At 69.2% G+C, this 114458-nt stretch carries 100 protein-coding genes and 8 pseudogenes; 58 read left to right on the plus strand and 50 right to left on the minus strand.

Annotation, left to right across the window (positions count from 1 at the left end):
* Positions 1 to 214: 214 nt before the first annotated feature.
* Positions 215 to 640, plus strand: a complete 426-nt coding sequence (locus QF037_RS45050) for a DUF6003 family protein (RefSeq protein ID WP_307035654.1) — start codon at positions 215 to 217, stop codon at positions 638 to 640.
* 380 nt (positions 641 to 1020) lie between these two features.
* On the opposite strand, the gene QF037_RS45055 is transcribed toward QF037_RS45050, so the two are convergent.
* From QF037_RS45055 to QF037_RS45065, 3 genes and pseudogenes are all read right to left on the minus strand, one after another.
* Positions 1021 to 1350 (minus strand): tannase/feruloyl esterase family alpha/beta hydrolase, encoded by a 330-nt coding sequence (locus tag QF037_RS45055; protein ID WP_373463988.1) that lies wholly within the window; start codon positions 1348 to 1350, stop codon positions 1021 to 1023.
* Positions 1351 to 1383: 33 nt separating this feature from the next.
* A complete protein-coding gene (locus QF037_RS45060; protein ID WP_307035656.1) occupies positions 1384 to 2370 on the minus strand; it encodes an ornithine cyclodeaminase family protein in 987 nt (328 codons plus the stop codon).
* Between the two features lie 414 nt (positions 2371 to 2784).
* Positions 2785 to 3219, minus strand: a pseudogene (locus QF037_RS45065) (DinB family protein); the annotation flags it as partial.
* A gap of 221 nt (positions 3220 to 3440) precedes the next feature.
* Here QF037_RS45065 and QF037_RS45070 point away from each other — a divergent pair.
* The 11 genes and pseudogenes from QF037_RS45070 (at position 3441) to QF037_RS45115 (ending at position 14529) form a co-directional block, all read left to right on the plus strand.
* Positions 3441 to 3659, plus strand: a complete 219-nt coding sequence (locus QF037_RS45070; protein ID WP_307035658.1) for a hypothetical protein — start codon at positions 3441 to 3443, stop codon at positions 3657 to 3659.
* A gap of 39 nt (positions 3660 to 3698) precedes the next feature.
* Positions 3699 to 3910: pseudogene (locus tag QF037_RS51530) on the plus strand (hypothetical protein); the annotation flags it as partial.
* A 238-nt stretch (positions 3911 to 4148) separates the two neighbouring features.
* Positions 4149 to 4727, plus strand: a complete 579-nt coding sequence (locus QF037_RS45075) for a GNAT family N-acetyltransferase (protein ID WP_307037707.1) — start codon at positions 4149 to 4151, stop codon at positions 4725 to 4727.
* 572 nt (positions 4728 to 5299) lie between these two features.
* Positions 5300 to 5875: a snapalysin family zinc-dependent metalloprotease gene (locus QF037_RS45080; protein ID WP_307035660.1), complete on the plus strand. Its 576-nt coding sequence runs from the start codon at positions 5300 to 5302 to the stop codon at positions 5873 to 5875.
* A 197-nt stretch (positions 5876 to 6072) separates the two neighbouring features.
* Positions 6073 to 6447: an SH3 domain-containing protein gene (locus QF037_RS45085; protein ID WP_307035661.1), complete on the plus strand. Its 375-nt coding sequence runs from the start codon at positions 6073 to 6075 to the stop codon at positions 6445 to 6447.
* 232 nt (positions 6448 to 6679) lie between these two features.
* Positions 6680 to 8191, plus strand: coding sequence for an MFS transporter (locus QF037_RS45090; RefSeq protein ID WP_307035663.1), 1512 nt, complete (start codon positions 6680 to 6682; stop codon positions 8189 to 8191).
* Positions 8192 to 8676: 485 nt separating this feature from the next.
* Positions 8677 to 9987 carry a glycoside hydrolase family 30 beta sandwich domain-containing protein gene (locus tag QF037_RS45095; RefSeq protein WP_307035665.1) on the plus strand — a complete coding sequence of 437 codons (1311 nt, stop codon included), beginning with the start codon at positions 8677 to 8679 and terminating at the stop codon, positions 9985 to 9987.
* 414 nt (positions 9988 to 10401) lie between these two features.
* Positions 10402 to 11592, plus strand: a complete 1191-nt coding sequence (locus QF037_RS45100) for a carboxylate-amine ligase (protein WP_307035667.1) — start codon at positions 10402 to 10404, stop codon at positions 11590 to 11592.
* 60 nt (positions 11593 to 11652) lie between these two features.
* Positions 11653 to 12777, plus strand: coding sequence for a thiamine pyrophosphate-dependent enzyme (locus QF037_RS45105; RefSeq protein ID WP_307035669.1), 1125 nt, complete (start codon positions 11653 to 11655; stop codon positions 12775 to 12777).
* A gap of 291 nt (positions 12778 to 13068) precedes the next feature.
* Entirely contained in the window at positions 13069 to 13749 is a 681-nt protein-coding gene (locus QF037_RS45110; protein WP_307035671.1) for a 2-oxoacid:acceptor oxidoreductase family protein, read from the plus strand.
* Between the two features lie 9 nt (positions 13750 to 13758).
* Positions 13759 to 14529: a DUF6537 domain-containing protein gene (locus QF037_RS45115; RefSeq protein WP_307035673.1), complete on the plus strand. Its 771-nt coding sequence runs from the start codon at positions 13759 to 13761 to the stop codon at positions 14527 to 14529.
* A 111-nt stretch (positions 14530 to 14640) separates the two neighbouring features.
* Here QF037_RS45115 and QF037_RS45120 read toward each other — a convergent pair whose 3' ends face one another.
* Positions 14641 to 16296, minus strand: a complete 1656-nt coding sequence (locus QF037_RS45120; RefSeq protein WP_373463898.1) for a PucR family transcriptional regulator — start codon at positions 16294 to 16296, stop codon at positions 14641 to 14643.
* Between the two features lie 225 nt (positions 16297 to 16521).
* Between QF037_RS45120 and QF037_RS45125 the strand changes: the two genes are divergently transcribed.
* Genes QF037_RS45125 through QF037_RS45135 form a run of 3 tightly spaced genes read left to right on the plus strand, consistent with a single transcriptional unit; the run spans position 16522 to position 22090 of the window.
* Positions 16522 to 17790, plus strand: a complete 1269-nt coding sequence (locus tag QF037_RS45125; RefSeq protein ID WP_307035674.1) for an aspartate aminotransferase family protein — start codon at positions 16522 to 16524, stop codon at positions 17788 to 17790.
* Positions 17787 to 20654, plus strand: coding sequence for an FAD-binding and (Fe-S)-binding domain-containing protein (locus tag QF037_RS45130; protein WP_307035677.1), 2868 nt, complete (start codon positions 17787 to 17789; stop codon positions 20652 to 20654). The genes QF037_RS45125 and QF037_RS45130 overlap by 4 nt, the downstream gene beginning before the upstream one ends.
* Complete coding sequence (locus QF037_RS45135) at positions 20651 to 22090, plus strand: NAD-dependent succinate-semialdehyde dehydrogenase (RefSeq protein WP_307035679.1); 1440 nt, start codon at positions 20651 to 20653, stop codon at positions 22088 to 22090. The genes QF037_RS45130 and QF037_RS45135 overlap by 4 nt, the downstream gene beginning before the upstream one ends.
* Positions 22091 to 22469: 379 nt before the next feature.
* Here the strand turns inward: QF037_RS45135 and QF037_RS45140 are convergent, their stop codons facing one another.
* Together QF037_RS45140 and QF037_RS45145 are read right to left on the minus strand one after the other, a co-directional pair.
* Complete coding sequence (locus QF037_RS45140; RefSeq protein ID WP_307037710.1) at positions 22470 to 23213, minus strand: IclR family transcriptional regulator; 744 nt, start codon at positions 23211 to 23213, stop codon at positions 22470 to 22472.
* Between the two features lie 362 nt (positions 23214 to 23575).
* Entirely contained in the window at positions 23576 to 24322 is a 747-nt protein-coding gene (locus tag QF037_RS45145) for an IclR family transcriptional regulator (protein WP_307037712.1), read from the minus strand.
* 276 nt (positions 24323 to 24598) lie between these two features.
* Here QF037_RS45145 and solA point away from each other — a divergent pair, with 276 nt between their 5' ends.
* The 13 genes from solA to QF037_RS45210 all read left to right on the plus strand — a co-directional run bounded on the left by solA (position 24599) and on the right by QF037_RS45210 (position 38180).
* Positions 24599 to 25735 carry an N-methyl-L-tryptophan oxidase gene (gene solA / locus QF037_RS45150; protein WP_307035681.1) on the plus strand — a complete coding sequence of 379 codons (1137 nt, stop codon included), beginning with the start codon at positions 24599 to 24601 and terminating at the stop codon, positions 25733 to 25735.
* A 5-nt stretch (positions 25736 to 25740) separates the two neighbouring features.
* Positions 25741 to 26727, plus strand: coding sequence for a succinylglutamate desuccinylase/aspartoacylase family protein (locus tag QF037_RS45155; RefSeq protein WP_307035683.1), 987 nt, complete (start codon positions 25741 to 25743; stop codon positions 26725 to 26727).
* Between the two features lie 108 nt (positions 26728 to 26835).
* On the plus strand, positions 26836 to 27939 hold the full coding sequence (locus tag QF037_RS45160) for an ABC transporter substrate-binding protein (RefSeq protein ID WP_307035685.1): 1104 nt from the start codon (positions 26836 to 26838) through the stop codon (positions 27937 to 27939).
* Complete coding sequence (locus tag QF037_RS45165; protein ID WP_307035687.1) at positions 27932 to 29071, plus strand: ABC transporter ATP-binding protein; 1140 nt, start codon at positions 27932 to 27934, stop codon at positions 29069 to 29071. The genes QF037_RS45160 and QF037_RS45165 overlap by 8 nt, the downstream gene beginning before the upstream one ends.
* A 2-nt stretch (positions 29072 to 29073) precedes the next feature.
* Positions 29074 to 30006 (plus strand): ABC transporter permease, encoded by a 933-nt coding sequence (locus tag QF037_RS45170; protein ID WP_307035689.1) that lies wholly within the window; start codon positions 29074 to 29076, stop codon positions 30004 to 30006.
* Positions 30003 to 30872, plus strand: coding sequence for an ABC transporter permease (locus QF037_RS45175; protein WP_307035691.1), 870 nt, complete (start codon positions 30003 to 30005; stop codon positions 30870 to 30872). Before QF037_RS45170 ends, QF037_RS45175 begins: the two co-directional genes overlap by 4 nt.
* Complete coding sequence (locus QF037_RS45180) at positions 30869 to 32260, plus strand: aminotransferase class III-fold pyridoxal phosphate-dependent enzyme (protein WP_307035693.1); 1392 nt, start codon at positions 30869 to 30871, stop codon at positions 32258 to 32260. The genes QF037_RS45175 and QF037_RS45180 overlap by 4 nt, the downstream gene beginning before the upstream one ends.
* 38 nt (positions 32261 to 32298) lie before the next feature.
* The gene (locus QF037_RS45185; protein ID WP_307035695.1) at positions 32299 to 33252 is read left to right on the plus strand and encodes a succinylglutamate desuccinylase/aspartoacylase family protein; all 954 of its coding nucleotides are present in this window, start codon (positions 32299 to 32301) and stop codon (positions 33250 to 33252) included.
* Complete coding sequence (locus QF037_RS45190; protein ID WP_307035697.1) at positions 33249 to 34703, plus strand: aldehyde dehydrogenase family protein; 1455 nt, start codon at positions 33249 to 33251, stop codon at positions 34701 to 34703. Before QF037_RS45185 ends, QF037_RS45190 begins: the two co-directional genes overlap by 4 nt.
* Positions 34700 to 35638: an aldo/keto reductase gene (locus tag QF037_RS45195; protein ID WP_307035699.1), complete on the plus strand. Its 939-nt coding sequence runs from the start codon at positions 34700 to 34702 to the stop codon at positions 35636 to 35638. The genes QF037_RS45190 and QF037_RS45195 overlap by 4 nt, the downstream gene beginning before the upstream one ends.
* A gap of 44 nt (positions 35639 to 35682) precedes the next feature.
* Positions 35683 to 36348: a haloacid dehalogenase type II gene (locus QF037_RS45200; protein ID WP_307035701.1), complete on the plus strand. Its 666-nt coding sequence runs from the start codon at positions 35683 to 35685 to the stop codon at positions 36346 to 36348.
* Positions 36349 to 36398: 50 nt separating this feature from the next.
* On the plus strand, positions 36399 to 37691 hold the full coding sequence (locus QF037_RS45205) for an NAD(P)/FAD-dependent oxidoreductase (RefSeq protein WP_307035703.1): 1293 nt from the start codon (positions 36399 to 36401) through the stop codon (positions 37689 to 37691).
* Positions 37692 to 37820: 129 nt separating this feature from the next.
* Positions 37821 to 38180: a hypothetical protein gene (locus QF037_RS45210; protein WP_373463899.1), complete on the plus strand. Its 360-nt coding sequence runs from the start codon at positions 37821 to 37823 to the stop codon at positions 38178 to 38180.
* 759 nt (positions 38181 to 38939) lie between these two features.
* Here QF037_RS45210 and katG read toward each other — a convergent pair.
* Positions 38940 to 41132, minus strand: coding sequence for a catalase/peroxidase HPI (gene katG, locus QF037_RS45215; protein ID WP_307035705.1), 2193 nt, complete (start codon positions 41130 to 41132; stop codon positions 38940 to 38942).
* A gap of 263 nt (positions 41133 to 41395) precedes the next feature.
* Between katG and QF037_RS45220 the strand changes: the two genes are divergently transcribed.
* Complete coding sequence (locus tag QF037_RS45220) at positions 41396 to 42541, plus strand: baeRF2 domain-containing protein (protein ID WP_307035707.1); 1146 nt, start codon at positions 41396 to 41398, stop codon at positions 42539 to 42541.
* Between the two features lie 525 nt (positions 42542 to 43066).
* Positions 43067 to 43900 carry a PIG-L family deacetylase gene (locus QF037_RS45225; protein ID WP_307035709.1) on the plus strand — a complete coding sequence of 278 codons (834 nt, stop codon included), beginning with the start codon at positions 43067 to 43069 and terminating at the stop codon, positions 43898 to 43900.
* 329 nt (positions 43901 to 44229) lie between these two features.
* Here the strand turns inward: QF037_RS45225 and QF037_RS45230 are convergent, their stop codons facing one another.
* From QF037_RS45230 to QF037_RS51175, 3 genes are all read right to left on the minus strand, one after another.
* Positions 44230 to 44397, minus strand: a complete 168-nt coding sequence (locus tag QF037_RS45230; RefSeq protein WP_307035711.1) for a dihydrofolate reductase family protein — start codon at positions 44395 to 44397, stop codon at positions 44230 to 44232.
* A 120-nt stretch (positions 44398 to 44517) separates the two neighbouring features.
* Positions 44518 to 44790, minus strand: a complete 273-nt coding sequence (locus QF037_RS45235) for a hypothetical protein (protein ID WP_307035714.1) — start codon at positions 44788 to 44790, stop codon at positions 44518 to 44520.
* Between the two features lie 57 nt (positions 44791 to 44847).
* Positions 44848 to 45696: an RNA-guided endonuclease TnpB family protein gene (locus QF037_RS51175; RefSeq protein WP_373463900.1), complete on the minus strand. Its 849-nt coding sequence runs from the start codon at positions 45694 to 45696 to the stop codon at positions 44848 to 44850.
* A 161-nt stretch (positions 45697 to 45857) separates the two neighbouring features.
* Here QF037_RS51175 and QF037_RS45250 point away from each other — a divergent pair, with 161 nt between their 5' ends.
* On the plus strand, positions 45858 to 46526 hold the full coding sequence (locus tag QF037_RS45250) for a Type 1 glutamine amidotransferase-like domain-containing protein (RefSeq protein ID WP_307035716.1): 669 nt from the start codon (positions 45858 to 45860) through the stop codon (positions 46524 to 46526).
* Between the two features lie 359 nt (positions 46527 to 46885).
* On the opposite strand, the gene QF037_RS45255 is transcribed toward QF037_RS45250, so the two are convergent.
* Both QF037_RS45255 and QF037_RS45260 read right to left on the minus strand, forming a co-directional pair.
* Positions 46886 to 47896: a hypothetical protein gene (locus QF037_RS45255; RefSeq protein ID WP_307035718.1), complete on the minus strand. Its 1011-nt coding sequence runs from the start codon at positions 47894 to 47896 to the stop codon at positions 46886 to 46888.
* Positions 47897 to 48138: 242 nt separating this feature from the next.
* A complete protein-coding gene (locus tag QF037_RS45260; RefSeq protein ID WP_307035720.1) occupies positions 48139 to 51975 on the minus strand; it encodes an nSTAND1 domain-containing NTPase in 3837 nt (1278 codons plus the stop codon).
* Between the two features lie 266 nt (positions 51976 to 52241).
* Between QF037_RS45260 and QF037_RS45265 the strand changes: the two genes are divergently transcribed.
* The 7 genes from QF037_RS45265 to ykgO all read left to right on the plus strand — a co-directional run bounded on the left by QF037_RS45265 (position 52242) and on the right by ykgO (position 56085).
* Positions 52242 to 53060 (plus strand): NPP1 family protein, encoded by an 819-nt coding sequence (locus QF037_RS45265; RefSeq protein ID WP_307035722.1) that lies wholly within the window; start codon positions 52242 to 52244, stop codon positions 53058 to 53060.
* A 320-nt stretch (positions 53061 to 53380) separates the two neighbouring features.
* On the plus strand, positions 53381 to 53527 hold the full coding sequence (locus QF037_RS45270; RefSeq protein ID WP_307035724.1) for a hypothetical protein: 147 nt from the start codon (positions 53381 to 53383) through the stop codon (positions 53525 to 53527).
* Between the two features lie 53 nt (positions 53528 to 53580).
* Positions 53581 to 54123 (plus strand): DUF1360 domain-containing protein, encoded by a 543-nt coding sequence (locus QF037_RS45275; RefSeq protein ID WP_307035726.1) that lies wholly within the window; start codon positions 53581 to 53583, stop codon positions 54121 to 54123.
* A 134-nt stretch (positions 54124 to 54257) separates the two neighbouring features.
* A complete protein-coding gene (locus tag QF037_RS45280) occupies positions 54258 to 54725 on the plus strand; it encodes a DUF5709 domain-containing protein (protein ID WP_307037714.1) in 468 nt (155 codons plus the stop codon).
* 727 nt (positions 54726 to 55452) lie between these two features.
* Positions 55453 to 55617 carry a 50S ribosomal protein L33 gene (rpmG, locus tag QF037_RS45285; protein ID WP_307035728.1) on the plus strand — a complete coding sequence of 55 codons (165 nt, stop codon included), beginning with the start codon at positions 55453 to 55455 and terminating at the stop codon, positions 55615 to 55617.
* A 47-nt stretch (positions 55618 to 55664) separates the two neighbouring features.
* On the plus strand, positions 55665 to 55925 hold the full coding sequence (locus QF037_RS45290; RefSeq protein ID WP_307035730.1) for a type B 50S ribosomal protein L31: 261 nt from the start codon (positions 55665 to 55667) through the stop codon (positions 55923 to 55925).
* A 37-nt stretch (positions 55926 to 55962) separates the two neighbouring features.
* Positions 55963 to 56085 (plus strand): type B 50S ribosomal protein L36, encoded by a 123-nt coding sequence (gene ykgO, locus QF037_RS45295; protein ID WP_046258531.1) that lies wholly within the window; start codon positions 55963 to 55965, stop codon positions 56083 to 56085.
* Between the two features lie 126 nt (positions 56086 to 56211).
* Here the strand turns inward: ykgO and QF037_RS45300 are convergent, their stop codons facing one another.
* The 7 genes and pseudogenes from QF037_RS45300 to QF037_RS45330 form a co-directional block, all read right to left on the minus strand.
* A complete protein-coding gene (locus QF037_RS45300; protein WP_307035732.1) occupies positions 56212 to 56622 on the minus strand; it encodes a VOC family protein in 411 nt (136 codons plus the stop codon).
* Positions 56623 to 56803: 181 nt separating this feature from the next.
* A complete protein-coding gene (locus QF037_RS45305) occupies positions 56804 to 58462 on the minus strand; it encodes a catalase (protein ID WP_373463901.1) in 1659 nt (552 codons plus the stop codon).
* Positions 58463 to 58720: 258 nt separating this feature from the next.
* Positions 58721 to 58969, minus strand: a complete 249-nt coding sequence (locus tag QF037_RS45310) for a hypothetical protein (RefSeq protein ID WP_307037844.1) — start codon at positions 58967 to 58969, stop codon at positions 58721 to 58723.
* A 41-nt stretch (positions 58970 to 59010) separates the two neighbouring features.
* Positions 59011 to 59214, minus strand: a pseudogene (locus QF037_RS45315) (FG-GAP repeat protein); the annotation flags it as partial.
* A gap of 63 nt (positions 59215 to 59277) precedes the next feature.
* A pseudogene (locus tag QF037_RS45320) lies at positions 59278 to 59661 on the minus strand (hypothetical protein); the annotation flags it as partial.
* A 91-nt stretch (positions 59662 to 59752) separates the two neighbouring features.
* Positions 59753 to 59902, minus strand: a complete 150-nt coding sequence (locus tag QF037_RS45325; protein ID WP_307035736.1) for an FG-GAP repeat protein — start codon at positions 59900 to 59902, stop codon at positions 59753 to 59755.
* A gap of 306 nt (positions 59903 to 60208) precedes the next feature.
* A complete protein-coding gene (locus tag QF037_RS45330; RefSeq protein ID WP_307035738.1) occupies positions 60209 to 62206 on the minus strand; it encodes a GDSL-type esterase/lipase family protein in 1998 nt (665 codons plus the stop codon).
* Between the two features lie 358 nt (positions 62207 to 62564).
* Between QF037_RS45330 and QF037_RS45335 the strand changes: the two genes are divergently transcribed.
* Positions 62565 to 63611, plus strand: coding sequence for a hypothetical protein (locus QF037_RS45335; RefSeq protein WP_307035739.1), 1047 nt, complete (start codon positions 62565 to 62567; stop codon positions 63609 to 63611).
* Positions 63612 to 63716: 105 nt separating this feature from the next.
* Here the strand turns inward: QF037_RS45335 and QF037_RS45340 are convergent, their stop codons facing one another.
* The 4 genes from QF037_RS45340 to QF037_RS45355 form a co-directional block, all read right to left on the minus strand.
* Positions 63717 to 64589 carry an alpha/beta fold hydrolase gene (locus QF037_RS45340; protein ID WP_307035743.1) on the minus strand — a complete coding sequence of 291 codons (873 nt, stop codon included), beginning with the start codon at positions 64587 to 64589 and terminating at the stop codon, positions 63717 to 63719.
* 256 nt (positions 64590 to 64845) lie between these two features.
* Complete coding sequence (locus QF037_RS45345; protein ID WP_307037718.1) at positions 64846 to 65202, minus strand: phosphatase PAP2 family protein; 357 nt, start codon at positions 65200 to 65202, stop codon at positions 64846 to 64848.
* Positions 65133 to 65435 (minus strand): hypothetical protein, encoded by a 303-nt coding sequence (locus QF037_RS45350; protein WP_307035745.1) that lies wholly within the window; start codon positions 65433 to 65435, stop codon positions 65133 to 65135. The genes QF037_RS45345 and QF037_RS45350 overlap by 70 nt, the downstream gene beginning before the upstream one ends.
* Before the next feature lie 432 nt (positions 65436 to 65867).
* Positions 65868 to 66263 carry a DUF3662 domain-containing protein gene (locus QF037_RS45355; RefSeq protein WP_307035747.1) on the minus strand — a complete coding sequence of 132 codons (396 nt, stop codon included), beginning with the start codon at positions 66261 to 66263 and terminating at the stop codon, positions 65868 to 65870.
* A gap of 523 nt (positions 66264 to 66786) precedes the next feature.
* Here QF037_RS45355 and QF037_RS45360 point away from each other — a divergent pair.
* Entirely contained in the window at positions 66787 to 68271 is a 1485-nt protein-coding gene (locus QF037_RS45360; RefSeq protein ID WP_307035749.1) for a ricin-type beta-trefoil lectin domain protein, read from the plus strand.
* A gap of 128 nt (positions 68272 to 68399) precedes the next feature.
* On the opposite strand, the gene QF037_RS45365 is transcribed toward QF037_RS45360, so the two are convergent.
* Positions 68400 to 69317: an RNA polymerase sigma factor SigF gene (locus tag QF037_RS45365; RefSeq protein WP_307035751.1), complete on the minus strand. Its 918-nt coding sequence runs from the start codon at positions 69315 to 69317 to the stop codon at positions 68400 to 68402.
* A 279-nt stretch (positions 69318 to 69596) separates the two neighbouring features.
* On the opposite strand from QF037_RS45365, the gene QF037_RS45370 reads away from it, so the two are divergent.
* Positions 69597 to 69800: an XRE family transcriptional regulator gene (locus QF037_RS45370; protein WP_307035753.1), complete on the plus strand. Its 204-nt coding sequence runs from the start codon at positions 69597 to 69599 to the stop codon at positions 69798 to 69800.
* A gap of 369 nt (positions 69801 to 70169) precedes the next feature.
* Positions 70170 to 71384, plus strand: a complete 1215-nt coding sequence (locus QF037_RS45375) for a PP2C family protein-serine/threonine phosphatase (protein ID WP_307037720.1) — start codon at positions 70170 to 70172, stop codon at positions 71382 to 71384.
* Positions 71385 to 71417: 33 nt separating this feature from the next.
* Here the strand turns inward: QF037_RS45375 and QF037_RS45380 are convergent, their stop codons facing one another.
* Both QF037_RS45380 and QF037_RS45385 read right to left on the minus strand, forming a co-directional pair.
* Positions 71418 to 71981: a VanZ family protein gene (locus QF037_RS45380; RefSeq protein ID WP_307035755.1), complete on the minus strand. Its 564-nt coding sequence runs from the start codon at positions 71979 to 71981 to the stop codon at positions 71418 to 71420.
* Positions 71982 to 72337: 356 nt separating this feature from the next.
* Positions 72338 to 72805 carry an ATP-binding protein gene (locus QF037_RS45385; protein WP_307035757.1) on the minus strand — a complete coding sequence of 156 codons (468 nt, stop codon included), beginning with the start codon at positions 72803 to 72805 and terminating at the stop codon, positions 72338 to 72340.
* Between the two features lie 538 nt (positions 72806 to 73343).
* Here QF037_RS45385 and QF037_RS45390 point away from each other — a divergent pair.
* A complete protein-coding gene (locus QF037_RS45390; RefSeq protein ID WP_307035759.1) occupies positions 73344 to 73748 on the plus strand; it encodes a DUF3662 domain-containing protein in 405 nt (134 codons plus the stop codon).
* Between the two features lie 41 nt (positions 73749 to 73789).
* On the opposite strand, the gene QF037_RS45395 is transcribed toward QF037_RS45390, so the two are convergent.
* The 4 genes from QF037_RS45395 to QF037_RS45410 form a co-directional block, all read right to left on the minus strand.
* Complete coding sequence (locus tag QF037_RS45395; protein ID WP_307035761.1) at positions 73790 to 74944, minus strand: N(5)-(carboxyethyl)ornithine synthase; 1155 nt, start codon at positions 74942 to 74944, stop codon at positions 73790 to 73792.
* Positions 74945 to 75293: 349 nt separating this feature from the next.
* On the minus strand, positions 75294 to 76229 hold the full coding sequence (locus QF037_RS45400) for an SDR family oxidoreductase (protein WP_307035764.1): 936 nt from the start codon (positions 76227 to 76229) through the stop codon (positions 75294 to 75296).
* A 403-nt stretch (positions 76230 to 76632) separates the two neighbouring features.
* Positions 76633 to 77256 carry an NADPH-dependent F420 reductase gene (locus QF037_RS45405; protein ID WP_307035766.1) on the minus strand — a complete coding sequence of 208 codons (624 nt, stop codon included), beginning with the start codon at positions 77254 to 77256 and terminating at the stop codon, positions 76633 to 76635.
* Positions 77257 to 77502: 246 nt separating this feature from the next.
* Positions 77503 to 78237 (minus strand): SDR family NAD(P)-dependent oxidoreductase, encoded by a 735-nt coding sequence (locus QF037_RS45410; protein WP_307035768.1) that lies wholly within the window; start codon positions 78235 to 78237, stop codon positions 77503 to 77505.
* Positions 78238 to 78419: 182 nt separating this feature from the next.
* On the opposite strand from QF037_RS45410, the gene QF037_RS45415 reads away from it, so the two are divergent.
* Entirely contained in the window at positions 78420 to 79331 is a 912-nt protein-coding gene (locus QF037_RS45415; RefSeq protein ID WP_307035770.1) for a LysR family transcriptional regulator, read from the plus strand.
* Between the two features lie 347 nt (positions 79332 to 79678).
* Positions 79679 to 80494 (plus strand): phosphotransferase, encoded by an 816-nt coding sequence (locus tag QF037_RS45420; protein WP_307037722.1) that lies wholly within the window; start codon positions 79679 to 79681, stop codon positions 80492 to 80494.
* Between the two features lie 154 nt (positions 80495 to 80648).
* Here the strand turns inward: QF037_RS45420 and QF037_RS45425 are convergent, their stop codons facing one another.
* Positions 80649 to 81035, minus strand: coding sequence for a fic family toxin-antitoxin system, toxin component (locus tag QF037_RS45425; protein ID WP_307035772.1), 387 nt, complete (start codon positions 81033 to 81035; stop codon positions 80649 to 80651).
* Positions 81032 to 81334, minus strand: a complete 303-nt coding sequence (locus QF037_RS45430) for a DUF1778 domain-containing protein (protein ID WP_307035774.1) — start codon at positions 81332 to 81334, stop codon at positions 81032 to 81034. The genes QF037_RS45425 and QF037_RS45430 overlap by 4 nt, the downstream gene beginning before the upstream one ends.
* Before the next feature lie 498 nt (positions 81335 to 81832).
* Here QF037_RS45430 and QF037_RS45435 point away from each other — a divergent pair, with 498 nt between their 5' ends.
* Both QF037_RS45435 and QF037_RS45440 read left to right on the plus strand, forming a co-directional pair.
* Positions 81833 to 82360, plus strand: coding sequence for a hypothetical protein (locus QF037_RS45435; protein WP_307035776.1), 528 nt, complete (start codon positions 81833 to 81835; stop codon positions 82358 to 82360).
* A 108-nt stretch (positions 82361 to 82468) separates the two neighbouring features.
* Positions 82469 to 83326 carry an acyl-CoA thioester hydrolase/BAAT C-terminal domain-containing protein gene (locus QF037_RS45440; RefSeq protein ID WP_307035778.1) on the plus strand — a complete coding sequence of 286 codons (858 nt, stop codon included), beginning with the start codon at positions 82469 to 82471 and terminating at the stop codon, positions 83324 to 83326.
* Positions 83327 to 84307: 981 nt separating this feature from the next.
* Here the strand turns inward: QF037_RS45440 and QF037_RS45445 are convergent.
* Positions 84308 to 84793, minus strand: coding sequence for a GNAT family N-acetyltransferase (locus QF037_RS45445; RefSeq protein WP_307037724.1), 486 nt, complete (start codon positions 84791 to 84793; stop codon positions 84308 to 84310).
* Between the two features lie 364 nt (positions 84794 to 85157).
* Between QF037_RS45445 and QF037_RS45450 the strand changes: the two genes are divergently transcribed.
* The 3 genes from QF037_RS45450 (at position 85158) to QF037_RS45460 (ending at position 88721) form a co-directional block, all read left to right on the plus strand.
* Positions 85158 to 85619, plus strand: a complete 462-nt coding sequence (locus tag QF037_RS45450) for an IS110 family transposase (protein ID WP_307037726.1) — start codon at positions 85158 to 85160, stop codon at positions 85617 to 85619.
* A gap of 2 nt (positions 85620 to 85621) precedes the next feature.
* The gene (locus QF037_RS45455) at positions 85622 to 86230 is read left to right on the plus strand and encodes a transposase (RefSeq protein WP_307035780.1); all 609 of its coding nucleotides are present in this window, start codon (positions 85622 to 85624) and stop codon (positions 86228 to 86230) included.
* A 1267-nt stretch (positions 86231 to 87497) separates the two neighbouring features.
* Positions 87498 to 88721 (plus strand): RNA-guided endonuclease InsQ/TnpB family protein, encoded by a 1224-nt coding sequence (locus tag QF037_RS45460; RefSeq protein WP_307035782.1) that lies wholly within the window; start codon positions 87498 to 87500, stop codon positions 88719 to 88721.
* Positions 88722 to 89271: 550 nt separating this feature from the next.
* Here the strand turns inward: QF037_RS45460 and QF037_RS45465 are convergent.
* Positions 89272 to 89694 (minus strand): Dabb family protein, encoded by a 423-nt coding sequence (locus tag QF037_RS45465; RefSeq protein ID WP_307035784.1) that lies wholly within the window; start codon positions 89692 to 89694, stop codon positions 89272 to 89274.
* Positions 89695 to 89767: 73 nt separating this feature from the next.
* Between QF037_RS45465 and QF037_RS45470 the strand changes: the two genes are divergently transcribed.
* The gene (locus QF037_RS45470; protein WP_307035786.1) at positions 89768 to 90421 is read left to right on the plus strand and encodes a TetR/AcrR family transcriptional regulator; all 654 of its coding nucleotides are present in this window, start codon (positions 89768 to 89770) and stop codon (positions 90419 to 90421) included.
* 297 nt (positions 90422 to 90718) lie between these two features.
* Here QF037_RS45470 and QF037_RS45475 read toward each other — a convergent pair whose 3' ends face one another.
* The 5 genes from QF037_RS45475 to QF037_RS45495 form a co-directional block, all read right to left on the minus strand.
* Positions 90719 to 91087, minus strand: coding sequence for a MerR family transcriptional regulator (locus QF037_RS45475; protein WP_307035788.1), 369 nt, complete (start codon positions 91085 to 91087; stop codon positions 90719 to 90721).
* Between the two features lie 72 nt (positions 91088 to 91159).
* Complete coding sequence (locus QF037_RS45480; protein WP_307035789.1) at positions 91160 to 92200, minus strand: MDR family NADP-dependent oxidoreductase; 1041 nt, start codon at positions 92198 to 92200, stop codon at positions 91160 to 91162.
* A 265-nt stretch (positions 92201 to 92465) separates the two neighbouring features.
* Positions 92466 to 93155 carry a zinc-binding dehydrogenase gene (locus tag QF037_RS45485; RefSeq protein ID WP_307035791.1) on the minus strand — a complete coding sequence of 230 codons (690 nt, stop codon included), beginning with the start codon at positions 93153 to 93155 and terminating at the stop codon, positions 92466 to 92468.
* Between the two features lie 302 nt (positions 93156 to 93457).
* A complete protein-coding gene (locus tag QF037_RS45490) occupies positions 93458 to 94054 on the minus strand; it encodes an NADPH-dependent F420 reductase (protein ID WP_307035793.1) in 597 nt (198 codons plus the stop codon).
* 40 nt (positions 94055 to 94094) lie between these two features.
* On the minus strand, positions 94095 to 94928 hold the full coding sequence (locus tag QF037_RS45495) for an inositol monophosphatase family protein (RefSeq protein WP_307035795.1): 834 nt from the start codon (positions 94926 to 94928) through the stop codon (positions 94095 to 94097).
* Between the two features lie 136 nt (positions 94929 to 95064).
* On the opposite strand from QF037_RS45495, the gene QF037_RS45500 reads away from it, so the two are divergent.
* Positions 95065 to 96003 carry a LysR family transcriptional regulator gene (locus QF037_RS45500; RefSeq protein WP_307035797.1) on the plus strand — a complete coding sequence of 313 codons (939 nt, stop codon included), beginning with the start codon at positions 95065 to 95067 and terminating at the stop codon, positions 96001 to 96003.
* Positions 96004 to 96259: 256 nt separating this feature from the next.
* On the opposite strand, the gene QF037_RS51180 is transcribed toward QF037_RS45500, so the two are convergent.
* From QF037_RS51180 to QF037_RS45520, 5 genes and pseudogenes are all read right to left on the minus strand, one after another.
* Entirely contained in the window at positions 96260 to 96883 is a 624-nt protein-coding gene (locus QF037_RS51180; protein ID WP_373463902.1) for a hypothetical protein, read from the minus strand.
* A gap of 122 nt (positions 96884 to 97005) precedes the next feature.
* Positions 97006 to 97153, minus strand: a pseudogene (locus tag QF037_RS45505) (LexA family protein); the annotation flags it as partial.
* Positions 97154 to 97263: 110 nt separating this feature from the next.
* Positions 97264 to 97713, minus strand: a complete 450-nt coding sequence (locus QF037_RS45510) for a hypothetical protein (RefSeq protein WP_307037728.1) — start codon at positions 97711 to 97713, stop codon at positions 97264 to 97266.
* Positions 97714 to 98003: 290 nt separating this feature from the next.
* Positions 98004 to 98327: pseudogene (locus tag QF037_RS51185) on the minus strand (hypothetical protein); the annotation flags it as partial.
* A gap of 269 nt (positions 98328 to 98596) precedes the next feature.
* Positions 98597 to 98905: a hypothetical protein gene (locus tag QF037_RS45520; protein ID WP_307035802.1), complete on the minus strand. Its 309-nt coding sequence runs from the start codon at positions 98903 to 98905 to the stop codon at positions 98597 to 98599.
* Positions 98906 to 99139: 234 nt separating this feature from the next.
* Here QF037_RS45520 and QF037_RS45525 point away from each other — a divergent pair, with 234 nt between their 5' ends.
* The 4 genes from QF037_RS45525 to QF037_RS45540 all read left to right on the plus strand — a co-directional run bounded on the left by QF037_RS45525 (position 99140) and on the right by QF037_RS45540 (position 101694).
* Positions 99140 to 99337 (plus strand): hypothetical protein, encoded by a 198-nt coding sequence (locus tag QF037_RS45525; RefSeq protein ID WP_307035804.1) that lies wholly within the window; start codon positions 99140 to 99142, stop codon positions 99335 to 99337.
* 206 nt (positions 99338 to 99543) lie between these two features.
* A complete protein-coding gene (locus QF037_RS45530) occupies positions 99544 to 99873 on the plus strand; it encodes an ANTAR domain-containing protein (RefSeq protein WP_307035806.1) in 330 nt (109 codons plus the stop codon).
* 145 nt (positions 99874 to 100018) lie between these two features.
* Positions 100019 to 101083: a YihY/virulence factor BrkB family protein gene (locus QF037_RS45535; RefSeq protein ID WP_307035808.1), complete on the plus strand. Its 1065-nt coding sequence runs from the start codon at positions 100019 to 100021 to the stop codon at positions 101081 to 101083.
* Between the two features lie 56 nt (positions 101084 to 101139).
* On the plus strand, positions 101140 to 101694 hold the full coding sequence (locus QF037_RS45540) for a phosphatase PAP2 family protein (protein ID WP_307035810.1): 555 nt from the start codon (positions 101140 to 101142) through the stop codon (positions 101692 to 101694).
* A gap of 337 nt (positions 101695 to 102031) precedes the next feature.
* Here QF037_RS45540 and QF037_RS45545 read toward each other — a convergent pair whose 3' ends face one another.
* From QF037_RS45545 to QF037_RS45555, 3 genes and pseudogenes are all read right to left on the minus strand, one after another.
* Positions 102032 to 103057, minus strand: a complete 1026-nt coding sequence (locus QF037_RS45545; RefSeq protein WP_307035812.1) for an MASE1 domain-containing protein — start codon at positions 103055 to 103057, stop codon at positions 102032 to 102034.
* Positions 103058 to 103107: 50 nt separating this feature from the next.
* Positions 103108 to 103939 (minus strand): annotated as a pseudogene (locus tag QF037_RS45550) (PP2C family protein-serine/threonine phosphatase).
* A 650-nt stretch (positions 103940 to 104589) separates the two neighbouring features.
* The gene (locus QF037_RS45555; RefSeq protein ID WP_373463903.1) at positions 104590 to 106146 is read right to left on the minus strand and encodes a hypothetical protein; all 1557 of its coding nucleotides are present in this window, start codon (positions 106144 to 106146) and stop codon (positions 104590 to 104592) included.
* Positions 106147 to 107093: 947 nt separating this feature from the next.
* Between QF037_RS45555 and QF037_RS45560 the strand changes: the two genes are divergently transcribed.
* Both QF037_RS45560 and QF037_RS45565 read left to right on the plus strand, forming a co-directional pair.
* Positions 107094 to 107831: a beta-glucanase gene (locus tag QF037_RS45560; RefSeq protein WP_307035816.1), complete on the plus strand. Its 738-nt coding sequence runs from the start codon at positions 107094 to 107096 to the stop codon at positions 107829 to 107831.
* A 264-nt stretch (positions 107832 to 108095) separates the two neighbouring features.
* Positions 108096 to 108599, plus strand: coding sequence for an N-acetyltransferase (locus QF037_RS45565; RefSeq protein WP_307035818.1), 504 nt, complete (start codon positions 108096 to 108098; stop codon positions 108597 to 108599).
* Between the two features lie 709 nt (positions 108600 to 109308).
* Here QF037_RS45565 and QF037_RS45570 read toward each other — a convergent pair.
* The 3 genes and pseudogenes from QF037_RS45570 to QF037_RS45580 all read right to left on the minus strand — a co-directional run bounded on the left by QF037_RS45570 (position 109309) and on the right by QF037_RS45580 (position 114385).
* Positions 109309 to 109953, minus strand: a complete 645-nt coding sequence (locus QF037_RS45570) for a dihydrofolate reductase family protein (RefSeq protein ID WP_307035820.1) — start codon at positions 109951 to 109953, stop codon at positions 109309 to 109311.
* A 308-nt stretch (positions 109954 to 110261) separates the two neighbouring features.
* Positions 110262 to 110999 (minus strand): annotated as a pseudogene (locus QF037_RS45575) (dienelactone hydrolase family protein).
* A gap of 221 nt (positions 111000 to 111220) precedes the next feature.
* Entirely contained in the window at positions 111221 to 114385 is a 3165-nt protein-coding gene (locus QF037_RS45580) for a family 78 glycoside hydrolase catalytic domain (RefSeq protein WP_307035822.1), read from the minus strand.
* Between the last annotated feature and the right edge of the window lie 73 nt (positions 114386 to 114458).

Consider the following 114458-nt stretch of genomic DNA (forward strand, 5'->3'; position numbering starts at 1 on the left):
CCTGTCTGCTCATGAGGCGAAGCCGAGGTTGTGCATAGGGGCAACGGCCTGGACCGTGTGGTGGAGGCCGTCGCCCAGCGTGCGCGTCCGCCGCGGTCGGTCTGGCCACCTGTGCGGGGGAGTAGTTGGCCATGCCCTGGGATCGAAGTGCCTTCCGGGGGTATTGGCATCACGTTCGTGTTCATGCTTCGTTGCGAAGGTGGGTGCCAAGGTCATGGCCGACGATGCTTTGTTGTTCGTTCTCCCCGAGCGCCATCCGCGTCTGGGCGCGGCTCTGACCGCTGTCGGCGACCTGGAGTGCACCGAGACCCCTGCGGTGCGGGGATGGCTCGATGCGCACGGGGTTCCCGCAACCTCCGAGTGCGTCAGGATCGTCCCGGCCGGAGCCGAGGTGCTCATCCCCGAGGACGCGGAGCGGCTGCCGGTGCCCCTGACGCAGGAGGAGACGCTACGGGTGGAGCACGCCTGCGCGCCGCAATCCGTGACGGACATGGAGGCCGAGCTGCTCAACTTCCGCGACACCACCCATGACTGGCAGTCCCTGGTCCACCGGGCGCTCACGTCCGGGATCCCCGCGTCGCGTATCGCCCAACTCACCGGCCTGGACCCGCAGGACATCGGCCAGGCTGTACAGGGCTGAGCTCTTGGGCTCTGGGTGTCCATTTCCCTTGGGTGCATCTCTCGCTGAGTGAGATCGTTCAGACACGTCAGGCGATAAGTGGCCTGGGAGGGGCGGAGATGGAGACTGTGTTTCCTGGCGCACGTGATAGCGCCAGCAGGCGGTGAAGTCACCGTTGCTGATGGTCGCGGGGAGTTGGAGGAGCTGCGCCGCTTCGATTCAGGCCACGGCCACCGCGTACCCGTACAGCTCGTTGCGGCCGGGCAGCGGCGGCAGCCACCGGACGTCGACGTGCGGTTCCAAGATCAGGCTGCCCGGTGGGACCGGCAGCTACCGGCGGGCGACTCTGGCAGGGCACCGAAAGATCAAAGCGGTCTGTTCCGTGTTCGTAGCTCAGTGCGTCACCGGTGGCCGGTGCAGCGGAAGTTGGCGGCGTCGTTCGTGCTGCCGCGTCCGTCGTAGCGGGCGACGGCCGGCCGTAGGCACAGCGGCCGCGTCATGGGCCCGTTCTGGGCGAGCAGCGTAGTGGGGGCCTTGCCCTGTTCGACCCACTTCACCAGTGTCGCCGGCGGGTCGGCCGGGGCGGCGCCGGACCCGCCCCGGCAGTGACCCACACCCGGGGCCATGAAGAGGCGGGCGAACTGTTCGGTCTTCGCCCTGCCGCCCATCTCGGCGATGACCCGCTGGTAGTGGCCGGGCGTTCCCTGGAAAGGGCTCAGGTTGTCGGCCAGGCCGTGCCAGAAGGGCTGTTGCCCATGTCGACGTCACGTCAGGGTGATGTCGACGCCGGCCGATTGTTTGTGGGCGGCGGTGACGACCAGTGCCGCGGCGACCGCGTCTTGGACCGCCACCCCCACTGATTTGTACAAGGTGATCTGGTCGGATGAGGTGCGGCCCGGTTTGACACCGGAGACGAGTTCGCCCAGCTCGGCGTGGATGTGCTCGGCTTTGATGACGCCATCTCGGATGGGCGCCAGCAGATCGTTGCTGCCCGCGGGGAAGGGTGCCAGCGCGGCCTGTCGCGATTCGACGCATACCAGCGCATCGGCGATGGTGGCGTCGTCGATTTCACGGCCGGCCGGGTTATAGCCGACCGAGGTGATGTGGACCCCGCCCGTCAGCCAGGGGCGGCGGATGACCGGTTCGAGGGCATGGGTGGTCGCTGCGACGATGTGGGCGCCATTGAGTGCCTCGGCGGGGGCCATCGCCCGTACGCTGGCGTCCAGTTCGGATGAGAGCTCCGCGGCGAGCGCGGTCGCTTTCGCCGGGTTGCGGCCGGCGATGCGGACTTCGCGGATGTGGCGGACGAGGCACATCGCGTGGGCGTGGGAACGGGCCTGTACTCCGGTACCTAGGACGGCCAGCACCGTTGCGTCCTCACGCGCCAGCAGCCGCGCCGACAGTGCCGAGCAGGCACCGGTCCGAGCCGCGGTGATAGCCGTACCGTCCAGCAGCGCGGTCGGCTCGCCGGTGGAAGGATCGAACACGACGATGACCGCTTGATGGGTGGGCAGCGGCGTCGCGGCGTTGCGCGGGAAGAGGGAGACCAGCTTGGTCATGAGGACACCGGCCGACGGCACGTATCCCGGCATCGCCGCAAGGAAGCCCTCTTGTTCGGGCACAAGCGCTGCGATCCGGTCCGGTGCCGAGGCGCGGCCCGCGCTGAGGTCCGCCATGGCCGGAGCCAAGGCGTCGATCAGTGCGCCCATGTCGATGAGGGCCTCGACCTGCGAACGTCCGAGCACAAGCATCCGGTGAAACCTCCCAAGAGTCCTCGCCCCAGGCGACGAACGGTCGGTCACAGCCTTGTCCCACGACCCTCTCGTCCCCGCCAGGACACGCCGCCTCCTTGAGTTTGTCCATCCCGATACACCTGGCCACGTCCGCCCACACGCCGACACCGTCCATGATGGACCCCGAGATTCAGGAACGGATCGCCGCGCGTACGTTGTGCGGAGCTGGACGGACTCGAAGAGTAGCTGGTCAAGCAGTTGGCGGAGGCGCGGGCCGGGACTACCTCGCCGATCTGCTGCGCGGCTATCTGAAGTCGATACGGTCCAGGTGGCGGGCACTGTCGGTCGGGAGGATCCGACCATCGTGCCAGCCGTGCTGCGGCACGATCAGCGCCTGGCCGACACTTCCGCCGGTATGCGGCGCGGTACGGCTCAGTCCTGCCAGCGGTAGAGGTCGCGCAGCAGGGAAATCTCGGCGCCGTGATGAATCAGCTCTCTGTTGACGTGCAGGACGATGCCCTCCATGGGAAACCGCTCGGGACCGACCGTGGACGGATTCTTCAGGTGAGCGTGCGAGAGCCCGTGGGCCCCCGCGTTCCATCTCCCATACATCTCATCGAGCTGTTTCAGCGCCTCGTCAGTGGTCCCCGCGTAGGCGAATGTCTGGGAGTCGACGTCCTGGCCACCGAAGTGCGATCCGACCCGATAGCCCAGGCTGGAGACGATGATGTGCGCCAGCCGCCAGGCAATCACCGGCACCGGCACCGGCACCGGATCGGGGGACGCGGAGTCCATCGTCCATTCCCCCGAACCTGCCGAGACTGGCGCGGCCGACGTGCCACGTGGGCGGATGCTCCAGCAGCCACGTCCGCGATCCGCTCGCTCCTTGTCAATTCCGCACACTACAGACAACGGAGATTCGGCTGTGCCCCTCGCGGACGCCGTCGCCGCGAGGGGCTTCGCACTGGTCTCACGTCCCAGCCCTCGCCGAACGACAGGGGAGCGGAGAACCCGCACCAGCCTGTGACGGCCACGCGAGTGGCGCACCACACCAGGCGTCTCGGTCGTTCGGCGTGCAGGGTGGCTTCATGGCTACCGATCACCCCGTCGTCGTCTATCCGCCCACCGCGGACGGAGGCCGACGCGTACGGATCGATGACCACTTTGTCGGTATCGCCTACGGCGTCCTCGACATCGCCGCGTTCGTTCAGGAGGCCGGGCTGCAGGACTGGGACGAGATGGACGTCGTCCGGTCCTCGCTGATCGAGTGGCGCAGCGGCGGGCCCGACGTCTGGACGCCTGTCTGACGACTACGTCGAGCGCCGCTGGGGTGGGACACTCGATCCATGCGGGCACGCGGGAAGTCTGCCGTGGCGCTCGTGTGGTGTGCGCGAGGCGGAGGGCTGACCGGTGCCGGAAGGGCAGCGGGGGAGTGGTTCCGGCTGCAGGCCGGGGCACGCTTTGAGTGCGGGGACGACCCCAGCTCGGCGATGCTCAAGTGGCCAGGCTTGAAAGCGAATTGGAGCGTGGACGGCCGGTGCATGGCTGGGCGGATCAAGATGAGCTGCCCGGCCGGGCAGTCGCGGCGCCAGTGACGGAGAGTGTGATCTCATCGACGTCAACTGTCCAACGCGACGCACCTGTTGAGCTGGACGAGGCTATTGGCAGGGGTCTGGATGGGGGTGCTGGTTGAGGGTATGCGCGATCTGCTGGTAGGCGGTGCCGGGGTCGTTAGGGTGGATCGTGCTCGGATATTCGGTGTCCTGCCCGCCCCGCGAGGCCACAAGATGGTGCGCATGACTTTGGTCACCCCCACACTGCACACCCCTCGCCTGCGATTGCGCCCCTTCACCGACGCTGACGCGGACCCCCTGTTCGCGCTGCACAGCAGCACCTACGTGATGCGGTATTGGGACTCCCCGCCGTGGACCGACCGGGCCCGCGCCGAGCGTTTCATCGCGATGTGTCGGACGATGGCGGACGAAGGCACCGGGGTGCGTCTGGCCATCGACCGGGCTTCTGACGGGGCCTTCGTCGGCTGGTGCGTTCTGGCCGAATGGAACCCGGACTACCGCAGCGCGTCGCTGGGCTACTGCCTCGCCGAGGCGATGTGGGGCCACGGCTACGCGACGGAGGCGGCACACGCCCTGCTGCAGTGGGCATTCGACACACTGGACCTGAATCGGATCCAGGCCGAGGCCGACACGCGGAACGTGGCATCTGCCCGGGTCCTGGAGAAGATCGGGTTCGTGTGTGAAGGGACGTTGCGGGAAGACTGCGTCGTGAACGGCGAGGTGTCCGACTCGTGGGTGTTCGGATTGATCAGGCGAGAGTGGCGGCCGTCGGCCGTGCCGACTTGCGTTCGGGTCGAGTGAGGAAGCTCGACCGCTGAGGCATCCGAGGCGGCTGCGGGTGACGTTCGTGGCCGGGTCGTCGGTGGGTATGCGGAGGAGTTCGTGCAGCTCGCTCACGGACTCGGAATGCCTGGTCGAGCAGAGCGGTGCCGGCGGGGTTGTCGTGGGCGGACGCGGCCAGCACGACGACGCCGATAATCGGCGCCATCACACGCGGTCTTCAAGACATCGGCTCTCGCGCGGACCGGGTCCCCGGTCGCTGACCGCGCCACCCGGTGCTGCTTCCAGGCGGAGATCGTCGGCTCGATCAACATCCCTTGGGTATCCGACGAGACGCTGAGGTGCGGCTACCTCTGCATGACCCACACCTCGAAATGGTTCTGACGGGTGACTGCCCAACTTCCCTTCCCGAGCGCGGTGATGACGGAAAATTGGCATGGCAGGTACATGACCTACAGGGCTCGTGGGGCATACCATCGCAAGGCCCCGGAGGGGCGGTCGACGATACGTCCGGCCCCACCGGACCATCGTGCCGCTCCTTCGCGTACCCGGCCCCGCCGGGGCCGGAATCCCCCCACGGACAAGGAGCAGAAATGCCCCTCGGCACATGGCTCAAGGCAGGCACTTCCGCCGCGGCGCTCACCCTCGCCATGGCGAGCGCCGCGACTGCGGCCCCTGCGGCTGAACACCCCACCGCACAGGCGGCCGTGGTGACCCTTCGCTACGACGACAGCCGCGCCGCAGGCTGGGAGGCCGCGATCGCGGCCGGAGTCGCCTCATGGAACGCGAACGTAAGCAACGTCAAACTGGTGGAAGCGGCATCCGGCACCGGGGCCGAAATCGTGATCGTCGCCACCACGGGCTGGCCGCAAGCCACCCTCGGCCCCGTTCGCCCGGGCCGTCAGGTCCGCGTCGAGCTCGGTAGCCAGGCTGTGAGCCAGGGCTACGACAAGACGCGGATCGCCGCCCACGAGCTGGGTCACAGCCTCGGCCTGCCGGACACCAAACCCGGCCCCTGCTCACAACTGATGTCGGGGTCGAGCGCCGGTACGGCATGCACCAACGCCGTACCCAACGCGACCGAGCGGTCCCGTGTGCAGTCCGCTTACGCAAGCGGCGTCGCCGCGCTCGTGCCCACCGATGGCCGGATCCTCATCGACGCACCCTGAGCACACGGCATCGAGGGACGGCGCCTCCCGGGGACCTCGACGAGGTCCCCGGGACGTCGTCCCACCACTTCCGAGGTATCCGAGTCGTCAGTTTCCCCTCTCGTCCCACCGCGATCCTGACAACTGTCAGGGTCCGCTCCGTCCCCGGGCTCCCTACAGTTCTGAGCGTCAGCCACGCCACTCAGGGGGGAACTCGCATGACCACTCACCTCTTCGTCAGGACCGCGCTCGTCGGCGCCGGGGCGCTCGCTCTGCTCAGCCCGCTCACCGCGGGGACCGCTGCCGCGTCCACCGCTGCCGAGCAGGGGGCCGCCCGCGTCATGGCCGCGCCGTACGCGGTCGTGCCGTACGAGACCGTCAACGTCCGCACGGGGCCGTCCACCGCCTTCCCCGCGGTGGGGACCGTGGCGGCGGGTGAGTCGCGCGGCGCCTACTGCTGGGAGCTGGGTGGATGGGTCAGCGACTACGGCTTCACCAACAGGGTCTGGGTGAAGCTTGCCGAGGGTTACGTCAGCGCTGTCTACCTCAAGGGCAACGAGTACGGCGATCTGCCCGCCTCGGCGAGTTGCTGACTGATCCGACCTTGATGGACGCCTACGTCTGAGGCGGTCCGTACTGCGATCGAGTCGGGGGCCTTGTCCGCCGGCGCCTGAGCCGGGCCGAGCGCGCTTCCTGGCGGTGGGCGCATCCTCAGCTCCACGGTCCGTCCTACACCGGCCGGTGGCCGGTCGGGTGTGGCCCGGGTCCTGGAAGGGAACCTGTCCAGCCTGATCGTGGCGCGGCGGAAGGAACCTTGTGGCGGCGGTGTCTGACTCGGCGGGGAACGGACCACGCGCGGGCGGGGCCGAGGACGGGTATGTTCCGGATCCCAACCGGTGGCATGCGCTGTGGGTCACCCTCGTCGCGGGGTTCATGAGCCTGCTCGACGTGACGATCGTGGCGGTGGCTCTGCCGACCGTCCAGCGTGAGCTGGGCGCCACCCCCGCCCAGGTGCAGTGGGTGGTCTCCGGGTACGCGCTCTCCTTCGCCCTGGCCCTGGTCACCGCCGGGCGGCTCGGCGACGCGCTCGACCGGCGGCGGATCTTCCTGCTGGCGCTGAGCGGGTTCACGCTTTTCAGCGCGGCGTGCGGCGCACCCCCGAACATCGCCTTGCTGGTGGCGGCCCGGCTCGCCCAGGGTCTGGCCGCCGGCTTCATGGCCCCGCAGAACTCCGCCCTCATCCAGCAGATGTTCCGCGGCGCCGAACGCGGCCGCGCCTTCGGCTTCTTCGGCGCCACCGTGGGGATCTCCTCCGCCGCCGGACCTCTCACCGGCGGCGCCATCCTCGCACTCACCGACGGGTCCGACGGCTGGCGGTGGATCTTCTTCGTCAACGTGCCGATCGGTGTGCTCGCTGTCCTGCTCGGTCTGCGCCTGCTACCACGCGTCGAGCGCTCCGGCCGTGGGTCGGTGGACGTTGCCGGTATCGCGCTGCTCGGCCTGGGCGTGCTGGCGGTCATGTATCCGCTGGTGCAGGCGGACTCCGGCGGTATCGGACGGTTGTGGTGGCTCTTCCCGGTGGGTGCGGTGCTGCTCGCGCTCTTCATCAGGCGTCAGTTCCGCCTGGTCGCTCGTGATGCCCAGCCCTTGCTGGATCCGCGCCTGTTCACCACCGTGCGGGGCTACGCGGTCGGCGCGGGCGTCGGCACGCTGTACTTCATCGGGTTCAGTGGGGTGTGGCTCGTCTTCGCGCTCTTCTACCAGGGTGGGCTCGACTTCACTCCGTTGAAGTCCGGCCTTGCGGTCACCCCCTTCGCTCTCGGCTCCGCCGCTGCCGCGGTGGTGGCGGGCCGACTCGTGGACCGTTTCGGTCGCCTGCTGACGGTGTGCGGGCTGAGCGCCGTCATCGTCGGTATGGGTGGCGCCGCGCTGCTGCTGTGGCTTGTGACAGACGATGTGGCGCCCTGGGTGGCCGCGCCGGCTTTGTTCGTCGCGGGCATCGGCGGGGGCTTCGTGGTCTCCCCGAACATCACCATGACCCTGCGGGACGTGCCCGTCCGCATGGCAGGGGCTGCGGGCGGCGCCTTGCAGACCGGGCAGCGTCTCGGGGCGGCTGTGGGTACCGCGGCTCTGCCCGGCATCTACTACCTCGTCCTGGGCGGCACCGATCACTACCGCACGGCATTGGTCACCGCGCTCGGCGTGGCCCTCGTCGGCATGGCCGCCTCGCTGGCGCTGGCCACCGCCGACTGGCTGCGCGACCGTGGCGGCGACGCTTCGCGCCGCCGCTGTCCGGACGAGGTCGCCAACAGCCCTGTCCACTCCCGGCAGGGCTGAACCGGTGGCCCGGTGTCCCGATCGCGGCACGGCATCCGCGAGTTCTGACAGTGGCCCGACACAGGGCCTCCGGACGGCGGGCGGCGCTCTCGTCCAGGCGCGTGCGCACCCGGGACAGTGCTGGTCAGACGGTCTTGCTCGGTGTGGGCGACGGCAGCGTGGGGCCATCGTCCGCTGTCGGGCGGGTCGCATGGTCCGGAGTCGGCGCGTCGAGGGGCTTGACCTCGGTGACGGGCATCGTTAACTTTCGTCAGGTCCGTCACTTGGACATCGTTCAGCATGTCGAACAACATGGGCGCCCCGGTGAGCTGCTGAGCGGGTATCGGGGCGGCAGCCAGTACTGCTTTTCCGTCAAAGCTTTCCGTCAAAAAGGCACGTGTGCAGCCATCTACGCGTATGGGAGCGCTCCCATATCGCCCGTACCGGGTGGAGGCCGACGACGGCCTCGAAGGTCCGGAGCGGAACCTGCGGCCTACGGAGGAGACATGGCACAGAGTCGGAAAGAGCGCGTGGACGGGGACCGGAGATCGCCGAGCCGGAGGGTCGTCCTGGCCACGATCGGGGTCCTGCCCGTCCTCCCCGCCACGGCGTCGGTCGCGCGAGCCTCTGATGCCGGGGCCGCGCTGGTCGCTGCCACGGCGGTCATCGATCCGTCGGCGACCCGGCAGACGATCCGTGGCTTCGGCGGTATGACCCACTCGGCCTGGATCGGCGACCTCACGGCGGCTCAGCGGGACATGGCATTCGGGACCGGCGACGGACAGCTGGGGTTCACTGTGCTGAGGATCCCCGTGCCCGAGGACCGGGCCGTGTGGAACCGCGATCTGGCGACAGCGCAGCGTGCGGTCGAACGAGGGGCCGCCGTCATCGCCTCACCGTGGAACCCGCCCGCCTCCATGGTCGAGACCTTCGTCCGCGGCAGCCAGACCGACGCCCGGCGTCTCCGGTACGACATGTACGGCGCCTACGCCCAGCACCTGAACGACTTCAACACCTATCTCCGGAACAACGGAGTCAATCTGTACGGCATATCGGTGCAGAACGAGCCCGATTACGCGCATGACTGGACGTGGTGGACCCCCGCCGAAATGGTCCGGTTCCTGCGCGAGAACGCCGGCTCCATCGGCACCAGGGTCATCGCACCGGAGTCCTTCCAGTACCTGAAGAACATGTCGGACCCGATCCTCAACGACCCGGCTGCGCTCGCCAACGTGGACGTCATAGGGGCCCACCTGTACGGCACGCCGTTCGCGAACTTCCCTTACCCCCTCTTCAAGCAGAAGGGTGCGGGCAAGGAACTCTGGATGACCGAGGTCTACTACCCCAACAGCAGTGATTCGGCGGACCTCTGGCCCCAGGCGCTCGACGTCGGGGAGCACATCCACCGGGCCATGGTGGACGCCGAGTTCCAGGCCTACATCTGGTGGTACATCCGGCGCAGCTACGGCCCCATGCGCGAGGACGGCAAGATCAGCAAGCGCGGCGCCTGCATGGCGCACTTCGCCAGGTTCGTCCGACCCGGGTATGTGCGGGTCTCGGCGACGGCGAATCCGGCGACGAACGTCTACGTCTCCGCGTACCGTGGCGGCGGATCCACGGTCGTCGTCGCCATCAACAAGGCATCCGCTGCGGTGAGCCAGCAGTTCACCCTGGTGAACACCTCCGGTTCCAGTGTCGCCTCGTGGCTGACCGACGCGAGCAGAAACGTCGCGTCTCAGGGCACGAGCGGCGTGTCGAACGGCTCCTTCACCGTCTCGCTGCCTGCTCGAAGCGTGATGACGTTCGTGATCCGCTGAACCAGACTCTGCGGGCCATGGCTGCCGGTGCGGCGGCTGTCGGGAGAGGTGGCGCGCACCCGGCTGACGGGTTTCACGTCGGGCCCCAGGCTGACGCCCTCCAGCCCTCCCGACGTACCCCCGCCTCGGCACTGTGGTGACGTCCTGCTGAGGCCGCCGGTCGGTCCGAGGGGCGCGGGCGCGGGGTTGCCGGGATTCACTCCCTTCGCGGGCCGAAGGCGGCCGTCCAGCGCTCCATGAGGACGACAGCTCGCCGCTCATCTGTGAAGCATCTGTGCCAGATGGGCGCTGAAGGGTGCTTAGTCATCGCCGCTCTGGGCACTTGGGGATCGTCATCACAGCCGCCGCGTCCGCCCCTAGAGGGCACGTTTTTGCGGACACGTGCGGAGTTCGGGTCGGACCGCTAGGAGTGACGTGAACGTACACATCGGAGTGGAGGAGGAGTTCCATCTCTTGGAGGTGGAGCGCGGGCTGCTCGTGCCTCGCGCCGAGCAGGTACTGCGACGGCTTCCTGGACGAGGCTTCACCGCGGAACTGCACCAGTCCACCGTGGAGTCGAACAGCGGGGTGCATGCCTCGCTGGACAGCCTGTACGCCGACCTCTCTCACACCAGACACCGGCTCGACGCGGCCGCCTCCTCGCTGGGACTGGCCGTGGTGGCCGCGGGGACGGCGCCACTGGCACCCGCCGCCACCGGGCCCCCCACCGCCGACGCACGCTACCGCCGGATGGTCGAGGAGTACCGCCGGGTGGCCGACGAGCAGCTCATCTGCAGCGCGCAGGTCCACGTGGACGTACCCGACCGCGACACGGCGGTGGGCGTCATGTGCGCGATCTCGCCGTGGCTGCCGGTGCTGCTGGCGCTGTCCGCGAGTTCGCCCTTCTGGCAGGGGGCCGACACCGGCTATGCCAGCTGGCGCACGCTGGTGTGGCAGCGCTGGCCAAGTGCGGGTCCGGTGGGTTGCTACACCGACGCGGCCGAGTACGACGCCGCCGTCGACGAGCTCGTCCAGGCCGGGATCATCAGCGATCCGGGGATGATCTACTACGACGTACGGCCCTCCGCCCATCTGCCCACGCTGGAACTGCGCATCTGCGACGCCTGTCCACGCGTGGAGACCGTTGTCCTCATCGCTGGGCTGTTCCGTGCCCTGGTGACCGACGCCCGCGACCGTCTGGCGGCCGGCCCGGTGGCGTGCGACGGCCACCACGAGTGGCTGCGCGGCGCTGCCTGGCGAGCCGCGCGATCCGGGCTGGAGGGGGCTTTGGTGGACCCCGAGACCCGTCGGGAGGCATCTGCCGCACGAGTCGTGCGCAAGCTTCTCGCTCGTCTGCGTCCCGCCCTCGAAGCCCACGGCGACTGGCAGACCGTCGACGCACTGACCAGGCGGGCCCTGTCCGAAGGCAGCGCCGCTCGGCGCATCCGTCGCGTGGCCCAGGAAGAGGACCTGCTGGCCTGTGTCGATGTGCTGATCGCCGAAACCCGCGGCGAACGCAGGGACCGCCGGACATCACCCCCCGGCCGCAGGAAGACCCGGCCCTCCACCACGGGCCCCACGGTCGCCTCCACCGCCTCCGGGGCGCCGGAGGCCATCGCCCGCTGATCCGCGCCGCCAGGCGCAGCCTTCCCCGACGTCACCCCGTCCGGGTCGCGATCCGCAGCGATGCTGGACGTCGGCCTCCACGCGCCGTATCTGTCCCGTTTCACCGGCCTGTGGTCGGGACTGAAGATCGTGACCGCCGTGGCCGACGGCTCGTGCACCGCGACCCTTCACCCCGAGCGTGTCCTGCCCACGTACGGTGACCTGCCCGAGAGTACCTTCCACCCCGACGCCAAGCTGGTCGGCGGGATCGTCGCCCGGTCGTCCGAGGACCGTATCGGCATCGTGGCCGCCGGCAAGACGTACCTCGACGTCCGTGAGGCGCTGGACGCATTGGGGCTCGACGACGCCGAGCTGACCCGGTACGGCATCCGCCTGCTGAAGATCGGCATGATCTGGCCGATCGACCCCCAGGTGATCAGAGAGTTCAGCGAGGGACTCGACGAGGTGATCGTCGTCGAGGAGAAACGCCCCTTCCGGGAGAACGCGATCAAGGAGATCCTGTACGGCGTCCCGCGGGCACCGCTCGTGATCGGCAAGACCGACGCCGACGGGCGGGAGCTGGTCAGCCCGGTAGGGGAGCTCGACGCCGATCAGGTCGCCGGCGTCCTCGGCCGACGTCTGGGCGAGGTGCACGGAATCGCGTCGGCGCGGGCTTGGAGGCACCGGCCGGTCATCAACCGGACCGCACTGCCCCTCCTCACCCGGACGCCGTACTTCTGCTCCGGCTGCCCGCACAACTCCTCCACCAAGGTTCCCGAAGACACGCTCGTCGGCGCGGGCATCGGCTGCCACGGCATGGTGCTGATCATGGACGAGAAGCAGGCCGGTGACGTCACAGGCCTGACCCAGATGGGCGGCGAAGGTGCGCAGTGGCTGGGCATGGCGCCCTTCCTGGCCGAGAACCACTTCATCCAGAACCTCGGCGACGGCACGTTCACCCACTCCGGGAGCCTGGCGATCCGGGCCGCGGTTGCCTCCGGGGAGAACATCACCTTCAAGCTGCTCTACAACTCCACCGTTGCGATGACCGGTGGGCAGGATCCGGCTGGAGCCCTGGCCCTGGGCCAGGTGGCACGGCTGGTGCTCGCCGAGGGCGCGTCCAAGGTGGTCATCACGACCGAGGACGAGGACCGCGTGCCGCGCCGGCGCCTGTCCGCGGGGGATGGCGGTCCACGAACGAGGTGACATCGTCTCCCGTCAGCGGGACCTCGCGATGGCGCCCGGCGTGGCGGTGCTCGTGCACGACCAGGAGTGCGCCGCCGAGAAGCGCCGCAAGCGCAAGCGCGGCCTCGTCCCGACACCGTCCACGCGGGTCGTGATCAACGAGCGGGTCTGTGAAGGCTGCGGTAACTGCGGCGAGAAGTCCAACTGCATGTCCGTGCACCCGGTCGAGACCGAGTTCGCCGCAAGACCCGCATCCACCAGTCGTCGTGCAACCTCGACTACTCCTGCCCCGCGGGGGACTGCCCCTCGTTCGTGACGGTGACGCCGGGCACGGTCAAGACCGAGCGGAAGGCCCTCGCGGCCCTGGAGCTGGACGCGATCCCCACGGCCGCCGTCCAGGTCGACCCCGACGACTTCACGATGCGCGTCACCGGGATTGGCGGGACCGGGGTGGTCACCGTCGCGCAGATCATCGCCACCGCCGCTTTCCTCGACGGCCACGCGGTCCGCAGCCTCGACCAGACCGGCCTGGCCCAGAAGGGCGGTGCCGTGGTGTCCGACCTCAAGTTCACCGCCATGCCCTCAGAAGCCTCTTCCAAGCTCCGCGCCAGTTCCTGCGACCTGTACCTGATCTGCGACACGCTCGTCGGGACCGACCCGGTCAACCTCAAGGCGGCGTCGGCCGACAAGACGGTGGCGGTGCTGTCGACCGCTCAGACCCCCACCGGGCACATGGTCGCCGACACCTCGATCCACTTCGCCGAGCAGAACGCCATCCGCAGCGCCGTCGACCGCACGGTGGCCCGCACCGTGTCCCTCGACGCCGACCGCCTGGCCCAGGAACTCTTCGGAAGCGCGCAGTACGCCAACATGATCCTGGTCGGCGCGGCGTTCCAGCTCGGCCGGCTCCCCGTCACCGCGAAGGCACTCGAGCACGCCATTACCCTCAACGGCGCCTCGGCGGCCACCAACATCCAGGCATTCCGCCGATGACGCCAGGCCGTGGCGGACCCGGAAACCCTCCAAGCCGTTCTCGCGCAGGACGACGCACCGCCCGCCGTCATGCCAACCCCCTCCGGCGACGTGGGGCAGCTGGTGGCCATGGTGCCGGCGACGGACAGCTCACGGCTCGCCGATCTCGTCGCCTACCAGGACCTGGCGTACGGGCGGGAGTACGTCACCTTTGTGGAGAAGGTGCGCACCGCCGAAGAGGCCACCGTCCCGGGGTCCACCGACCTGGCCGAGGCGGTGGCGACCTACCTGTACAAGCTGATGGCCTACAAGGACGAATACGAGGTCGCCCGGCTCATCCTCGACGAGACGTTCGACGCCTCCGTCCGGCACGAGTTCGGCCCCGACGCGGCGTATCAGGTCAAACTGCACCCACCGTTGCTGCGCGCGATGGGGCTCGAGCGGAAAATCTCGTTCGGCGCGAAGGCCCGTCCGATGTTCCGCCTGCTGTACGCCGCGCGGCGCCTCCGCGGCTCTCGGCTGGACGTCTTCGGTTATCACCCGGTGCGCCGTATGGAGCGCGAACTCATCGTGCAGTACCGGCGAGAGGTCGAGGAACTGCTGCCCCGGCTCAGCCCTCTCACCCTCGGGTCCGCCGCCGAAATCGCCTCGCTCCCCGACATGGTCAGGGGCTACGAGCAGATCAAGGTCCAGAACGTGCACCGCTATCGCGAGGAACTCACCCGACTGCGCGACGAGTTCGGGGAGAGCCACCGACTCGACACGCTCGACAGGACGGCGAGCCGGCCGCCGGACCGGTGAAACCAAGGGCCTGCTGTCTCCGGTTTCTGGCGAAGGCATGGCTCGCCCTTCTCCGGGCCCAGCCGGCGCAGTCGGTTCCTGCTCGGCACCAGTTCCCTACGATGCCCTCTGTCAGCGGACCCGCAGGACGTCCAGGGCTGTGAGGGCCACATGCAAGGCGGTGCGCTGTTCGCCGGATTCGAGGTCGCAGTCGAGCAGGCGCTCGATGGTGCGCAGGCGTTGGTAGAACGTCTCGCGGGACAGCCCGCCGCGGCGGGCAGCGCTGGTCTTGTTGCCGGCGGCGTCGAGGTAGTGGCGGAGGGTCGTCATCAGGTCGGTGCCGTGGCGGGTGTCGTGATCCAGGAGACCGCCGAGTCGTTGTTCGGCGTATTCCTGGACCCGGGTGTCCTCACGGAGCGCGTACAGCAGGCGGCGCAGGTCGACATCGGACAGCTCGTGGAAGGAACGGCCCGGGGGGAGGGGCTGGTCGGGCGGGGTCGCCTCGGCCACGCGGATCGCCTGGCGGAACGAACGGGGGGCGTCGTTGAGGCCGTCGACCTCGGCGCCGACGCTCACGACAGCCTGGGACGAAAGGCCGAGCACGGTGTGGCTCAGCCGTTCGACCGCGGGCTGCCAGGGGTGTGAAGGACTCAGGGCGAGCAGTACTCCCACACGGCCGGGGGCCAGTTCGCCGACGAGTGCCGCAATTCCCGTCGTGTGCAGGTCCTCAGCCAGGCGGGTCTCGGGATTCACTGTGGTATCCCTCGCGGGGAGGTCCACCACGACCGTCACGAAGCGGCTGTTCTCGGTGGGGAGGCCCAATGCGGTCAGGCGGGCGTGGGCGTCTTGGGGGGAGCGGTGGCGTTGCTCGACGAGGTCGCGCAGGGCGTTGCGGTGCGCGGTGCGCTCCCAGGGCGTGGGGTGGATGAGGCGGGCGACGGTCAGGGCCATCGCCGTTCTCTCCAGGACGGTGATGTGCTCCGGTCCGAAGGCCGGTTCGGTGGTGGGAGCGGGCAGCATGGCCACGCGGCCCCAGCGTTCGCCTTGGTACTCGACCGGTGCGGTGAGCCAGCTCTCCGGGCCCTGTTGGCTTGTGCGGTCTCCGGGCGGGGTCGCTCTGGAGCGTTGCTCCCAGTCGGTGAGCGTTTCCTCCAGGGTGGTGCCGGAGGGTTCGCAGATCAGTGCTTGATGGACCAGGTTTTCCAGGACGACCGTACGACCGCTCATCTCCGCTGCCGCGCGCATGACGTCCTCCGGTCCGGCGCCGCGCAGCGTCAGCGTGGTGAACGCCTCGTGGACGCGCTGGGTGCGGCGCATCGCCTCGGCCTGATTGCCAAGGATGAGCGCGTGGACGACCTGGGTGACCTCGAGGAAGTTGACGTCCTTGGCGAGAGTGATCAGCGGGAGGCCGCGGGCCTGGCAGGCGTGGACGAGGGCGTCGGGCGGGCGGTGGTAGCGCCGTACGAGTTCGATGACCAGGGCCGCGGCGCCGACGCCGGCGAGTTCGTCGACGTACCTGCGAACTCCCGTCACGTCGTCGGGCAGCGGCATGCCGGTGGTCAGGACGAGCTCGCCGCCCTTGAGGAAGGAGGCGGGGTCGGTCAGTTCGGTGATGTGGACCCAGCGGACCGGCCTGTCGAGGTGGGATACGCCGGTGACGACCTGGGGCTGGCCGGCGGCCAGGACGGGCAGAGCCAGGACGTCGGCGATATTGAGGGCGCGGCCGGGAGAACTGCTGTCCTGGTCAGCCGTGTCCGGCGGTCGCGCCGTCGAGGGGTTGTCGTTCACGGTGTCTCCCTGGGGGCCCAGTCACTGTGACAAGCCTTGCTGACCTGCGCAAGAGGTGCTCCGCCGCGGGTGAACGGGGCAGTAAGCGCCGCGGTCCGGCCCCGTGCTTGACAGAACGTCCGAACGCCGTCCCCCCGCTGGACAGATCGCGCGTTGGCTCCCGGCGGGGCGGCGGAGATGCTCGGGGGACCGCTGCAGTCCGACGACCCACGCCGGGAGACGAACATGACCGCACTGTCGCCGCACCTTCGCCAGGCCACTCCCGTGGTGGCGGCCCGGGGCGAGGGCGTCCATCTGTACGGCGAGGACGGCCGCCGTTACCTCGACTTCACCGCCGGGATCGGGGTCACCAGCACCGGGCACTGCCACCCCAAGGTCGTGGCGGCCGCCCAGGAGCAGGTGGCCACGCTCGTGCACGGCCAGTACACGACCGTCATGCACCAGCCGCTGCAGCGGCTGGTCGACAAGCTCGGCGAGGTGCTGCCGGCCGGTCTGGACAGCCTGTTCTTCACCAACTCCGGCAGCGAGGCCGTAGAGGCCGCACTGCGGCTGGCCCGCCAGGCCACCGGCCTGCCCAACGTCATCGTCTGCCACGGCGGCTTCCACGGCCGGACCGTCGCCGCCGCCTCCATGACCACCTCTGGCACCCGCTTCCGCTCCGGTTTCTCCCCGCTGATGAGCGGCGTGGTCGTCACCCCGTTCCCCTCGGCCTACCGCTACGGCTGGGACGAGGAGACCGCGACCCGCTTCGCCCTGCAGGAGCTCGACTACACGCTCCAGACGATCTCCTCGCCCGCCGACACGGCCGCGATCATCGTCGAGCCGGTCCTCGGCGAGGGCGGTTACGTGCCCGCGACCCGGGCCTTCCTCCAGGGCCTGCGGGAGCGCGCGGACCGCCACGGCTTCCTCCTGATCCTGGACGAGGTGCAGACCGGCGTGGGCCGTACCGGCCGCTTCTGGGGACACGAGCACTTCGGTGTCACCCCGGACATCCTCGTCACCGCGAAGGGTCTGGCCAGCGGCTTCCCGCTGTCGGGCATCGCTGCCTCGGAGGAGCTGATGGCCAAGGCGTGGCCGGGCTCGCAGGGCGGTACGTACGGCGCCAACGCCGTCGCCTGCGCCGCGGCCTGCGCCACCCTCGACGTCGTACGCGACGAGAAGCTGGTCGAGAACGCCGACGCCATGGGCGCCAGGCTGCGCCACGGCCTGGAGGCGGTCGCCGACCGGACGCCGGGCATCGGTGATGTGCGGGGGCTGGGGCTGATGCTGGCCACCGAGTTCGTCACCGAGGACGGCAGCCCCGACCCCGAGACCGCCGCCCGCGTGCAGCGCGCCGCCGTGGACGAGGGCCTGCTCCTGCTGCTGTGCGGCGCCTGGAACCAGGTGGTGCGGATGATCCCGGCGCTCGTCATCGACGAGGCGGCGGTGGACGAGGGACTCCAGGCATGGGCGACCGCCGTGGAGGCCGGTACCTCAGGAGCGTCGGCACGATGAGCGACAGCGTGGCGCGGCTGGCCGCCCGGCTCGCCGAGACGGCTCCGGGCCTGCGGGTGGAATCCGGCCTGGGCACCCTCGGTCAGTACGCCTACGACGCCTCCAACTACCGCGTCCCCCCGCAGGCTGTGGCCTTCCCCCGCTCCACGGACGATGTGGTCGCGGTGCTGCGGGCCTGCAAGGAGACGGGCGTCGCGGTCACCGCTCGCGGCGGTGGCACCAGCATGGCGGGCAACGCGATCGGACCGGGCGTCGTCCTGGACTTCTCCCGGTACATGAACCGGATCCTGGACATCGACCCGTCCATCGGGACCGCGCGTGTCGAGGCCGGAGTCGTCCTCGACGCGCTGCAGAGCGCGACCGCCCCGCACGGGCTCTCCTTCGGCCCCGACCCGTCCTCGCACAGCCGCTGCACCCTCGGCGGCATGATCGGCAACGACGCGTGCGGGAACCGGTCGGTGCGCCACGGGCGGACCAGCAGCCACATCGAGGCGCTGGAGATCGTGACGGCCGGCGGTGTGCGAGCCGTCGCCGACCGCGTGGGATTGCACCCGGTGGACCCCGCGGACGCGGAGCGCGTCGCCCGCCTCGAAGCGGACGTACGCCGCCTGATCGGCGACAACCTGGCGCCGATCCGGACCGAGCTGGGCCGCATTCCGCGCCAGGTCTCCGGCTATCAGCTGCACCACCTGCTGCCCGAGCGTGGCTTCGACCTGGCCCGCGCCCTGGTGGGCACCGAGGGCTCCTGTGCGGTCGTCACCGCCGCGACGGTCCGCCTGGTGGCGACCGCACAGGCTTCGGCACTGCTCACTCTCGGCTACGACGACGTCGTCGACGCGGCCGAGGACGTCCCCGCGATCCTGCGCTGGAATCCCACCGCTGTGGAGGGCATGGACGAGGCGATCGTCGCCACCATGCGCGCCCGGCGGGGCCCCGGCTCCGTCACCGGACTGCCCGAGGGGCGGGCCTGGCTGTACGTCGAGCTGGACGGCGACGACGAGGCCACGGTGAACGCCCGTGCGGCCGAGCTCCTCGACGTGCTCAAGGCGCAGGGCCGGATGACCGGCGGACGGGTCGTGGAGAGCGCGGCCGAACGTCGCTCTTTGTGGCGGGTCCGCGAGGACGGGGCCGGTCTGGCCGCCCGCCTCGTCGACGGCGGGGAGTCCTGGCCCGGCTGGGAGGACTCGGCGGTCGCACCCGAGGACCTGGCCGGCTACCTGCGGGACTTCCGCAAGCTGCTCGCCGACCACGGGCTCACCGGCGTGATGTACGGGCACTTCGGCGCGGGATGCGTCCACGTACGCATCGACTTCGACCTCGCCACGGACACTGGCCGGGCCGCCGCCCGTCGCTTCCTGCACGAGGCCGCCGCCCTGGTCGTCGCGCACGGCGGAACGCTGTCCGGCGAGCACGGCGACGGGCGGGCGCGCGGTGAGCTGCTGGAAGTCATGTACAGCCACCGGATGATCGGGGCGTTCGCCGACTTCAAGAAGGTCTTCGACCCCGAGGGCCTGCTGAATCCAGGCGTCATCGTGGCTCCGGCCCCGCTCGACGCCGATCTCGCGCTGCACCAGATTCAACCCTTGGCAACGGAGTTCACCTTCCCGCACGACGAGGACGGCTTCGCGGGCGCGGCCCGCCGTTGCGTCGGCGTCGGTCGATGTCGCAGTGATGCGGGCGGTGTGATGTGTCCGAGCTACCGGGCCACCGGGGAGGAGAACGACTCCACCCGGGGCAGGGCCCGCCTTCTCCAGGAGATGGTGCGCGGGGAGACCGTCCAGGACGGCTGGCGTTCGACGGAGGTCCGCGACGCCCTCGATCTGTGCCTGTCCTGCAAGGCGTGCTCCAGCGACTGCCCCGTAGGCGTCGACATGGCCACCTACAAGGCGGAGTTCCTCCACCAGCACTACAAGGGGAGACTCCGGCCCCGCTCCCACTACTCGCTGGGCTGGCTGCCCCTGACCTCCGCCCTCGCCGGATACGCCGCCCGCCCGCTCAACGCGCTGCTCCGCGGATCGCTCGGCCGACTCCTCGCCCGCCTCGGAGGCGTGACCACGCAGCGCAGGATCCCCGCCTTCGCCTCACGGCACGCCCTGCGCAGGGTCCTGCGCGCTGCGAAGACCGGCGATCCAGCCAAAGCCCTGCTCTTCGTCGACAGCTTCACCCGCGCCTTCCGCCCCGAGGTGGCCGGAGCCGCGAGCCGTGCCCTCGCCGACGCCGGAATCCCCTGCACGGCGGAGGACGGCCTGTGTTGCGGTCTCACCTGGGTCAGCACCGGCCAGCTGTCCGTGGCCCGCAGGATCATGGCCCGTACCGTCGCCCACCTCGACAACGGCGACGAGCGGCCCATCATCGTGGCCGAGCCCAGCTGCGCCGCCGCGCTCAAGCGCGACGTGCCCGAACTGCTGGGCACTGATGCCGCCCGCCGGGTCGCGGACCGCGTCCACACCTTCACGGGTGCCCTGACCGACCTGGCCGCGCCTGGCTGGACGCCGCCGGAACTGCCGGAGAACGTCGCCCTGCAGACCCACTGCCACGAGTACGCCACCTTCAAGGGCAGCCGCCCGGCCGACCTGCTGCGCCGACTGGGCGTGGGCAAGGTCGACGAAGCCGAGGGCTGCTGCGGACTCGCCGGCAACTTCGGCTTCGAGGAGCAGCACTACGACACCTCGATGGCCGTCGCCGACCTGGCCCTGAAGCCACGCCTCGACGGCATCGACCAGGACACGCCGACCGTGGTCGTAGCCGACGGGTTCAGCTGCGCCACCCAGATCGACCACCTCGCCGGAGACCGGGGCATCCGCGCTCTGCACCTCGCGGAACTGCTCGACCCCGCCGCAGATCAACCAGGAGAGACGTCATGACCGACACACCTACGCAGTTGTTCATCGGCGGTGCCTGGGTGGACGCCGCGGACGGCGCCACCATGCCCGTCGACGACCCGGCGACCGGCGAGATCATCGCCCACGTCGCCGACGCCGGCGTCAAGGACTCCCGGCTGGCGGAGGACGCGGCCGTTCAGGCGCAGGAGGAGTGGGCCCGTACGGCCCCACGGGTGCGCAGTGAGATCCTGCGGCGCGCCTACGAGATCATCCTCGACCGCACCGACGAGCTCGCCCACCTGATGACGGCCGAGATGGGCAAGCCGCTGGCCGAGGCCAGGGGAGAGGTGGCGTACGCGGCCGAGTTCTTCCGCTGGTTCTCCGAGGAGGCCGTACGCATCGACGGCGGCGGCGGACTCCTGCCCGACGGTCGCAACCGCATGCTGCTCTCCCGTCGCCCGGTCGGCCCCTGCCTCCTGATCACCCCGTGGAACTTCCCGCTGGCCATGGGCACCCGCAAGATCGGCCCCGCCATCGCGGCGGGCTGCACGATGATCCTCAAGCCGGCCCCGCAGACCCCGCTCTCCAGCCTGGCCCTCGCCGCGATCCTCAAGGAGGCCGGGCTGCCGGACGGCGTGCTGAACGTCGTCACCACCTCCCGTGCGGGGGAGGTGTGCGAACCGCTCCTGCGCGGCGGGCGGATTCGCAAACTCTCCTTCACCGGCTCCACCAACGTCGGACGCCTGCTGCTCGCCCAGAGCGCGGACGCGGTCGTGCGGACCTCGATGGAACTGGGCGGGAACGCGCCGTTCATCGTCTTCGAGGACGCCGACCTGGACAAGGCGGTCGACGGCGCGATGGCCGCCAAGATGCGCAACATGGGCGAGGCCTGCACCGCCGCCAACCGCTTCTTCGTCCACAGCTCCTTGGGGGAGGAGTTCGGACGGCGCCTGGCCGAGCGGATGGGCGCGCTGGTCGTGGGCCCCGGCACCCGGGACGGCGTCGACGTCGGCCCGCTGATCGACCGGACCGGCCGGGCCAAGGTGGAGGACCTGGTCGTAGACGCGGTGGAGCGGGGTGCCCGGGTGCTCGTCGGCGGCCGTACGCCCGAAGGGCCGGGCAGCTTCTACCCGCCGACCGTACTCACGGACGTCGCCCCGGACAGCCGCCTGATGGACACGGAGATCTTCGGCCCGGTCGCGGCGATCCTCACCTTCGACGACGAGGACGAGGTCGTGCGCCGGGCCAACGACACCCCCTGGGGCCTCGTCGGCTACGTCTTCACCGAGGGCCTCGACCGTGCCCTGCGCGTCAGCGAACGCCTCGAAGTGGGCATGGTCGGCCTCAACACCGGTCTCGTCTCCAACCCGGCCGCCCCCTTCGGCGGTGTGAAGCAGTCCGGGCTCGGCCGTGAAGGCGGCCGGGTGGGGATTGATGAGTTCCTGGAGTACCAGTACCTCGCGGTGCCCGTGCGATGACGGTGGTCATGCCCTGACTACCCCGCGTCGCGCACCGCGACGGGCTGCCCCGTGCCCGGTTTCCACGCCACCGGGCACGGGGCGGCGGCTTTTCCTCCACCAGGCGATCGGCGCAGGTCTCTCACTGTGCGCAGGCAGGCTGCGCATGCGTCACGTGGCGCATAGGCGGATTGCTGGTCCGGTGGGCCGCCGCATGGCCTGGGCGGCGGACGCGGCTGACGAGTAGGCCACGGCGTGCGGCCCTCTGCTCCGCCTGAGGGGCGGTTACTGGAGGGCTCGCCCCATGCGCCCAGGGCGCCCTACGCCGCGAGGAGGTCGACGCTACCCGGCACGGCTCCGCTCCCTGGGCCGAGAGCGCCCCGCGGGTCGGCAGCCGCCCTCAGCCCAGGTGGCGGGAGGTGATCTCCGCCGCGGTGTCGGTCACCAGCCGCCCCAGCTCGGCGAGTCGGCCGGGGTCGAAGCGTGAGTCGGGCATGGAGACGGCCACGCTGGCCAGCGGCGTGCCGTCCTCGTCCAGGACGGCTGCCGCGATGGCGCAGACACCCGGGCGGTACTGGTTGTGGTTGACGGCGTATCCGCGGTCCCTGACGCGGCGGAGCTCGGCACGCAGCTCCGCCGGGTCAGTGATGGTCTCCTGGCCGTAACCCTCGAGTGCGCCCGCCGTGAGCTCGTCGACCTCGGACTTCGGCAGATGGGCGAGGACTGCGTGTCCGGTGGCTGTGGCGTGCAGGGGGGAGATGTCGCCGATGGCGTGGAAGGTCCGTACGGCGTGGTCGCAGTCGACGCGGTCCACCACGACGATGCCGTGCAGGGCGTCGGGCACCGTCAGGTGGATGGTCTCGTTGACCTTGTCCCGCAGCTGCACCATGGGCTCGCGGGCGGCGGCGAACAGGCTGGACCCCTGTAGGGCAGCGGGGCGTACGGCCAGCACCCGGGCGCCGACCTCCCAGCGCGTGGTGTCCCTGCGATTCGCCCGCAGCCAGCCTGCCTCGTCGAGCGTCACCAGGGTGCGCTGCACGGTCGACTTGGGCAGCCCGAAGATCTTCGTCAGCTCTCCCACGGTCACCGGCTGGTGCTGCGCCACGGCCTCCAGGATGCGCAGCGACCTGGTCAGGCTCTTCAATTCCATCCCGGCCCCTCAGTTCTGCGGATTCGTCGCGCTGTCGTCTTGACTCGCTTCCGGAGCCACAGGCATGATCATGCCGTATTTTAGCATGGCGTTCCACTATGCGGCACGCGTCTTGATGTCTCCGGTGGTCGGACCGGAGTCAGGACTGTCCTGTTCCAGTGCTCCGTGGCGTCTGGTGCTGGTCGCGCCCTGAACACGCCATACCGCGCCGCCACGTGATGTGGCCGCCCTGTGTCCGGTACTCTCCCCGGCCGGGCACGGGGCCGGTGCTGCCGTGAAGCGAACCAAGGGTGGGCTCCCCCTTGGGGGGCCCACCCTTGGTGATGCGGGGCCGAAGTCGGGCCGCCGCGACACGCTCAGGCGCCCAAGCGGCGCCCCGTGATCTCCGCGGCCGTGTCGGAGACCAGGCGGCCCCACTCGGGCAGCTCCTCGGCGTCGTACCGCGAATCGGGCATGGAGATGGCCACGGTGGCCAGCGGGGTGCCGTCCTCGTCGAGGATGGGCGCGGCAATGGCGCAGACGCCGGGCCGGTACTGGTTGCGGTTGACCGCGTAGCCGTCGGTGCGGATCCGCCGCAGCTCGGCGCGCAGGTCTTCGGGATCGGCGGGTGTCGTCTCGCTGTAGCGCTCCAGGCCCTGCGTGATGAGCTCCTCGATGTCCTGCCTCGGCAGGTGGGCGAGGACGGCGCGCCCGGTGGCGGTGGCGTGCAGGGGTGAGGTGTCGCCGATGGCATGGAAGGTTCGTACGGGGTGGTCGCAGTCGACGCGGTCCACCACGACCATGCACTGGAGTGCGTCCGGCACCGACAGGTGGATGGTCTCGTTGACCTTGTCCCGCAGTTGCACCATGGGGTCGCGGGCGGCGGCGAACAGGCTGGACCCCTGGAGGGCGGCGGGGCGTACGGCCAGCACCCGGGCGCCGACCTCCCAGCGCGTGGTGTCCTTCCGGCTGGCCCGTAGCCAGCCGGCCTCCGCCAGTGTGACCAGGGTGCGCTGCACGGTCGACTTCGGCAGGCCGAAGATCTTCGTCAGCTCTCCCACGGTCACTGGCTGATGCTGGGCGACCGCCTCCAGGATGCGCAGCGATCTGGTGACGCTCTTCATTTCCATCCGGTTTCCCCCCGTTAATCCTCGGAATTCTTTGCGGACACCTCTTGACTCCCCTCTCTAACCGCTGTCATTCTCGTGCCAGATTCTAGCACAGCATTCCACAATGTGGCACGGCTTCGGATCCCGCGAAGGTGAGCCGGAGCTACGAGATACGGACGATTGCGAGCTGTGGCCCCGCCGAAGGGCCCGGCCCCGTCCAAACCGCCTCGAACCGAACAGCCTCACGCCGGGGGCCCAGCATGTGCCGCGGCGATACGAAAGGAAAGCCCTGTGTCAGCTGCCAGGAAGCGCGTCGCCGTCGTCGGCGTCGGAACGATGGGCAGCCAGGCCGCCTGGCGCCTGGCCGCCCGTGGAGCCGAGGTGGTCGGCTACGACCGCTTCGCCCCGGGCCACGACCGCAGCGCGGCCGGCGGCGAGACCCGGATCTTCCGCAGCGCCCACTTCGAGGACTCCCGGTACGTGCCGCTGCTCCAGCACGCCGACGCCCTCTGGGAGCAGCTTCAGCAGGAGACCGGCCGTGAGCTGCGCCGCCTGACCGGCTGCCTGCTCATGGGGTCGACCGATCACCACCAGATGGCCACGGTCCTCCAGTCGATCGCCGAGCACGGCCTCGACCACGAGGTCCTCGACGCCGAGCTGCTCGCCAAGCGCTTCCCGCAGTTCCGGATCGAGGACGGCGACGCGGCCGTGCTCGACCGCCGCGCCGGCTTCATCCGCCCCGAGCTGACGATCCAGACCGCCGCCCGCCGCGCCGAGGAGCTCGGCGCCCGCATCCACCGCTACACCACGGTCCGCGAGATCGTCCCCGTCGCAGGCGGCGTCGAGATCCGCACCGACGCCGGCAGCGAGCGCTTCGACACCGCCGTCGTCACCGTGGGCCCCTGGGTCAACGACCTGCTCCCCGAACTGCCCTGGGAGGTGGACATCCGCCGCCTCATCAGCGCCTGGTACGTGCCCACCACCGACGCCTGGTTCGGCGAGGAGCGCCCCGCCTTCATCCGCACGGCGCCCACCCATTGCTACGGCCTGCCCTCCCCGGACGGCGTCTCCGTCAAGCTCGGTCTCTCCCGCGCCCTGCACCGCCCGGCCGGTGACCCGAACCGGCTCGACCGAGAGGTGGCCCCGGAGGAGCTGGAGATCTTTACGGAACTGATCGGGCGTCACATGCCGGACCTGAACCCCGATCCGACCCGGCTCTCCGTCTACATGGAGGGCTACACCGAGAGCAGCCGACCCCTCGTCGGGCCGCTGCCTGGAGCGGAGAACGTCGTCCTGCTCGCCGGATTCTCCGGCCACGGCTTCAAGCTCTCGCCCGCCTTCGGCGACATCGCCGCCGACCTCGCGCTGGACGGCGAGTCACTCCAGCCCATCGACTTCATCTCCACCCTCGACCGAGCGGAGGCGTGACGACCATGACCGCCACCCTGTCCGTCGGCGTCCTGCACGCCGAGCCCGGGACCAAGACCCGCGGCACCGTCCCCGCCGACCTCGGCACCCTCACCGTGGACATCCCGCTGACCCTGGTCAACGGCGCCCACCCCGGCCCTCGCGTTCTGATCACCGCGGGCGTGCACGGCGGCGAGTTCACGGGGGTCGACGCGGCCACCCGATTGGCCGCTCTGCTGGAGCCCGGCGAGGTGCACGGTCAGGTGATCGTCTGCCCGGTCGCCAACCCCCCGGCCGTCTACCAGGGTCGCCTCGGCGTCTCCCCGCTCGACGGCGTGAACATCAACCGCGTCTTCCCCGGCGACCCCGACGGCAGCCCCACCGAACGTCTCGCGGCGTGGCTGTTCACCCACCTCGTGGGCGGCGCCGACGCCTACGTCGATCTGCACTCCGGCGGCATCGACGAAGTCCTGACGGATTTCGTCGGCTACCGCCTCACCGGTGACCCCGAACTGGACGCGAAGACAGCGGACATGGCCGGCGCGCTCGGCATCGAGGACGTCATCTTCGGAATGAACGCCGACGGCGGAAACAGTCACGCGGCCGCCGCCCGCCAGGGCGTCCCGTCGATCCTCGTGGAGACCGGACAGCTCGGCGAACGCGACGCGGACACCGCCCGTCGTCTCGTCGAGGGCCTGTACGGAGTACTCGGCCGGCTCGGCGTCCTGGACACCAAGCCCCAGGACGACACGGCCATTCGCGCATGGGTCTGGGCTGCCGGCGTCACCGCCGAGGCCACCGGCCTCTGGTACCCGGAGTTCACAGTCGGAGACGACGTGACGGAGGGCCAGGTCATCGGCCACGTCATCGACCCGGCCGACGGCCAGGAGCACAAGGTCCACACCCCGGCCACCGGCCGGATCTTCTACGGCATGCGAGGCCTGACCGTCGCCCCCGGCGCCGAACTCGCCGCCATCGCCGCCCCGGCTCCCCAGGACCCCGGCGGCCACTGACCCCACCACCCCCAGCAAGTCCCCTCCCCGCACCACCAGAACGAGATCCCACCAGCACGCACCCCCACGTTCCCCTTCCTCATGTACCGCACCACCAGGAGGCACCCGGTGAGAGATGTCCGGATAGACCGCAGAGGGTTTCTGCGCGGAGTCGGCGGCGTGGCCGCAGGCATCGCCGCCGCCACATCGCTCAGCGCCTGCGGCACCGGCACCAGCCGGTCCGCCGGCAGCGGCGGCAAGAGCTCCAAGACCCTCGTGGTCCGCAACAGCGGCGGCTCGTACGGCGACGCCAACCAGCAGGCGATCTACGAGCCGTTCACCAAGGAGACCGGCATCCAGGTCAAGGTGGTGAACATCGAGTACGCCCAGATGCTCGCCCAGATCAAGCAGGGCCGCCCCCAGTTCGACGTCATCGACGACTCCATGGCCGACTTCGTGCTCTTCAAGCAGCAGGACGCCACCCAGGACCTCGACTACGACCGGCTGAAGAACTTCAAGAACGCGGGCATCGCCAAGACCCTGGTGACGTCCAACGCGGTCGGCAAGAACTACTGGGCCAGCGTGATGGCGTACCGCACGGACGCGTTCGACGGAAGGAAGCCGGCCTCGTGGGCCGACTTCTGGGACACCAAGACCTTCTCCGGCAACCGCGCCCTGCAGGCCCTGGACGCCGACCTGCCCGAGCTGGAGTTCGCCCTCCTCGCCGACGGCGTGGCGCTGGACAAGCTCTACCCCCTCGACGTGGACCGCGCCTTCAAGGTCCTCAGCGAGATCAAGCCCCACGTCCGCAAGTTCTGGGACACCGGCGCTCTGCCCGGCGTGCTGCTGGGCCGCAAGGAGGTCGACGCCTCCAGCGTGTGGCACGGCCGCCTGGACGCCCTGATCAAGGGCGGCGCCCCGCTCGCCTACCAGTGGAACGGCGCCCGTCGGCAGAGCAACGCCCTCGGCATCCCCAAGGGCGCCGCCAACCTCGACGCCGCCTACCAGCTCATCGACTTCGCCCTGCGGCCCGAGGTACAGGCGGCCTACGCCGAGATCTACCCGATGGCCCCGTTGGTGCCGGCCGCCTACAAGAAGCTCAAGCCCGCCACCGCCGCGAACCTGGGCAGCTCGCCCGAGCACCTGGAGTCCGGCTTCGACCTGGACGTCGAGTGGTGGATCAAGAACCAGGACGCCGTGTCCAAGCGCTGGCAGGAGTGGACGCATGCCTGAGACGGATGTCATGACCGGGCTTTCCCTCGCTTCCCCAGCGAGCCTGACCGGTAGCGGAAAACCCCTGTCGGTGACCCGGCTGCGCAAGACGTACGGCGGCGTCACCGCCGTCGACGAGGTCTCCATGGAGATCGCGGCGGGTGAGTTCGTCACCTTCCTGGGGTCCTCCGGCTCCGGCAAGACCACCACCCTGATGATGATCGCCGGGTTCTGCGAGCCCGACTCCGGCAGCATCGTCGTCGGCGGCCGGGACGTGACCCGCCTCGCCCCCCAGAAGCGCGGCCTGGGCTTCGTCTTCCAGCAGTACCTGCTCTTCCCGCACATGACGGTCTGGGAGAACGTCGCCTTCCCGCTGCAACTGCGGGGTGTGTCCAAGGCGGAACAGCGCCGCCGGGTCGGCGAGACGCTGGAGATGGCGGGACTGTCCGCCATGGCCCGCCGCCGCCCCCGCGAGTTGTCAGGCGGCCAGCAGCAGCGCGTCGCGCTCTGCCGGGCCCTGGTCTACCGCCCGCCGGTCATCCTCATGGACGAGCCGCTCGGCGCCCTGGACAAGAAGCTGCGCGACCAGCTGCAGACCGAGATCAAGCGCATCCAGCAGGAACTCGGCCTGACGGTCATCTACGTGACGCACGACCAGGAGGAGGCCCTCGTCCTCTCCGACCGGATCGCGGTGATGCGGGACGGCCGCATCGACCAGTTCGACACCCCGCAGGAGCTCTTCGAGCGCCCGCGCACCCCTTTCGTCGCCGACTTCCTCGGCGCCGCCAACTTCCTGCCGGGCCACGTGGAGCAGCAGACGTCCGGCCACACCCTGGTACGTCTCGACACCGGCGGTGTACTGAAGACCCGCCCGCAGGCGGGGGCCGAAGGAGCTCGGGTCCGTGCCGCGGTCCAGCCCGGCCGGCTGGCCCTGTGTCCGCCCGACGACGGATTCTGTAGCGGGACGGTCGAGACCGTCACCTACGTCGGCACGCTCGTACGCGTCACCGTCCGTCCTTTCGGCGGGGCGGCCACTGAACTCGTACGGCTGGAACTGCCCGCCGGCCGAGCCCCCGACCTCGGCGAGCGCATCGGCCTCACCGCGGATCCCGCGAACGTCAGCGTCTTCCCGGACGCGGAACACGGGGGATGACGATGGCCGGAACCGCACTGGCACCCACCCCGGCGCCCGCCGCACCCACACAGGCCCCGGGCAAGCGCGGCCTGGGCCGCGCGCTGTCCGAACGGCGCACCCGCTTCGGACTGCTGAACGCCACCCCCGTCGTCGTCTACCTGCTGATCCTCTTCGTCTATCCGATCTTCAGCACTCTGATGCTGAGCCTGAAGGGCGAGGAGGGCGGCTTCACCCTCCACTGGTACACCGACGCCTTCCAGGGCGCGAACCTGGAGATCCTGCTCACGACCCTGCGGATCTCCGCCGAGACCTCCCTGCTCGCGCTGGTCGTCGGGTTCGTCCTGGCCTCGGCCATCTCGCGGCTCAAGCCGCTGTGGGCCGGCCTGGCAATGCTCGTGGTGGTCGTCCCGCACTTCATCAGCGCGCTGGTGCGCACCTACGGCTGGATCATCCTGCTCGGTGACAACGGTGTGGTGAACAACGCCCTGACGGACATGCACGTGCCCGGCGCGCCCGTCCAGTTGCTCTACAACGAGATCGGCGTCGTCATCGGCACCACCGCCGTGATGCTGCCGTACACCGTCCTGCTGCTGTACGCCGTCATGCGCGGCATAGACCGGCGGCTGCTTGCCGCGGCGGCCAGCATGGGCGCCGGACGGATCACCATCTTCCGCCGGGTCTACGTCCCCCTGGTCGCCCCCGGCCTGGTCAACGCGGGCGTGCTGTCCTTCATCCTCTGCCTCGGCTACTACCTCACCCCCGCCCTCATGGGCGGCGAGAAGCAGACCATGGTCGCCTCGCTCATCGACGAGCAGGTCATGAAGCAGAACCAGTGGAACGGCGCCTCGGCGCTCGGCATCATCCTGCTCCTCCTCACCTTCGCCGGACTGCTGCTGCTCAGGCTGCTGAAGTCGGCGGGCGAGGCCCTTCGGAATCGGGGTACGGCGTCATGATCGAGCTCCGTTCCACGCTGGCCGGACGCGTCACCCTGGCCGTCCTGTCCACGCTGATCCTGCTGTTCCTGGCCCTGCCGATCGTCGTCATCGTCGTCACCTCCTTCGGCAAGGACGCCTTCGGCTCCTTCCCGCCGGAGGCGTGGACCCTCGGCTGGTACAAGCAGCTGTTCGCCGACGGCAGCAAGTGGCCCGCCGCGCTGTCGCTCAGCGCCCTGGTGGCGGCCATGACCACGGTCTTCTCGCTGATCCTGGGGATGACGGCGGCCACCGCCCTGGTCCGCAGCGAACTGCCGCTGCGGTCGGCGGTCTACGGCCTGGTCCTCGCCCCGCTGGTGATCCCCCAGGTCGTCATCGCCCTCGGTCTGTTCCTGCTCTTCGAGCCGGCCGCGATGCTAGGCAGCCCGATCGCCATCGCTCTCGGCCACACCGTGCTGGCCTCACCGATCGCCGTCATGATCCTCATGGCCACGCTGAAGGGCATCGACGAACGGCTGGAGGACGCGGCCGCCAGCATGGGCGCGAGCCGGCTGACCGTCTGGCGGCGGGTCACCCTCCCGCTGGCCATGCCCGGCATGGTCGCCGCCGGCATCTTCTCCTTCATCACCAGCTTCGACGAGTTCTTCATCTCGCAGTTCCTGTCCTCCGTGGACACCGTGACCCTGCCCGTGCAGGTGTTCAACGTCCTCCAGTACAACGTCGACCCGTCGGTGACCGCCGTCAGCGCGATCCTCATCGCCGTCGCCGTCGTGGCCCTCGCCCTGGTCGGCGTGGCCCGCAAGCTCAGCGGCTCCGGCAAGCAGGACGGCCTGCTGCCCACAGAACCCGGACTGGGCCTGTCCGCCGGAAGTGAGACCGCATCATGACCACCAGCACCCGCACACCCGCCGGGGAACTGTCCGCCACCGCGGCCAGACACCTCCTGCTCAACATGACCCCCAACGGCTCCCTCGGCCAGGACGGCGAGAACCTCTTCGTCGTCCAGCGCGGCGAGGGCCCGTACGTCGACGACGCCGCCGGCAAGCGCTACATCGACGGTCTCTCCGGCCTGTACTGCTGCCAGCTCGGCTACTCCTACGCCCCCGAGTTCGCCGAGGCGGCGGACAAGCAGCTGCGCGAGCTGTGCTTCAGCCCGCTGTGGTCCTCCTCCGCGCACCCCACCGCCATCGACCTCGCCGAACGGCTCTCGCGGATCGCGCCCGTCGACGTCGAGCACACCTTCTTCTCCGGCGGCGGGGCGGAAGCGGTGGAGACGGCCTGGAAGATCGCCCGCCGCTACCACGCCCTGCGCGGGGAACCGGGCCGGGTGAAGGCGATCTCCCGCCGCGGCGCCTACCACGGGCTGACCATCGGGGCTCTCTCCCTGACCGACGACCCCGGGCTGCGCGAACCCTACGGGCCGGGCGCGATCGAGACCCGGTTCGTGTCCAACACCAACCGGTTCGGCCTCGCCCCCGAGTACGTCGACGACGACGTGTACACCTCCCGTCTGCTCGCCGAGCTGGAGTCCGCGATCCTGGCCGAGGGCCCGGAGAGCATCGCGATGCTGATCGCCGAGCCGGTGCAGAACCGCGGCGGCTGCATCACCCCGCCCCGTGGCTACTGGCCGGGCCTCAGGGCGCTCGCCGACCGGTACGGCTTCCTCCTGGTCGCCGACGAGGTGATCACCGCCTTCGGACGGCTGGGGGAGTGGTTCGGCGGCGACCGCTACGGCGCTCGCCCCGACATCGTCACCGTCGCCAAGGGCATCACCGCCGGATACGCCCCTATGGGAGCAACTCTGGTGAGCAACGGCGTCGTCGAGGTCATCAATCAGCCGGGCGCGGTCCTCAACCACGGCTACACCTTCGCCGGGCACCCGCTGAGCGCGGCCATCGCCCTGCGCAGCCTGGAGATCATGGAGCGGGACCGGATCCTGGAGAACGTCCGCGGTCTGCAGGACCATCTCGCGACGCGTATGGCTTCCCTCGGAGACCTGAGCATCGTCGGTGACGTCCGGGGAGCCGGTTTCTTCTACGCCTGCGAACTCGTCGGCGACCTCGACGGCGGCGGCTTCAGCGACAAGGCCCGCGCCGATCTGATCGTCGACCTCATTCCGCGTCGGCTGCGCGAGGCCGGTCTCCTGGCCCGCGTCTACAACCGCTCCGCCCCGCTGGTGCAGATCGCGCCCCCGCTGATCAGCGACCGGCATCTTCTCGACCGTATCGCGGACATTCTCGCGGAGTCCCTCGCCGAGGCGTCAGCCCGCCTGTGACATCCGCACCCGCCCCGCATTCGAAAGGAAACACCCTCATGTACTCCATCGGTCCGCTGTCCGTCGCTCCCGGCGAGCGAGCCCAGGGCCTCATTCCGGTCGGCACCAGCAGTTACGGCGTGGAGCTCGGCATTCCGCTCATCGTCGTCAACGGCGCCCAGGACGGCCCGGTGCTGTGCGTGGACGCGGGGGTGCACGGCGACGAGTACGACGGCCAGGAGGCCATCCGCCGCGTCCTCGCCGACATCGACCCGGCCACCCTGCGCGGCACGCTCGTCGGCATCCCCTGCATGAACACGCCGGCCTTCGAGGCGGCGGCCCGCACCAGCGGCCTCGACTACCTGAACCTCAACCGCATCTTTCCGGGCGACGCCGACGGCTCGTACTCCCTGCGTCTGGCCGCCACCTTCGTCGAGCAGGTCGTCCCGGCCATCGACGCCTTGGTGGACCTGCACACCGGCGGCACGTTCGGGGAGATCGCCCCGCTCGTCATCCTTCAGGGCGGCTACGAGGAACTGGCCACCGACCTCGCCCTCGCGGCCGGGCACGAGCTGGTCTGGAAGGGCGGCAAGTGGGGCGGCACGGTCCGCCACCCCACCCTCGCGGCGGGCAAGCCCGCCATCACCATCGAGGCGGGCGGTGGCACCTACCGCGAGGCCAACGTCGACCTGCACATCGGCTCGATCCGCAACATCATGCGGCAGCTGAAGATGATCGACGGCGAAGCGGAGCTGCGGGAGAAGTACACGGCGACCTCCGGCACCTTCGCCCGTTCCGCCGCCGGCGGCTTCTTCCTGGGACACGCCGAGCCGGGGGAGACGTGCAAGGAAGGCGACCTGATCGCCCACATCGTCGACCATTACGGCAACACGCTGGAGGAGGTCCGCGCCCCGCAGGACGGCATCGTGCTCTGGGTCCGCCGGATCCGTACCGTCCGCCCCGGCGACGAGGTCGTCATCTTCGGCGAGGTGCAGGGAGAGATCCAGCCATGAGCGGCGACACGCGGTTGCTCCTCGTCGACGGCAAACAGGTTCCCGCCGCCGACGGCCGTACCCTCACCGTCCTCGACCCGTCGGACGGCACTGCCTTCGCCCAGGTGGCGCTGGCCGGCGCGGCGGACGTGGACCAGGCGGTGGCGGCGGCACGCGCGGCCTTCGTCTCCCCCGAGTGGGCCCGGATGCGCGCTGCCGACCGGGGCAGGATCCTGTACCGGATCGCCGAGGCCATCCGCTACCAGGGCGAACGCCTGGCCCGCCTGGAGAGCCAGGACGTCGGCAAGCCGCTCAGCCAGGCGAAGGCCGATGTCGAGGCCGCCGCCCGCTACTTCGAGTTCTACGCGGGCGTCGCCGACAAGCTCGGCGGCACGACGATTCCCCTCGGCCCCGGTCTGATCGACTACACCGTCCGCGAGCCGATCGGCGTCTCCGGGCAGATCATCCCCTTCAACTACCCGCTGCAGAACACCGCGCGCGGTTCCGCCCCCGCACTGGCCGCGGGCTGCACGGTGGTGCTCAAGCCCTCTCCCGAAGCACCGATCACCCCGCTGGAGATCGGCCGGATCGCACTGGAATGCGGCCTCCCGCCGGGCGTCCTGAACGTCGTCCCCGGCGATGGCGAGACCGGGGCGGCCCTCGCCGGGCACCCGGACATCGACCAGGTCACCTTCACCGGCTCGGTGCCCACCGGCATCAAGGTCGCCCAGGCGGCCGCCGCCAACGTGGTGCCCTCGGTCACCGAGCTGGGCGGCAAGTCGCCGATCGTCGTCTTCGCCGACGCCGACTTCGACCTGGCGCTGACCGCGATCCTCGGCGCGTCGTTCAGCAACGCCGGACAGATGTGCTCGGCCGGGACGAGGCTGCTCCTCCAGCGCGGCGCCGAGGAGTTCCTGGAACGGCTGGTCGAGAAGATCGCCACCCTCCGCGTCGGCCCCGGACTGACTGACCCTGATATCGGTCCACTGGTCGCCGCCCGGCAGCGTGACCGGGTCCTGGGCTACCTGGACCTGGCACGGCAGGAAGGCGCTGTCGCACGGATCGGCGGCGGCGCGCCGTCCGACCCAGCCCTGGCAGACGGGTACTACGTCGAGCCGACGGTCCTCACCGGCCTGACGAACCAAGCCCGCTGCGCCCGCGAGGAGATCTTCGGCCCCGTCGTCACCGTCATCGAGTTCGACGACGCCGACGAGGCTCTGGAGATCGCCAACGACAGCCCCTACGGCCTGGCCTCGTACATCTGGACCCGCGACATCGACAAGGCGATGCGCCTCGCCGAAGGGATCCGGGCCGGCCAGGTCTACGTCAACGCCACCGGCATCGGCACCGGCGTCGAGCTGCCCTTCGGCGGCTACAAGCACAGCGGCTGGGGCCGGGAGAAGGGCCTCGAAGCCCTGGCCAGCTACACGCAGACCAAGAACGTCTGCATCGGATTCGGGAGCCGGACATGAGGTACCGCACGCTCGGTGAACGCGGGCCGGCCGTCTCGGTGGTGGGCGTCGGCGGCAACAACTTCGGCTCCCGTCTCGACGAGGACGGCACGAAGGCCGTCGTCCACGCGGCCCTCGACACCGGGATCACGCTGTTCGACACGGCGGACATGTACGGCGGTTTCGGTGACCGGGGCGGTGCGCGAGGTGACGGTGAACGCCTCCTCGGGGCTGCCCTCAAGGGCCACCGCGACGAGGTCGTCCTCGCCACCAAGTTCGGCATGGAGATGGGCCTGGACGCCGATCTGTACGGCCCGCGAGGCGCCCGTGGCTACATCCGCCACGCGGTGGAATCGTCGCTGAGCCGCCTGGGCACCGACCGGATCGACCTGTACCAGTACCACGAGCCGGATGGCGTCACCCCGCTCGACGAAACGGTGGTCGCGCTCCAGGAGTTGGTGGCCGAGGGCAAGATCGGGTACATCGGCTGCTCCGACCTTCCGGCCGAGGACCTGTCCGAGGCGTTCGTCAGCACCCAGGCCCGCTACCACCTGCTCGACCGCCGTGTGGAGGAGGACCTGATCCCGGCCTGTCTGCGGCACGGCCTCGGTCTGCTGCCGTACTACCCGCTGGCCAACGGGCTGCTCAGTGGCAAGTACCGGCGCGGAGAGCAGCCCCCGCCCGGCAGCCGCCTGTCCTGGCGGCAGGGCTGGCTGACCGACGCGGCTCTCGACCGGGTCGAGGCGCTCACCTCGTATGCCACCGAGCGCGGCCTGTCCCTCCTCCAGGTCGCGGTGGGCGGACTCGCCGCCCTCCCCGCCGTCGGCTCGGTCATCTGCGGCGCGATGACCCCCGAACAGGTCACCGCCAACGCGGCGGCGGCCGACTGGCTCCCCGACACGGCCGACCTGGCCGCACTCGACGCGATCGTCACCCCCGGCGAGCGGATCGTCTGACCCGTCCCCCTCCCTGTAAGAACCGGAAACCGAGGTTGCACACCATGCGAGAGATCGTCACCTTCGACGCCTACGGCACCCTGGTCGACTTCCAGCTCGGCCCCACCACCCTCAAGGTCCTCTCCGACCGGCTGGACCTGGACAACCTGGACGTCGACGAGTTCCTCGACGACTTCCGCGTCATGCGCTTCCAGGCGGTCCTTGAGGCATACCGCCCCTACCACGAGATCCTGCACTCCAGCCTGCAGATGGCCATGCGTCTGCACGGCCTGGAGTACCGCACCTCCGACGGCGACGCCCTCGTCGAGGCCGTCCCCACCTTCGGCCCCTTCCCGGAGGTCCCGGACGCCCTGCGCGCACTGAAGTCCCGCTACGAGATCGCCATCATCACCAACAGCGACGACAACCTCATCGCACGCAACGTCGAGAACATCGGCGTCGAGTTCGACTACGTCATCACGGCCGAGCAGGCACGGGCGTACAAGCCGGACCGCCAGACGTTCGAGCACGCCTTCAAGACCATGGGCGTCGAGCCGTCCCAGGTCATCCACACCGCGCAGGGCTGGGAGTACGACCACATCCCCACCCGTGACCTCGGCCTGAAGCGCCGCGTGTGGATCAACCGGTACGGCCGTCCCGGCAGCGCCGATTACCAGCCCTACGACGAGCTGACCGACCTGTCGGGCCTGCCGAAGCTGCTCGGCTGCTGACAACACAGCGACACGGCGACACAGGACAGAGAACACAGAGGACGCACGCCATGAAGCAGATCCCCTACTGGCTCGACACCGCCCCCGCCCTGCCCGACCGGTCCGGAAAGGACCTGCCCGACGAGGCGGATTTGGTGGTCATCGGCGGCGGCCTCACAGGCCTGTCCACCGCCTACCACGCCGCCCGCAAGGGCGCCCGGGTCGTCCTCGTCGAGAAGGACAAGGTCGGCTCGGGCGCCTCCGGGCGCAACGGCAGCATGTGCACGCAGGGCATCACCATCGGTGTCGGCGAGGCCCGCAAGCGCTTCGGCCAGGAGCGCGCCCGCGAGCTGTACGACGCCTTCCGCGAGGCCGTCGACGTCGTCGAGGAACTCACGCACACCGAGAAGATCGACTGCGACTTCAACCGCGCCGGACGCCTCGGGGTCGCGTTCAAGCCCCAGCACTTCGAATCGATGAAGGCCACCCAGCGCGACCTGGCCGACAACTTCGACCACGAGACCCAGCTCCTCACCCGGAGCGATCTGAAGGCCGAGCTGGGCTCGGACTACTACCACGGAGCCCTGCTCGACCCGCTCAGCGCGGCCCTGCACGTCGGCAAGTACGTCCACGGCCTGGCGGAGGCCGCCGAACGCGCCGGCGCGGAGATCCACGAACGCAACGCGGCCACCGGACTCACCCGCCTCCCCGGCGGCGGATTCCTCGTGGAGACCCTGCACGGCACGATCCGCGCCAAGCAGGTCATGGCGGCCACGGACGCCTACACCGACAAGGCGCTGCCCTGGTTCCGCAAGCGGCTGATCAACGTCGGCAGTTTCATCATCGTCACCGAGCCGCTCGGCGAGGCCCGCGCCAAGGAACTGATCCCCAACGCCCGCCTGGTGGTCGACTCCAAGAACATCGGCCACTACCTCCGCCTCACCCCCGACAACCGTCTCGCCTTCGGCGGCCGGGCCCGCTTCGCCCCCTCCAACCCCGCCTCCGACGTCAAGAGCGGCGACATCCTGAAGCAGGAGATGACGGAGATCTTCCCGCAATTGGCAGGCGTCCGTGTCGACTACGTCTGGGGCGGCATGGTCGGCTTCTCCTGGGACCGCCTCCCGCACGCCGGCGAGGCCGAGGGGGCCAAGGGCCTGTACTACTCCATGGGTTACTGCGGCCACGGCGTCCAGATGGCCACCTACATGGGCCGCGCGGTCGCCGAGATGATGGACGGCAAGCCGGACGCCAACCCCCTGCGCGGCCTCGGCTTCCCCAAGGTCCCCGTCCCCTTCTACAACGGCACCCCGTGGTTCCTGCCGTTCGGCGGCGCCTACTACAAGGCCAAGGACAAGCTGCGCTGAGCCGCCGCTGACAGCGGTGACACTGCGGGGGCTTTCCGCGGGTGGTAGTGGGAAGCCCCCGCCGGCTATCACGGGGCAGCGCGTACCGCGCGTTCTCCGTCTCCGTTCTTCGTTGCGCAAGAGAAAGCCATGCGCGCACTGTCCACGCACAACGACGACCCGCTGCCTGCCTTCCGGCCCTTCGACCGCCACCGCCCTGTATTCGTCATCGGCGAGGGCGCCGGCCTGCTCGTGCTGGAGGCGGAGGAACACGCGCGGGCGCGCGGAGCCCGGATCTACTGCGAGGCCGCGGGCTGGGGACTGTCCGCCGACGCTCACCACCCGGCCGCCCCCGACCCGACCGGCGTCGTCATCGAGCGCGCCGTCCGACGTGCCCTCGATGACGAGCCGCTGATCCCTACGAGCCCGGCGGCACCGGTACACCCCGACGTCCGTGGACAACGCGGGATCGCGCAGACCGTCCTGCACGCCATGAGGGCAACACAGTAGCCCCATGAGCTCGGGGAACCAGCGAACGAGTGACTGTCCGACACCGTGGGGGAGGCGGGTGCGCCCGGGGTGGGGCCCCGGCGAACTGGCCCGCGCGGTGTCGGGCTGAGTGAGTTGAGCCGCCGGCGGCTGACTGCGTGGACGGACCATCTGCTCGGTTCAGTACCAGGCTGAGCAGCCGCTGACCGGCGCTCCTCTCTGCTGCCCGAGACCTTGCCGCCCCGACGGTTCCGAGTTGTTGGATCCCGGTCGGCGGCGCGCTCAACGCTGCCGACCGGGACGTGATCACCCACCGCCGGGCAGCCTCGCCCCCTGTCAGGGTCACGCAGATACGGGGTGCCGGTTATGACCTCGACACAGAGAGGACCCTCGCATGGGGAGCCAGGGATTCTCCGGGAAAGACGCAGGGCCGCGGCGCCGACCCGCGCGTGGCCGAGATCGCCCCGACGACCGCCGTCAGTCGCAGGGCGTGCTGAGCCATGCCCAGGAGCTGATGGCGGACGCGGTCGGCGCCGAGCAGGCGTTCTTCTCCACCCGCACCAGCTTGCTGTCGGTCAAGACCGCCATGCTCGCCGTGGCCGGTCCCGGCGAGGGGTTCCGAAGGTCCAGCGCCGCCAGTTCCGGCTCGCGGGTCAGAGTCCCAAGTCCCAGCGCAGTGTTCGCATCCCGGTGCCCGCCTCAGGGTCCCGGCATCCCGGAAAGGGCCCGGCCCCTCGGCCAAGAGCTCAAGGACTCCTGACCGAGGGGCCCTGGCCCTCGTCAGCGGCGGACGTCGTACCGGTCGAGGTTCATCACCTTGTCCCACGCGGCAGCGAAGTCCCGTACGAACTTCGCGTCGGCGTCATGGGAGGCGTAGACCTCGCTGAGGGCGCGGAGCTGGGCGTGCGAGCCGAAGACGAGGTCGACGGCGGTCGCGGTCCACTTCACCTCGCCCGTGTCCCGGTCCCGGCCTTCGTACACGTTCTCGTCCGTGGCCGACGTGGACCATTGCGTGCGCATGTCGAGGAGGTTGAGGAAGAAATCGGTGGTCAGAACCTCGGGCCGGTCGGTGAGAGCGCCGTGTGCGGAGCCCTTGTAGGCGGTGCTGAGGGCTCGCATGCCGCCGATCAGGACGGTCATTTCGGGGGCGGTGAGGTTCAGCATGTTCGCGCGGTCGAGCAGGAGGGTCTCGGGGGAGAGCTTCTCACCCGCCCTGAGGTAGTTACGGAACCCGTCGGCCTTGGGTTCGAGCACGGCGAACGACTCCACGTCGGTCTGTTCCTGTGTGGCGTCCGTGCGCCCCGGCGTGAAGGGGACGGTCAGGTCGTGCCCGGCGTCGGCCGCGGCCTTCTCGATGGCTGTGCAGCCGCCCAGGACGATCAGGTCGGCGAGGGACACTCGCTTCCGGCCGGTCTGTGAGCCGTTGTAGTCCTGCTGGATCTGCTCGAGTGCGCGTAGCGTCTCGGTCACCTCGGGGACGTCGTTGACCTCCCAATCCTTCTGCGGTGCGAGCCGGATCCGTGCACCGTTGGCGCCGCCGCGCTTGTCGGTGCCGCGGAAGCTTGCGGCCGAGGCCCAGGCGGTGGTGACGAGCTGGGAGACTGACAGGCCGGAGGCAAGGAGGCTTCCCTTGAGAGCGGCGATGTCCGTGTCGGTGACCAGGTCGTGGTCGACCGGGGGGACCGGGTCCTGCCACAGCTGCGGCTCGGGAATCCACGGGCCGAGGTAGCGCGAGCGGGGGCCCATGTCGCGGTGCAGGAGTTTGAACCACGCCTTGGCGAAGGCCAGCGCGAACTGGTCCGGGTTCTCGTGGAAGCGCTGGGCAATCGGCCCGTAGACCGGGTCCAACTTCAGCGCGAGATCCGTCGTCAGCATGATGGGGGCGTGTCGCCTGGACGGATCATGAGCATCGGGCACCTTGTCCCGGGCGGAGGGGTCGGTGGGAGTCCACTGGTGGGCACCGGCCGGGCTCGTCGTGAGTTCCCAGTCGTGGCCGAAGAGGTTGTCCAGGAACCCGTTGTCCCACTTCGTCGGCTCGTGCGTCCATGCCCCTTCGAGCCCGCTGGTGAGCGCGTCGCCGCCGACTCCGCTGCTGTAGGTGTTGTGCCAGCCCAGGCCCTGCTGCTCGATGGGGGCGGCTTCGGGCTCGGGCCCGATGTAGCTGGGGTCGACCGCCCCGTGGCACTTGCCGAACGTGTGGCCGCCGGCGATGAGCGCCACCGTCTCCTCGTCGTTCATCGCCATCCGCCCGAACGTCTCACGGATGTCCCTGGCGGCAGCCAGCGGATCCGGGGTGCCGTTGGGGCCTTCCGGGTTGACGTAGATCAGCCCCATCTGTACGGCACCGAACGGACCGGCGAGTTCCCGGTCCCCGCTGTAGCGCTCATCCCCGAGCCAGGTGTCCTCGGGCCCCCAGAAGATCTCCTCGGGTTCCCACTGGTCCTCCCGCCCGAAACCGAACCCGAACGTCTTGAACCCCATGGACTCCATGGCGCAGTTCCCGGCGAAAACCAGGAGGTCCGCCCAGGAGATCTTCTGCCCGTACTTCTGCTTGACCGGCCACAGCAGACGACGCGCCTTGTCCAGGCTCGCGTTGTCCGGCCAGCTGTTCAGCGGAGCGAACCGCTGCGCGCCGGCACCGCCACCGCCCCGGCCGTCCGCCGTCCGGTACGTCCCCGCGGAATGCCAGCTCATACGGATGAAGAGCGGACCGTAGTGGCCGTAGTCGGCCGGCCACCAGGCCTGCGATGTGGTCATCACCTCGAAGACGTCGCGCTTCAGCGCTTCTACGTCGAGGGTCGCGAACTCTTCGGCGTAGTCGAAGCCCTCGTCCATGGGATTCGAGCGCGATGAATGCTGATGGAGAATCTGGAGGTCCAGCTGATTCGGCCACCAGTCCCGGTTCGTCCGCGGCCGACTCGCCGTGGGGGTGGGGGAGGGGATTGCCGGATTCTCGCTCTCACTGCCGGGCATGCGCGCACCCTGCTTCCTGATCGGATCTATCCCTTTTGTCGGTTGTTGCTCCTGACGTTGTTCGCTTTGCGGGAGCCGGGCAATCCGACACGCACGCGGAGGGCGCCATGGCGCCCACAGGAGGGAAACCTCGGTGCTCCTTGCGGGATGTCAGATGCACGGTCATACGAGGGATATCGCCCGTGATTCAAGTGGTGTGACACGTGTCTGGTGTTGCCCGTCGGGCACCCGGCGTCAGAACAGGGACAAGTGAGGAGGCACGTATGCAGCTGTCATTCCTGGAACCGCTCTTCAACCGCCCCGGCCCGTGGGCGACCGTGTACTTCGACCCCGCTCAGAACGACGAGTCGGGCCCCAAGCGGCGCGAACTGTCCGTACGAGAGGTGTGTCGGACCCTCGAGGAGGAGGGCGCTGACGCGGCGACCACCCAGGCGGTGCGCGACGCCCTGATGAACGTCAGCCCCGCAGAGGACCCGGCGGGCCGAGTGATCTTCGCCGTCGGAGGGGAAGTGGTGCTCAGTCATCGTCTCTCCCGGCCGCCGCAGGGCCAGATCGCCTGCTGGGCCCCGCTGCCCCGCCTGACACCTCTGCTGGAGCTGTCCGGCCAGGACCCCGTCTGTCTCGTGGCGTACATCGACCGGACCGGCGCGGACTTCGAACTGCGCGGGGCGGCCGGGCGGCAGGACGCCGGGCAGGTGGAGGGGCGGCAGTGGCCGGTCCACCGCACGACCACGGCGGACTGGTCCGAGCGGCACTTCCAGCTCAAGGTCGAGAACACCTGGGAGCACAACGCCGGCGAGATCGCTGAAGCGCTGAGCTCGGCGTACGAGGAATCCGGCGCCGACCTGGTCGTCCTGGTCGGCGACCCCCGTGCACGGCCGGCCGTGCACGAAAGGCTTTCCGAGGCCGTCCGCCACGTCACGGTGCAGACCGAGCACGGCGGCCGCGCCGAAGGCTCCTCCTCCGCCGTGCTGGAAGAGGCCATCGAGCAGGCCCGGCGGCAGTACGCCCGACGCCGCGTCGAGGAGGCGCTCGACCGCTTCCGCGCCGGACGGGTGGGCACCGACAGGCCGACGGACGCGGTGGAGGGAGTTCCGGCCCTGGCGGAAGCCGCTCGGGAGCACCGCATCGACACGCTGCTCATCCGGCCCGACGGGGCGGACCTGGCCCGCGAGACATGGGTGGGCGGCGAGCCCGACCAGGTGGCGGCGCGCCGGGGCGAAGCGCGGACCCTGGGGCAGGCTGATCCGGTCCCCGTACGGGCCGACGACGCGCTGCTGCGGGCGGCAGCCGTCACCGCCGCCGACGTACTGATCGTGCCACCGTCCGACGAGGACGACGCGGAGGACCTTCCGGCAGGCGGTCTGGGCGCACTGCTCCGCTGGACGTACGAGCCGACCGCCGTCTGACGACGGCGCTCCGTTGCGGTGCATGTCAGCGACGAGTGGAACTGGCTCCTCCTGCGCAGCATGCTCATCGGACGGGGAGGTACGGGCGCGTGCTCGGCACGGGGCCCGTGTCGTGTGCTTCGACAAGGCCACCCGTGCCCGCGCCGCCCTCAACCCGAGCGAACCAATGCCTGACCAGCAGAAATCAAGGGATCACGTTCGCTTGGGATACGGCCTCCAAATGTCGCCAGGGCCAGCCCAACGAGCCGACAAAGCAGCAAAGGCGCACGAGCAAGTCCGGAAGCGAAGCCCAGGGGCGAGCGTCCGGGCGTTTCCCCTTGCACGGTGGGAACAGCCGAGCCGGTCGGCACTGTTGCACCAGGAGAGGGACCGGCATCGCGCGGGCGGGGATCAGAGAAGAGCTGATCCGCTCCGGCGCGGTCCGGCCCCCGGTCCGTGGTAAGCCCGGTCACTCGATATCCGCGTGCCCTCATGTACGCCTGCCGCGGACTCGGACCCAGGCTTCTCACACAGGAGGACTGTTTTATGAACGACCGGCCGTTGACGCTCATGGCGGTGCACGCACACCCCGACGATGAGGCAACCGGGACGGGCGGTGTTCTCGCGCGGTACGCGGCGGAGGGCATGCGCACGGTCCTCGTGACATGTACCGACGGCGGATGCGGTGACGGCCCAGGGGGTGTCAAGCCCGGCGACCCCGGGCATGATCCGGCGGCCATCGCCCTTATGCGGCGTCAGGAACTCGAGGCAAGCTGCGACATCCTGAAGATCAGTCATCTGGAGATGCTGGACTACGCCGACTCCGGAATGATGGGCTGGCCGACCAACGACGCCCACGGATCCTTCTGGCAGACACCCGTCGAGGAGGGCGCCGCCCGGCTCGCGGAACTCTTTCGGCGCTACCGACCCGATGTGGTCGTCACGTACGACGAGAACGGCTTCTATGGCCACCCCGACCACATCCAGGCCAACCGCATCACGATGGCGGCACTGGCGATGACCGGGCTGGCATCGAAGGTGTACTGGACAACGGCGCCCCGCTCGATGATGCAGCGGTTCGGGGAGGCCATGCGTGAGTTCGGTGCGGACGTACCCGAGCCGGATTCCGCCGAGGCCGAAGCCATCGCTGCGATCGGACTCCCCGACGAGGAGATCACCACCTGGGTGGACACCACCGCGTTCGGCGGCCAGAAATTCGACGCCCTGGCCGCGCACGCCAGCCAGGGCGAGAACATCTTCTTCCTCAAGATGGGCCAGGAGAGGTTCACCGAATTGATGGGCGTCGAGACCTTCGTACGCGTCCAGGACACCACCGGCGCGGCCCTCCCCGAGAACGACCTCTTCGCCGGACTGCGCTGATCTGCCCGCCCTGTGGCCGTCGAAAAATCACGGCCCGTGCTGCTCGACTGCGCGTGCTTGCACGTCCGCAGGCGAGCAGCACCGTGGCATGGCCGAGTGCACAGGGCCCCCGCGGTTTCGGTGGCTACATGGTCTTCTCCTCACTGGGCTCCGCCCTCGGCGCAGCCGCAACCACCGCCCCCTTCACCGCCACCGGCTGGGCCGTCTCCCGTCCGGCCGTGTAGCGGCGCAGCCCGGGAGGCGGTGGGTGATCGGGGAATGCATGCAGTAGTGCCGGTCGAATGTGGCGGGGGCTGCGGGTGTCCCGTACGGGGCAATGAAACGGGCGGTCATCGGGCGGCCCTCCGATAGCGGGTGAGTACGGCGGCACCGGCCTGCTCGGCGGCCCGGCACTCCCACTCGGTGTGGGGGCCATCGGTCGGGAAGAGCCGCCGGCCGGTGCCGAGGACGGTGGGGAAGGTCAGCAGCCGGTACTCGTCGACCAGGTCCGCGGCCATCAGCCGGTCCACGACGCAGGCTGCCGGTGACGACCACGTCCCGCCGCTCGCGTTTGACGGCGTCGACCAGATCGCCCTCAAGCAGCTGGGAGTTCGCCCACACCGACGTGTCGGTGTGGGTCAGGGTGCGAGAGGCGACCAGCTTCGGGACGGGTTCATCCGCGCGGCGAACGGGTCGTCTCGGGTCGGCCAGAGCCGCGAGAACAGCTGCCAGGTGGCACGTCCGAGCAGCAGTACTCCCTCGTCCAGCGTGCGGCCGAGCCGGAACTTGTCCCCGGAGACCGCCTCCGGGCCGTGCCTGAATGCCCAGCCGCCCAGCGGCGTGCCGGCGGACCCGTCCGGGTCGGACACGACCCCGTCGAGGGTGACGAACTCGATGACGATGACGCTCACGATGAGTTTCCCTTCGCTTCGGTGCTCACCGGTACGTACCGGCCGCACCGCCCCGACTCATCGCTCCCGGCGGAAACCGCCTGCGGGAATCTCGCGTGGCAGCTCGAAGACGTCGAAGACCCGTGGATCTGCGAACACCACGTTGTGCGCCACCCGGTCGTCGGTGACGGTGAAGACCTGCAGAGTGTGCAGGCGGTACCCGCCGCCGGAATCCTGCGCATACGCGGCGAGCGCGGGCTGCCCGTTGGCGGTGAGCTCCCGCATACGCCAGCTCGCGCCACGCATCCGGAACACCCGCTGCAGGAACCGGCCGTAGTCCTGGCTGCCCCGGTACCACAGCGGCACGGGAGGCATCTCCAGCACGGCGTCGTCGACCAGCAGCCGCACCAGCGCGGGTACATCCGCCGTGAACCAGCGGCCCGCCGCGTCCCGGGACACGGTCACCGTGGTCGGCTCCGTGCCCTCGGGCAGCGGACGCGACCAGCGGATGTCCAACGGCTCGGCCATCTTCGCCAGCGTCAGCCTGCCCTCGCGCCAGGTGAAAGCGCTGCGGGTGTACTCGGCCGACGCGCGGGACTTCTTGCGGCTCTTGTAGCGGGGGTACTTGGCGCGCTGGGCGAAGAAGTTCCCGAACGCCGTCTGCAGATGGCGCAGCGCCTGCAGCAGCGGCACCGAGGACACCTCGGCCAGGAAAGCCAGTTCCCCGGTCTTCTTCCACGCCGTGAGCGCGGCGGAGGACTGCACGTAGGAGACGCGGCGCTGCTCGCCGTACCAGGCCCGGGTGCGTTCCTCCAGCGCCTTGTTGTAGACGAGGCGGACGCAGCCGAACGTGCGCGACAGCTCAGCCGCCTGCTCGTTCGTGAGGTAGAAGCGGTACTTGAACGCCCGCTTGACCTGCCGCGTCATGCCTCACTCCGTATCAGTTTCTGTGTGAGCGGCGGGTGTCGGCCGGTGGACGGCGGACGCCGGTCCGCCCTGGCGGCGAACCGGCTTCCCCTGCCCTGCTCCGCAGGAGCTTCGCTCCCTCCCCGGCCTGAAGGCCGGGGTATCCACGAAGGAGAACACCGATGAACTTTCTGTTGACGGCGGGTGGGCTGCGCAACGAGACGCTGCGGGATGCGCTGCGGGACATGCTGGGAAAGCCGTTCGGGTCGGCGAACGTGGTGTTCGTTCCCACGGCGTCCGTTGCCGAACCGGGGGACCACGGGTGGGTCGTCAGGGACATGAGCCGGCTGTATGGCCTTGGCTGGCGCGAGTTCGACGTCCTGGAGCTGAACGGCCTGCCCCCGCAGATGGTGCTCGACCGGCTCCTTCACGCCGACGTCATCTATGTCGAGGGCGGCAATCATTACCACCTCGCGCGCAGCATCACGGGCAACGGCCTGGCCGACGGCGTCCTGGAGGCGTTGGAGAGCCGGGTCTACGTCGGGATGAGCGCAGGATCCATGATCTTCAGCAGTCACCTCACCGAGCACTCCGCCGACGTGATCGGGGACAGCGCGGACCTCCACGTACTCGGTGCGACAACCGTGGAGCCGCCGTTCGGCCTCTTCGACTGGTATCTCAAGCCCCACCTGTATTCGCCGGATTTCCCCGAGCGGGACGACGCCTGGGCTGATCGCATCGCTGAACGGGCGGACTTCCCGATCTACTTCCTCGACGACGAGACGGCCGTTCGCGTCAGGGACGGCGAGGTGGATGTCATTTCTGAAGGACGGTGGCGGTTCCATCCGTGACTCACGCGTGGTGGGGAGCGCCGAACAGGAACGTGCAGCGCTCAGGGACGCGCTGATGCGGAGCTGCCGGGGCGGCAGCCTGCGCCAGGCGGCTCGCGCGAGGCAATACGGCTGACACTACACACCTCGCCCAGGCCTTCGGCCAGCAGACCGTCCGCCAGGCGCCGACGTCCGCGACGCCAATACCAGCCGCATCCTGGCCGACCCCGCCGACGCGGCCACGCGGACCGCACCCAGGACAAGCGAGCCAGTGCGGATGCCCTCGCCTTCGCCACGACTGCGTAACCCGGCAGGGGCGTTGACACAGTCCGAACGCCGCTGTGCTTGAACAGTCAGGAAGGACAACCTCGGTGGGATCCTCAGGTCGTGGAGTCGCCTGTGGTCGCCGCGAGTCGCGGCGGAAGGCGAGTCCACAGGCGGTCGTAGAGGGCCGCGAAGGCGGTGGCCGTGAGGGGGAAGGTCAGGGCCGCGGCTGTGAGGATGCCGATGATGACGGGCGCGAGGATGCCGGCGTAGTACGCGGCGAAGAAGTTTCCCGTCGCCTCTTCGAGGAGGTCGCGCAGGAACGGGCGGACCGGCAGAGCCAGTTGTGTCGCGAGCCGGATGACCGTGGCGGTCAGTGCAGCCAGCGGCAGGGCAACCGCGAGGACGCGGACCGCGCCCGCACGCGTCCGTGTCGTCAGCGTCCACGAATGACGCAGAGCCTCGTGCGGGCTCAGGCCGGAGGCCGCGGCGGCGGGGGCGAGGGCAAGCGCGAGGCGGACCAGCACGGCGATGCACACGGCGACCGCCGGGGAGGCCGAGACGAGTGTGTAGGGCCATGATCCGCGGGCCAGGGGCAGGGGAGTGTCGAGCAGATTGCTGGTCAGACGGCGCGTCAGCTCGAAGGCGAGCAGCGGCGGGGTCCACACGATCAGGCCGCGCAGTACGTATACGGCGAGGATCGGTCGCAGTCGTGCGCTCGCCGCCGTAGGCAACCGGTCAGACTGCGGGGATCCTTGAGCCTCTGCTGCGACCGTTCGGGAGCACACACTTTGCAGGGCCGCGCTGCCCACTCCGAGCAGCAGCAGGTAGAGAGGGAGAGTCGCCAGAGCGACCAGTCCCAGATCGGAGTGATCGTGCGAGTAGGGGTCCTCGAGCTGGTGGTAGCGGATGCGTTCGCTTCGCATGTGGGTGACCAGAGGCCAGGAGAGGGCGAAGACCGTGGCGGTCGTCAGCAGCCCGGCGAGTGCGGTAAGGCTGACGGCGCGCACCGTCGCGGCCGTGAGAGTGCTCCGGTGGCGCAGCAGCACGGCGAACGTGGCGGCCACGACGCCGCGTTGTGTCCCCCCGAGCGACGAGGGGGCGGTGCTGTTGTGCTGTGGGGGCATGGAGCAGCCTTCTGTGCGGGCGGATGCGTTCCCACAAGGACGCTGAGCGGACCGGGTACGGTTCTCCGCCCATCAGTGGCGAGCTGGGTGACAACTTCGTCCTGACCCCGTCCGGGTGGCGGGGGCGATCCTCCCTGGATCTTGCGCCCGCTGCTCAGAGTGAAGAGCCGCACGGCGGGAGGCCGTTGGGCCTGTGCCCGGACAGGAGCTACGGGCGCTGGGGCCCTCCAGGTCCTGTAGCCCTACAGGGCCTGGCCGCACACCCTCCTGTGCCCCACCTCCGGCACATACGTCCTCCACTGCTCCCGCGAGAGGTTCGCCCCCTTGCCCGCCCGGGCGCACACCTGGGTGGCCGCCCGTTCGGGGTCGACCGCGTACCGCTGGAGGGGGACATGGGCGCTGCCCGCGTACAGGGTGCCGCTGTCGGCGCTGAAGGCGAGCGAGTCGATCACCTCGCCCGGGGTGGTCAGCGGGCCGCCCAGGGGCTGTTGGGTGGTGATGTCCCAGAGTTGGAGTGTGCCCGTGGTGCCCCCGACGGCCAGGGTCGCGCCGTCCGGGCTGACCGCCAGTGCGCTCACCGCTTCCGGTACTTCGCCCAGGGGAGCGCGGAAGACGTTGCGCAGAATGCCCGTACGGTCGTTCAACTCCCCGTCCCACAGCGCGACCCGCCCGGTCAGGTCGCCCGCCGCGAGGCGTGAACCGTCGGCTGCGAAGGCGAGGGCGCTGATTTGCTCGCCCTGGACGAGCCCTTTGCCGGTGACCTTCCCCGGGCGGAGATCCGCGGTGCGGTTGTCGCCGACGAGGAGGCTGCCGTCGGGGTGGACGGCCAGGTGGGTGCTGGTCAGGCTGGTGAGGACGGTCGTGCGGCGGCCGGTTTCGGTGTTCCACGCCTCGTCGACCGGTTTGCCGGGGACGGGCAGTCGGGCCGCGTAAAGGGTGCCGCCGCCCGGTCCCAACGCCAGGGCGGCCACCGGGGCGGCGGACTCGGGCGTCGCGAGTTCCAGGGTGGCCCGGAGCCGGTCACGGGTCAGGTCCCAGACCGTGAAGCGCTGGGAGGACACCTTCCGGCTGGGCGCCGAGACCCCGTACGAGAGTGCCTTGCCGTCGGGGCTGAACGCGAGGAGGGCGGCCGTGTGTGCCGGGTTCGCCGGGTCGGACGGGGCGGTCGGCACGGGCGGGGGAGGGGCGGGGAGCGTGCGCAGGAGGCGGCCGTCGGAGGTGGCCCGGAGTTCGAAACGGTAGCGGGCGTCGACGAGTTGGGCGGTCGCGTAGGTGCGGCCGTCCGGGCTGATGCGTACGGCCGTCATCGGGTGCGGGCGCCAGGCCGGCGTGACCGCCATGCCCAGTTCCAGGCAGTGGACGGCGCCGCCTTCGAGGTAGCGCAGGGCGGTCCGGCGGGCGGGGTCCCAGGAGAGGCCGTACAGGTGCTGGTTGTTGACGGGGTGCCGGAACACGGGGGCTGCCGGGTCCGACAGGCGCCACACCCGGATCTCCGCGCCGGCGTCGGTCGCCAGGAAGGTGCCGTCCGGGGTGAACGCGGCCTGTTGCGCGCCCGGTTCGTCGAGGCGGGCGACTTCGCGGGCGGACGCCGTGTCCCATACCGTCACACCGGAGGCCGAGAGCGCGGCGAGCCGGGCGCCGTCGGCGCCGAACACGAGGGCCGTCGCCTGCGCCTCGGCGCACAGGCCGCGGGTCCGTTCCCAGGGGCCGGGGCGGATGTGTCGGCCGGTGATGTCCCAGACCTGCGGGGACCCGCCCGCCGGGCAGACAGCGACCAGGCGGCCGTCCGCGCTCACGGCCGAAGTGACCGGGCCGCTCGCCACCCGGCCCCCGAACAGCACGCCACCGCCGGTGACGGACCGCAGGCTCACCCGGCCGTCGCCGGTGCCGCTCACGACGTAACCGCCCTCCGCGATATCGATGACGGAGGTGGCGGGGAGGGGGCGCGGGTCGCCGGTCCAGCGGCCGGTGGCCGTGTCCCACAGGCGGATGCCGTCGGCCCCGCCGACCGCGAGGACCCGGGCGTCGGGACCGGCGGCGAGCACCTCGCCGGCGGGGAGTCGGCCGGAAGCGGTGCGGCGGCTCGTGACCACGTCCCAGGTCCGCCAGGTACGGCCCTCGACGCTGAGCAGCGTGCGGCCGGAGTCGGCGAGGAAACGCTTCGGGTTGTCGCCCGGCGCAGGGTCGGTGAAGACGGCGTGTTCCACCTGGGCGAGGGAACCGAGCAGCGCCCGGCGGGCCTCCGGCAGCGGCGAGACGCGCCAGGCGGCGACGCCCAGCAGCATCGCGGTGCGCGGATCGGTCGTCCGCGTCGCGTCGGCGAGGTCGGCGATCCGGCGCGCTGCGGTGTCGGTGTGATGCCGTGTGTTGTCGACGCCCAGGTGCCAGGCGGCGAGCCCGCCCATCAGGGCCATCGCCAGCAGGGCGGACAGCGCGCCGACGAGAGCGCGGGTACGCCGGGCGGTACGGGCGGCGGTCCGGGCGTGCGCCGCGCGGGCCGCGAGTGCCGCGCCGAGGAACTCCCGCTCGGGCGGGGTGAGACGGCCCCGTTCGCCGGTCGGTTCACCGGCGAACACGGCCTCGGCGCGGGCCAGCCTGCTGCCCCGGATCAGCGCACCGGGGTCGCGGTCGTGCTCCAGCCAGAGCCGGGTCTCCTCGGCCAGCCGCCGGTGGTGGCCCAGCCACTCCCGGTCCTCCTCGATCCAGTCGCGCAGCCTCGGCCAGCAGGTGATCAGCGCCTCGTGGGCGAGCTGGACGCCGTTCTCGTCGGCGGTGAGGAGCCGGGCCCGGGCCAGGCGTTCCACCACCACGGGCACATGTCCGTCGGTCGACTCGGTCAGCTCGGCCCGGGTCAGCGGGCGCCGGGTGTCGGCGCCGCCCTGCCCCGGTTCGACCATCCGCAGCAACAACTGGCGGGCACTGCGGGCCTGTTCGGGCGTCAGCTGCCCGTACACCTCCTCCGCGCTCGCCGCGATCGCCCCGCGCACCCCGCCCGCCGCCTCGTACGCGGCCAGCGTCAGCAGCCTGCCCCGGCGTCGCCGCCAGGTCTCCAGCAGCACGTGCGACAGCATCGGCAGCGCGCCCGGCCGGCCGAGGACCTCCTCGACGATCCGTGCGGTGAGTTCCCGCTCGACCAGGAGCCCGGCGGCCGCCGCCGGCCGGGTCACCGCCTCCCGCAGCTCGTCCGCCGTCATCGCCCCGACCAGCAGCCCGGCACCGTCGAGCGCGGCCGCGAGCTCCGGCTGCTCGGCGCAGCGGGCGTAGAAGTCGGCCCGTACGGACACGAGTACACGCAACCGGCTGTCCGGGTTCCGGGCGGCCAGCAGGAGGTCGACGAACCGGCTTCGCTCGGCGCGGTCGTGGCAGAGGGTGAAGACCTCCTCGAACTGGTCGACGATCACCCATCTCTCCGGGGCCCCCTCCTTCGGGACCAGCAGGTGCCCGTACGTCTCGGCGGGCCGCTCCCCGGGCGCGAACACCCGCACCTCGACCGGCGCGCCAGAGCAGTCCGGGGCGTCCGGCGAGCCGGGGGAGTCAGGGGAGTCGGCCGCGACCGGGGCACCCTGGTCGGAGTTCCGTTCGCGGTCGCGGCTCTCCTGCTGGAGGCGGGGTATCAGCCCGGCCCGCAGCAGCGACGACTTCCCGCTCCCCGACGCCCCGAACACCACCGCGAACCTGTGCTCCCGCACCAGCCGCAGAAGCTCGCCGACCAGTCCGTCCCGACCGAAGAACAACTCCCGGTCGTCCGTATCGAAGGGGGTCAGCCCCCGGTAGGGCGCCGCGGTTGCCCCGTCCTCGTCGCGGGCGGTGGACGCGGCCTCCGCCTCGGCGTCCTTCCAGCGCGGTTCCCACGCACCCGGGTCGCCTCCGCACGCCCGCACATATCCCTGGACCACCGCGAGCGACGGCAGCCGTTCTCCGCGCGCCGCCTCGGACAGCGTCGCCGCGGAGAACCCGGCCGCCTCGGCCATCCGCCGGTACGAGGGTCCGCCCGCCGTCCGCCGAAGTTCCCGCAGCTCATGGGCGAACCGCTGCACCGGACCGGCCTGCGGGTCCACAGGTCTCTCGGGACGCCCCATGAGCTCCGCCCTCCCCATCCCCGTACAGCACAGGAGTCACATCACAGTCACATCACAGGGGAAAACGGGGCGTGCGCCATAGCTGTTCACAACGAAAACAACCGAAAACAGTCGGAGCGGCGAAGGCGAACTCCGGACGACGGAATTGAACGGCCTGATGAAAGGGGTGCCAGTCAACTTTCCGGCTGCCAGTGTCGGTCCCGCCACGCCGGACGACGGCACGACCGAGCCGTGTTCCCGGCACGACACAGTGGAGAGCACCCGCAATGTTCAAGGCATCCACGCACCACCGCACAACGTCCCGACTCGGCCGAGCGGCACTTGTCGCGCTCAGCGCCGGCGCGCTGACCGTCGGCGTCTCGACGAGCGCGAACGCCGCCATTCTGACCCCGCTGCCGTGGAACGCGAGCACCTTCCAGAACAAGTACATGCCGCTCTTCGACTACGACTCGGACAGCTGCTTCCCCGCGGCGGCCGTCGACGCGAGCGGAAAGCTCAACGGCGGTCTGGACAACACCGGGTCGATCACCGGCGGCTGCCGGACCAATCACCTCGGCAAGGCCAACACGTACTCGCAGAGCTGGTGCAAGGACGGCTGGTGCGCGTATGTCTACGCGCTCTACTTCGAGAAGGACCAGACGCTGGCCGGCGCCGACGCCTTCGGACACCGTCACGACTGGGAGTCCGTCGTGGTCTTCCAGAAGCAGGGCGAGGAGAGCCCCCGCTTCCTGTCCGCCTCCCGGCACGGCGGCTACAGCACCCACCCGATCAACGAGGTGCCGATGGGCAGGCTGAACGGAGAGTCGAGCTACAACCGCGTCGAGATCGTCTACCACAAGGACGGCGCGAGCACGCACGCGTTCCGCTTCGCCGCGTGGGGCGAGGGCCCGGAGGCGTGGGGCGACGGAGGCTGGGACCGCCCGGCCCTGGTCACCATGGAGAACATGGACAAGACACCGCGCGACCAGCTGTGGAACTCCAAGTGGGGCAGCGCCAACTTCCCGCTGACCGGCAACCTCCAGAGCAACATCAACAAGGCCCGGAACGCCGACAGCCGGGCCGCGGCCGCCATCCCCGCGTTCTGACGCGCGGGGATCACATCGGCGTACGGCCTGACGCAGATTCCTTTCTGTAGGCCGTCCTGAGCAGCCGCCGGTGGGACCAGCTCCCCGCCCCGTCCCACCGGCGGCACCGACTCGCCCGCCACCGGGGAGTTCGAAGTTTCCGTTGACAGCCGTACTCCTGCACCTCAGTCCCCGGGCTCCGTGAGGGAGGCCGAGCGGTTCGCCGCGCGCTCCCGTGCGTGCGGACGCCCAGGAACAGCCGAGCGGCGACACCGGCGGCCGTGGCCCACGAAGGGTCTGACGCTACGGGGGCCCAACAGCACGGCCAGCGCCACATCCCCATGCTGGACCGCCTGGCCGCCGGGGACCTGAGCACCTCGCACCTGGCCACCCACAGCGTGGCCCTGGACGAGGCGTCGCGCGGCTACGACATGTTCAAGCAGAAGACGGACGGCTGCGTCCGCGCGGTCATCCGCCCGAGCGTCTGAACCGCCGCCCACCACCGTGTTTGGTCCGTCGGCAGGGGGAGACCCGGCTGCGCATGACCACAGCGACCGAGAGCCGCCTCGGACGACGTGTGAGGGCAATCGTGCGACGCACGGGCCGGGACTACGCGGGCGCGCAGGACCGGCCCCTGGGCGGATATCTCACGACCATGGCAGGGTTCGGCGCCTACACGGCGGCCTGGGCGGCGGCGGTACGGCTGCGCGGACGCCCGGTGCCGGACAGGCCCGAGCCGTGGGACGTGGTCCTCACGTCCGTGGCCACGTTCCGGCTCAGCCGACTGCTGAGCAAGGCGTCGGTGACCAGTCCGCTGCGGGCCCCCTTCACCCGGTACGTCGGTACGCAGGGCCCGGCCGAACTGCACGAGGAGGCCCGGTCCGAGAACGGCAGGGACATCGTGGGCGAGCTGGTGACCTGCCCGTTCTGCGTGAGCGTCTGGGTCGCCTCGACGCTGACCGCCGGCCAGCTGCTGTGGCCGCGCGCGACGCGCACCGCCATGGGGGCGCTCGCTGCGCTGGCCGGGTCGGACGCGCTGCAGCTGGCGCACAGCGCGCTGGTGGACAAAACCACCGGCGAGTGAACCCTGGTGGGTCGGAACAGCCGGTGCCTCATCTTGGCGCGCACTCCCTCGCCCGCGCTCGTCCTCCATGTGTCATGCGCCGGGTACTCGGTACTCCGTACCCACAGATGATCAGAAACGTTCCGGAGGCGATCATGAGTGATCAGGACATGGCGGATGACGTCTACCAGCCCACGGGCAGCAACGAGGAACAGGAGGACGCGAACCCGCTGGATCTCCAGGACGCGGTGGACGAGCGCACTTACGACGATCAGTTGGACGAGGGCTATTCTCCGCCGGAGAGGCCTTTGGGCGTGACCAAAACGGGCACGACGGCGGCCGAGCAGTACGAGGGCGAGTCCTTGGATGACCGCCTGGGCCAGGAGGTCCCCGACGTGGAGGCACCGATGGGGGATGAGATCGGTGACCTGCCCGGCGGGGAGGGTGAACCCCTCGACCCGGAGGCCGGCACTGAGCGCGCCGGCCGCTTGGTGGCACCGGACGAAGGCGTGCGGGAGGACACAACCAAGGAGCTCGTCGCTGAGGATGAGGGTATCGACGGGGGAGCGGCAGGCGCGGAGGAGGCTGCGATGCACGTCGTACCGGAGGACCGGCTGCCGTAGCCGGATGCGCGGAGGAGAAGAGGCGCTCAGCGCGTGGTCGCTCACCGAGTGATCACTGGCCCGGGTGACCCGCCCCTGAGCGCTGGAGCGGAGCCGACCGCGAGTCGCTGTGATCCGCGGGGCGGAGCAGCGCATCCCGGGGTACCCCCTCGGACACGATCGACGCCCATCCAGGCGACGACGCCTTCTTCACCCGCGCTCTCACCCACTACGCCCGTCGGTGGGGCCCAGCGTCGGGACCCGGTCGCGGCCACCATGTTGAGCGGCCTGGCCCACGCGATGGGCCGCGCAGGCCGTACCGATCTGCCCCGCGATGTCCGCGACCGCGCCGAGCACCCCCTCACCGCCCGGCAAGCGGCCGCCTGGTGGCTGAACCTCTCCATCGGCTGTCGTCTCCGCGTCGGGAATGCCGGCGGGGGCGGGTGTGTTGAACGCGGCGTGGGAGTGAAGGGGACAGTGTCCCCGGGCCTCATCTATTGCCTGCGGGGACGATCGTCCGGCTGAAGCCCCGCAGAGCGTTTCGCCGCGTAGGCGACCGCCCTTCACCCCATGTTTCTTCGCCGTGGTCCAGGCGGGTACAGACGCCCGTCTTTGCCACGGCGCCGCACCGCTACAGCCCATACCGAGAGCGGTGACCGTCGGGAATGAGGCACAGGCCGACGTTGTTACAGAAGTCGTCTGACATGTCCGAGTCAATTAGCTCGGGCGGTGGAGGAAGGAACACCTCATGGCACGCAGCACCACACGCCCCGTCGTCAAGCTGAGGTCGACGGCCGGTACCGGGGTCACCTACGTGACCCGCAAGAACCGTCTGAACGATCCCGACCGCATGGTCCTGCGTAAGTACGACCCGCAGGTCGGCGCGCACGTCCTCTTCCGAGAAGAACGCTGACACCCGTCTTCGCGGCTCCCCGTCGGCAGCATCAGAAAGGCCACCCCATGAGGCACGGCATCCACCCCGAATCCCGCCCGGTCGTCTTCCGTGACCGCGCAGCAGGCTTCCACCTGCTCACCCGCTCCACCATCCACGCGGACCGCACGGTCCAATGGGAGGACGGCGGCACGTACCCGGTCGTCGACGTCGAGATCCCGTCGGCGAGCCACCCGTTCTACACCGGCACCTCACGGGTCGTGGACACCGCGGGCCGCGTGGAGCGCTTCCAAAGGCGCTACGGCGCCACCACTCCCGTCCGCGCCTGACAGCGGACCTCGTTCGATCCCCCGGGAGGAGACGGCTATGAAGGTGCGAAAGTCCCTGCGCTCGTTGAAGGCCAAGCCCGGCGCCCAGGTGGTACGCCGACGGGGCGTCACCTTCGTGCTCAACAAGAAGGACCCGCGCTTCAAGGCCCGCCAGGGCTGACGGTCTGAGCCGCAACACCGGCCCGGCACCGCAACTGCGGTGCCGGGCCGGACCGATGCCGTGCCCAGGACCGGAAGCGACGGGACATGATCGGCTGCGTCACGCCCGGGGGCATGACCCCGGGCGCTACCCCTGCGTGGGCCAGATGAGGCCCTGATCGGTCCAGACGACACCCTTGTTGCGGCAGAGGCAGAAGGGGTGGCCGATGGGGTCGGTGTAGACGCGGAAGCCGTAGCCGTCGGGATCGGTGCAGTCCTGCTGCAAGGTCGCGCCGAGGGCCAGGACGCGGCGCTGTTCGGCCTCGATGTCGTCGACTTCGAAGTCGAGGTGGAACTGTTTGGGATGCTCGCTGTCGGGCCACTGCGGGGCGCGGTAGTCATCCACCTGGACGAAGGCCAGTTCGAGCTCGCCGAACTGGATACCGGCCCAGTTCTCGTCACTGTCCTGCTTGACCGGCAGGCCCACCACCTCGGAGTAGAAGGCTGCCAGCTTCATCGTGTCCGGGCAGTCGATGATGAAGTCGGTTAGTCGTAGCATCCCGTGATCTTGCCACAAGATCAAATGACCCGGACTTCGAGACAGGTCCTGGCTCATTCCGCGTTCGGCGGCTTCCCGTGCCATCCCTTGATCTTCGCAGGGAATCCCGGCCTTCAGGCCGGGCGGGAAATGCGATCTTCGCGGCCTCCCCTCTTGGTGGACAGCCCGGCGGATCAGCCGGTCACCGGGTCACCACGTGCCGTTCGTCCGGTACGCAGTGCGTCATGGTCAGACCGGAGACGTCGCGGGGCGGGTTGTTCCCCAGGTGTTCCAGGCGCTTGCGGTCCTCGTCCGTCAGCGTCTGGTCCGCCAGTGGCTCCAGATGCGCTACGTCGGAGGGGGCGATGCCCAGCCCCTCGCCGACCCGCAGCCCGAGGTCGTTCTCCACCATCAGGAAGTGCCAGACCATGCGCTCTTGGACCGTGCGGTCGCACTGGGAGATCAGACTGACGAAATTGTGCACGAGGTCGTCGCGTTCCCACTCCTCCATCAGCAGGTAGCGCTGACCGGCCTGGAGGTAGTCGTTGGTGCGCGGGATCCGCTTGCGAGTCAACCGCCCCCGGATCTCGGGCCCTTGCTCGTCGTGGGTCGGGTACTGGGCCTCCCGCAGTCCTCCCGTGATCGACGGCTCGTAGTTGACCTCCGGGTTCTCGTTCGCCGCCCGGTTGTCGTACGCCATGAAGCCGTCGCGCTGGTTGGTGCGCACCTCCGCGTTCTTGGCCTGGTTGACCGGCAGCTGGAGGTAGTTCGGGCCGACGCGATAGCGCTGGGTGTCGCTGTACGAGAAGGTCCGCCCAATCAGCATCTTGTCGTCGGAGAAGTCGAGGCCGTCGACCAGGACGCCGGTACCGAAGGCGATCTGCTCGTTCTCGGCGAAGTAGTTGTCGACCGTGCGGTCGAGGACCAGGCGGCCGACCGGCTTGGGCGGGAACTCCTGCTCCGGCCACGTCTTGGTGTCGTCGAGCGGATCGAAGTCCAGCTCAGGGTGCTCGCCGTCCTCCATCATCTGCACGAGCAGCTCCCACTCCGGGTAGTCACCCCGGCGGATCGCCTCGTACAAGTCCTTGGTGGCGTGGCCGAGTTCCTCGGCCTGTACGTTCGCCGCGTCTTCCTCGGTCATGCTGCGTACGCCCTGTTTGGGCATCCAGTGGTACTTGACGAGGACGGTGCGGCCCTCGGCGTCGACCCACTTGTAGGTGTTCACGCCGAAGCCCTGCATGTGCCGGTAGTCCGCGGGGATGCCCCGCGGGCTGAAGAGGTTGACCAGCATGTGCATGCTCTCGGGGGTCTGCGACATGAAGTCGAAGATGCGGGCGGGCTTCTGTTCGTGGGAGACGGGGTCCGGCTTGAGGGCGTGGATGACGTCGGGGAACTTCACGGCGTCACGGATGAAGAAGACTCCCAGGTTATTGCCGACCAGGTCCCAGTTCCCGTCCTCCGTATAGAACTTCACGGCGAAGCCGCGCGGATCGCGGGCCGACTCGGAGGAGTCGCGGCCGCCGATCACCGTGGAGAACCGCACCGCCACGTCGGTGCGCTTGCCGCGCTCCTGGAATACCTTCGCCCGGGTGAACCGGCTGATCGGCTCGTCACCCCAGGCCCCGTACGACTCGAAGAAGCCGAAGGCGGTCACACCGCGCGCGTGCACGACACGCTCCGGGATCCGCTCGCGGTCGAAGTGGCTGATCTTCTCCAGGAAGTGGTAGTTCTCCAGGGTGGCCGGGCCGCGCGCGCCGACCGTGCGCTGGTTCTGGTTGTCGTAGACGGGGTGTCCCTGCCGGTCGGTGAGAACCGGGCGGGGGTCGTCCGAGGGGGATCCCATGCTCGATACGTCGGTCACGGCGTTCGGCTCCTTGCTGCGTTTCGGCGTGCCATGACGTGAGTCCCGGCACGCGTGCGGGCAGGACGGCGGAACTCAAGTACCCACGTGCCGGGCTCTCATCCAGGAGGGCCGACGGCAGGCGCGCGCAATCCCGGCGCGGAACTTTCCGGCCCGGGATCGACCGGCTCGCCCTCGTCGCCGGGCAGGCCGAGGCGGAGGCCTGCCCGACGACGTATTCCAGTTCCAGCAGTTCTACGACGGCCTGCGACTGCCTGATTACTTGCCGAGGAGGGATCCGAAGCAGGCGTTGTCCTGGGATGCGCCGAGTGCGGCGGCGCCGAACGACCAGGAACCGTTGGTCGTCACGCCCGACGCCGCGCCGTCGAGCACCCAGGCGAAGCCTGCGGAGTCGTTCTCGTAGGGAGCCGTGGTGACGAGTTCGGCCCGGCCGTCGCGGTCGGAGTCTGGTTGAACTTCTGCGAGTCGGCCGTCCCCAGTCCCCGTGCCGAACCGCGCAGCAGCCACACCACGCCTGTGTCCGCCAGGTCGCCGATGCTCTCGCCCGGGGAGCCGATCGCCAGGTCGAGGTAGCCGTTGCCGTTGACGTCGCCGAGGTTGAGGGCGGCACCGAACTGATCGCCGACTTCGGCACTGCCTCCGAGGCCGCCCCTGCCCTGCTCGAAAATCTGATCCGGCGTCTGGGGCTGGGAGCCGAACAGGCCGTCCGGGTGCCATAGCGCACGGAGACACTGCCCGCGGACAGGTCCCACTCGCCGTGTTCCAGGGTGCGGGGGTCGCCCAGCACGAGGTCGGGGTATCCGTCCTTGTTGATGTCACCGGAGGCGCCCACCGAGCCTCCGCCGAAGGGGCGGTCCAGGTCCAGTCCGTCCGCGGAACCGCGCAACAGCACCGACCTGAGTGGGCAGGCCGTAGAGCTGCTCGGGGTTCTCCGGTGTGCGAGAGGCGCTGAAGTCGTGCACGTAGACGGAGTCCTCCGCGTTGACGTGGGCCAGTTCCGGGCGCCCGTCGGCGTCGACGTCGGCGGCGGTGAGCCCGCTGCCGTAGGACTCCCTCGCGCTGGGCGCGCCCAGGGTGTTGCTCTCCAGCCACGAACTCGTGCCGGTCAGCCCGCGGGCCGAGCCCCACAGGACAGTGACGCTGCCGGCGACGACGGCGTCACTGATGTCCTCGCCGGGCACTCCCACGGCCAGATCGGCATATCCGTCCCGTCGAGATCCGCGGACGTGAGGGCCGCGCCGAAGGCGTCATGAGCCTCCGGGCTGCCGGGCACCCCGGCCGAACTCTGCGTCAGGACCACTTTCTTGGCGGTGTCGACGTCCTGGGTGAGCCGTAGAGCACGGAGACGACCCCGGCTTTCGGCTTGCCACCCACCGTCGCGGCGGGAGCCGCGGTCACCAGGTCCGCATAACCGTCGCCGTTGAAGTCGTCGTGGGCCACCGTGGTGGCGCGCTGGGCGCCCTGTGGCGCCCAGGCGGGCCCGCCGGCGATCGCGGTGCCGGTGACGCCGAGCAGGGCTACCGCCCTTGCCGCAGATGAGACCCGCGAACTTCAACAGAAGTTGTGCGCACAGCAGTTGCCGCCGCGTCCTGTGGCACGGCTGTGACAGTGGCCACGGATTGATGACACACCCGAGGCCATCAACGACAGCCCGTCGGGGCCGGGGCCGGGGCCGGGTCCGGGCCGTGCCCGCGCAGGCAGTGGAGGTGCCCTTGCGCGTCGCGGTCCGGCGGTCCCGGCCCTGCCTCACGTACCGATGCGCGCCGCGATGACCGGTGTCAGCCGGTCCGCGATGACGCGGTGTCCCTGGTCGTTGGGGTGGACCGAGTCCGTCAGGTCGCCCGAACCCAGCCAGCCGGTGGTGTCGACGAAGGAGACCCGGGAGTCCCCACCGTCGACGGCCGCCTTGACCGCCGCCTGGGTCTGCGGGACGTACCGGCCGCGGAAGGTCTCCAATGCGAAGATCCACGCCTGTGGGTACGCCGCGCGGACCTTGCGCAGCAGGCTGGTGTACGCCGTCTGGAACTGCGCGGAACTGACCGCGTGGCCCACGTCGTTGGTGCCGAGGTTGATGACGACCGCGTTCGCCTGGTAGCGGGAGAAGTCCCAGTCGGGGGTGTCCGCGTTCGGGTTGAGCTTGGTGAACTGCCGTTCCAGGCCGACGCATCCGTCCGCCGCGGCGACCAGACAGGCCCCGCCCTGGGCGATCTGGGTGTGCTCGGTGCCGAGCCGTTCCCCGATCAGCCAGCCGTACGCGGTGCGGGCGTTCTGCGACGACGTCGTCCCCACCGTGATCGAGTCGCCGATGAACTCGACCAGCTTGCCGGGCGCCGACGGTGGAGACGTCGTGGCGCCACTGTCGAGGACCAGTCCCTGAAAGACGGCGTCACCCCGGTAGGAACCGGCGACCACCTGGTAGTTGACCTGAAGGGTGTGGTTGCCCGCGGAGAGCGGGGAGGGCGTCAGGTTCACCGTTCCCTTGACGTCGTCGTAGAACTTCACCGGGCCGTTGTCGATCCGCGCCCAGAAGTCGATCGTCCCGCGCTGCTTGAGCTGGACGGTCCTGCCGGTGAAGCCGACCCTGTAGTAGGCGCCCGCCCAGTACGGGGTGTACGCGGTGGAGGTCCTGGTGTCCCAGCGGCCCACGAACTTGATGTTCGGGTCGCCGGGCTGACCGGGAGCGGCCGCCCGGGTGGACGCGGGGTCGCCGAGCCGGGCGGCGATGACAGGGGCGAGACGGTTCGCGAACTTGGTGTGGCCCGCCTCGTTGGGATGCCCGTTGCCGTCCTCGTAGTCGGTGCCGTCGGTCAGCCAGCCCGTGGTGTCGACGTAGTGCACCCCGCTGTCACCGGCGTTGGTGCGGGCGGTGACGGCCGCCCTGGTCTCGTTGACGTAGCGCTTCTTGAGCGTCTGCACGGCGAACAGACGCGCGTTGGGGTAGGTGGCGCGCAGGTCGGCGAGGAACTTGGTGTACGCCGACTGGAAGGCGGCGCCGGTCACTCCGTGGCCGATGTCGTTGGTGCCCAGGTTGATGACGACGGCGTCCGCCCGGTAGCGGGAGAAGTCCCAGTTCTGGCTGCCCGTGCTCGCCGTCCTGAAGAACTGCGTGCCAAGGCCCGTGCATCCGGACTGGGCGACGAGGCAGTAGCCGGACCGGGCGATCTGGGTGTGGCGCGCTCCCAGTTGCTCGCCGGTCTTCCAGGCGTACGAGTCCAGTGCGAGCCGGTCCGTGAGCGCGCCGGCGGTGATGGAGTCGCCGACGAACTCGACGAGCCGGGACGGGATGTTCGGTGCCACCGTGCGCGCACCGGGGTCCAGCACCAGGCCCTGGAAGACGGTGTCGCCGGACCGGTACGAAATACGCAGGGTGTGGGTGCCGGCGGACAACGGCTGGGGAGTGAGGTTCACCGTGCCGCGCACGCCGGGGTGGAAGACGTCGGGGCCGCCGTCGATGCTGGCGTACAGGTTGACCGCGTCTCTCGCCTTGACCTTCACCGTGGTGCCGGTGAAGGCCGTCTGCAGATAGGCGCCGGTCCAGGAGGGTACCGCCGCCGTGCCGGCGCTGGTGTCCCAGCGCCCGACGTAGCCGATGTTCGGGTCGGAGACCGAGCCGTCACCCGGCGCGGCCTGGGCAGGGGAACTCCCGGTCCAGGACAGCAGGCAGGCGACGAGAACGGCCGTGATGAGCGTGGGGAGGGTACGGGTGAGACGGCGTAAGCGGGTGGTGTGGGGGGTGGTCTGCACGGGGTTCCCTTTCGGCATGGGGTGGGAGCGCTCCCAGAGGCAGCCTTTCGAGAGAAGCAATGAAACGGTTCAGCGTCAAGGGTTCGTGTGAGGCGGGCAACTTACCGACAGGCAGTGGAAGTTGACCGACGCGGTCAGCCACGGTCAACGGCTCCAGCCCTGCCTGGCCCCGCCCCAACGAACCACCGGTAGATGCCAAGCCGAGACACCCTCTTCACAGAGCCTCAGTTGCCGCCCCGTGTCGCAAAATTGTTCGCTTCGGCACGCATGGACGCACCACGGATGGGCATCGGTCGCACGTGTCTCACTCCTTTTCGCATGCCTCTCCAGGCACCCGATCGATGAGGACGACGATCTGATGAGAAGACCCGGCTTACGAGCCGTAGTCGGTGTACTGACCTTGCTGTTGCTGCCGCTGTTCGGCCCGAGCACCGCTGCCGCAGCCAGGCCGCTGACCGACCCGGTTTCCACCGCACTACCGATCTCCTATCACGCGGACATGGCCGTGGACGCCGTGCACCGCAGGCTCTACATCGCCGACATCGTCACAGGTTCCGTACTGGTGACGGACTTCGACGGCAGGCTCCTCAGGACCCTGAAGAACAAGCCGGGCGCGGCGGATCTCGTGCTGTCCCCCGACTCACGCACGCTGTACGTGGCGCTCAGCGGCGGCGACGCGATCGCCGCCGTTGACACCGGCACGTATCGGGAGAAGGCCCGCTACGCCACCGGTGACGGAACCGCGCCGCTGCGGCTGGCTCTCGCGGGCGGCACCCTGTGGTTCAGCTACGGATCCGACTGGGACAGCAACATCGGCTCCCTCGACCTGAGCGGCGCCCGTCCGACCGTGCGGCTCGGTCTGGTGCCCTGGGGCACCTGGGCCGGCCCGCCGATGCTGCTGTCCTCGCCGTCCGCGCCCGGTGTGGTCATCGCCGGGGAGCAGTACCTGTCGTCGGCGAACGTGACGGTGTACGACGTCAGCTCGGGCGATCCGGTCGTGCGCACGAGTCAGGACAACCTCGGTGGTGTCGGCAGCGTCGTCGATCTCGCTCTGTCTCCCGATGCCGCCACCCTCTTCATCGTCGGGGGCTACCCGTACCACCACCTGGCGTTCCGGCTGGACGACCTCTCCGTGGTGCACACGTATCCCACGACCAACTACCCGAACGCGGCCGCGGTGTCCGTCACCGGTGAGGTCGCGGCGGGCATCGACAACTCGTACGGCCAGGACGTCTACCTCTTCCAGACCGGCGCCGACACACCGTCCCGAGTCATCGACCTGGAACCGGGAACCGGCCGGTGGCTACGGGCGCACGGCCTGATCTGGTCCCCGGACGGGACCCGGCTGTTCGCCCTGACCGGCGAGTACGGCGCGAACCTGACCCTGCACGTGATCCCGGCGTAGAAGCCGCGCACCCGCGTGTCCGGCCCGACACGGCGACGAGGACGAAGGACCGCTGCTGCGGAGTGCCAGTGGCGGTCCTGTCACACCCGGCGCCGGATCCGAGGCTCAACCGGCCGGAGCCGGGCGCAGGAAGTCGGTGAGTGCGTGGGCCAGGGCATCGGGTGCCTGTTCCGCGACATGGTGTCCGGAGTCGATGCCGTACCCACGCACGTCGGTGGCCCATCGCTGCCAGATCGCGAGGGGGTCGCCGTAGAGGTCCTCCAGGTCGTCCTTGAGGGACCAGAGGATCAGCGCCGGGCAGGTGACACGGGTGCCGGCTGCCCGGTCGGCCTCCTCGTGCCCGCGGTCCACGGTGAGGCCGGCCCGGTAGTCCTCGAGCATCGCCCGCACCACGTCGGGATCGCGGGTGGCCTGCCGCCACTCGTCGTAGTTCTCCTGACCCATGACCTCGGGTTCGCCGTGGTACCAGCTGTCGGGATCGGCGGTGATCACCCGCTCGGGAATGCCCGGCTGCGCGAAGAAGAACCAGTGCCACCACTGCGTGGCGAACTCGACCGTGATCCGCGACAGATGCTCCGTCAGCGGCAGGCAGTCCAGAAACGCCACCCGGGACACGGCGTCAGGGTGGTCGAGCACCAGGCGCAGAGCCACGCTGCCCCCGCGGTCGTGCCCCGCGAGCGCGAACCGACGGTGCCCGAGGTGACGCATGACGGCCACCACGTCATCGGCGACCGCGCGCTTGGAGTAACCCTCGTGATCCGCGGTGAACCGGGGGCCTCTGGAACGCCCGTACCCGCGCAGGTCCGGGCAGACCACCGTGTGTCCCGCCGCCACCAGTTGCGGAGCGACCCGATGCCATGTGGCCGACGTGCGGGGGTGACCGTGCAGGAGTACCACCGGCGGACCTTCGCCGCCGAAGCGAACGAAGATGGCTGCCTCCCCGACGTCGACCTGCGTCTCCTCGAATCCCTCGAACACCCCAGTTTCCTCCTTCGGCCCCGGCATACGCACCGCCGGCTCCTGCGGGGCGGCACGGCATGGGCCTTCCCGGTGCCCCGGACAGCAACTGGTAAGCGTGTGGCGGCAGGAGGAGAGGTTGGTTCTGGCGGCGACGGTGGCTTCGGGCGGTGAGCTTCCGCGGTCAGTCGCGGTCGCCGGGCCCGGCTGTCTCAGCCGCCCTCAACGGTCGGAATACGGTTCTCACCGACCGGCTCCGGGCTCTTGTCCACTGCTGTCACCGGGACTGTCTCCGCGGCAGGTGTGGAACTTGGCGCGTCAGCCAGGCGCTGAGCAGGCCGAGGGCTGCGCCGGCGGCGACGTCGCTGGAGTAGTGGGCGCCGGACTGCACCCGCTCGACGCTCACCAACAGGGTCGGGACGGCCAGCGTGATGCCGGCGGCCGGCCATGGCGGCGTGACGGCGGCGGTGAAGGCGACGGCAGCCGCGGTGTGTCCGGAGGGGAACGACGACGAGTCGGGACGGTCGTTGACCTCGTCGTGGGGGCAAACAACAGTCGCACTTTTTAGGCGAAAGAGGGCCGTATGCCGGTCCCTGTCGTGCAGACGCCGTCCGGTATGCGGCTGGTTGAACAGTCCTGTGCCGAGGTTGCTGGGCGGACGGTGGCGTACTGCCGTGTCTCGTCCGGTGACCAGAGGGCGGATCTCGATCGGCAGGTCTCCCGCGTCGTCCAGGGAGCAGGTTCGTACCCCTTCTTCTCGCCGTGCCCGGCCAGCCTGTCGGTGAGGACCTGCCCCACGCCGACGCCGTTACGGCTCAGCTCGTCATGGACGTGCTCGGCGAGCTCCACGTCGTACGCGTTCGGCACTACCACCCGGCTCCGACTGCACACCACGGCTTGGCTGTCGCACCGGACCGGGACGCGAAGGCAGGTCACAACCTGGCCGCCCTCGCGGCGGCCAACCGTGAAACGGGTACCGGAGTGGCCGGAGGCCCGGGCCCCACCCTGGCGGTGGTGCCGAAGCCTCGTGGAGCCGGGCAGAAGACCCGCACCGCCCGAACCCGCAAGGGGACGGGCACGCGGGCGGCTGGCACAACACCCCGCCAGGGGACGGAAACGAGAGATCGTCGACAGGGCACCAGACGCGAGCAACTCGCGCTCTGGTGACACCGTCACGAACCCCTGCCTGTCGTATGGTCGTCGCTTCTCACCCGGACAGCGCACAGGCGCGCGAACAGCGCCGCATCCGGCTGACCGACGCAAGCGAGAGCAGCGCTGGTGAACTCCGGCGACGGTCCGTCAGCGCATCTGGAACGCATCGGCCCTGACGTGCGGCATGACCCTGCTTGTCACGCGGTATCGCCGGTTGGGTACGTCGCGGGACCTGGTGACGTGCACCACCAGCGGTCCTGCCCATTCGTACCCCTTCTTCTCGCCGTGCCCGGCCAGCCTGTCGGTGAGGACCTGCCCCACGCCGACGCCGTTACGGCTCAGCTCGTCATGGACGTGCTCGGCGAGCTCCACGTCGTACGCGTTCGGCACTACCACCCGGCTCCGACTGCACACCACGGCTTGGCTGTCGCACTCACGCCGCAGCGCGTCGACCACCTCGACCGGTTCCTTCGGGAAGATCTGCGCGAGCAGCGCTTCCTCGACCCGTTCCAGAGTCCGTTCCCATCCCGTCAACGTGCCCATCCGACTCGTCTTCCCCTTCCGCTTCCAGCCGAGCATCACGACCCGGGTACGACCGATTCCTCATGCTCGGCCGTGGTGTCCGCGTCCCAGTCGCGGGTGTCCGCGACGCGGCGTCTGACTCCTCTCGATCGGTGCCCCGTGCTGTCGGCCACACTGCCGGGGGAGTACGACGGGTGGATGGGGCCTGAGCGAGGGTCCGGCGCCGCGCGCTCCGGTGTGGGGAAGCCGCCGACCGGTTGCGGCAGCTCGAAGCATGTGACCGTCCGGCCCGCCGAACGGCCGCCTTCGTGTCCAACGGGCGATGAACTGCTCGGGGTCCGGCGCAGAAGTCTGTCGTGTTTCGGAAGCGTCACGGGGCTTGTCACGAGAGCGGGCGTCGTGCGAGTGTCCGGGCAATGGTTACGTAACCATGGCCGGTTTACAGGGGTCCAAGTGGCTGTATCCGGACCCTGGTTCATCACTGCCTCGGCTCAAGTGACGAACCCGCACTCCGCCCTCCGCGATTCCCGTCACTGGAGACGACATGACCGAGACCTCGACGAGGTCGAGAAGACTGGCCGCTGTGCTCATGGCCGGCTTCGGCGCGACACTCATGTTCCTGACCGCCCCGGCCCCCGCCCTCGCGCGGTCGGCCGCCGAGCCGTCGGCCGCCTCGTACGCGCCGGTGAAGCCCGTGACGAAGGGCGGTACCAGTGACTTCCGCGGGGTGAACTGGGCAGACCCACGGGACAACTACGCCAGTGACGCGGTCGTGCCCAGCGGGCTGAAGGTGACCGACGACTACCGCACCGTGTACCGCACCACGGGCCACATGGTGCGCGGCTTCAAGAAGAACCTGGGCGCCAACACGCTGCGACTGCCGATCAACCCGGCAACCGTGGGCACCAACTGGTGGAAGTCCTACCGGGCGACGATCGACGCGGCCACGGCCTACGGTGACAAGGTCATCGTCAGCTACTGGGAGGCCGACACCAGCAAGGACGGGCTGGTCGACGACACGGCCGCCTGGAAGAAGATGTGGAACACCGTGGTGCGGGAGTACAAGCACAACCCGCGGGTCTACTTCGAGCCCATGAACGAGCCCCACGGCTACACCCTGGACCAGTGGGTGTCCGTCACCAGCGGCTGGCTCGCCCAGCACAAGGACGTCCCGCGGGGCCGTGTCGTGATCAGCGGTACCGGCTACAACGACAATGTCACCGGTGTCGGCGCGGCCCGCGAACTGCGGGGAACGCTGCTGTCGCTGCACTTCTACGGCTTCTGGGCCAGCCACACCCAGCAGGCGGACTGGGTCGCCGACCTCGAGGCGCGGATCGGCAGCTACGCCGGCCGGACCGTCATCGACGAGGCCGGCTCCCCGATGACCACCGGTCTGAACTACGGCGCCTGGGACGGCAACATCTACACGTCGTATCTCGCGGCCGTCACCAACACCGCCCGCGGCAAGGGCATGGGACTGGTGTATTGGCCGGGACTGAGGTTCGGCGACGCCTACTCGATCGAGTCGCTGGACGCCGGGGGCAACCTGGTGGACAACAACCCCAGCGGAGTCGCGCAGCTGCGCTGGGGCTACGGCTTCGGCAAGACCCCGCCCGTCAACGACCTGCCGCCCGCGCCTCCCGGCGAGGTCCTGCGCGGAGTGGGCTCCGACCGCTGCGTGGACGTGCCCGGCTTCAGCACGACCAACGGCACCCAGCTCGACCTCTGGGACTGCAACGACGGCGGCAACCAGTCCTGGAACTGGAACGCGGACAAACAACTCACCGTCTACGGCAACAAGTGCATGACGGTGGGAGGCACCGGCGCCACGGCGGGCGACCCCGTGATCATCTCCGACTGCACCGGCGCGGCGGCACAGCAGTGGAACCTGAACGCGGACCTCACGGTCACCAGCGTCGCCAACCCGGAGCTCTGCCTGGACGCGGCCGGAGGCGGCACCGGCAACGGCACGGCGGTCGACGTCTGGTACTGCAACGGAAGCAGCAACCAGCAGTGGGCCAGGAGCTGATGCCGGCCCCTGTTCCCGCCGATTGCTGAACCAGTGATCCACACCGCACGGGCCCGGCGAGCACCCTCGCCGGGCCCGTGCGCGTCAGTGCGCCGACAGGGGTGACGGGTACAGGCGTCCGGCGTGACCTACCGGCGCGTGGTGAGCTTCGCTTCGAGGAGGTTCAGGGTGCGAGTCAGGATGCGGGACACGTGCATCTGGGAGATCCCGAGTTCCTCACCGATCGCGCGCTGCGTCATGTCGCCCACGTAACGCAGAGCAAGGATCTTGCGCTCCCGCTCCGGGAGGCCGGCGATGAGCGGTTTGAGAGCGTGCAGGTCCTCGACCTTCTCCAGATCCGGGTCCGCGTAGCCGATGTGGTCGGCAAGGGTGTCCTCGGAATTCTCGGCATCGCTGGGAAAGTCGAGAGAGGACGAGGTGTACCCGTTCCCGGCGAGCAGGCCCTCGATGATCTCGTCCTCGTCGAGGTGCAGCTCTACGGCGAGTTCCGCCACGGTCGGCGGGCGGCCGTGGGTCTGCTCGAGCCGGGCGGTGGCCTGGTTGAGGTCGAGGTGAAGTTCCTGCAGGCGGCGCGGGACGCGCACGGACCAGCTCGTGTCACGGAAGAACCGCTTGATCTCGCCGATGATCGTCGGCAGCGCGAAGGTGGGGAACTCCACCCCGTACTGCGGGTCGAAGCGGTTGATGGCCTTGATCAGGCCGATGGTGCCGACCTGGACGACGTCCTCGTACGACTCCCCGCGCACCCCCATGCGGCCGACCGCATAGCGGACCAGGGTGAGATTGAGTTCGACCAGGGAATTGCGCACGTAGGAGTGCTCCGGCGAGCCCTCCTCCAGCGCGTCCAGCCGCGCGAACAAGGTCTTGGACAGCGCCCTGGCGTCGACAGCTCCGACCTGCTTCGGATCGGGCAGCGACGGCAGTCCCTCAAGGCCCGACACGTCCGCGCCGGCGGCACTCGGACCGGCGGTATGTCGGTCCGGGTACGGGGTTTCGTAGCCGGGATTGCTGTGAGTAGCGGTTACCGTCGAGGTCGCCGTCGCCATGATCGCTCCCGAAATAAAGAAGGGCGCCCCCAAATGGAGCGCGTCGTGGAGTGGCGCATACCCCCTGACAGCCGAGACATGTCTGTGACATAACTCTCCGTATGCGAACTGGCCGCTATGCCGCACCTGACATCACGGCCGGGATGCTCACACTCCGCACGGATAACGGCGGCTCGGCCATGCCTCACAGGTACCCGTACGGGTGAGGGCAGCCATGGCTCGCAGAGTTCAGGGCAGGGGAAACGAATGGCCGAACTTTCACAGCTGTTGCAACAGACCATGCGACGCAGGCACCTGAACGCACAGGACCTCGCCGACCGCACCGGCATCCGCACCCCTCGGATCCGCGTCTTCGCCCAAGACGGTGCCACCGGTCCCGTGCGCCCCACCCCCGAGGAACTGGCGGAACTCGCCGAGGCTTTGGCGCTGCCTCTGCTCGATGTCCAGGAAGCCGCGCATACCGCGGCACCGGCGTCGGCCTGACGCCTACCGCGGGACTCTCAGCACGCCGAAAGGCCGAGGCGCGGGAATGTCGTGGGCGAATCCGAGCCTTGATCACTTCACTTCGCGGGGTCGGCCGGGGCGCCAGGCCAGGCCCCGGATCGCCGTGCCCCGCTGAGCGTGTCTCCCGGCCAGGTGTGCCGGTCGGGTAGGCGGAGCCTGGTGGTGCCGCTGGGCCCCGACTACCCGCTCGGTATGCCCAGCGGCTGCGTGTGCGCGAAGCGTGGAGGCTTCGTGTGCCCGGAAGACTAGAGTGGGCACGCCCCCTTCATGGCGGCGTGGAGGGGTTCGGGTGGGGCTGGGTGGTGGGGAGAAAATCCTGTGAACGATCAGGACCGGGACGGCGGGAAGATGCTGGCCGGTCTGCTGGCCTCGAGCCAGCTGATTCCGCTGGAGTGGCTGCCGGCCAAAACGGCCGAGCATGCGGCGTACGCGGGTTTCACACAGGTACTGATCTACCTGGCGGACCTACAGCGCGAGATGCTGCACCTGCTGACCGGCCAGGGACTGGACGCCGCGGGCGACGGGGGCGCCGAGGAAGCCTCGATCAAGATCGAGGGGACGCTGCCGGGCCGGGCCTACCAGTACGGGCAGGTGCTGCAAAGCGGCAGCTCGGCCCCCGAGACACAGCAGTGGTGGGTGCCGTTGCTCAACGGCACCGAGCGGCTCGGCGTACTGCGCCTCACCGCGCAGGCGGATGACGCGCGCACCCGGGAGAACATGGAACTGCTGGCCTCCCTGCTCGCACTGATCATCGTGAGCAAACGGCAGAGCAGCGACTCCTACGCCCGGCTGATGCGCACCGAACCGCTGAACATCGCCGCCGAGATGCAGTGGCATCTGATGCCGCCTCCCACCTACGCCGACAGCCGCGTGGCGATCTCCGCGGCGATGGAACCGGCGCACCACGTCAGCGGCGACGCCTATGACTACGCCACCGCCGGCTCGGTGGTGCACGTATCGATCTTCGACGCGATGGGCCACGACACCGCCGCCGGCCTGACCGCGGCCCTGGCCATGGGGACCTGCCGCAACACCCGCCGCCAGGGCGGGAGCCTGCTCGACATCGGCGAAGCGGTCGAGCAGGCGTTGATCAAGCAGTACGACCGAACGCGCTACGTCACCGGCGTCCTGGCCGATCTCGACACCGACACCGGAGTCCTGACCTGGGTCAACCGCGGCCACCCCGCGCCGGTACTCATCCGTGCGGGCCGTTCCGGCAGCCAGCTGTCCTGCAAACCCGCACACCCGATGGGCACGGCGCTGGGGCTGGAGGCCACCATGTGCCGTGAGCAGCTGGAACCGGGTGACCGCATCGTGTTCTACACCGACGGCATCACCGAAGCCCGCGGCCGCGGCGACAGCGAACTCGGTGTGGAACGCTTCACCGACTTGCTGGTCCGTCAGCACGCCGACGGGCTGCCCGTCGCCGAAACCCTGCGTCGTCTCATCCAAACGCTCCTCGACCACCACGACGGACAGCTCCAGGACGATGCCACCATCCTGATCTGCCGTTGGCTCGGCCCCGCCCCTGCTCCGACGGCAGTTCAGACGGATCGCGCCTGAACTCGTCGTTGCGGGCCGTGTACCGGCGGGGCCTCAGTCGGCGGCATTGGACGGCCGCTTGGTCAGGCGGTGCCACCAGTGACGGCGCCGGGGGTGCACGGCGCGGCCGAGCCGACGGCCGATCAGCAGGTAGCCCAGCAGAGCGCCTGCCGTGTTGAGCAGGACGTCGTCGATGTCGAAGGCCCGCCCGGTGATCAGGGCGCCCTGGACGAGTTCGACCAGAAGCATCAACAGCGCCGTGCACGCTGCCACGCGCAGCAGCCCGCGGGCTCTGGGAACGAGCACCGGCAGCAGTACGCCGAAGGGGATGCCCAGCACGATGTTGCCGCCGAGCTGCTTGACCGTGTCACGGAAGGCGGGCTGTGCGAGGTAGTTGCGGATGGAGTCCCCGGGGCGCAGATTGCTGTGCGTCAACGACGCGGAGGCGGCCGAGGGTTCCAGCGTCAGTCGGGCCAGCACCACCGCGAAGGCCACTGCTGCCGCGAACGCCAGCAGCATGGCCACCACCCGGCCCCACCACGAGATGACGGACCTGCCCGGGCCCGCCCGGCCCGCTGCTGACTTTTCGGCCTTGCCCTGCAGAACTGCGCGCGCCATCACGGCCCCCGTTCGGGTTGGTTGCACCTTCCGTTACCCCAACTCCGCCAGAACACCGCCTGCATGACCATTCAGGCGCTCAGCGGTTGGTCGGCACGCTGATGACCTGGGCGGTGATCACCGTTGTCTGCGGGGGCCGTCACCTGGGTACTGGGGGAGTAGGGGGCTCACGGGCTCGGGCACGCCAAGTAACGCCACAGGCCTACGCCGTCAGGCGGACCGCAGCAGTAGCGGTTCCAGGGTCCGGCTGCTGCCGCGGGCGAGCGCCAGCGCGAGGGGCCGGGCCCCTTCCCGCAGCCGGGTCCGCCGACAGGGATCCTGCGGCGTCGGCGATGCCGCTCCAGCCGGCCTCCGTGTCAGTGGGACAGCGGCAGCAGCGCGGACACCGTCTTCCCACCGGGCCGGGTGCTGACCTCCACGTCTTCGGACAGCTCCCGCACCATCTGCCAGCCGAACCCGCCCGGCTCGCCTGCGCTTCTCCGCTGCAGCGAGGGGGCGGTGGCGCTGGCGTCTTCCACCGTCACCGTCACCGCTCCCGGACCGGCCACCAGGCGGAACCGGGTCACTCCACCGGCGTGCCGCACCGCGTTGGTGACCAGCTCCGACACCACCAGCAGCACCGCGTCCGTGTCGTCTCCGGCAGGTGCGGCCACCGCGGACAAGAACCCGCGCGTGACATCCCTCGCCCGCTTCGCGGTCTGCGGACTGGCCCCATGCAGGGCCTTATGGTCTTCCTCGTCTTCCTCGGATGGGCGCACGATCACAATCCTCCATGGGGTGGATACTCCGACCCCTTTTCGCCTGCCCGGAGAAGCTCCCGCCATCCCTTCTCGCTCGATGTGACCGTGAGCGCGTCCACACCGACCGTGGTGGTAAGGACGTCAGGTGGGAGGGCGCCGACACGAAAACATTCCTCATACCCTGGCGCGATGGCGGATCTGCAGGTCGTTGCGCCACGGTCGCTTGCGCTTCCCTGTCCTGAGAAGCAGGGGGCCAGACGGGAGGCGCCGGAGGGGGCAGTTCCAAGCATTGTCCGCCCAGGACAGCAGGAGCCGTCCGCCCCTCCGGTCCAGTATCCACCGTATGGCGAGCAGGTAGTTGAGCCCGCGTCAGTCACAGAAGAACAGGGCAGTTCCGTCCAGCACCAGATACCGGTGCCCTGCTGTGTAGTCCTCGCAGCTGGTGACCTCGGTGACGGTCAGGCGGTGGGTCTGCGTCGACATCGCACCTCCTCGCGGGCCATCGCGGAAGCGGTGAGTAAGCCACCCGCCCTCGCTGCGACCGCCGGGTGCTCCCCGCATCGTCTGGATCAACACCCGTACGGACGAGCGTGTCCAGCTCCCCGGAGGGCAGCTGCAGAAGATGAGATCCCTCGCCGCCCTGGAACACACCATGGAGCGATGGAGCAATGCTCTGTGGACGTTGCTCATCCCTCTTGCCCACAAACAGCACGATCACGCAGACGTGGTGAGGACGCTGTACCGGGAGTGTGATGACCGTGCATTGATTTTGGACCGGCGACGTGTCCTGGTGCCCAACGCGTTCGTCATCGAGCTGCCACCGCAGTCACACCAGCAACTGGCCAGCACCAGCCGACAACTGGGCGCACATTTGTCGAGCCACGTGCGTCGGCATGCCGCGGAACAGGGCTACATCTTCGCCGGACCGGTGGCCGTCCAGCTGATCCGAGTGCAGGAAGACACGGTCGGCCGCTTCCGTGTCCGCAGCCGAATCGCCCCCGAGGGGGCCGGGCCCCTCGGCAGGTGAGCATCCTGCTGTCTCACCCCTGCCCTCCAACCCGCCAGCTATCAGCGCGTGCTACTCACCCCTGGGTGGGGGTAGGTGGCTGAGCGGTGCTGGAAGGAGAGGATCTTCGGGTTCTGGATGACGCCGTCGCGGATCTCGATGGCCTTTTTGACGGTGGTGTCGGCGTCCCATGCCGTGGGGCCGCTCATGACCTTGGGCAGGTAGGGAAGGAGCGCTTCGCTTATTTCCCAGGTGGCGGAGTTCCACAGGTGGGACGGGCTGTGGTCCACCGCGTAGTAGTGGCAGCCGGATCCCACCGAGAGCATGGGCTCACCGAAGGTGGTCGGGCGGGCCCAGCCGAAGCCCATGCCCTGGTCGCAGGCAACGTCGATGAAGAACGTTCCCGGCCGGAAGAGGGCGAGTTCCTCGTCGGTGACGAACATGAGCGGCGCGTCGGTGTCCTGCAGGACGCAGTTGACGATGATGTCGAACCCGGCCAGATACTCCGCGAGCGGCTGGGAACCGGCCGCGGTGACGGCCTGCAGGCGCGAAGGATCGTGTTCCTGTTCCTCGAAGTGGCCCATCACCACCGAGGGCATCGGTGATGCCACCGCTGCCGCGGCGCGTTGGGTCAGCACGGTGACGTCGGAGACGCCCATGGCGCCCAGGCCTGTGACCGCTCCGCGCGCCGTGGCGCCGAAGCTGATGACCACCGCACGCAGGCGGCGCCCGTAACTACCGGTCAGCCCGCCGAGTTGCAGGGCGTGCAGCACCGAGCAGTAGCCGGCGAGCTCGTTGTTCTTGTGGAACACATGGACGCTGAAGGCGCCCGTGGAGGTCCAGTGGTTCATGGCTTCCCAAGCGATCAGGGTCAGCCGTTTGTCGATGCCGATCTGGGTCATCTTCTCGTCCTGCACGCAGTGCGGCCATCCCCACAGCACCTGGCCCTCGCGCAGCTCGGCGATGTCGTCGTGCGTGGGTTTGGGCAGCAGGACGATGTCGCTCTCGGCGATGAGTTGCTCGCGGGAGCGCAGTCCGGCCACGAGTGGTCGCAGGGCGTCGTCGGCGACGCCGAACCGTTCGCCGTAACCCTGTTCGAGGAAGATCCTCTCGCGTATGGCCGGGGCGATCCGGTCGAGGTGGTGGGGGTGCAGCGGCAGACGGAACTCGTTCTCCTTGCGGGAGGAGGCGAGTACTCCGAGGCTCATAAGGCTCATGTGGGGCGGCTCATTTCTGTCCGGACACGATGTGCTCCGGCCTTGCCGTTCCCCGAGGGCGACGCCGAAATGGGTGACGGCGTGCGAGGTGCGCTCGGTAATGCCACCGTACTCCGGTATCGGCCGCTCAGTGGCCGCCGCTCGTTTGAGCTCGAAGGATCCACAGGTCAGGCCCGGTGGAGGTCTGAAAGGGCTGCCGGTGGGCTGGTGTTGTGGCATGGTCCGCTGTTCGAGCCGGTGGCGCGACTGGATCTCAGATGAACCCCGCGGTGATCATGTTCTCCGCGGCCCTCCAGAAGAGCCGAACCCTTGTCATGTGCCGGACTCGTTGTGATTCGGGTCCCTGCTGTCAGCTGGCGGGGAAGTAGTGGCCGTTGTCCAAATCGGTGAGCAGGCTGGGCTGAGCTGGTTCCCAGCCGAGGGTCCGGCGGGTGATGAGGTTGGACGCCGGGTAGTTCTGCGTGACGATGTTCGCGAGGAACCCAAAGTATCCCGGCACCATCAGTACGTCCGCGGGAACACTGACGGCGGGCAGGCCCAGACGGCTGGCAATGGCCTCGGCGATCTCACGGAGCGGGATGGCCCCGTCCGCAACCGCGTGCCAGTGGTTGCCGGCCGGCCCCTTCTCCAGGGCCAAGCGGAACAAGGAGGCGACGTCGCGGACGTGCACGGCGTTCCACAGGTTCGCGCCGTCTCCGGGGTAGCCGACGAAACCCTTCTCCTTCGCGAGCGCGATCAGCTGTACGAGGAAGCCGGCACGATCGGTCGTGCTGTGCGCGATGTTGGCGATCCGTACGACCGAAGACCGCACTCCCTGCTCAGCGAGGCCGACCACGGTGGTTTCCACGACGTTGCGAACCCGCAGGGTGCCCTTGTACTCATCCCCGCCGGGAAGGGCCGGGTCCTCCTCGGTGACCGGTCGGCCCAGGTTCCCTGGCGAGCCTATGCTCCCCGCCGCGACCAGCGGCTTCCCGGTTCCCGCCAGTGCCTCGCCGTACGCGAGCATGATCGGGAGCTCGGCGGCGGCCACGGCGTCGATCCCGCCGGAGGGAAGCAGGTCTTGCCTGTGTGCGACGTGGATGACGCCGTCGGAGTCCGCGGCCGCCTCCTTGAGTCCGTCGAGATCCTCGAGGTCGCCGCGACGCACCTTCGCGCCCAGCGCGGACACCGCTGTTGCGGCCGTGTCGGAGCGGGCCAGGCCGGTGACCTCATGTCCGGCGGCGATGAGCTCGGGGATGATGTACGAACCGGCATGGCCGGTCCCACCAGTGACGAAAACGCGCATGCTGCTGCTCCTTGTGAGAGTAGGTGGAGGGACTGTTCTCCTCGTGCTGTAGATCGACTGGCGCGATGTGGCGCGAGAAGTGGTGGTAAGGGTGCGTTGAGCTGAGAACGCTGACGCCGGGGAAGAAGCTCGAGTGCTTGACGGAGTGGGTGACGAGGCCCAACTGCAACAGGGTGACGTTCTTCAGCGTCTGCGCCCTTGCCAGCGGCCCGGCGTCCATCGGGCGTAAGCCCAGGCTCTCGATGGACGCCGACACGCGTGTCACGGAACCGAGCTTCATCGCGAGAGTCTTCTCGGGCAGGATCGTTCGCCGACGTTGATATCCGACATCAGCAGGTCGGTGATCCGGCAGTCATTGTCAGGCGCACGGCGCTCTGTGCGTCGCCTGCTCGGCCGCGGGAGCTCAGCCGGTAAATTCGGTGATGCCGAGGGCGAAGTCCCAGTGGCCAACCCCGTTGCCGGCGAGGCTCACCGTGACCAGGCCCATTCCTTCGAGCCAGTGCGCCATCTTCAGCCCGCCGACGTCCAGCGGGCGCAGCCCGAGGCTCTCGATGAATGCCGCCACGCCCCCCTTGGCCTGCGCATTGTCGCCAGCGATGAAGACGTTGGGCCGGCCCTTGTCCAGGACACTACGGAAGATCGTGTTGAATGCCTTCACCACGCTGGCGTCGGCCGGGGCCACCTTGGCGACATCCTGCGCGATCGAGGTCTCCTCGCTGTGGGCCAAGCCGTCGAACGTGGCGTTGAAGGGGTTGCTGATGTCGACGATGACCTTGCCCGCGAGGGAGTCTCCGTACTCGGCGACGACCGGAACGACGCCGTCGTACAACAGGGCCGTGATGACGATGTCCCCCGCCGGGACGGCGCCCCACTTGCCCGTCGTCGCGCCGCCGCCCAGAATCTTGGCCAGGGCATCGGCCTTGGACTGATCGCGTCCCATGACCTCAACCGTGTTGCCGCCCGCCACCGCGAGCGTGCCGATGGTACGGGCCATGTTCCCCGTACCGATGAGGGTGATGCTGCTCATGAGGTGTGCTCTCTTCCAGTTCTCGAGGTGTCGCTCTGTCTCATCCGTGCCGGGAAGGACGCAGGGTGTCGGCCGCGACGCTTCTTGGCCAACTGCCGCGCCTTTCCCGGAACTTCCAGCTCGTCAGCAAGCGAATTCCGCGACTGCGCAACACTTCGGCGTGTGCCGGATGTCCGCGTGCGGGGTCAGTCCGTTGTGAGGACTGGGTTGTTGTGGGGTGTGCCCGGGTGATTCCTGGTGTGTGGTTCAGAGGGCGGTGGTGCCGCCGTCGGCGACCAGTTCCAGGCCGTTGACGTAGCTGGAATCGTCGGAGGCGAGGAACAGGGCGATGGTGGCGATTTCTTCGGGGCGGCCCATCTTTCCGCGGGGGATGAGGGACTCGAGTGAGGCCTTGGTTGCCTCGTCGAACAGTTCCTCCTGCTTGGCGGTGGAGACCTGGCCGGGGGTCAGGACGTTGACCCGGATCTTGCGCTCACGCAGTTCGTTGAGCCAGACGCGGGCCCAGGCCTGCTGGACGGCTTTGCTTCCCGCGTAGAGGCTCCAGCCGGGGAAGGCGCCGAGGGAGGCGTTGGATCCGGTCATGAAGATCGAGCCGTTGTCGTTGATCAGCGGCAATGCCTTCTGCACGGTGAACAGGGTGCCGCGCACGTTGAGCGAGAAGGCGCGGTGGAACTGCTCCTCGGTGATCTCACCGAGGGCGGCGGGTTCGCCCATCCCGGCGCTTGCCCACAGCACGTCGATCGAGCCCTTTTCCCGCTTCACGGTGTCGAACAAGCGGTCCAGGTCGTCCAGTTCGGCCGCGTCACCCTGGACGGCGGTGACGTTACGACCGATCAGCTTGACGGCGTCGTCCAGTGCTTCCTGCCGCCGGGCCTGGATGAAGACGTGCGCTCCTTCTTCGACGAACAGTTTGGCGCCGGCCAGCGCCATGCCGGTGGATCCGCCGGTGATCACCGCTACCTTGCCATCGAGTTTTCCCACGATCGCTCCATTGAATTGATGGGTATCCGAAATAGTGTGCTCATTTTGGGCCTGGGCCTGTACTGAATTCGCCTCGGTCCCAGGTGCCTATTCAGGTTGCCATTAGCCTGAGCGGGTGTCCAAGACCTCTTTTAGTCGTGGTGATACCCTGAAGGCATCACCGGAATGGGAGACGTCACGCCATGGATCTGGATCTGCGCAAATTGCGTTACTTCGCCGCCGTGGCCGACCAGTTGCACTTCGGCCGCGCCGCCGATGAGCTGCATATCGCGCAGCCGGTGCTCAGCCGGCAGATCCGCGCGCTCGAGCAGGATCTCGGCGCCTCGCTGTTCACCAGGGATCGCCACGGCGTCGCGCTGACCGACGCGGGCCGACAACTGCTGGCCGACGCCGGTCCGCTGCTCGCCTCCGCGCACGCGGTCCGCCGCCGGGTGTCCCTGGCGGCCCGCGGCAGTCGGCGGCTGATGGTCGGTTTCCGGGCCGGCATCCCGGTCATCCCGGCGGCGCGGGCTTTCGAGGCCCGGCACCCGGACGTGGTCGTGGACGTGCAGCGCATCGAAGGCGACGACCAGGCCGCGATGCTGCTCGACGGCCGCATCGACGTCGCCTACGTGCGGCTGCCCATCGACGAGACCGGCCTGCGCGTCACCCCGCTGTACACCGAGCCGCGGGTGGCAGTACTGCCCGCCGGCCACCGGCTGGCCGGCAAGGAGGAGGTCACCGAGGCCGACCTGGCCGGCGAACCGCTGCTCTGGCATGCCGACCCGAGCACACAGCCCACGAGGCGCCCGCACCCTAACGCCGGGTATCTGGTGCGTGGGGTGGACGAGACGCTCGAGCATGTCGCGGCCGGCCGGGGCATCTCGTTCCTGGCCCGTTCGGCGGCCGTGTTCTACTCACACCCGGACGTCATCTATGTGCCCATCCCGGATCTGGCACCCGACCAGGTGTGCCTGGCGGTAGCCGCATCGCGCACCTCGCCAGTAGTCGATGACTTCTTCGCCGCGGCTCAGGCGACGGCCGAGATCACGGCAGAATGTGGGAACTATGAAATGTGGCAGCTTGGAAACGATGCTGTTTCAAAACGCGGTTAAGCGGTCCGGCTGGCAACGGCAGGGATAAATTGGGCAAGCGGTCACAGTAATGGCTTAGGAATTGATTTTCGATCATCTCCGCGAGCCACTTCCGTTCCTCTTCTCAATCTCCACTGTGAGACGTATACGCCGCCATCTTTGTGGCCACACCGGGTCGGAGTCGGGTGATCCCGGCGACCTTGGTCTTGCGGATCTTCGCGGAACACGGATGCCGGCCATGACGGTCTCGAAGGCTGGACCCGCCTGGCCCCGTCGCACGTCTGACAAATGCCCAGGCGCGTAACGTAGTTCGCAGCGCATTTCGGGACCGTCCCACGCTTGGCCGACCTGGCGGTAGCGTGATCGACATGACGGCTGAGGGCGAGACGGCAGAGGGCGAAGCGCTGGTCGGGGGCATGGCGAACGCGGGCGCGGTCTTCCGCCGCGGTGCTGTGGTGGAACGCCCGGCGCCGCGCACTGCGCGTGCGCTCCATGCCCATCTCCTCGCGCTCGAAGAGCAGGGGTTCGACGCGGCTCCGAGGCCGATCCATCTGACCGCCGACGGCCGCGAGCGGCTGACCTTCATCCCCGGTGACGTCGCCCTGCCGCCGTTTCCGCGCTGGGCGATGAGCGAGACCGCACTGTACTCGGTGGGGAGCCTGCTGCGGCGTCTGCACGAGGCCAGCGCGGCCATCGTGGTCGACGCGGGCGTGGAATGGCCCCGGTCCCTGGCTGACCCGGCGGGAGGGACGATGCTGTGCCACAACGACGTGTGCCCGGAAAACGTCGTCTTCCGCGACGGACGTGCCGCAGCCCTGATCGACTTCGACCTGGCGGCCCCCGGCCGAGCGGTGTGGGACGTTGCCATGACCGCCCGCTACTGGGTACCCATGCTCGATCCCACGTCCGCGGCAGTTCTCTATCCCGCGGGACTGGATATCCCGGCACGATTGCGGATCCTCGCCGACGGCTACGGCCTCTCCCCGCAGGAGCGTACTGAACTGCCCGGCGTGATCGAACAGGCCACCGCGTCCTGCCGGGCCTTCGTTGACGACCGAGTGGCCGACGACGACCCCCTCTACACCCGGGCGCTGGTCGAGCACGGTGGTTGGCAGCGCTGGGACCGCATCCAGGAGTGGCTGGTGGCGCACCGCGAGATGTTCACGGCTGCCCTGCTGGGGTGACTGGCTCAAGGTTGAAGAGATCGGCTGACCGTCCAGCAGGACGTGCCGGGGGCGGGGGATGGGCCGATGGTCCCGGACGGCTACGTCCGGTTCGCTCGGCGGGATGGCCCGCACCGGGTCCGGCACGGTGTCGGGTGATGCTGCGGGCTGTGGGTCAGGAGATGCTCCAGGCGCGCAGTTGACGGCCGATGAGGCCCACTCCGGCGGCACCGGTGGCTGCATCCCGTACCAGGGCTACCGCTTCCTTGGGCGCGTACTCGAGTCGGCATCCGTTGAGCGCCAGGTACGCCTCGGCTGCGTGCCAGGCGAAGGCCTCGTTGGACTGCTCCAGGCAGGGCAGCCGCACCAGCGTCTGTAGGAGTGCTGCGGCTCTGAGGTGCAGGGAGCCGTACACGTCGTGTTCCAGGGCGCGTGCGTTGACCCGGGCGACGGCCGCATACAGCGGGCCGTAGTCGTCCACCTGGGGGTCGCCCGGCAGAAGCTCGGCGGCATGGAGAAGGAAGGCCACATCGAGCGGGTGGAGGGGTTCGCTCTGGGTCACGCGGCGTGGCCCCGGCCCGGCTGCCGCCCGTCGAGCTCATGGCGCGCCTGGAGCTCGGCTGCGCGCTGCTGCGCACTGGGGTCGACCGTGCTGCTCTCCTCTGCGAACGCGGCTGCGCTGTAAGCCATCGAGGCACGGAAGGCGTCGAGGAAGGCGTTTTCCACGGCGGTGGCGCGGTCGTAGGCGGCGGACAGGATGTACTCCTGCAGGCTGACGCCCGCTTGCTTTGCGGCGGCTTCGATCGCGGCATGCTGAGCCGGGTCGGGGAAGCGCAGGCTCATGGCTTTCGGATGCGTCATGGTATCAACGGTATCGCTGATACCGGTGGCCGGTCCAGAGCCCTGAAGCGGGGGACAGGGCCGGTCGATGACGACGGGTGGGCGAGCGGGCTCCCGGCGCCGCGCGTACGGCCGACGTACCAGTCGCCGTGCCGCCGGTCCTCACTGCGCTGTTTGCCCGATTCGGGGATCAGGGTGGCTGGCACGTTTGGCGATCGGCCCCGTCGAATGGGCCATGGGTTCCGGGCTGATGGCGATCAACCAAGTCCTCCGCCTCAGGACCTGGCCACGACCGCCCTCTATCCGAAGTTCGACTTCACCGCACTGCGCGAGGTCGCTCAGCCTGGGCCCGGACCGGGGGCAACGTGACCGAACCGCGGCAGCCGCTAGAGGACGACCTGCGGCTTTGCCGGTCTCTCGAGCACGAGATGGCGGAGGCGCCTGGCTGCTGCCTGACTTCGCCACCTTCCCGGAAAAGCGATCAATTGGCGCTGGCATGGGCTCAGATAGCCTGCGGCGATGGCTGAAACCCCGTTGAAGTTCCTGATCGATGCCGATCACGGGCAGTTCTACGTCCAAGACCTCGAACCCTATGACGCCTGGATGGCTGAACACGCGACGGACCCCGACCTGCCGCCAGCCGGCTGGACCGAGGAAGCGGTCCAGGTTCATCGCATCGGGGTGGAACCACACTCGATCTCCGTCGGCACCGCCCGGGACGACATGGTCGAGTCACAAATCACCGTCCACGCATCCGCGCCGATGACGGAGCCGACGGCCGAGCACATCGTCGAGGCGGACTTGGATGCCCCAACCGGCCAACTCGCCTTGTCCAGCCCGGGAGTTCTTCCCGAGGACGGACCGAGCATGACCGTTCCCTGTGGGCTGCTCCGCGTCCGGGTCTCCTACATTCCCTCCGAGCCACCTGTCGTCGACACCAACGGCGGCCCCGGTGACCACTTCCTCTACCGGATCGACGTATGGCCCACCGACCAGGCGCGCCAGCTCGCCATCCTCAAGCAGGGGCCGAATCCCTGGGCGGGATAGGTCCTCGCTGCTCTCCCCATGGTCGTGACGAGGCCCATCTCGTCTTCCAATTGATCTGAAACATTAGGCTGAGCAGACGGATTGCAGCGGACTCACCGAGAGGCTCACGTGGATGTCCTTGAGCACGAGCTGACCGATCCGTGGGAGGGCGTGTTGGCTGCTCCCGTCGGCGGCAGTGATGTTGGTGTCCTGGTGTTGGCGGGTTCCAGCGGGCGGATCGAGCGGGAGCGAGCACGCATCCTTGCCCGACAGGGCATGACGGCGGTGTCGATCCGCTGGTTCGGCGGTCCGGGGCAGTCGCCGGGTATCTGCGAGATCCCCCTGGAGACGTTCACCGCGGCCGTCGACTTCCTGCGGCTGAACGGCGCGGAACGCATCGGCATTCTGGGCACTTCCAAAGGGGCCGAGGCCGCTCTGCTGACGGCAGTGCACGACGCGCGCGTGGACCTCGTCATCGCGGTGTCGCCCACGTCTCGGGTCTGGTGCAACGTAGGACCAGGGCGTGATGGTCTGCACCGTCCTTATCGATCGTCCTGGACGTTGGCAGGGCAGGGGTTGCCTTTCGTACCGCTGGACGATTCCTGGACTCCCGCACAGGCGGAGGATGGGCCGGTCGCCATCCGCGGGTGGTACGAGCTCAGCGAGCGGACGTTTGCTGAGCTGTTGCCTTCTGCGGAGATCCCTGTGGAGGTGACGCGGGCTGATCTGCTGTTGGTCGCCGGTGGCGATGATGCGATGTGGCCGTCTCTTGCCTTCGCTGAACAGCTGGCACAACGCCGGCGTTCAGCCGGGGCCTCAGTGCGTCTGATCGCTCGTCACGATGCCGGCCACCGCCCACGTTTTCCCGGCGAGAGCCCTGCGTCGGCATCCTCTCGCTTCGAGTATGGGGGCACTCCCGAAGCCGACGCGCTGTTGGGGGCGGCTGCCTGGCCGCATGTCCTCGACGCGCTCCGCGGCGGGAGCTGACCCTCGCCTGACGCCCGGTTCGCCGGGACCTGTCGGCTCTGTGAGGTCTGGAAGCAGTGCAGGCACGGGCCTTCACTCGGATCACGGAGGGCAGAGAACGCCAAGATCTTGAGGGCCCTCGCCGTCAAGCTTCCGGGCACTGCTGAGCTGGCAGGTCATCACGAACCGTACGCTCTGGGCCTACGCTGAAGCCCCGTCTGGCGTACTACGCGCAGACACGCTTGTAGGTGCTCGCGCCCGGCCGGGCGCGGAAGCGGACCTCATGTCCGGCCTCGTCGGTGAAGACGGCTTCCGTCTCGGACTTCAACGTCATCGTGCCACGCTGGGTAGGGTTGCCCCATCCCTCGGGCGGGTTTCCTGAACCGTCGGAGAGGCGGGACTTCTGCTTCGAAAAATGTAGAGCCAATACGGGCTTCGTCGATTCCGCAATGCGTATAGAGGTCGAAGGGAATCTCCCGACCGGGCGATGCCGACCGGTCAGCCGTTCCGTCTTCACCGGGATTCGCACAGCCCGTGAGCACCCCGGCCACCATTGCTACGGCGACGATGACTTGCCTCATCTCAATCCTCTCAGCCATGGCCTTTTGACTCACCGGCCAAGTCAGTGGTTCCGCGGTTCCGCCGTTCTCGCGATCGGCTGGGAGCGAACACGTAAGTCCGAGTGACGCTGGTGATCGTTCCATAACCCGTCCGTGGTGACGTCGGCCCCGCAGGCGCCTCGGGTCGGGCAGGCGGCGCAGTCGGTCCGGCAGGCCATCCGGGTGGGCCAGTTCGGAACCGGAGGTGGCGTCGAGAGAAGTGGTGTGTCGTGATCCTCAACTCCCCGACGCTGGCCACCTACGAGGACGGTCGTGAACGACGGTTCGCGCCGGCGAGATGCTCCACCTGGTTGTGCTGCGGCTGGCCGTGAGACGTGTCTCGGGGGATCCGGGCCGCCAGGGTTGCGTGTGGGGTCGCATTCAGGCGACCGGGACGTGCGTCTTACGGCAGGGAGCGAGTGAGCCACACCAGTTCGCCACGGTCGTCTGCCCAGACATGGTCGCGTTCGAACCCGAGCTTTTCGAGGACGCGGAACGACGGCGCGTTCCAGGGGCGCACTGTCGACCAGAGCCGCTCCCGTCCGGTCGTGATCGCGGCGTCGAGTACCGCAGAGGCCGCCCCAGTTGCATAGCCCTGTCCGTGCACTCGCCGGAACAGCTCGTACGCGATCTCGGGCTCGTCGACGGAAGCCCGACCGGCGGTGAGCCCGCAATACCCGATGAAGTCGCCCACATCGCGGCGGATGACGGCCAGCAGGGCGATCCCCGTCAGTGCGGATGCAGCGCGCTGATCATCGATCATCCGCTGGTTGTGCTCAATCGATGGCATGCCATCGCCCCGTTCGACGACAAGCGAGCGATGGGCATCGACATCGGACTCGGTCCACGGGCGCAACGTCAGCCGAGCGGTTTCGAGGTGGAGCGGCATCGGCGGATAGGGCACGGCAACACTCTATCGACGCCAACAAGGCTCGCTTGAGAGGTACGCAGCCAGGCCTGTTCGTCTGTACGTCGGTTGCAGCCGGTAGGGGGAGTTGAGCGGGCATCACGGCTGCCGGTCCGAACCGAGATGCCCTGGCGGCAGCCCCGCCGGCACCGCCTGCTGCACCGGTTCGGCGGCTCGCTTTGCTCCGCGGGGGAGGAGGATGACGCTGGTGGCTTCCCGAAGCTGTGGCTACCGCGCGCGAATCCGCGGCGGGGTAGGTGCCGTAGCCGCCTGTACGGGTACGACTCCACCCAGGCCGACGCCGACCACGGTCGTCCAGCCCTTGAAGGAGAACAACCGCGTGACCATGCTCGCAGAACAGGTCGACGGCGTCATCGGCGTCGACACCCACCGCGACACCCTCGCTGCCGCAGCCGTCAACACGATCGCGACCGTACTGGCCAGCATGGATTCCCCGGCGAATGCGCGCGGTTACCGCCGCTTGGTCGACTTTGCCCGCTCGCAGATCCCATGCCGTCGATGCTGGGCGCTGGAAGGCGTCGGCAGTTACGGCGCCGGCCTGGCTGCTTTCCTCGATCAGGCAGGCGAACAGGTAGTTGAGGTCTTGCGTCCCAAGCAGCCCGCCGTCCGCGGAGGACGCAAGACCGACATGATCGACGCCCTCCGCGCAGCCAAGGAAGCCCTGTCTGCCGAGCACCTCATCCAGCCCAGGTTGAGGGCGAACGCGAAGCCCTGCGTGCCCTGCTCGTCACGCGGCACGGCGCGGTTCTCGCCTACACCGCCGCGATCAACCAGCTCAAGGGCCTGATCGTGTCAGCCCCCGACGACCTTCGGGCCGAACTGCGGAAGCTCAAGGGACCGGCACAGATCACGCGTTGCGCTCAACTGCGGGATCGCCCCGCCCACGGTGTCGAACACCGCATGACCGCACGGGCCCTTCGGTCCACCGCGCAGCGCGTCCAGGCCCTGCAGACCGAGGCCAAGGCCCTCGAGAACGAGATCCTCGACCTGGTACGGCAGTTGGTCCCCGAACTCCTCGATCTGCTCGGCGTCGGACCGATTACCGCTGCCCAGATCCTGGTCAGCTGGTCCCACCCGGGCCGGTTCCGGTCCGAAGCGGCGTTCGCCTCCTTCGCGGGCGTCTCACCGATCCCCGCGTCCTCAGGGCTGACCAACCGGCACCGGGTCAACCGCAGCGGCGATCGACAGCTCAACCGGGCCCTGCACACCATCACCCTGATCCGGATGCGGCTCGACCCGGCCACGAAGACCTACGTCGCCCGCAGAATCGCCGAGGGCAAGACCTCCCGCGACGCACAGCGCTGCCTCAAGCGAGCCATCTGCCGACAGCTCTTCAAGATCCTCGAACGCTCCGACCGCAGCGGAACGAACCTCAAAGATCTTCCTCAAGCAGCTTGACGCGATATAGCAGCCTCGGGCGATTGAGTGGGGCGGCCGCCACCTTGCGTCGGCGATGGCGGCGGCCGCCTGTGCGGGGGCTCGCGTCATCCCCAGTTGCGAGGCCTCACGCGGGATCGTCCTCATGGCCGTTGGGGCGGGCGGGAGTTCGCCCCGGTGGGCCGGAGTGGGCGGCACGCGGTGGCGTACGGCCGAGTGGTGCAGCCGTACTGGCCGTGTGGCTCCGCTCAGGGCCGAGGTGACGATTGCCGGCTGGCTCACCCGGCCGCAGCGCGTGCTGCTCGCGGGCGTAAGCACCCCGATCCGGCGTCGAAGCGACTGCATCGGCCAACTGGCTTGCGGAGTCACGAACCCCGCGCCGCTACACCACTCGGCGGGACATCACCCGGCACGCGGTCGGGGCGACGTCGCGGCGTTCGGCGGGACGGTCCTGGCGGCGGGTGGGTTGCTGAGAGTCTTGAGGACGGGGAAGGACCGTTTGACCTCCCCAGGTCACGGTCCTTCCCCGGCCAGCGACGTCCGTCTACCCCGTCGAGCCGGGCCTATGCTCAAGCACCATCCTCGCGCCATCGCGGAAAAGGTGATCCCGCAGACTCGCATCAGGCAGCGGTCGGCTCGTTCGGTGGCGGGCAGGGTGCCTGTGAGGGTATGCGGGACGTCGTTTCGTCGTGGCACGGAAGCCTCGCCGCTGCGGCGCAGTCGGCCGTATGGTGCGGAGATGGGTGACTGGCCGGCAAGTATCGAAGTCCCTGACGTGGTCGGGATGGCGGGTGGTGTCCCGCCGAGTGGTGTAGCCATGCCGGCCGTGGGGCTCGGATCAGGGTCGAGATGGCTATAGCCGACTGGCTCACCCGGCCGCAGCGCGTGCTGCTCGCGGGCGTAAGCACCCCGATCCGGCGCCGAGGCGACCGCGTCGGCCAACTGACCTGCGGAGTCACGAACTCTGCGCGGCTACACCACTCGGTGGGACGCCACCGGATGGCGGGGCGAGAAGCCCACGTTCTCTGCCGTGGTCTGGGGCTTTTTCTGGGCTACCGGGCTTCATTCGCAGTGGTTCGGCCTTCAGGCCGGGGGTGAAGCGAATCTGATGACGGCGGCGCGGAGCGTCGCCGCATCCGCTTCGGCGGAGCCGGACGATGCGCGCGCCCCGTGTGGCGCGGAGCGCCGCGAGGGCTGCTCCCGGCGGAGCCACATCACGAAAGTGCAGTGCCGCCCGGTTCTGATCTTCCGCATGTCGGCCGTAACCCAGGTATGTATCGTGATGGTCATGCAGCTCCGGTACGCCTTCAGGCTGTACCCGGACATCGTCCAACGCAGCGCGCTGGCCAGGGCGTTCGGGTGTGCCCGGGTGGTGTTCAACGACGCGGTGCGCGCCCGCGAGGACGCCCGCGCGGAGGGAGAGCCGTTTCCGACGGCCGGTGAGCTGTCCAGGAAGCTGATCACCGAGGCGAAACAGACACCTGAGCGGTCCTGGCTGGGCGAGGTCTCCGCTGTCGTGCTCCAGCAGTCGTTGCGGGACGCGGAGGCCGCCTACAGGAACTTCTTCGCCTCCCTCCAAGGGGCCCGCAAGGGTCCGAAACTGGGCCCGCCGCGGTTCAAGTCCCGCAAGGACAGCCGTCAGTCGCTCCGCTTCACCGCCAACGCCCGCTGGTCGATCACCGATTCCGGGAGGCTGAACCTTCCCAAGGTCGGGGCGGTGAAGGTGAAGTGGTCCCGCACCCTGCCCGCCAGGCCTTCCTCCGTCACCGTGATCAAGGACGCGGCCGGACGGTACTTCGCCTCCTTCGTGATCGACACCGACCCGCACGCCGACGCCACCGCGATGCCCGACAGTGACCAGAGGGTCGGCATCGACCTGGGCCTGATCCACTTCGCCGTCCTCTCCGACGGCACGAAGATCGATTCCCCGCGGTTCCTGCGCCGCGCGGAGAAAAAGCTGAAGAAGGCCCAGCGGGGCCTGTCCCGCAAACAGAAGGGATCGAAGAACCGGGAGAAGGCCCGTCTGAAGGTTGCCCGCGTGCATGCGCAAGTGGCCGACGCCCGCCGTGAGTTCCACCACCAGCTCTCCACGAAGCTGATCCGCGACAACCAAGCGATCGGCGTGGAAGACCTGGCGGTCAAAGCACTGGCACGCACCGGGCTGGCGAAGAGTGTGCACGACGCGGGCTGGACGCAGTTCGTGCACATGCTGGAATACAAGGCGGTTCGGTACGGGCGGACCCTGGTGAAGATCGGCCGGTACGAGCCGACCAGCCAGACCTGCTCCACCTGCGGGGCCAAGGACGGGCCCAAGCCCCTGCACATCAGGACCTGGACCTGTGCCGTCTGTGGTGCGGTCCACGACCGGGACCACAATGCCGCGAAGAACGTGAAAACGGCCGCCGGACTGGCGGTCACAGCCTGTGGAGCGCAGGTAAGACCAGGACTCGTCCCGGCACAGCGCAGCGAAGCAGGAAGCCACGGATTCCCGTCCGAAACCTGCGCCGCGTAGCGGCGCAGCAACGGACGAGAAGGCCAGAATCCCCGGGCTTCAGCCCGAGGAGCAGGTCAATACAACATGGACCAACAATTGCCGCTGAGCATGGTCATCGCTTATCAAGAGCCCCCACCCGGGACCATGGCAGCACCTGCCGCGGCAGTCAGGATCTGGACCACGCTGGATCCGCTGCCCGACGATCGGCGGTCGCAGTAGCCGGGTGCGCCGCGTGGACGCCGAAAACTACCCGCTCGTGCCCGGTGAACGACCTCGTGTGCCTCTCCAATCGGACGGCAAGGACCAAGCTGCTGGCGAGGAAGGTCGGCCAGTATCCGGGCAGGCGCTGGATGGCTGGGGAGGGATCTCGGACCGCGCCATTTCCGATGGGGCCCGCGGACTGGCCCAGACAGCAGCGCGCCATCGCTGCGGTCGTCGCCCGCCACACTGCGGAGACGCCGAGTGAAACTCGCCCTGACCGATGCCGACTGCGCCAAGCCCGCCGTAGACCGTCCTCGCGGTCAGCGGTCCATTGCGGTCGGGGTCGCGAGGATGGTGGCGGGTCCGGTCAGGAACGATCTGACGGCCCCGAGGCGAGCTGAATCTCGAGGAGCGGTTCGAGCTGGGCGGCCCACTCCGGGTGCATGGCGGCCTTCTTCTCGTGCAGCGCGATGATCTTGTCGGCCAGGTCCGGGGCCATGTCGTCGGAAAGGTCGGGGCCGATGGAGATCTTGGCCAGGTGCGGGAGGATCTCGGGGTCTCCTGCCAGGTGAGCCGGGTCGTGCATGTATCGCTCGAGGGCCTCCAGGTCCTCAATGCCCACGCAGTAGGCGTGGGTGAGGCCCTCGGCGGGATCGCCCAGGCTCTGCCCGACTGTTGCGAACGAGACCGATTCGACGGACGCCGTTCGCCGCATCAGAGCGAGCACCTGGGACTTCTGCTCCTCGGTCGTCTCGTCCTTGAAGGCGAAGCGCAGCGTGTGAACGATCATGGTTTCCCACCCCTTGATTGAACCCATCAGTTCAGTAAATCGTCCTTATCGGTAGTGCAGTTAGAATGAACCCATGGGTTCAACAGCGTCAAGCGGGGGCAGTGGCGTCTCGCGCGGGCGGGTCGACAAGCGACAGGCGATCCTGGACGGCGCGTTCGCCGTCTTCGCGCGGCGTGGATACGCACAGGCATGCGTCCAGGAGATCGCGGAGGAGGCGCGCGTCGCCAAACCGACCGTCTACAGTCACCTGAACGACAAGGAGACCCTCTTCCGCCACACCATCGAGGCAGCGGCTGACACCTTGATGGCGGAGAACCTCGCGCTCGTCGAGCGGCTGCGCGAGCGATCCCCGGACGATGACCTGCCTGTGGCGCTTGCGGACCTGGCCCAGCGGCTGCTGCGGGTCTGCTGCGGCGAACGCGCCCGTGCGCTGCGCTGGTTGACCTACGCCCAGATGGCGCGGTTCCCCGATCTGATTGAGACCGTGCAGGAGCGCACCGCGCACCGTCCCCGCGCGGCGCTCGCCGACCGGCTGGCCCGCCTCTCGCTCGCCGGCCGCCTGCGCCCATGCGACCCGGAGCAGGCCGCCGAACACTTCTTCGCCCTGCTCACCGGCCCCTTGGAGTCCCGCTCCCGGCTGGGCACCCGTCGGGTCCCCGCCGCCGAGCTCCGCGTCATCGCGGATGCGGCCGTGGACGTCTTCCTGCGCGCGTACGGGAGCGACTGAGCGGTCTGTCGGCGTGTTGCTGCAGTTCGGGTACGAGGTGGGCAGGGAGGGGCTGCCATGCCGAAGGTCCTGCGCGTGAAGTTGGCGCTTGATCAGGAGCGTGAGAGGGGCGTGAGCGTCTGCGGCGCGTGATCTGTTGCCTCAATGCCCGGCGCGTCTGGACGGCAGCCGGCTGATTGCGCGAAGTATGGCCGCGTCCCAGGTTGTTGATCTGCCCGAATGCAACGACGTCGCCGTGCGAGGTGCGGGCGACCGCTTCGAGGACGGCTCGGCGGCTGACGCTTCACAGGACCACCGTCACTCCGTTGCGGTGGTCTGCCCCGCCAGCCTGGTACGCAGCCGGGTCAGGCGGTCGATCTCGGCGTCAAGGCTCGCCAGTCTGCGGTGCACGACGACCGCGCCGGGGCCGTCCGAGCTGTCGGCGCAGCGCTGTCGCGGGTCGTCGACGAGCAGGTGGATGCGGTCGGAAAGGCTGCCCAGATCCTCCACCGTGAGTCCGAGAGCCAGGAGCTCCCGGATCACCTTGACCCGTGCCACGTCGGCCGGACCGTACTCCCGCTGTCCGGCCGGTGTTCGAGGCCGTGGTGGCAGCAGGCCGCGTTCTTCGTAGAACCGCAGCGCACGTGGTGTCGTCCCTGCCGCTGCCGCCGCGTCCCCGATCCGCATCCCGCTGCTCGCCTCCACTCGTACCGCGCCGCCGACTGGCCGAGGGGCGCCGGCGTTCGCGGCACTTCTGTCTCACCGCTGCGGGAGTTCCACGACGACGGTTCCGGTGTGCCGCCCCTCGATCAGTTCTTGCAACGCTCCTGGCGCGCGATCGATGCCCGGGATCCGTACATGCGGGAAGACCATCTCGCCGGAGCGCAGCCAGTCACCGAAGCGCTTGTTCCATTCGTCTGTCGATTGGCTGAGGTCCGCGCTGCTGAATCCTCGGAGCGTGATGCCCAGCGTGATGATCCGGAAGGTGTCGATCTCCGCCGGCGCACTGGCGCCGTCGCTGTCCGGCTCCGGTGACAGTTGCCCGGAGAGTGTGCCGACCAGCGCGAACCGTGCGCCACGGCGTGCGGCGCGGACAGCCGAGGTCAGCTGCTCGCCGCCGACCGTGTCCAGCAGCACGTCGATGCCGTCCGGCGCTGCGGCGGCCAGTCGCTCGGCGAACGGCGCCGTGCCCGGTACCACCACAGCGTCGTAGCCGAGTTCGGTGCGCAGCCGGTCGGCCTTGTGCGGCGAGCGGGTGGTGCCGATGACCCGACCGGCGCCGAGCAGCCGGGCCACCTGTCCCGCCAGGCTGCCCACGGCTCCGGCGGCTCCGGTGACGAGGACCGTGTCATGGGGGCGCACGCCGGCCAGCCGGGTGAGTCCCGCGTACGCGGCCACACCGGACGACAGGTATGCGACGGGGTCGGGCAGCGCGTCGTCCAGCGGCGCGCAGTCGGTCGCCGCCAGCAGGGCGTGCTCGCGCCAGCCGAGCAGGTGGGTCACCTTGTCGCCGGGGCGCAGCCCGCTGCCGGGGCCGGCTGCGACGACCTCGCCGACGGCGGGGCCGAACAGAGCGTCCCCGACACGGACGGAGGGCAGGGGTACGTCCTTGGCTTCGCCTCCGATGAGCGTGCGCAGCCCCGGGAAGACGAGGAAGTACTGGTTGCGGACCACGACTTGGCCCGGCCCGGGCAGGGGCAGCGACGTCTCGACGACGGACAGGTGATCGGCCCCGGGCAGCTGCTCGGGTGCGGTGACCAGGTGGATCTCTCGGGTCGTGGACGGCGGTTCGGCGGTCATCTCGGTCACTCCAGGCGTCAGTTGACAGGACTTCACAAACCGATAGGGGGCGCGTCGGTGAATGCCCGGCCGTAGCGGTCGGCGCACGCTATTCCTTGACGTGTGCGTCAGAGGCAAGTCGGGCCCGTTCGGTGGTCCTGCTGCGAGGCCGCGTGGAAGACCACTACGAAGTTGTCGTCCATGAGGTGAAATGCCGGTCGCGAGTACGGCCGTTGCTCCCGTCGTCAGACCTTCGGATACGACTCTCCCTCGCTGGCCCCGGCCGCTACCACCTCGGACTCGTCCTCGGCACGCAGGAGTTGACCGGCAGCGGATACGGCACCCGTACGAACGCCCCATCGCCCGGCTCCGGGAGTCCGCGCGCTTTCCTGGAGGACGCGCCCGGTCGCTCGTTCATGAGGGGCTGCGTCCCGCGTGCTCCGCGACCCCGCTGGTGGCGCTGGCCTCGAAGAGCCGGTGGGGGCGGGCAGGGACAGTGTCCTGGACAGGTGCTCGCCGATCGTGGCCGGGGAGCGGCGGGCCACGTCGCCGATGTTGTACCGGCGATGCTTCGGTTGTTCTTCCACAGGTCCCACACGTCTGCCGTCCAGTCCCGGTGGAGCCCCAGGTCCCCGTAGACGACGACTCGGCCGAAGGGGGCCAGTATGTCCAGGCTCGCCCGGCGGACCGGCCCGCCGACCGGGTCCAGCACCAGGTCCACTCCGTGGCCCGCGGTGGCCTCGCGGATCGCGTCCGCGGAGCCTTTCCGGGGAAACAGGGCGTCGTAGCCCAGAGCGGTGGCCAGTTCCGTCTTCTCGGGGGAGCGCACGGTACCGAAGACGCGTGCCGCGCCGAGCGCACGCGCGATCCGTGCCGCGGCCGGTCCGACCCCGCCGGCCGCGGCATGGATCAGTACGCTCTCGCGTTGGCGCAGCCGCCCTGCGTCCACCAGCACACCGTAGGCCGTCGGAAACACGCACGGCACTCCCGCCCGCCTGTGCCAGGGGCAGCCCACTCACCGGCCGGACGAACTCCGCGTCGGCCACGGCGAACTCGGCGTACCCGCCGCAGCCCGCAGCCAGCTGAGTCTCGACCTCACAAAACGATGGGCCGTTACGCCAGGGCGGACCGGCAACGGGAAGTGCCCGCCAGTCACTGCCCTTCGCAGACGCCCTCGACAGCGACCTTCTGGTAGAGGTGCGGGTAGGTGTCCACGCGGCAACAGAGAGGGAGCTCGCCGCGTCTTAGGTCGTCCTCAGGCAGAGTTGTGTCGGGCTGTCAGCGGGTGACCGAGATGGCGAAGGGCGCGAATCCGCTGGATCGGATCACGTGCCGTACGAAGAGGATTGCGGCCTCGGCGGCCCGCGCGGTCTCGATCCCGCCGAGGTCAGTGATCCACTCCTGCTGCCAGCTGAGGTCGGCGAGAAGCCCGCGTACGACCTGCTTGGCCTCCGGATCCTCGCCGGAGAGGAAGACGGTCGGCGCCTGGGTGAGCGCGTCGGGCGCGGTCATCACCGTGTAGAGCATCGTGTTGAGCGTCTTGATGACACGTGTGGCGGGGAGAGCTTCTTGTAGTTTCTCCGCGAGGCTCGAGCCGGGGTAGAGGAGGTCGGCCGGCAGTCCGTCCGGTCCGTCGACGGTGGCGTTGGAGACGTCTACGAGAATCTTGCCCCGCAGTTCCTCCCGCAGTGCGCTGAGCCGCTCCAGCGAGCCGGCGCCCGGGGTGGCGTTGATGACGATCTGCGCTGTCCGGGCGGCGTCGGCAGCGGAGCCTGGTGCGCGGTCCGCCACGGTCACCTCGTGCCCGGCCCGGGTGAGGGCCAGGGCCAGGCTGCCGCCGACGCGGCCCTTTCCGAGAACGGCGATCACGGGCATGGTGATGTGGTCCTTTCGGTGCTTGCGGTTCTGATGGACGTCAGCGGGAGAGCGTGGCGACGGCTTGGGTGTGCACGCCGGGCGCGGCGGCCACGAAGCTCTCGCTCTCGGGGGTCCAGGGGCGGCCCTCGGCATCGGATATCCGCCCGCCGGCCTCGGCGACGAGCAGCGCCCCGGGAAGCAGGTCCGCGCGGGCCCCGGCGAACTGCCAGAAGGCGTCGATCCGGCCGGCGGCCACGTTCAGGAGGTGCAGGGTGGCCGGCACGGATGTCCGCACCACGAGCGCATCGAAGAGCATCGCCGTGATCGAGGAGCCGATGCGCCGCACGACCTTGTCGTCTTCGTCGGGCCTGGCCTGGCTCGTGGCCACGAGGCTCAGGCCGAGGTCCGTGGTCTGGGACACGTGCAGCTGGCGGCCGTCGAGGTGGGCGCCGGCACCGGCGAGCGCGGTGTAGGTCTCACCGGTCAGCGGCAGGTGAACTGCGGTGAGCACCGGTTGGTTGTCGCGTACGAGCGTGGCGGTCACTGCCCACTCCGGCAGGGCGTGCAGGTGGTTGACGTTTCCTTCGGCCGGATCCAGGACCCACCATTCGCCGGGAGGCAGGGCCCCGCCCGCGAGCTCGTCCTCCACCAGGCGGGCGTCCGGGCGCAGGAGTGCGAGGCGGGGGCGCAGGATGTCGAGGGCCGCGTCGTCGTTGGCGGCGAGCGCGCGCATCAGCTCTTCGCGGGTCTGGTAGCGGATCACGTCGCCGAACCGATCCCGCAGCGCCGAACCCGCAGCGCGCACGGCGATCGCGGTCTGCGCGAGCAGGTCGGCGTCGGACGCGGAGCCGGCGGTTGCAGCAATCCGGGTGGTCGGAATCGACTCGGGCATGGCGGTGCTCCCAACTGATCAGGGGGTGATGAGGCGGACCGGAGGGGAACCGTGGTTCCTTCCCGCCTGCATCTCGAAGGTAGGAGGGCCCATCATTAACTGCAAGTGCATGTAAAGCACGGCTAGGATGAGTCTCATGCAATTGGATTTGAACCTGCTCGCCGCCCTCGACGCGCTCCTGGAAGAAGGCAGCGTGGCCGGAGCTGCTGAGCGCCTCCACGTCACCGCCCCCGCGATGAGCCGAAGCCTCGGCCGGATCCGGCGCACGACGGGGGATCAGATCCTGGTGCGGACCGGGCGCACGATGACCCCGACGCCGTACGCGATCGCCGTCCGGGAACAAGTCCACGAGCTGCTGCAACAGGTCCAGGGCGTGCTGGCACCGAGCCGCGAACTCGACCTCACGACGCTCGAGCGCACCTTCACACTCCGCTGGCACGATTCACTCGTGGCCCTCAGTGGACCCGCGCTTCTCGCGGCCGTACGCAAGCAAGCGCCGGGCGTGCGTTTGCGCTTCATCGCGGAATCGCACAACGACACCCCCGAACTGCGTCGCGGCGAAGTCGACCTGGAGGCGAACGCGAACCGCCCGACCGCACCCGACATCTGCGCCGAGCCGGTGACTGAGACCCAGCACGTCATCGTCGTGCGGCAGGGGCACCCGCTCACCCGCGCCAAGGCCGTCACCGCCGCGCGGTACGCCGCTGCCGAGCACATCACCGTCTCGCGGCGCGGAAGGCTCGGCAACACCCTTGACGACGCTCTCGCACGGCTCGGCCTCACCCGACGGGTAGTGGCGACCGCACCCACCGAAGGGGCAGCGCTCGAGTTCGTGCGTGGCTCCGACCTCCTCGTCACAGCCCCCGAATCGACGACGCGTTCAGCGGCCACGGTTCTCGGTCTGACCCTGCTCCCACTGCCGTTCGAACTCCCGCCGGCCACGGTGTACCTGTCATGGCATCAGCGCTATGACACCGACCCCGCACACGTCTGGCTACGCGATCTGGCCCGCACCGCGTTGGCGCCCCGACATGACCCACACCTGAAAACATCTCAGGCCGGCGACGCGCTGTGAATTCCAGGGGATGATCCGCTCATGCGCATACGACGAGAGATCCGCTGGGTCTTGTGGGGGCTCTGGCTTGGGTGCCTGGTGTTCACCATCTGGTTCTTCGCCGAGGTGATCACATTGTTCCTGGAGGCCGAGTCCTGGTGACGCAGGCGGGGCGTCGTGCCACGTGGCTCTCGCAGGTCGGCGAGTTCGGGGCAACGGGCCCTGACGCGCTTGAGGCGGAGCTGTTGACCGGAACGCCCTTCCTGGAAGCGCTGTTTCAGAGTGCTTGTCCGGGCTCGACGCCTGGCGGGAAGCCGTGGATGCCGGGGACGGCGACGGAGTCATCCTTGATCAGTGGCGGGCAGACGCTCCAGTCGGCGGCGATGCGCATTACGTGCTGTTCCGTGGGCATGGCGTCGTGCCAGGCGTCCCACTCGGCGTCTCCCCAGTCCTGCCGGATCTCGTCGCACCCGACCAGCCCGACGCCGAGCTCCCTTTCGACAGCGGTGGGTTCTCCGCGGCGCAGGGGAACGTCACCGATCATCCCGATGTAGCAGTAGGCGCGGGTCAGTTCACCGGACTCGACCTTGGCCCAGGCGTGGTACTCGCTGACACGGTCGGTGGCGAAGTACTGGAGGTCCCCGACACGCGCGGCCAGCGTCCGCAGCCAGGTGGGAAAGTCCGGGCGCGTGGGGTCGGTCTTGTGTGGCAGATGGATCCTGCCGTGCGCGAGTGTCCACTCCGGGACGGGTCTGGCCACGAAGACACCTTGCCGGTAGGCGAGTTCGGTGCCGGTCTCCCAGTCGATGCGCTGTCGGTGCCGCAGGTCGAGGGCATCGGCCACCTCTTCCGGCCCGGCGTCGCGCACCGCGAGCCATGACGTCTTGAAGCCGAATGACACGAACCCTCCCCATCGTGTGTCCCTGGATCCTGCGGGATCATCGCAGACGGCACCGACAACGGCGGTGTCCGCTCGCCGCCTCGGCGGTGCCGGCGTTCGTGAAACCGTGCACGCTTCGTGTGTGACTGCGCGCTTGAAGCGCTTGACGGTGGCCTCGCCGTCGAGCATCGCGGCCACGATGTCGCCGTTCTCGGCGACGGGCTGACGGCGCAGCGTGACCCAGTCGCCGTCGCGGATCGTGGCCTCGATCATGGAGTCGCCGACGACCTGAAAGTGACGGGTTCCCGCAATCCTGGCGCACGACGGCCCTGAACGTGACGGGAATCTGCCCGATGCGCGGGGTGAGTGCCGCGAGTTCGTTCATGGCCGGTGAGGGGAGGTCATGTGGCGATGGTGGCCAGCCCGGCAATGCCGATGAGGTAGATGACGATTGCGGTGATGCTGTCGACACCCATCCGCGCGTACTGGCGCTGGGGCCGGAAGACGAGTCCGGCCATGTGGACCATGGTGAGGATGATGCCGAGGGCGGTGAGGTAGATGTCGGTGTCGTGGGCCGCGGGCGGGACAGGCTCGCCGGAGATGACGGTGGCCAGGAGGAACAGCACGGGCAGGAAGGCGTTGCCGCCGAAGATGTCGCTGACAGCGAGTTGGCAGTCGCCCAGCTTCGTTGAGGCCAGGCCCGTGCTGATCTCGGGCAGGGAGGTTGCCGCGGCCAGGACCGTGGCTCCGAAGAGCACGCCGCTGAAACCCTGCCGGGCGAAGAACTCTTCGCCGCTGCGCTCGATGATGACACCGGCGACGAGGGTGGCCAGGGCCGCGGCGCCGAAGATGAGCCCCGCGCGGCCGGTGCCGACGCCCTGGTGGGTGGGGCCTTCTCCTTCTTGTCCTTGGAGTGGCCACGCGGCTCAGGCTGGCTGTCAGGCGCGTCGCCACCTTCTCGCGAAGGCAGGCCGTGACCGGCTCGGTTGAGCAGCATCAGCCCGATCAGCAAGATCGCGGCGATCGCCACAGAGGCCGGGGCCAGGCGGGCGGCGTGCAGGCCCGGTGAGAGCTGGGTGCCCATTACGACGACGGCCAGAACGACCACGACGAGCGCGCCCTCCAGGACGAGTTGGAGGCTGGCGGCCAGGCGGGTCAGCGGGGCGCGGGGCCGTACACCGGCGGCGTCGAGGATGGCCAGGACGACGGTCTGGACGGCGATGCCGCCGAGGATGTTGCCGACGGAGATGTCGAGTTGGCCCGCCAGGGCGGCGCTGACGGTGATGGCGATCTCGGGCAGGTTGGTGGCGATCGCGAGGAGGATCAGGCCGCCCAGCGCACTGCCCAGGTGAAGGCCTTCAGCGAGCACGTCTGTGTTGTCGGACAGCTTGATACCGGCGTACCAGATGACGGCCGCACTGGCCACGAACACCAACGGCAGCACCGGTGAACTCCAAGATCCCATGCCCCAGGTACCCGGCGACGGCGTCGGCACGGTATCTGCGCGGTCTTCGGGCCTGCCTGGTGCATCACACTGGACGGCCCGCGTGGGCCACTGTCCGGCCGGCCTGGCTCGCCGCCGGCACGTCGGGAAGCGGCAGAGAAAGCGCCTCGGCCAGTTCCGTGAGTTCTTCGGACGTCGAGCGGATCGTTCCGACGGCTCCGTCCCGGCGGCTACGCACGGTCCGTGTAAGGCGCCAGACCATGCCGAACAGTGTGTCCGGGCCGACGTCCCTACCTGCCCTTGCCATCGGGGGGAGTCACCACATCGGCGAGCACCACAAGATCACCGCTGTCGGTCGTCTCGGTGACGGTGTGTCCGAGCTGGACCAGCAATCCTGATACTGCGGCCTGCACGATCGCTTTCAAGCTGTCGTCGCCCGCAGCACGGCCGGCTCGTTCGCGAGTCAGCGAGGTGAATGTGTCCGAGGCCGTCCAGCTGACCAGAGCGCCCGCGGGCACTTCGACCACACGGAGCCCCGGATCACCGGCGTTCGCGTCACCCGGCACATGAAACCCGGCCTGCTTCAGGGCAGAGCTCACCTGCAAGACCAACTCGCCAGGCGCGCATGACATCAGAGCCGTCTGCCCGCAAGGGCGCGGATCATGCGACCGGATTCCGTGTGACGTGGACGGCCACCAGAGCGAGAAGTGACACCGCCACGGGCCGGGCCAACTCGTGCCCGGTCGTCACGAGACCTTCACACGAGGAGGCTGCTGGGCCAGGGGGCGAGGGGAAACCCGGCCACGTGCTGCCGATCGGAGGGATGTCTCGCTGTGATCGCCGTCGCTGCGTTGCTGCTGCCAGTGCTGGGCCTGCTGCTGTACGGGATGGACCGTATCGAGGACCGGATGACGGGCAAAAGGCCGGTGCCACGCCATGCCCGGCGCCGACATCTGCGCCTGATCCACAGCAGCACGAGCCAGCCGCGTCGTCGGGCTGATCGCTCTTCGCGCCACCTCGACGCGGCGTGATGAGGTCGGCATGACAACAGGACACCGGGCTACCCGCCGCAGGCGGGGTTCGGAAGCCAGCCCCGCCGGAGCTCTCCGAGCGCAGCTCGGAGAGCTCAGCACATTCCAGCCAATATGCTGTGATGTCCCCGCGGCACAGGGATGCGTCAAGGGACGCGGGGCAGGCGAAATGCGTTCCCCCTCCGATGACATTTATGGTGATATGCATGGCGTCCCCCGCGTTTCGTGGCCGAGAACCCGGCGCTGGTCCCCGTGTCGACGACCTCGTGCAGGAGGTCGAGCAGCTGCGGGCGGAGAATGAGCAACTGCAGCGGGCGGTCGCCTCCCATGCGGTGGTGGATCAGGCCATCGGGGTCCTCGTGATGATGGCAAGGATCAGCCCGGAGGACGGATTCACCGTGCTGCGGGAGGTCTCACAGCACACCAACACCAAGCTGTCCTCGATCGCCGAGCAGATCATCAAGCACGCGCAGGGCGCCGGCTTGGCCGGGACAGTCCTGTCCGAACTCCAGGCTGCGCTCGTCCGCAGGCAATGACCGAAGCAGGCTGGTTCCGCGCGGCGGCGGAGGGTGGAGACGGCCGGTCACGGCGCCCTTCGGATCGTCGAGGAGCGCGAGACGGGTGGTGACGCGTTTGCCGCGGTGATGGCGTAGGCGGGGCCCTGAGGGTTACCCGGCGCGTATGTCGAAGCTGCATCTTTCAGGACGGAAAGCACACCACGGCAGTGACGCGGTTCAGGCACGCGAGGTGCGCACGCCCGAGGAGGCCGGGCCCGGGCCCGAGGTGGAGCGCAGGGCACCGGACGCGCCGACGGAGTTGCCCAAACGGGCCTGGGGCGCCGTGCTCAGGGGTGCGCTGCGGGAGTTCAAGGACGATGAGCTGACCGACCGCGCGGCAGCCCTGACGTACTACGGGGTGCTGTCGCTGTTCCCGGCGCTGCTGGTGCTGGTGTCGCTGCTGGGCATCACCGGCAAGTCGGCCACCGACACGGTGCTGGCCAACATCAAGAAGTTCGCCCCCGGCTCGGCCAGGGACATCATCACCCGGGCCGTGGAGCAGTTGCAGAGCAACGCCGGCGTCGGCTCCGTCATGGCGCTTGTCGGCATCGCGCTGGCGGTGTGGTCGGCCTCCGGCTATGTGGCCGCGTTCATCCGCGCGGCGAACGCCGTCTACGACATGCCGGAGGGCCGCCCGGTGTGGAAGATCCTTCCGGTGCGCATCGGCGTGACGGTCGTGCTGATGGTGCTGTCCGTGGTCAGTGCGCTGATCGTGGTGTTCACCGGTGCTCTGGCCCGGCAGGCCGGCACCGCGCTCGGGATCGGGGACACGGCGCTGACGGTGTGGTCGATCGCCAAGTGGCCCGTCCTGGTGGTCCTGGTCACCGTCATGATCGCGATCCTGTACTGGGCGAGCCCGAACGCCAGGGTGAAGGGCTTCAGGTGGATCACGCCGGGCAGCTTCCTGGCCCTGGTGATCTGGATGATCGCCTCGGCCGCCTTCGCGTTCTACGTCGCCAACTTCGCCTCGTACAACAAGACCTACGGCACCATGGCCGGCGTCATCGTCTTCCTGGTCTGGCTGTGGATCAGCAACCTGGCCATCCTGCTGGGGCTGGAGTTCGACGCCGAGACCGTGCGCCAGCGGGCCATCGCGGGGGGCCATCCGGCCGAGAGCGAGCCGTACACCCAACCCCGCGACACCCGGAAGTGGGACGAGGACGACCGGCGCCGTCTGGGCGAGGTCTGAGCGGGGACGCGACGATCTTGGGCATAGGTCGATGACCTGCGGGATACCTGCTCTTCATGAGGATTCTGGCAGGGTTGCGCGACGCTGACCGGTCACTGACCAAGCGGACGGCCTCGGGTATCCCCCCAGGCGTCGGCAAGGTGCTGTCGGCGGTGGAGGAGACGGCCGAGAGCACGAAGCTGTGGTGTGGCGCCGCCGCCGCGATGGCGTGGCTGGGCGGGTGGCGTGGCCGTAGGGCGGCGGTGAGCGGCCTTGCCGCCCTGGCCGTGGCGCAGCTGGTCTCGAACGGCGTGTGCAAGCAGGTGGCCGGTCGGCCCCGGCCGCCGAAGGAGTGGTTCCCCCACGACGAGGTCGACGACCGCCCCGACTCCTCATCCTTCCCCTCCGGGCATACGGCCGCCGCGGTGGCGTTCACCGCCGCCGTCGCACCCACCTGGCCGGTCGCCGGCGCACTGTGCGCGGTGCCGGCCGGAATGGTGGCGCTCGAGCGGGTGCAAAGCGGCGCCCACTACCCCAGCGACGTTGCTACCGGCGCCGTCATCGGTCTGGTCGGCGCATGGCTCACCCGCCAGGCTCCGCGCCTGATCCTGCGCCACTGGTTCCCAAGCTGAGGGGAGCGGCCGCCTCTGCATGATCAACAGGCCGAACATCTGACAGCGAGCAAGCAGGCCGAACAGATGCGCCTCGTCGATGACGTCGCCGTAGAACAGCACGGTCACAGTGTTCGCTGGTTCATCGACGCGCACGAGGCCATGGCGAGGGCACTCGGATCGGCCTCGTCGCCGTCGACGCCCGCCTCCGCTGTTCGTATGGCCCTTGCGGCCGGCTGCCCCTGCCGGGCATCGAGGAGTCCAGCGTGCCGGCGCACACCGACGCGCCTGGTCGGGGCGCTTACGCCCGGGCGAGTGATGTGTGGCCGGCGGTGGTGGCTCGGCATGGAGGTGTTGCTCAGGGTCCTGTCTTGTGCTGCCGGGGTCCGTCCTCCGCGTCTCCGTTCGGTCGGATCGGTCCGCCTCGTGGCGCATTCCCCGCGGTGAGGTGTTCGAGTACCTCGACCAGTTCCTGGCAGGCCTGTTCCACCGAGCGCCGGGTGTTGTGCTGCTCGGTGATCACGGCGGAGAGCAGCAGCGCGGTCAGGGCCATGGCGCCGTTGAACGCCTGCAGTTTGATCATCACCTCGATGTGGTCCAGGCCGTGGAAGGGGCCGGACCCCTCCGTGGCGGCGACGGTGGCCATGATGGACGTGAAGAGCGCGCAGAGCATGCTGCCGGCCAGCTGGAAGCGCAGGGCCGTCCAGATCAGCAGAGGGTAGATGAGGAACAGCACACTGAGGCTGCTGTGGGTGACCAAAACTACGGTGGCGCAGATGATGAGGGTGAGTCCTGTGGTCTCCTGCCAACGGGTCAGGCGTGGGGGCCAGCGTGCCGCGTGGAGCACCAGCAGGAGGGGAGTGACGATCAGGACCCCCATCGCGTCGCCCACCCACCATGCCAGCCACACGGCCCAGAAGTCGTGGTCGTGGAGCCGGTCCGTGATCACGAGCATGCCGACGCCCACCGTGGCACTGATCAGCATGCCGGTCAGGGCTCCGAGGAACACCAGGGCCAGGCCGTCTCGCAGGCGGCTCAGGTCGGTACGGAAGCCCACCGCGCGCAGCATGAGGTACGCACAGATGGGCGCGGCCGTGTTGCCCACCAGGTTGGCGAGTACTTCGGGCCGCAGCGAGGTGAGGTGCATGACGACGAGCAAGCAACCGAGTGCGATGCCGGGCCAGACGCGCAGCCCGAGGATGAGCAGAGCGGCCACCGCGACACCGGTCGGCGGCCAGATGGGGGTGAACACTGCCCCCTCGACGGTCAGATTCCGCAGGAGTCCGAGTCGTCCCGCGGCGTAGTAGCTGCCGGCGACGGCCAGTGTCTGGAGGGCGTAGACGCCGGTCCGGCGCTGATTCTCGGTACCCGCCACACAAGCCATGAGACACCGAGGCCGCCGTTCCGGCGAGGCGAAGGCGGCGGCGTGCCGCCCTACGGCTGAGGGTCGGCTCCCTCGTAGCCGAGGACCAGTACGGCGGCGTCGTCCTCGTGTCCCACTTGGTCCGCGCCCCGGATCACGGCGGGCGGCGAGGGAGCTGGCGTCCATGCCCGCTACGGCGGCTATCCCGGCGAGTCGTACGACCTGGTCCAGGCCTTGGTCGATCTCCATGGACGGCCCCTCCACCACGCCGTCCGTGAGCAGGACGAACACGCCGCCCGTGGTGAGCCGGTAACGGGTCACGGGGTAGGTCATGCCGGCCTGGACACCCAGTGGCGGACCGCCTTCGTCGCTGCCCACGCCGGACTTTCCGTCCGCCGTTGCCCAGACGCAGGGAATGTGCCCGGCCCGGGCGCTCTCCAGCACGCTGGTGGAGGGGTCGAGGCGCAGGAAGGTGCAGGTGGCAAACAGGTCGGAGCCGAGCGACAGCAGGAGGTCATTCGTCAGCGCGAGGAGTTCACCGGGCTCACTAGTCACGGAGGCGAGCGCGCGCAGGCCGACGCGTACCTGGCCCATGAAGGCGGCGGCCTCGATGTTGTGGCCCTGGACGTCACCGATGGACAGTCCTATCCGGCCGTCTGGCAGGTGAAAGGCGTCGTACCAGTCTCCGCCCACGTTGAGGCCGTGGTAGGCCGGTACGTAGCGCACAGCCAGGTGGTAGCCGGGCGCTGTGGGCATCTGGGCGGGCAGCATGCCGCGCTGCAGGGCAATGGCCAGCTCGACCTGGGAACGCTGCAGCTCCGCGTGCTCACGCGCCCGGGACGTCAGCGAGCTGAGTCTGGCCAGCAGTTCGTCGCCGTCGTACGCGGGGCCCTTGCGGGACATGGGCCGCTCCGAAATGTCTCCAACCGTTTTCCGGATTTTAGCCCGAAATGATTCATATCGGATGATAGCGGCGCTTCGGTGCTGCCCGGAACACCAGCCGTGGTGAGGCCGCCTCGCAGGCCGCCACCTTCGGTCCCGCCAGGCTGGGCGATCAACGATCTCGTGTGCGCGAAGGCCTGCTGCCGGGCCTGCCCAACCGTTCACGCGATTGCCGGAGCCTGGATCGGCGCCTCGACTCCTGCCGGCCGGAACCGCATGCGACACCGGAAGCGCAGGTCGCCGCCTGGTTCCTGGGCCTGCGCCCTCCCGTGCCCCTGCCTCTCCGGCCGTTCTGCGCGGTGCTGGCCGTGAGCGCCGTGGCGCTGCCACCGGTGGGCACGGGGAGGCCTCTAGGGCTGTCCCGGCGTCCGTTGCCGTGACGACGACATTGCCCGGGCGGTGCCGCACCTTTGCGGTCTGGGCCGTGTGCCCGTCGCGGACGAAGGCGTGCACCGCCGTGCGTCCGGCGACCGAGATGAGCACCCCCTGTCCAGGCATCGTGAAGGTCCAGGTGGTGTCTTCGGGCAGGACCGTTTCCCGCTCGGGCCCATGCGGGGAGGCGCGCTGCCCCTGCGCCCCGCCGCCGACTTGGCCAGGAAGATTCAACTCGGTCAGTAGCCGAGACTCGTCGTGTAGGCGCACTCGGTGTAGATGTAACCCGGCTCCAGCTTGGCGGTGTCCGAGGCCGGGGTGTTGGCGGTCCCTTCCTGGGACTTGTGGACGAAGTAGGTGGTGCCGGCGGGCAGCTGGATGGTTTTCTGCGGGTACTTCTTGCCGCTGTCGCTGCACGGTTTCGAGTCGAGCCCGAGAGAGCTGCCCAGCGCGGAATAGGTGGAGCAGCTACCGCACGCCTTGAGGGTGAAGCTCCCGGTCACCGGGCCGGTGAACATGACGGTGATCTTGTCGGGGCTGTCGTTCTTGACTGTGACGGTGATGCTGCCGCCCGAGCGGGTGGTCGGCAGACGCTTGCCGGCCGCCGGGACCGTCTGGGCGACCTCCGCGGCGATGGCCACCTTCCGGGCGAGACCCCGCTTCGGGCTGTCGGGGTTGTCCTTGATGAACGTACCCATGGTGGTGACGGCGTCGCTGAAACTGCCGTCCTTGTACTGGTCCACACCGCAGTTGTACGTCCCTGACGCCGCGTTCCGATCCGCCCGGTCGGCGGCCTGGTCGAGAGCCTCGGTGAGTCCGGCCTCCTCGCCCGACACGCCGCGAATCTGCGTGGACAGGGTGCCCAGGCGCTCAACGGCCGCGCAGGGATCGCTGCCGCCCACGGCCGAGACCGCCTCGCCCACCTTCGTGTCGATCGCGGGCCCCACCTTTTGCGCCTGTTCGGACTTCGGGAACGTCGTCAGCAGTTCGCCCCACTGCGCGGTCCAGGACGCGCTGTCGCCGCTCATGGACTCCGTCCCGCACTCGTAGAGCGAGGTCGCCAGCCGGTCGTCGGGCCAGGTGGACAGGGATCCGAGTGTCTTCTGGTCCATCGTGCGCGGCACGGTACGCAGGTACTTCAACGGCGCCACAGCCCCGCAGTAGTTCTTCTTCGCGTACGCGGCGCCGACGGTGGTGTAGTAGGTCCTGAGGCGGTTCGGCACCTCGGCGGCAGCCCGTGACGTCGGATGGTCCGCGGCCAGACCGTGGTAGATGGCCAGTGCCCTGCGGTAGTCGGGTTGCGCCACGTCGAAGGCCTGCGTCCCGGTCGACTTCACCAGCTCGTCCGCTGTGGCCAGCCGGTCCAGGAGCATCTGCTGAGTGGCCTCGTCACGTGCTTCGTCGTACAGGAGGTATCCGCCGGCGGGTACGGCCAGCAACACGACGCTGAGCACCGCCGCGACCAGCGCACTCGGCAGCCACGCCAAGCGCGTGCGCAGACCCAGCCGCGCACCGTGCAGGGCTGCCGCCACCAACAGGATCAGATACAGGACGAGCAGGGCGCCCGGAACCCCGTTCGGATCTGCCGGCAGTGCCACGACAAGCAGGATCCCCGTAGCCACCAGGCACGCGATCATCAACCCCCAACGGCGGACGACGGCATAGCCCAGCCCAAGGCCACTGAGGTTCAAGAATCCCACGGCGAAAGCCCGCCAGGGGTCCGCCGGAGCGGGTGGCGGCGCGCTCGGCATGGGCGGAACGGCAAAGTCCGGATGTGCGTTCTGGTCCCAGGACATGACAGTTCCCCCAGTCAATCACGCCTGAATTTCCCCGAGTTGAAAGTGTACGGCCAGTTAGGGATGGGCGGCAGAGGGTGAACTGAAAGGGTGTGGTTCGGCTGGGACGGTTCCCGTTCAACAAAGCGCGTGCCGTACGAGGTCGTCGCGAGAGGACGGCGCTCCGCTGTCGCCTATGGCGGAGACACCTCAGGTGTGTAAGAAGTCGAGTTGGGAGCCGTGATTCCTTCTGTAACCTGTCGATCTATTCGAACGCGCTGAGGGGCTGAGGGTGGACAGGGAACGCCAACAGGCTGGCATCCAACTCCCGAGAGGTCCTGGTGGGACTGGGACGTCATCACCTGGAACGCTGGTCAGTTCCGTCTGGCGGCCGGACATGACCTCACCTACCACCATGCGCTCGTCAGCTTGGTGAGGAGCCGCCGGTTCTCTTCGCGTTCGAAGCGGACGCGAGCGGTCGGGAGCCCGTCTCCTGCCTCATTGCCGCAGAGCGGTTCGAGGTCGTGCACGAGACCGTACTGAGGTACTGGCGGGACGACGCAGCCCCTGGTCAGCGCTTTGCTTCGTGGGTGCGGCCTCCGACGTAGCCAACGGGGCGAACTACGCGGCCACTTCAAGCGTGGCGAGAGCGGTCGGGAAGGCGGCGTGTTCGTCGAACAGAGCGCCTCACCCGCCAGGTCCAGGCGGGCGGCCCCTGAGGCTTGCACGACAGGCAGTTCTGCGAGGGCATCAGGGTCAGCGACTGCATGCTGGCTGGCGGGCCAGGGGCCGGTGTGGTTCCAGGGCAGGGTGTGCGCGTACGCCGGGCGTGACCGATGGCGTGCAGAGGCACTTCGTCACTCGCGAGGCTGAATTGCACGTCAGGTGTGGGCGGATGGCGCATGCCGGCGGGCGAGGTAGGAGAGACAACGGGGGCGAGGTTGTTGCTGACAGCAAGGAGAGCGCATGTGAGCGCCGTCGCGTTCATCGCCGATTTCGCCTCGGAACGCCAGTGGGTCGCGGGCCGGTCCTGGGCCTATCCGGACGGCGGGCCCACCAACCGGGGCGACAACAAACTCGATCACCTCACCGAGGACCCCGCCTACTCCCGGCTGGGGACCTTCCGGGCCCGGCGCAGGGCGGACGGCCTGTGGAACACCGGATTGCTGACCACCGAGGGGAGCGCCGAAGGGTTCATGGTGCGCACCGGGGACCGTCTGGAGGCCACTGTACGACTGCCCACCCGGCTGGGTGCCTGGCCCGCGATCTGGACCTGGCGGGACGGCGGCAACGAGGTCGACGTCTTCGAGTACCACCCCGACAACCCCGACCTCCTGGAGCTGACCAACCATGTACGGCAGGGCCAGAGTTACGTCAGCGATGACGCGGTGCGCCCGGGGGCGGCCCTCGAGCTGGGCGTGACGTTCGGCAGACACAGTGTGGTGTGGACCCTCAACGGTGAGGAGATCTTCGCCGACGGGCGGGGTGTGGGGTCCGACTGGCGGGCCTACCTCATCGTCAACCTGTCCGTATGCGCCGGCCGTTACCACCCCGCTCCCGAACCCGACGTCACCGAGATGTCGTACGAGGTCCCCAGTCTCGTGGTCACCCGGCCGTCCGAGGGCCAGCTGAGGGACGCCACGGCCGGAGGCGACCGGCCCGAGGGCGGACCGGCGGAGGAAGCCGCGCCCGCTGAACCCAGTTGACGACCGTGCACGAAGCTCGCTGCAGGTACCGGATGACGTCCCGCTGCCGGGCCATGACGTGACCGCACTTGCCACGTCAGCAACCGTCACGCTCGCCTCGGTCCGCAAACGAGCCGCCGATGCGGCCTTCGAGTTGGACAGCACCCTGTGGAGCAAGGGCCTGCGGCTGCTACGCAGGATCGGCACGCTGATGTCGCAGGGCCTGGCGATATACAGGGAAAATCCAGGAGAGCGGACGGCGGCGCGCTGCTACGGTCGGGCGCTATGAGCTGGCTCCCCGATGACTTCATCCACCCCGTCCTGGTACCGCTGCCCGGCAGCGGTCATCACCTGCGGCCGATCCGGGAGGCGGACACCCCGCTCGACTATCCGGCTGTGATGGGTTCGCGCGAGCGGCTGTGGACCATCTTCGGCCCAGCCTGGGGCTGGCCCGCGGCCACCATGACCTACGAGGCCGACCAGGCCGACCTGTTGCGGCACGAGAAGGAGATCGCCGCACACCAGTCGTTCAACTACGCGCTGTTCGACGCGGCGGAGACAGCTCTGCTCGGCTGCGTCTACATCGACCCACCGGAGAGGGCCGGCGCGGACGGCGAGATCTCCTGGTGGGTGGTGGACGAGCTGGTGGGCAGCAAGGTCGAGCAGGCCCTCGACGAGCTGGTGCCGCAGTGGATCGCCGCCGACTGGCCGTTCGAGCAGCCGCGCTTCCTCGGTCGCGAAATCTCCTGGTCGGACTGGCTCGCCCTGCCGGAGCACCCCGACGCGTAAGTAGCTTTTGTCGTGATGCTCCGGGGACTTGGTGCTCGAGCGGGCGTCTCGATTGGCTGGTCGTCGGGTGCTCAGCGCATGCGAGGAGGGACTCCTGGACAGCTCGCTGGTCTCCAATCACCGAGCACCAGGAAGCCCTGGTGTCGGAGGCTTGCGTGCCGATGCCCGTGCAGTCCACCGCGAGTACCGGGGAGTGCAACTGTCTGGCCCACGGGTTCGGAAACGCTGCCGACAATCGCCTGCGAGAGCGTCGGTATCCGAGCGACATCACTGCCAGCGCGTACGGCGCGGAGCGCAGGAATGCCGCCGCCTCGGCGCTGGACTCGAACAGGCAGTCGAGGGAGAACAGCACCCGGTCGACACCGACCGGCTGTGAACGACCGGCAGCCCGCATAGCCCGCCTTCTCTGCACAGTCCAGACATGATCCCGAAAGCAGGGCGTTCGCGGAGTACGGCGACATCGACGTACTGAACGTGGTTATGGGTTGCTGCACGACAGGTCCTGGGCGAGGTTCCCGTCGGGCCAGGGCAGCGGCCTCGCCGGGGTCGTCGAGCCGGGGCCACCGTCATCGGCCTGGCGAGCGCCACCACGCATGGCTTGCCCGGCACGGAGTCGTTCCGCTGGCCTACGGCAAAGGCGTCGGCGAAGGCATCCGCTGGGGCGGACGCCCCCTCGCCGTCGCAGCCTGAACTCGAGTGGGCCTTCGCATCACCTTCGCCAGAACAGGTGATGCGTCACGCCGCTCGGGCTGGGCACGACCTCCAGGTGGAACCGGTCGAGCAGTTCATCGGGGGAGTCCCACAGGCGTAGTCCGGACCCGAGCCTTACCGGCGAGACCGCCACATGCATGGTGTCGACGAGGTCAGCATCAAGGAACTGCCGGATGGTGGTGACCCCGCCGCCGAGTCGGACGTCCTTGCCCTGCGCCGCTTCCCGCGCCCGTGTGAGGACCGTGGCCGGGTCGCCGTCGACGAAGTGGAACGTGGTGTCGGAGAGCGTGAACGACGGACGCTTGTGGTGAGTCATGACGAACACCGGGGTGCGGAACGGGGGCTCCTCCCCCCACCAGCCGCGCCACTCATGGTCATTCCAGGGCCCGCGCTGGGGCCCGAACTTGTTGCGGCCCATGATCTCGACACCGATGTCGCGTGCGAAGTCTCGCGTGAAGTAGTCGTCGAGGCCCCGGCTCCCCCCGGCATCCGTGCGCATGGGCCAGCTCGCCGTGGCTCCGGCCCAGGCGAACAGCCTCTCGGGATGGTCGAGGCCGAACGGCCGCTCGAGACTCTGGTGCTCACCGGCACCGATTCCGTCACTCGAGACGTTGAAGTTCATGACTCTCAGCAGTTGATCCACGTGTTTCCTCGTCAGGTCCTGTCGCATCATCGTGTGGCGGGGCGCCGCACATCATGACGTCGAACGGGACATGGCCGGATCGACAGCAGCCCGCAACTTTTTCCAAGGCCCGTCAGGAAGCGGCCTCGTTGGCGGTCTCACTGTGCTGGCGACGTGCGAAGTCACATCAAGATCCACTCATTGTCCCTGTGGCGCGTATCTCGGTTGGACCCCTTGGATGCGGTGGACCGCCGCGGGTCGCGAGGATCACGGCAGGGGCTCCGTCGGCCCGATGCGGAACAGGCCTGGCGCCAGGCTGTTTGCCTGGGTCATGCCCGCAGATCTTCCGTCACGGGCAGGCACTCGGCGAGCAGGTCGACGACGTCGCGCCAGGCTCGCTGCGCGTGCTGCGGGTGGTAGCCGACGCCGGGGACCGTGGGGTGGTCGACCGGCGGGTGGTGGAAGGCGTGCAAGGCGCCGCCGTAGACCGTGAGGCGCCAGTCGACGCCTGCGGCCTGCATCTCGGCGGTGAACGCGTTCCGTTGTGCGGGCGGCATGATCGGGTCTTCCGACCCGACCCCGGCCCACACCGGGCAGCGGATGCGCGCGGCCTCGCCCGGTCGGCCCGTGGTAGTTGCGTTGATGGTGCCGATGGCGCGCAGGTTGACGCCGTCGCGCCCGAGTTCCAGCCCGATGGCGCCTCCGGTGCCGTAGCCGACGGCGGCGATCCGGTCGGGGTCGGTCCGCGGTTCGGTGCGCAACACGTCGAGTGCCGCATGGCCGATGCTCCGCATCCGGTCGGGATCAGCGAGCAGCGGCAGTCAGCGGGCCAGCATCTCCTGGGGGTCGCTCAAGTAGCGCCCGCCGTGGAGGTCGAAGGCCAGCGCTATGTATCCCCGTTCGGCGAGAGCATCGGCCCGGCGGCGCTCGACGTCGCTGAGCCCCGTGCCCTCTGGTCCGAGCAGCACGGCGGGCCGGCGGTCGACACCGGCCGGGAGCGCGAGGTGCCCGATCATCGTCAGACCGTCGGCCGGGTACTCGACAGTACGCGTCGTAATCGTCGTCATGAGACGGGACTGTAGTGATCGTCGAGCCCGGGCCGGCCGGTGTTCTGCCGCTGGCAGAGCAGCGCGTGTCCCCGCCAATCCGGCGAACCATCGCGGTCAGAGCACCAGGCGGTCCAGGTGACCTTGACGGAGGTCCGGATCTGCCGTGCCTGGCCTGTTCGATCGCGGTCGGCGGGCCCGGCGTGTCCGGGCCCGCCATCAGGTCACGCGGCTCTCCGGGCCTACTCGCCCTCTCCGCGGGCGGTGTCGACGCCGAAGTCATAGGACCCCGAGCCGATCTCGAAGACGGCGGCCCCCTTCTCCATGCGCAGGAAGCGGACTGACTTGGTGGCGTCGGCCGGTCGGCCGGCCTCGGTGACCGCCGCGGGGGTGTTCGTCGGCACATGGACCTCCGCGACGGTGTTGACCGGGACGGTCACCTTCAGGTTGATGGCGCCGTTGTGGGTGCTCCACTTCGATGACAGGCGGCCGTAGACGGTGGTGAGGCTTCCGGTCCCTTGCGTCAGGTTTCCGCCGGGTACCGGTGCGATCCGGGAGCGCTTGTAGCCGGGCTCGAGCGCGGAGATGCCGCCGATGTTCTGGAACATCCAGTCACCCACGGCACCGTAGGCGTAGTGGTTGAAGGAGTTCATGTCGACCGGGCCGAAGTCGCCGTTGGGCATGATCGAGTTCCAGCGCTCCCACATGGTGGTGGCACCGTTGGCGACTTCGTAGCCCCAGGACGGGTAGTCCTTGTGCAGCAGCATCTTGTAGGCCAGGTCGTCGCGGTCGATCCTGCTCAGCGCGGGCAGCAGCAGCGGCGTGCCGATGAAGCCGGTCCGCAGGTGGTCGTCGGTGAGCGCCAGTTTGGCCACGAACTTCTCCCCGACCTTGTCGACCAGTGCCGGATCCGAGACCAGGTTCATGGCGAGGGCCATCGCGTACCCGGTCTGGGAGTTGCCCTTGACGGTGCCGTCGGCTGCGACATAGGCCTTGGTGAAGGCGTCGCGGATGTCGGCGGAGAGCTTGCCGTAGTCGGACGCCGCCGCGTCATCGCCCAGGGCCTTGGCCGTCTCCGCCATCATGCGGGCGTTCTCGGCGTAGTAGGCCGTGCCCAGGATGCCCTGCTCGGTCGGGTCGTCCAGGTTCAGCCAGTCGTTGGTGAAGAAGGTGGTGCGGCCGGGCTCGAGCAGGTCCGGTCCGGCGCTGGTGCGCACGAACTGGAAGAACTTCTGCATGGCGGGGTAGTTCTCCCGCAGGATGCGGGTGTCGTCGTAGGAACGCCATACCTGGTACGGCACCGTGATCATCACGTCGGACCATCCGACACCGCTGTCGCCGAACTGGCCCTGAGGGGTCGGTACGACCGCCGGCAAGTCGCCGTTGGCGTACTGGGAGTTGCGTACGTCCGCCATCCAGTGGGACAGGAACGCGCGGGTGTCGACCAGGTAGTTGGCCGTCGGCGCGAACAGGCTGATGTCGCCCGTCCATCCCAGACGTTCGTCGCGGGCCGGGGTATCGGTGGGGATGGAGAGGAAGTTGCCGCGTTGGCTCCAGGAGATGTTGCTCACCAGTTGGTTGAGCATACTGTCCGAGGTCTTCAGCGTGCCGGTGGCGGGGAGGTCGGACCCCCATACGACGCCCTTGACGTCCAGGAGAGCGGGGGGCTCGTCCACCCCGGTGATCTCGATGTAGCGGAATCCGTGCTGGGTGAAGGTGGGTTCGTAGGTGACTGTTCCGGTCTCGGCGAAGGTGTAGCGGTCGGTGACCTTGGCACTGCGGAAGTTGTCGGTGTAGAGGGTGCCGTTCTTGTTGAGCACTTCCGCGTAGCGGATCTTGACTGTCTGGCCGGCGGAGCCGGTCAGCTTCAGCCGTGATACGCCGACCATGTTCTGACCGAGGTCGTATACGTAGGTCCCGGAGGTGGGCTCGGTCATCTTCCGGGCCCGGAGCACCTGGGTCCGGCGCACCGGCTCGTCGCTCTGCGGCACGAGGAGGGCGGTCTGCGAGTCCAGGCTCGCGGCGGGCTCCCACTTCGCGTCGTCGAATCCTGGCCGGCTCCAGCCCGAAGGCTCCAGACGAGCGTCGTACGTCTCGCCGTCCTGCAAGTCGGCCCTCACGAAAGGCCCGTCCGACGCCTTCCATGAACCGTCCGTGGCGATCCACTGGACGGAACCGTCGGTGTAGGTGATGCGCATCTTCGCCACGAGAGCGGGGGTGCCTCCGTACTGGTGAGTCCAGCCGAGCCCGACCTTGCCGCCCCACCAACCGTCCGCCAGCGAAGCGCCGATCACGTTGTCGCCGCTGTCGAGCAGTTTCGTGACGTCGTAGGTCTGGGACTGGATGCGCTTGTGGTAGTTGGTCCAGCCCGGGGCGAGCACCTGGTCGCCGACCGTCTTGCCGTTGAGCTCCAGCTCGTAGAGGCCGAGTGCGGACGCGTAGACGCGCGCGGAGGCGATCTTCTTGCCGGTCTTGGTCGCGAAGCCCTTGCGCAGCAGCGGCTGCGGCCGGGACGCGGGTGCGTAGAGGGCGTCCGTGGTTCCGGACACAGCGAGGGCGGAGTCGGCTATCTCACCGCCGGTGAACGGGTTCCGGCCGGACGCGAAGTCGGTGTCCAGCAGCGTGTCACCGTCGGAGCCGGTGACAACGGCGTCGTAGACGGTTCCGCGTTCGTCGCAGCACGCGTGGGTGCGGAAGCCTATGTAGCCCTTCGCAAAGGTGGAGTCGGTGAAAGTGCTGACCAGCTTGCCGTCGAGGGTCGTCTTGATGGTGGTCCCCGCCACGTCGTAGCGGACGGTGTGGCGGTCGGCGAGGAGAGTCGCGTCGGTGAAGCCGTAGGGCGCGAGATCCACCTCCTGAACCAGGGTGTAGTTGCCGCTGACTTGCTTGTGCAGTCTCAACATCGGTGTCGGGCCCGTGACGTTGAGCTGCCACATGTACCCGTTGCTCACATCCGAGGCACGCAGGAACATGCCGAAAGCAGCGCTGTCCAGCTTGAACTCGACCGTGGCGGTGTAGTCCGTCCACTTGTCCAGTTCGCTCGGAGCCGCACGGCGAGTGATCCACTGGGCGCCGTCCCAGTCGGCGGAGTCCAGCAGGCCGGTCTCGAAGTACGCGGTCGCGCTCCACGGACTCGCGACTCCCTTGTCGTCCCAGGCCCGAACACGCCAGTAGTAACGGGTTCCCGCCTCCAGGGCAGGCCCGCCGTACCCCACGCCGACCTGGCGGTCGGACTCCACCCTGCGGGACGACCACACATCGGCCGCGCCCGGCCTGCGTCCGACCTGGATCTCGTAGGCCGTCTGCGACGTCCCCCGCCGGGCCGAAGCCAACTGCCAGCCGAGGACCGGGTCTTCACCGCCGATGCCCAGCGGGTTCACCCGGCCGTTGGCAGTCAGGGCCTTCACGGAGAACGGCTCGTCCGATGGGGGAGTCGACGCGGCGGGGGATACGGACGTTGGCAGGATCGACGCGGCCGCG

The sequence above is a fragment of the Streptomyces canus genome (genome assembly GCF_030815415.1).
Classification (GTDB): domain Bacteria; phylum Actinomycetota; class Actinomycetes; order Streptomycetales; family Streptomycetaceae; genus Streptomyces; species Streptomyces canus_F.

Excerpts from the sequence above, each read along its gene's own strand:
- QF037_RS45360 (WP_307035749.1), top strand. The coding sequence starts at position 66,787 with ATGACCGAGACCTCGACGAGGTCGAGAAGACTGGCCGCTGTGCTCATG.
- QF037_RS45535 (WP_307035808.1), top strand. The coding sequence starts at position 100,019 with ATGTCGAAGCTGCATCTTTCAGGACGGAAAGCACACCACGGCAGTGAC.
- QF037_RS45260 (WP_307035720.1), bottom strand. The coding sequence starts at position 51,975 with ATGGGGCGTCCCGAGAGACCTGTGGACCCGCAGGCCGGTCCGGTGCAG.
- QF037_RS45230 (WP_307035711.1), bottom strand. The coding sequence starts at position 44,397 with ATGGCCGCGGACCTGGTCGACGAGTACCGGCTGCTGACCTTCCCCACC.
- QF037_RS45105 (WP_307035669.1), top strand. The coding sequence starts at position 11,653 with ATGCTGGACGTCGGCCTCCACGCGCCGTATCTGTCCCGTTTCACCGGC.
- QF037_RS45555 (WP_373463903.1), bottom strand. The coding sequence starts at position 106,146 with ATGTCCTGGGACCAGAACGCACATCCGGACTTTGCCGTTCCGCCCATG.
- QF037_RS45135 (WP_307035679.1), top strand. The coding sequence starts at position 20,651 with ATGACCGACACACCTACGCAGTTGTTCATCGGCGGTGCCTGGGTGGAC.
- QF037_RS45220 (WP_307035707.1), top strand. The coding sequence starts at position 41,396 with ATGCAGCTGTCATTCCTGGAACCGCTCTTCAACCGCCCCGGCCCGTGG.
- QF037_RS45530 (WP_307035806.1), top strand. The coding sequence starts at position 99,544 with ATGGCGTCCCCCGCGTTTCGTGGCCGAGAACCCGGCGCTGGTCCCCGT.
- QF037_RS45545 (WP_307035812.1), bottom strand. The coding sequence starts at position 103,057 with ATGGCTTGTGTGGCGGGTACCGAGAATCAGCGCCGGACCGGCGTCTAC.
- QF037_RS45190 (WP_307035697.1), top strand. The coding sequence starts at position 33,249 with ATGAGCGGCGACACGCGGTTGCTCCTCGTCGACGGCAAACAGGTTCCC.
- QF037_RS45540 (WP_307035810.1), top strand. The coding sequence starts at position 101,140 with ATGAGGATTCTGGCAGGGTTGCGCGACGCTGACCGGTCACTGACCAAG.
- QF037_RS45195 (WP_307035699.1), top strand. The coding sequence starts at position 34,700 with ATGAGGTACCGCACGCTCGGTGAACGCGGGCCGGCCGTCTCGGTGGTG.
- QF037_RS45095 (WP_307035665.1), top strand. The coding sequence starts at position 8,677 with ATGGCACAGAGTCGGAAAGAGCGCGTGGACGGGGACCGGAGATCGCCG.
- QF037_RS45145 (WP_307037712.1), bottom strand. The coding sequence starts at position 24,322 with ATGAAGAGCGTCACCAGATCGCTGCGCATCCTGGAGGCGGTCGCCCAG.
- QF037_RS45085 (WP_307035661.1), top strand. The coding sequence starts at position 6,073 with ATGACCACTCACCTCTTCGTCAGGACCGCGCTCGTCGGCGCCGGGGCG.
- QF037_RS45265 (WP_307035722.1), top strand. The coding sequence starts at position 52,242 with ATGTTCAAGGCATCCACGCACCACCGCACAACGTCCCGACTCGGCCGA.
- QF037_RS45450 (WP_307037726.1), top strand. The coding sequence starts at position 85,158 with ATGCTCGCAGAACAGGTCGACGGCGTCATCGGCGTCGACACCCACCGC.
- QF037_RS45395 (WP_307035761.1), bottom strand. The coding sequence starts at position 74,944 with ATGAGCCTTATGAGCCTCGGAGTACTCGCCTCCTCCCGCAAGGAGAAC.
- QF037_RS45405 (WP_307035766.1), bottom strand. The coding sequence starts at position 77,256 with ATGAGCAGCATCACCCTCATCGGTACGGGGAACATGGCCCGTACCATC.
- QF037_RS45205 (WP_307035703.1), top strand. The coding sequence starts at position 36,399 with ATGAAGCAGATCCCCTACTGGCTCGACACCGCCCCCGCCCTGCCCGAC.
- QF037_RS45165 (WP_307035687.1), top strand. The coding sequence starts at position 27,932 with ATGCCTGAGACGGATGTCATGACCGGGCTTTCCCTCGCTTCCCCAGCG.
- QF037_RS45300 (WP_307035732.1), bottom strand. The coding sequence starts at position 56,622 with ATGCTACGACTAACCGACTTCATCATCGACTGCCCGGACACGATGAAG.
- QF037_RS45400 (WP_307035764.1), bottom strand. The coding sequence starts at position 76,229 with ATGCGCGTTTTCGTCACTGGTGGGACCGGCCATGCCGGTTCGTACATC.
- QF037_RS45355 (WP_307035747.1), bottom strand. The coding sequence starts at position 66,263 with ATGGGCACGTTGACGGGATGGGAACGGACTCTGGAACGGGTCGAGGAA.
- QF037_RS45225 (WP_307035709.1), top strand. The coding sequence starts at position 43,067 with ATGAACGACCGGCCGTTGACGCTCATGGCGGTGCACGCACACCCCGAC.
- QF037_RS45130 (WP_307035677.1), top strand. The coding sequence starts at position 17,787 with ATGAGCGACAGCGTGGCGCGGCTGGCCGCCCGGCTCGCCGAGACGGCT.
- QF037_RS45335 (WP_307035739.1), top strand. The coding sequence starts at position 62,565 with ATGAGAAGACCCGGCTTACGAGCCGTAGTCGGTGTACTGACCTTGCTG.
- QF037_RS45275 (WP_307035726.1), top strand. The coding sequence starts at position 53,581 with ATGACCACAGCGACCGAGAGCCGCCTCGGACGACGTGTGAGGGCAATC.
- QF037_RS45365 (WP_307035751.1), bottom strand. The coding sequence starts at position 69,317 with ATGGCGACGGCGACCTCGACGGTAACCGCTACTCACAGCAATCCCGGC.
- QF037_RS45415 (WP_307035770.1), top strand. The coding sequence starts at position 78,420 with ATGGATCTGGATCTGCGCAAATTGCGTTACTTCGCCGCCGTGGCCGAC.
- QF037_RS45565 (WP_307035818.1), top strand. The coding sequence starts at position 108,096 with ATGAGCTGGCTCCCCGATGACTTCATCCACCCCGTCCTGGTACCGCTG.
- QF037_RS45430 (WP_307035774.1), bottom strand. The coding sequence starts at position 81,334 with ATGACGCATCCGAAAGCCATGAGCCTGCGCTTCCCCGACCCGGCTCAG.
- QF037_RS45070 (WP_307035658.1), top strand. The coding sequence starts at position 3,441 with ATGGCTACCGATCACCCCGTCGTCGTCTATCCGCCCACCGCGGACGGA.
- QF037_RS45445 (WP_307037724.1), bottom strand. The coding sequence starts at position 84,793 with ATGCCGCTCCACCTCGAAACCGCTCGGCTGACGTTGCGCCCGTGGACC.
- QF037_RS45490 (WP_307035793.1), bottom strand. The coding sequence starts at position 94,054 with ATGCCCGTGATCGCCGTTCTCGGAAAGGGCCGCGTCGGCGGCAGCCTG.
- QF037_RS45385 (WP_307035757.1), bottom strand. The coding sequence starts at position 72,805 with ATGGCGGGAGCTTCTCCGGGCAGGCGAAAAGGGGTCGGAGTATCCACC.
- QF037_RS45460 (WP_307035782.1), top strand. The coding sequence starts at position 87,498 with ATGCAGCTCCGGTACGCCTTCAGGCTGTACCCGGACATCGTCCAACGC.
- QF037_RS45420 (WP_307037722.1), top strand. The coding sequence starts at position 79,679 with ATGACGGCTGAGGGCGAGACGGCAGAGGGCGAAGCGCTGGTCGGGGGC.
- QF037_RS45375 (WP_307037720.1), top strand. The coding sequence starts at position 70,170 with ATGCTGGCCGGTCTGCTGGCCTCGAGCCAGCTGATTCCGCTGGAGTGG.
- QF037_RS45060 (WP_307035656.1), bottom strand. The coding sequence starts at position 2,370 with ATGCTTGTGCTCGGACGTTCGCAGGTCGAGGCCCTCATCGACATGGGC.
- QF037_RS45155 (WP_307035683.1), top strand. The coding sequence starts at position 25,741 with ATGACCGCCACCCTGTCCGTCGGCGTCCTGCACGCCGAGCCCGGGACC.
- QF037_RS45270 (WP_307035724.1), top strand. The coding sequence starts at position 53,381 with ATGCTGGACCGCCTGGCCGCCGGGGACCTGAGCACCTCGCACCTGGCC.
- QF037_RS45050 (WP_307035654.1), top strand. The coding sequence starts at position 215 with ATGGCCGACGATGCTTTGTTGTTCGTTCTCCCCGAGCGCCATCCGCGT.
- QF037_RS45470 (WP_307035786.1), top strand. The coding sequence starts at position 89,768 with ATGGGTTCAACAGCGTCAAGCGGGGGCAGTGGCGTCTCGCGCGGGCGG.
- QF037_RS45180 (WP_307035693.1), top strand. The coding sequence starts at position 30,869 with ATGACCACCAGCACCCGCACACCCGCCGGGGAACTGTCCGCCACCGCG.
- QF037_RS45080 (WP_307035660.1), top strand. The coding sequence starts at position 5,300 with ATGCCCCTCGGCACATGGCTCAAGGCAGGCACTTCCGCCGCGGCGCTC.
- QF037_RS45185 (WP_307035695.1), top strand. The coding sequence starts at position 32,299 with ATGTACTCCATCGGTCCGCTGTCCGTCGCTCCCGGCGAGCGAGCCCAG.
- rpmG (WP_307035728.1), top strand. The coding sequence starts at position 55,453 with ATGGCACGCAGCACCACACGCCCCGTCGTCAAGCTGAGGTCGACGGCC.
- QF037_RS45480 (WP_307035789.1), bottom strand. The coding sequence starts at position 92,200 with ATGACCGCCGAACCGCCGTCCACGACCCGAGAGATCCACCTGGTCACC.
- QF037_RS45250 (WP_307035716.1), top strand. The coding sequence starts at position 45,858 with ATGAACTTTCTGTTGACGGCGGGTGGGCTGCGCAACGAGACGCTGCGG.
- QF037_RS45465 (WP_307035784.1), bottom strand. The coding sequence starts at position 89,694 with ATGATCGTTCACACGCTGCGCTTCGCCTTCAAGGACGAGACGACCGAG.
- ykgO (WP_046258531.1), top strand. The coding sequence starts at position 55,963 with ATGAAGGTGCGAAAGTCCCTGCGCTCGTTGAAGGCCAAGCCCGGCGCC.
- QF037_RS45175 (WP_307035691.1), top strand. The coding sequence starts at position 30,003 with ATGATCGAGCTCCGTTCCACGCTGGCCGGACGCGTCACCCTGGCCGTC.
- QF037_RS45075 (WP_307037707.1), top strand. The coding sequence starts at position 4,149 with ATGACTTTGGTCACCCCCACACTGCACACCCCTCGCCTGCGATTGCGC.
- QF037_RS45170 (WP_307035689.1), top strand. The coding sequence starts at position 29,074 with ATGGCCGGAACCGCACTGGCACCCACCCCGGCGCCCGCCGCACCCACA.
- QF037_RS45370 (WP_307035753.1), top strand. The coding sequence starts at position 69,597 with ATGCGACGCAGGCACCTGAACGCACAGGACCTCGCCGACCGCACCGGC.
- QF037_RS45210 (WP_373463899.1), top strand. The coding sequence starts at position 37,821 with ATGCGCGCACTGTCCACGCACAACGACGACCCGCTGCCTGCCTTCCGG.
- QF037_RS51175 (WP_373463900.1), bottom strand. The coding sequence starts at position 45,696 with ATGACGCGGCAGGTCAAGCGGGCGTTCAAGTACCGCTTCTACCTCACG.
- katG (WP_307035705.1), bottom strand. The coding sequence starts at position 41,132 with ATGCCCGGCAGTGAGAGCGAGAATCCGGCAATCCCCTCCCCCACCCCC.
- QF037_RS45125 (WP_307035674.1), top strand. The coding sequence starts at position 16,522 with ATGACCGCACTGTCGCCGCACCTTCGCCAGGCCACTCCCGTGGTGGCG.
- QF037_RS45200 (WP_307035701.1), top strand. The coding sequence starts at position 35,683 with ATGCGAGAGATCGTCACCTTCGACGCCTACGGCACCCTGGTCGACTTC.
- QF037_RS45255 (WP_307035718.1), bottom strand. The coding sequence starts at position 47,896 with ATGCCCCCACAGCACAACAGCACCGCCCCCTCGTCGCTCGGGGGGACA.
- QF037_RS45435 (WP_307035776.1), top strand. The coding sequence starts at position 81,833 with ATGGCTGAAACCCCGTTGAAGTTCCTGATCGATGCCGATCACGGGCAG.
- QF037_RS45500 (WP_307035797.1), top strand. The coding sequence starts at position 95,065 with ATGCAATTGGATTTGAACCTGCTCGCCGCCCTCGACGCGCTCCTGGAA.
- QF037_RS45290 (WP_307035730.1), top strand. The coding sequence starts at position 55,665 with ATGAGGCACGGCATCCACCCCGAATCCCGCCCGGTCGTCTTCCGTGAC.
- QF037_RS45380 (WP_307035755.1), bottom strand. The coding sequence starts at position 71,981 with ATGGCGCGCGCAGTTCTGCAGGGCAAGGCCGAAAAGTCAGCAGCGGGC.
- QF037_RS45280 (WP_307037714.1), top strand. The coding sequence starts at position 54,258 with ATGAGTGATCAGGACATGGCGGATGACGTCTACCAGCCCACGGGCAGC.
- QF037_RS45495 (WP_307035795.1), bottom strand. The coding sequence starts at position 94,928 with ATGCCCGAGTCGATTCCGACCACCCGGATTGCTGCAACCGCCGGCTCC.
- QF037_RS45475 (WP_307035788.1), bottom strand. The coding sequence starts at position 91,087 with ATGCGGATCGGGGACGCGGCGGCAGCGGCAGGGACGACACCACGTGCG.
- QF037_RS45390 (WP_307035759.1), top strand. The coding sequence starts at position 73,344 with ATGAGATCCCTCGCCGCCCTGGAACACACCATGGAGCGATGGAGCAAT.